Source organism: Proteus columbae, assembly GCF_009914335.1.
Taxonomy (GTDB): domain Bacteria; phylum Pseudomonadota; class Gammaproteobacteria; order Enterobacterales; family Enterobacteriaceae; genus Proteus.
Window position 1 is genome coordinate 3279552 of sequence record NZ_CP043925.1, and the last position, 115343, is coordinate 3394894.

At 41.9% G+C, this 115343-nt stretch carries 106 protein-coding genes and 1 pseudogene (1 of these 107 only partly in view); 37 read left to right on the forward strand and 70 right to left on the reverse strand.

Annotated elements, in window-relative coordinates:
- Positions 1-163 precede the first annotated feature (163 nt).
- Positions 164-2449 (forward strand): FdhF/YdeP family oxidoreductase, encoded by a 2286-nt coding sequence (locus tag F1325_RS15355; RefSeq protein ID WP_109373016.1) that lies wholly within the window; start codon positions 164-166, stop codon positions 2447-2449.
- Between the two features lie 63 nt (positions 2450-2512).
- On the opposite strand, the gene F1325_RS15360 is transcribed toward F1325_RS15355, so the two are convergent.
- From F1325_RS15360 to F1325_RS15370, 3 genes are all read right to left on the reverse strand, one after another.
- Positions 2513-3406 (reverse strand): LysR family transcriptional regulator, encoded by an 894-nt coding sequence (locus F1325_RS15360; RefSeq protein ID WP_198795410.1) that lies wholly within the window; start codon positions 3404-3406, stop codon positions 2513-2515.
- A 215-nt stretch (positions 3407-3621) separates the two neighbouring features.
- Positions 3622-5151, reverse strand: a complete 1530-nt coding sequence (locus tag F1325_RS15365) for a methyl-accepting chemotaxis protein (protein ID WP_160230675.1) — start codon at positions 5149-5151, stop codon at positions 3622-3624.
- Positions 5152-5418: 267 nt separating this feature from the next.
- Complete coding sequence (locus F1325_RS15370) at positions 5419-6945, reverse strand: methyl-accepting chemotaxis protein (RefSeq protein WP_160230676.1); 1527 nt, start codon at positions 6943-6945, stop codon at positions 5419-5421.
- A gap of 417 nt (positions 6946-7362) precedes the next feature.
- Between F1325_RS15370 and F1325_RS15375 the strand changes: the two genes are divergently transcribed.
- Positions 7363-8037, forward strand: coding sequence for an HAD family hydrolase (locus tag F1325_RS15375; RefSeq protein ID WP_109373012.1), 675 nt, complete (start codon positions 7363-7365; stop codon positions 8035-8037).
- 90 nt (positions 8038-8127) lie between these two features.
- Here the strand turns inward: F1325_RS15375 and F1325_RS15380 are convergent, their stop codons facing one another.
- The 6 genes from F1325_RS15380 to F1325_RS15405 form a co-directional block, all read right to left on the reverse strand.
- On the reverse strand, positions 8128-8703 hold the full coding sequence (locus F1325_RS15380; RefSeq protein ID WP_109373011.1) for a TerD family protein: 576 nt from the start codon (positions 8701-8703) through the stop codon (positions 8128-8130).
- A 79-nt stretch (positions 8704-8782) separates the two neighbouring features.
- Positions 8783-9361: a TerD family protein gene (locus F1325_RS15385; protein WP_100158820.1), complete on the reverse strand. Its 579-nt coding sequence runs from the start codon at positions 9359-9361 to the stop codon at positions 8783-8785.
- A gap of 53 nt (positions 9362-9414) precedes the next feature.
- Positions 9415-10455, reverse strand: a complete 1041-nt coding sequence (locus tag F1325_RS15390) for a TerC/Alx family metal homeostasis membrane protein (RefSeq protein ID WP_109373010.1) — start codon at positions 10453-10455, stop codon at positions 9415-9417.
- 34 nt (positions 10456-10489) lie between these two features.
- Positions 10490-10945, reverse strand: a complete 456-nt coding sequence (locus tag F1325_RS15395) for a tellurite resistance TerB family protein (protein WP_109373009.1) — start codon at positions 10943-10945, stop codon at positions 10490-10492.
- Positions 10946-10970: 25 nt separating this feature from the next.
- Positions 10971-12167: a TerD family protein gene (locus tag F1325_RS15400; protein WP_160230677.1), complete on the reverse strand. Its 1197-nt coding sequence runs from the start codon at positions 12165-12167 to the stop codon at positions 10971-10973.
- Complete coding sequence (locus tag F1325_RS15405; protein ID WP_109373007.1) at positions 12168-12752, reverse strand: TerD family protein; 585 nt, start codon at positions 12750-12752, stop codon at positions 12168-12170.
- Between the two features lie 324 nt (positions 12753-13076).
- On the opposite strand from F1325_RS15405, the gene F1325_RS15410 reads away from it, so the two are divergent.
- The 12 genes and pseudogenes from F1325_RS15410 to F1325_RS15465 all read left to right on the forward strand — a co-directional run bounded on the left by F1325_RS15410 (position 13077) and on the right by F1325_RS15465 (position 25480).
- Entirely contained in the window at positions 13077-14144 is a 1068-nt protein-coding gene (locus tag F1325_RS15410; RefSeq protein WP_160230678.1) for an ATP-grasp domain-containing protein, read from the forward strand.
- A gap of 14 nt (positions 14145-14158) precedes the next feature.
- Complete coding sequence (locus F1325_RS15415; protein ID WP_196564179.1) at positions 14159-15295, forward strand: phosphoribosyltransferase domain-containing protein; 1137 nt, start codon at positions 14159-14161, stop codon at positions 15293-15295.
- Positions 15288-16058, forward strand: coding sequence for a hypothetical protein (locus F1325_RS15420; RefSeq protein WP_160230679.1), 771 nt, complete (start codon positions 15288-15290; stop codon positions 16056-16058). The genes F1325_RS15415 and F1325_RS15420 overlap by 8 nt, the downstream gene beginning before the upstream one ends.
- Before the next feature lie 2 nt (positions 16059-16060).
- Positions 16061-17137, forward strand: coding sequence for a cysteine protease StiP family protein (locus F1325_RS15425; RefSeq protein ID WP_109373003.1), 1077 nt, complete (start codon positions 16061-16063; stop codon positions 17135-17137).
- Positions 17137-18081: an HpcH/HpaI aldolase/citrate lyase family protein gene (locus tag F1325_RS15430; protein WP_109373002.1), complete on the forward strand. Its 945-nt coding sequence runs from the start codon at positions 17137-17139 to the stop codon at positions 18079-18081. Before F1325_RS15425 ends, F1325_RS15430 begins: the two co-directional genes overlap by 1 nt.
- A gap of 284 nt (positions 18082-18365) precedes the next feature.
- Positions 18366-18863 (forward strand): tellurium resistance protein TerW, encoded by a 498-nt coding sequence (locus F1325_RS15435; protein ID WP_109373001.1) that lies wholly within the window; start codon positions 18366-18368, stop codon positions 18861-18863.
- 512 nt (positions 18864-19375) lie between these two features.
- Positions 19376-20014 (forward strand): vWA domain-containing protein, encoded by a 639-nt coding sequence (locus F1325_RS15440; protein ID WP_160230680.1) that lies wholly within the window; start codon positions 19376-19378, stop codon positions 20012-20014.
- A gap of 17 nt (positions 20015-20031) precedes the next feature.
- Positions 20032-20673: a TerD family protein gene (locus F1325_RS15445; protein ID WP_109372999.1), complete on the forward strand. Its 642-nt coding sequence runs from the start codon at positions 20032-20034 to the stop codon at positions 20671-20673.
- Positions 20673-21311 (forward strand): annotated as a pseudogene (locus tag F1325_RS15450) (vWA domain-containing protein). The gene F1325_RS15445 and the pseudogene F1325_RS15450 overlap by 1 nt, the downstream one beginning before the upstream one ends.
- Before the next feature lie 105 nt (positions 21312-21416).
- Entirely contained in the window at positions 21417-22457 is a 1041-nt protein-coding gene (locus F1325_RS15455) for a TerY-C metal binding domain-containing protein (RefSeq protein ID WP_109372998.1), read from the forward strand.
- On the forward strand, positions 22457-23953 hold the full coding sequence (locus tag F1325_RS15460) for a PP2C family serine/threonine-protein phosphatase (protein ID WP_160230681.1): 1497 nt from the start codon (positions 22457-22459) through the stop codon (positions 23951-23953). Before F1325_RS15455 ends, F1325_RS15460 begins: the two co-directional genes overlap by 1 nt.
- Positions 23954-23980: 27 nt before the next feature.
- Positions 23981-25480 (forward strand): helix-hairpin-helix domain-containing protein, encoded by a 1500-nt coding sequence (locus F1325_RS15465; RefSeq protein WP_109372996.1) that lies wholly within the window; start codon positions 23981-23983, stop codon positions 25478-25480.
- A 67-nt stretch (positions 25481-25547) separates the two neighbouring features.
- Here the strand turns inward: F1325_RS15465 and F1325_RS15470 are convergent, their stop codons facing one another.
- Positions 25548-25964, reverse strand: a complete 417-nt coding sequence (locus tag F1325_RS15470; protein ID WP_160230682.1) for a TonB family protein — start codon at positions 25962-25964, stop codon at positions 25548-25550.
- A gap of 257 nt (positions 25965-26221) precedes the next feature.
- On the opposite strand from F1325_RS15470, the gene aes reads away from it, so the two are divergent.
- A complete protein-coding gene (gene aes, locus F1325_RS15475; RefSeq protein WP_109372994.1) occupies positions 26222-27190 on the forward strand; it encodes an acetyl esterase in 969 nt (322 codons plus the stop codon).
- Here the strand turns inward: aes and F1325_RS15480 are convergent.
- A complete protein-coding gene (locus F1325_RS15480; protein ID WP_109373136.1) occupies positions 27187-27900 on the reverse strand; it encodes an NUDIX hydrolase in 714 nt (237 codons plus the stop codon). The genes aes and F1325_RS15480 overlap by 4 nt on opposite strands.
- A gap of 153 nt (positions 27901-28053) precedes the next feature.
- On the opposite strand from F1325_RS15480, the gene F1325_RS15485 reads away from it, so the two are divergent.
- Positions 28054-29073: an SPFH domain-containing protein gene (locus tag F1325_RS15485; protein ID WP_109372993.1), complete on the forward strand. Its 1020-nt coding sequence runs from the start codon at positions 28054-28056 to the stop codon at positions 29071-29073.
- Positions 29073-30017, forward strand: coding sequence for a sugar kinase (locus tag F1325_RS15490; RefSeq protein ID WP_160230683.1), 945 nt, complete (start codon positions 29073-29075; stop codon positions 30015-30017). The genes F1325_RS15485 and F1325_RS15490 overlap by 1 nt, the downstream gene beginning before the upstream one ends.
- Before the next feature lie 63 nt (positions 30018-30080).
- On the opposite strand, the gene F1325_RS15495 is transcribed toward F1325_RS15490, so the two are convergent.
- A complete protein-coding gene (locus F1325_RS15495; protein WP_109372991.1) occupies positions 30081-30416 on the reverse strand; it encodes a hypothetical protein in 336 nt (111 codons plus the stop codon).
- A 504-nt stretch (positions 30417-30920) separates the two neighbouring features.
- Here F1325_RS15495 and F1325_RS15500 point away from each other — a divergent pair.
- The 4 genes from F1325_RS15500 to dhaM all read left to right on the forward strand — a co-directional run bounded on the left by F1325_RS15500 (position 30921) and on the right by dhaM (position 34670).
- A complete protein-coding gene (locus tag F1325_RS15500) occupies positions 30921-31181 on the forward strand; it encodes an ogr/Delta-like zinc finger family protein (RefSeq protein ID WP_109372990.1) in 261 nt (86 codons plus the stop codon).
- 272 nt (positions 31182-31453) lie between these two features.
- Positions 31454-32518 (forward strand): dihydroxyacetone kinase subunit DhaK, encoded by a 1065-nt coding sequence (gene dhaK, locus F1325_RS15505; protein ID WP_160230684.1) that lies wholly within the window; start codon positions 31454-31456, stop codon positions 32516-32518.
- 29 nt (positions 32519-32547) lie between these two features.
- The gene (gene dhaL, locus F1325_RS15510) at positions 32548-33180 is read left to right on the forward strand and encodes a dihydroxyacetone kinase subunit DhaL (protein WP_160230685.1); all 633 of its coding nucleotides are present in this window, start codon (positions 32548-32550) and stop codon (positions 33178-33180) included.
- 41 nt (positions 33181-33221) lie between these two features.
- A complete protein-coding gene (gene dhaM / locus F1325_RS15515) occupies positions 33222-34670 on the forward strand; it encodes a dihydroxyacetone kinase phosphoryl donor subunit DhaM (protein WP_109372987.1) in 1449 nt (482 codons plus the stop codon).
- A 105-nt stretch (positions 34671-34775) separates the two neighbouring features.
- On the opposite strand, the gene F1325_RS15520 is transcribed toward dhaM, so the two are convergent.
- From F1325_RS15520 to F1325_RS15565, 10 genes are all read right to left on the reverse strand, one after another.
- Positions 34776-35627 (reverse strand): hypothetical protein, encoded by an 852-nt coding sequence (locus F1325_RS15520; protein ID WP_109372986.1) that lies wholly within the window; start codon positions 35625-35627, stop codon positions 34776-34778.
- A gap of 6 nt (positions 35628-35633) precedes the next feature.
- A complete protein-coding gene (locus tag F1325_RS15525) occupies positions 35634-36170 on the reverse strand; it encodes a fimbrial protein (RefSeq protein WP_160230686.1) in 537 nt (178 codons plus the stop codon).
- Positions 36170-36661 carry a fimbrial protein gene (locus tag F1325_RS15530; RefSeq protein WP_109372984.1) on the reverse strand — a complete coding sequence of 164 codons (492 nt, stop codon included), beginning with the start codon at positions 36659-36661 and terminating at the stop codon, positions 36170-36172. The genes F1325_RS15525 and F1325_RS15530 overlap by 1 nt, the downstream gene beginning before the upstream one ends.
- A gap of 16 nt (positions 36662-36677) precedes the next feature.
- Entirely contained in the window at positions 36678-37163 is a 486-nt protein-coding gene (locus F1325_RS15535) for a fimbrial protein (protein WP_109372983.1), read from the reverse strand.
- A 4-nt stretch (positions 37164-37167) separates the two neighbouring features.
- Positions 37168-37914, reverse strand: a complete 747-nt coding sequence (locus tag F1325_RS15540) for a fimbrial biogenesis chaperone (protein ID WP_109372982.1) — start codon at positions 37912-37914, stop codon at positions 37168-37170.
- A 26-nt stretch (positions 37915-37940) separates the two neighbouring features.
- The gene (locus F1325_RS15545) at positions 37941-40436 is read right to left on the reverse strand and encodes a fimbria/pilus outer membrane usher protein (RefSeq protein ID WP_109372981.1); all 2496 of its coding nucleotides are present in this window, start codon (positions 40434-40436) and stop codon (positions 37941-37943) included.
- A gap of 92 nt (positions 40437-40528) precedes the next feature.
- On the reverse strand, positions 40529-41095 hold the full coding sequence (locus F1325_RS15550; protein ID WP_109372980.1) for a fimbrial protein: 567 nt from the start codon (positions 41093-41095) through the stop codon (positions 40529-40531).
- Between the two features lie 1231 nt (positions 41096-42326).
- A complete protein-coding gene (locus F1325_RS15555) occupies positions 42327-43604 on the reverse strand; it encodes a sigma-54-dependent transcriptional regulator (protein ID WP_160230687.1) in 1278 nt (425 codons plus the stop codon).
- Positions 43582-45957 carry an ATP-binding protein gene (locus F1325_RS15560; RefSeq protein WP_109372978.1) on the reverse strand — a complete coding sequence of 792 codons (2376 nt, stop codon included), beginning with the start codon at positions 45955-45957 and terminating at the stop codon, positions 43582-43584. Before F1325_RS15560 ends, F1325_RS15555 begins: the two co-directional genes overlap by 23 nt.
- A 57-nt stretch (positions 45958-46014) precedes the next feature.
- The gene (locus F1325_RS15565) at positions 46015-47304 is read right to left on the reverse strand and encodes an ABC transporter substrate-binding protein (RefSeq protein WP_109372977.1); all 1290 of its coding nucleotides are present in this window, start codon (positions 47302-47304) and stop codon (positions 46015-46017) included.
- A 313-nt stretch (positions 47305-47617) separates the two neighbouring features.
- Between F1325_RS15565 and F1325_RS15570 the strand changes: the two genes are divergently transcribed.
- Together F1325_RS15570 and pyk are read left to right on the forward strand one after the other, a co-directional pair.
- Positions 47618-48955, forward strand: coding sequence for an MFS transporter (locus F1325_RS15570; protein ID WP_109372976.1), 1338 nt, complete (start codon positions 47618-47620; stop codon positions 48953-48955).
- Positions 48956-49020: 65 nt separating this feature from the next.
- Positions 49021-50472 carry a pyruvate kinase gene (pyk, locus tag F1325_RS15575; protein ID WP_109372975.1) on the forward strand — a complete coding sequence of 484 codons (1452 nt, stop codon included), beginning with the start codon at positions 49021-49023 and terminating at the stop codon, positions 50470-50472.
- 106 nt (positions 50473-50578) lie between these two features.
- On the opposite strand, the gene F1325_RS15580 is transcribed toward pyk, so the two are convergent.
- Positions 50579-50983, reverse strand: a complete 405-nt coding sequence (locus F1325_RS15580) for a Rap1a/Tai family immunity protein (protein WP_109372974.1) — start codon at positions 50981-50983, stop codon at positions 50579-50581.
- Between the two features lie 285 nt (positions 50984-51268).
- Between F1325_RS15580 and F1325_RS15585 the strand changes: the two genes are divergently transcribed.
- From F1325_RS15585 to F1325_RS15600, 4 genes are all read left to right on the forward strand, one after another.
- The gene (locus F1325_RS15585) at positions 51269-52456 is read left to right on the forward strand and encodes an ROK family transcriptional regulator (protein WP_244313527.1); all 1188 of its coding nucleotides are present in this window, start codon (positions 51269-51271) and stop codon (positions 52454-52456) included.
- Between the two features lie 39 nt (positions 52457-52495).
- On the forward strand, positions 52496-53797 hold the full coding sequence (locus tag F1325_RS15590; RefSeq protein ID WP_160230688.1) for a hypothetical protein: 1302 nt from the start codon (positions 52496-52498) through the stop codon (positions 53795-53797).
- A 27-nt stretch (positions 53798-53824) separates the two neighbouring features.
- Positions 53825-54985 carry an MFS transporter gene (locus F1325_RS15595; protein WP_099660231.1) on the forward strand — a complete coding sequence of 387 codons (1161 nt, stop codon included), beginning with the start codon at positions 53825-53827 and terminating at the stop codon, positions 54983-54985.
- A gap of 158 nt (positions 54986-55143) precedes the next feature.
- Positions 55144-55410: a DksA/TraR family C4-type zinc finger protein gene (locus F1325_RS15600; protein WP_109372972.1), complete on the forward strand. Its 267-nt coding sequence runs from the start codon at positions 55144-55146 to the stop codon at positions 55408-55410.
- 96 nt (positions 55411-55506) lie between these two features.
- Here F1325_RS15600 and F1325_RS15605 read toward each other — a convergent pair whose 3' ends face one another.
- Positions 55507-57243 (reverse strand): pyridoxal phosphate-dependent decarboxylase family protein, encoded by a 1737-nt coding sequence (locus F1325_RS15605; RefSeq protein ID WP_160230689.1) that lies wholly within the window; start codon positions 57241-57243, stop codon positions 55507-55509.
- A gap of 693 nt (positions 57244-57936) precedes the next feature.
- On the opposite strand from F1325_RS15605, the gene F1325_RS15610 reads away from it, so the two are divergent.
- Positions 57937-58386, forward strand: coding sequence for a hypothetical protein (locus F1325_RS15610; protein ID WP_109372970.1), 450 nt, complete (start codon positions 57937-57939; stop codon positions 58384-58386).
- A gap of 93 nt (positions 58387-58479) precedes the next feature.
- Here the strand turns inward: F1325_RS15610 and deoD are convergent, their stop codons facing one another.
- From deoD to F1325_RS15660, 10 genes are all read right to left on the reverse strand, one after another.
- Positions 58480-59196 carry a purine-nucleoside phosphorylase gene (gene deoD, locus F1325_RS15615; protein ID WP_100158856.1) on the reverse strand — a complete coding sequence of 239 codons (717 nt, stop codon included), beginning with the start codon at positions 59194-59196 and terminating at the stop codon, positions 58480-58482.
- 77 nt (positions 59197-59273) lie between these two features.
- Positions 59274-60500: a phosphopentomutase gene (gene deoB / locus F1325_RS15620; protein WP_099074519.1), complete on the reverse strand. Its 1227-nt coding sequence runs from the start codon at positions 60498-60500 to the stop codon at positions 59274-59276.
- A 66-nt stretch (positions 60501-60566) separates the two neighbouring features.
- Positions 60567-61889, reverse strand: a complete 1323-nt coding sequence (deoA, locus tag F1325_RS15625; RefSeq protein WP_160230690.1) for a thymidine phosphorylase — start codon at positions 61887-61889, stop codon at positions 60567-60569.
- A 70-nt stretch (positions 61890-61959) separates the two neighbouring features.
- Entirely contained in the window at positions 61960-62739 is a 780-nt protein-coding gene (gene deoC / locus F1325_RS15630) for a deoxyribose-phosphate aldolase (RefSeq protein ID WP_109372968.1), read from the reverse strand.
- Positions 62740-63258: 519 nt separating this feature from the next.
- The gene (locus F1325_RS15635) at positions 63259-64560 is read right to left on the reverse strand and encodes a NupC/NupG family nucleoside CNT transporter (protein ID WP_109372967.1); all 1302 of its coding nucleotides are present in this window, start codon (positions 64558-64560) and stop codon (positions 63259-63261) included.
- 342 nt (positions 64561-64902) lie between these two features.
- Positions 64903-65697: a TatD family hydrolase gene (locus F1325_RS15640; RefSeq protein ID WP_109372966.1), complete on the reverse strand. Its 795-nt coding sequence runs from the start codon at positions 65695-65697 to the stop codon at positions 64903-64905.
- The gene (locus tag F1325_RS15645) at positions 65690-66754 is read right to left on the reverse strand and encodes a patatin-like phospholipase family protein (RefSeq protein ID WP_109372965.1); all 1065 of its coding nucleotides are present in this window, start codon (positions 66752-66754) and stop codon (positions 65690-65692) included. Before F1325_RS15645 ends, F1325_RS15640 begins: the two co-directional genes overlap by 8 nt.
- A 129-nt stretch (positions 66755-66883) precedes the next feature.
- A complete protein-coding gene (locus tag F1325_RS15650; protein ID WP_109372964.1) occupies positions 66884-67228 on the reverse strand; it encodes a BON domain-containing protein in 345 nt (114 codons plus the stop codon).
- Between the two features lie 756 nt (positions 67229-67984).
- A complete protein-coding gene (prfC, locus tag F1325_RS15655) occupies positions 67985-69574 on the reverse strand; it encodes a peptide chain release factor 3 (RefSeq protein ID WP_160230691.1) in 1590 nt (529 codons plus the stop codon).
- Between the two features lie 256 nt (positions 69575-69830).
- Positions 69831-70478, reverse strand: a complete 648-nt coding sequence (locus F1325_RS15660) for a LexA family protein (protein WP_000854920.1) — start codon at positions 70476-70478, stop codon at positions 69831-69833.
- Positions 70479-70595: 117 nt separating this feature from the next.
- Here F1325_RS15660 and F1325_RS15665 point away from each other — a divergent pair, with 117 nt between their 5' ends.
- From F1325_RS15665 to eexS, 7 genes are read left to right on the forward strand one after another with little or no spacing between them, the layout of a single operon-like run.
- The gene (locus F1325_RS15665) at positions 70596-70847 is read left to right on the forward strand and encodes a helix-turn-helix domain-containing protein (RefSeq protein WP_000451746.1); all 252 of its coding nucleotides are present in this window, start codon (positions 70596-70598) and stop codon (positions 70845-70847) included.
- Between the two features lie 55 nt (positions 70848-70902).
- The gene (locus F1325_RS15670) at positions 70903-71772 is read left to right on the forward strand and encodes a hypothetical protein (protein WP_008843243.1); all 870 of its coding nucleotides are present in this window, start codon (positions 70903-70905) and stop codon (positions 71770-71772) included.
- Positions 71759-72421, forward strand: coding sequence for a DUF6475 domain-containing protein (locus tag F1325_RS15675; protein ID WP_110076564.1), 663 nt, complete (start codon positions 71759-71761; stop codon positions 72419-72421). Before F1325_RS15670 ends, F1325_RS15675 begins: the two co-directional genes overlap by 14 nt.
- Entirely contained in the window at positions 72408-72956 is a 549-nt protein-coding gene (locus tag F1325_RS15680) for a lytic transglycosylase domain-containing protein (RefSeq protein WP_040132806.1), read from the forward strand. Before F1325_RS15675 ends, F1325_RS15680 begins: the two co-directional genes overlap by 14 nt.
- Entirely contained in the window at positions 72953-73252 is a 300-nt protein-coding gene (locus tag F1325_RS15685; protein ID WP_000210563.1) for a flagellar transcriptional regulator FlhD, read from the forward strand. Before F1325_RS15680 ends, F1325_RS15685 begins: the two co-directional genes overlap by 4 nt.
- A complete protein-coding gene (locus F1325_RS15690; protein WP_000566755.1) occupies positions 73249-73782 on the forward strand; it encodes a FlhC family transcriptional regulator in 534 nt (177 codons plus the stop codon). Before F1325_RS15685 ends, F1325_RS15690 begins: the two co-directional genes overlap by 4 nt.
- 57 nt (positions 73783-73839) lie before the next feature.
- Positions 73840-74271 carry an entry exclusion protein EexS gene (gene eexS, locus F1325_RS15695; RefSeq protein WP_007105462.1) on the forward strand — a complete coding sequence of 144 codons (432 nt, stop codon included), beginning with the start codon at positions 73840-73842 and terminating at the stop codon, positions 74269-74271.
- 32 nt (positions 74272-74303) lie between these two features.
- On the opposite strand, the gene F1325_RS15700 is transcribed toward eexS, so the two are convergent.
- From F1325_RS15700 to F1325_RS15785, 19 genes are all read right to left on the reverse strand, one after another.
- On the reverse strand, positions 74304-77873 hold the full coding sequence (locus F1325_RS15700) for a conjugal transfer protein TraG N-terminal domain-containing protein (protein ID WP_160230692.1): 3570 nt from the start codon (positions 77871-77873) through the stop codon (positions 74304-74306).
- A gap of 3 nt (positions 77874-77876) precedes the next feature.
- Positions 77877-79265, reverse strand: a complete 1389-nt coding sequence (locus F1325_RS15705) for a conjugal transfer protein TraH (RefSeq protein ID WP_156734044.1) — start codon at positions 79263-79265, stop codon at positions 77877-77879.
- Positions 79266-79267: 2 nt separating this feature from the next.
- A complete protein-coding gene (locus F1325_RS15710) occupies positions 79268-80212 on the reverse strand; it encodes a thioredoxin family protein (protein ID WP_156734045.1) in 945 nt (314 codons plus the stop codon).
- Positions 80213-80393: 181 nt separating this feature from the next.
- On the reverse strand, positions 80394-81146 hold the full coding sequence (locus F1325_RS15715; protein ID WP_156734047.1) for an NYN domain-containing protein: 753 nt from the start codon (positions 81144-81146) through the stop codon (positions 80394-80396).
- A 109-nt stretch (positions 81147-81255) separates the two neighbouring features.
- Positions 81256-81588, reverse strand: coding sequence for a DMT family transporter (locus F1325_RS15720; protein ID WP_156734049.1), 333 nt, complete (start codon positions 81586-81588; stop codon positions 81256-81258).
- 455 nt (positions 81589-82043) lie between these two features.
- The gene (locus tag F1325_RS15725) at positions 82044-82751 is read right to left on the reverse strand and encodes a hypothetical protein (protein ID WP_156734051.1); all 708 of its coding nucleotides are present in this window, start codon (positions 82749-82751) and stop codon (positions 82044-82046) included.
- Between the two features lie 89 nt (positions 82752-82840).
- Entirely contained in the window at positions 82841-83914 is a 1074-nt protein-coding gene (locus F1325_RS15730) for a DUF7146 domain-containing protein (RefSeq protein WP_156734053.1), read from the reverse strand.
- A 91-nt stretch (positions 83915-84005) separates the two neighbouring features.
- Positions 84006-84347: a plasmid-related protein gene (locus tag F1325_RS15735; protein WP_156734055.1), complete on the reverse strand. Its 342-nt coding sequence runs from the start codon at positions 84345-84347 to the stop codon at positions 84006-84008.
- Positions 84347-84844, reverse strand: coding sequence for a RadC family protein (gene radC / locus F1325_RS15740; protein ID WP_156734057.1), 498 nt, complete (start codon positions 84842-84844; stop codon positions 84347-84349). Before radC ends, F1325_RS15735 begins: the two co-directional genes overlap by 1 nt.
- Before the next feature lie 85 nt (positions 84845-84929).
- On the reverse strand, positions 84930-86585 hold the full coding sequence (locus tag F1325_RS15745) for a VWA domain-containing protein (RefSeq protein ID WP_156734058.1): 1656 nt from the start codon (positions 86583-86585) through the stop codon (positions 84930-84932).
- Positions 86586-86654: 69 nt separating this feature from the next.
- Positions 86655-87095, reverse strand: coding sequence for a hypothetical protein (locus tag F1325_RS15750; RefSeq protein ID WP_156734060.1), 441 nt, complete (start codon positions 87093-87095; stop codon positions 86655-86657).
- A gap of 61 nt (positions 87096-87156) precedes the next feature.
- Positions 87157-88110: a DUF3150 domain-containing protein gene (locus F1325_RS15755; protein ID WP_156734062.1), complete on the reverse strand. Its 954-nt coding sequence runs from the start codon at positions 88108-88110 to the stop codon at positions 87157-87159.
- A 98-nt stretch (positions 88111-88208) separates the two neighbouring features.
- On the reverse strand, positions 88209-88976 hold the full coding sequence (locus tag F1325_RS15760) for a hypothetical protein (RefSeq protein ID WP_156734064.1): 768 nt from the start codon (positions 88974-88976) through the stop codon (positions 88209-88211).
- Positions 88976-89935: an AAA family ATPase gene (locus F1325_RS15765; RefSeq protein ID WP_024015927.1), complete on the reverse strand. Its 960-nt coding sequence runs from the start codon at positions 89933-89935 to the stop codon at positions 88976-88978. The genes F1325_RS15760 and F1325_RS15765 overlap by 1 nt, the downstream gene beginning before the upstream one ends.
- Positions 89936-90144: 209 nt before the next feature.
- A complete protein-coding gene (locus F1325_RS15770) occupies positions 90145-91161 on the reverse strand; it encodes a YqaJ viral recombinase family protein (protein WP_156734065.1) in 1017 nt (338 codons plus the stop codon).
- Between the two features lie 60 nt (positions 91162-91221).
- Positions 91222-91365 (reverse strand): hypothetical protein, encoded by a 144-nt coding sequence (locus F1325_RS19210; protein WP_164530179.1) that lies wholly within the window; start codon positions 91363-91365, stop codon positions 91222-91224.
- A gap of 82 nt (positions 91366-91447) precedes the next feature.
- Positions 91448-92266, reverse strand: a complete 819-nt coding sequence (bet, locus tag F1325_RS15775) for a phage recombination protein Bet (RefSeq protein WP_156734067.1) — start codon at positions 92264-92266, stop codon at positions 91448-91450.
- Positions 92267-92345: 79 nt separating this feature from the next.
- Positions 92346-92765: a single-stranded DNA-binding protein gene (locus F1325_RS15780; protein ID WP_040132793.1), complete on the reverse strand. Its 420-nt coding sequence runs from the start codon at positions 92763-92765 to the stop codon at positions 92346-92348.
- 15 nt (positions 92766-92780) lie between these two features.
- The gene (locus F1325_RS15785) at positions 92781-93107 is read right to left on the reverse strand and encodes a plasmid-related protein (RefSeq protein WP_160230693.1); all 327 of its coding nucleotides are present in this window, start codon (positions 93105-93107) and stop codon (positions 92781-92783) included.
- A 367-nt stretch (positions 93108-93474) separates the two neighbouring features.
- Between F1325_RS15785 and F1325_RS15790 the strand changes: the two genes are divergently transcribed.
- The gene (locus F1325_RS15790; protein WP_160230694.1) at positions 93475-94077 is read left to right on the forward strand and encodes a hypothetical protein; all 603 of its coding nucleotides are present in this window, start codon (positions 93475-93477) and stop codon (positions 94075-94077) included.
- 166 nt (positions 94078-94243) lie between these two features.
- Here F1325_RS15790 and F1325_RS15795 read toward each other — a convergent pair whose 3' ends face one another.
- The 17 genes from F1325_RS15795 to traL all read right to left on the reverse strand — a co-directional run bounded on the left by F1325_RS15795 (position 94244) and on the right by traL (position 114619).
- A complete protein-coding gene (locus tag F1325_RS15795) occupies positions 94244-96148 on the reverse strand; it encodes a UvrD-helicase domain-containing protein (RefSeq protein WP_160230695.1) in 1905 nt (634 codons plus the stop codon).
- 8 nt (positions 96149-96156) lie between these two features.
- Positions 96157-98109 carry an ATP-dependent nuclease gene (locus F1325_RS15800; RefSeq protein ID WP_160230696.1) on the reverse strand — a complete coding sequence of 651 codons (1953 nt, stop codon included), beginning with the start codon at positions 98107-98109 and terminating at the stop codon, positions 96157-96159.
- Positions 98110-98668: 559 nt separating this feature from the next.
- Positions 98669-102361 carry a conjugal transfer protein TraN gene (gene traN / locus F1325_RS15805; protein WP_160230697.1) on the reverse strand — a complete coding sequence of 1231 codons (3693 nt, stop codon included), beginning with the start codon at positions 102359-102361 and terminating at the stop codon, positions 98669-98671.
- 2 nt (positions 102362-102363) lie between these two features.
- On the reverse strand, positions 102364-103392 hold the full coding sequence (locus tag F1325_RS15810; protein ID WP_004249369.1) for a TraU family protein: 1029 nt from the start codon (positions 103390-103392) through the stop codon (positions 102364-102366).
- Positions 103376-104500 carry a TrbC family F-type conjugative pilus assembly protein gene (locus F1325_RS15815; protein ID WP_004249368.1) on the reverse strand — a complete coding sequence of 375 codons (1125 nt, stop codon included), beginning with the start codon at positions 104498-104500 and terminating at the stop codon, positions 103376-103378. Before F1325_RS15815 ends, F1325_RS15810 begins: the two co-directional genes overlap by 17 nt.
- A 10-nt stretch (positions 104501-104510) precedes the next feature.
- Positions 104511-105023 (reverse strand): S26 family signal peptidase, encoded by a 513-nt coding sequence (locus F1325_RS15820; RefSeq protein ID WP_004249367.1) that lies wholly within the window; start codon positions 105021-105023, stop codon positions 104511-104513.
- Positions 105007-105354 (reverse strand): hypothetical protein, encoded by a 348-nt coding sequence (locus F1325_RS15825; protein WP_004249366.1) that lies wholly within the window; start codon positions 105352-105354, stop codon positions 105007-105009. Before F1325_RS15825 ends, F1325_RS15820 begins: the two co-directional genes overlap by 17 nt.
- On the reverse strand, positions 105347-107746 hold the full coding sequence (traC, locus tag F1325_RS15830; protein ID WP_024008831.1) for a type IV secretion system protein TraC: 2400 nt from the start codon (positions 107744-107746) through the stop codon (positions 105347-105349). The genes F1325_RS15825 and traC overlap by 8 nt, the downstream gene beginning before the upstream one ends.
- Positions 107746-108438, reverse strand: a complete 693-nt coding sequence (locus tag F1325_RS15835; RefSeq protein ID WP_031500474.1) for a DsbC family protein — start codon at positions 108436-108438, stop codon at positions 107746-107748. Before F1325_RS15835 ends, traC begins: the two co-directional genes overlap by 1 nt.
- 131 nt (positions 108439-108569) lie before the next feature.
- On the reverse strand, positions 108570-109508 hold the full coding sequence (locus tag F1325_RS15840; protein WP_160230698.1) for a nucleotidyl transferase AbiEii/AbiGii toxin family protein: 939 nt from the start codon (positions 109506-109508) through the stop codon (positions 108570-108572).
- A complete protein-coding gene (locus F1325_RS15845; protein WP_432277990.1) occupies positions 109501-110334 on the reverse strand; it encodes a type IV toxin-antitoxin system AbiEi family antitoxin in 834 nt (277 codons plus the stop codon). The genes F1325_RS15840 and F1325_RS15845 overlap by 8 nt, the downstream gene beginning before the upstream one ends.
- Before the next feature lie 178 nt (positions 110335-110512).
- Positions 110513-110899, reverse strand: coding sequence for a TraA family conjugative transfer protein (traA, locus tag F1325_RS15850; RefSeq protein WP_000180225.1), 387 nt, complete (start codon positions 110897-110899; stop codon positions 110513-110515).
- Positions 110896-111468 carry a type IV conjugative transfer system lipoprotein TraV gene (gene traV, locus F1325_RS15855; protein WP_160230699.1) on the reverse strand — a complete coding sequence of 191 codons (573 nt, stop codon included), beginning with the start codon at positions 111466-111468 and terminating at the stop codon, positions 110896-110898. Before traV ends, traA begins: the two co-directional genes overlap by 4 nt.
- Positions 111469-111542: 74 nt before the next feature.
- A complete protein-coding gene (locus F1325_RS15860; protein ID WP_156734091.1) occupies positions 111543-112832 on the reverse strand; it encodes a TraB/VirB10 family protein in 1290 nt (429 codons plus the stop codon).
- Positions 112833-112834: 2 nt separating this feature from the next.
- Entirely contained in the window at positions 112835-113734 is a 900-nt protein-coding gene (locus tag F1325_RS15865) for a TraK domain-containing protein (protein ID WP_347147087.1), read from the reverse strand.
- Entirely contained in the window at positions 113715-114341 is a 627-nt protein-coding gene (locus tag F1325_RS15870) for a TraE/TraK family type IV conjugative transfer system protein (protein WP_000667167.1), read from the reverse strand. Before F1325_RS15870 ends, F1325_RS15865 begins: the two co-directional genes overlap by 20 nt.
- On the reverse strand, positions 114338-114619 hold the full coding sequence (gene traL / locus F1325_RS15875; protein ID WP_000433891.1) for a type IV conjugative transfer system protein TraL: 282 nt from the start codon (positions 114617-114619) through the stop codon (positions 114338-114340). The genes F1325_RS15870 and traL overlap by 4 nt, the downstream gene beginning before the upstream one ends.
- Before the next feature lie 288 nt (positions 114620-114907).
- On the opposite strand from traL, the gene F1325_RS15885 reads away from it, so the two are divergent.
- Positions 114908-115343 carry the 5' portion of a plasmid-related protein gene (locus F1325_RS15885; RefSeq protein ID WP_156734094.1) on the forward strand. The gene runs 152 nt beyond the window's last position, so 436 of the gene's 588 nt are visible here — the first part of the coding sequence; it begins with the start codon at positions 114908-114910; the stop codon falls past the right edge of the window.

A 115343-nucleotide genomic window follows, 5' to 3' on the forward strand; every position in this document is an offset into this window, starting at 1 on the left:
TTCAGGATTACATACTTATTAACCATTAATGTTGATAAATTTAAATATATTCTTTAATTTAGACATCAATATATATTTAATTATATAACCATTTTAATTTTCATATTCACCTGCCAATATTTTTATAAACAAATATTATTATTTACGTTTTAGGAATGTATATATGAGTAAAAATAAATTGCCTATTCCTGGAGTAAAACCGTATAACGGACCCGCTGGAGGATGGGGAGCATTAAAAGCAACGGCAATCGCGGTACGCACTCAAATGGATGCATTTATTGCACCTAAAACATTGCTTAATACCAATCAACCTGATGGCTTTGATTGCCCAGGTTGTGCATGGCCTGATAAAGAGCACCACTCAACTTTTCAATTTTGTGAAAATGGTGCCAAAGCCGTAACTTGGGAAGCAACCAAAAAAAGAGTCACACCTGAATTTCTAGCTCAGAATACGGTCACAGAATTACTGAAAAAATCAGACTTTGAACTTGAAGGTTACGGTCGTTTAACCCACCCACTTTCTTACGATCCTATTACTGATACACTTATTTCTGTCTCTTGGGATCATGCATTTAGTCGTATTGGTGAACTATTAAGAGAAATTCCTTCACCAGATAGTGTGGAATTTTATACATCAGGTAGAGCCTCAAATGAAGCGGCCTATTTATTTCAGCTTTTTGCTAGAGAATATGGCACTAACAATTTTCCTGACTGTTCAAATATGTGCCACGAACCCACTAGCGTAGGATTGCCGCAATCCATTGGCATCGGTAAAGGTACAGTTTCTTTGGATGACTTCGACAGTACACAATTAATTATTGCTATCGGCCATAATCCCGGCACCAACCACCCTAGAATGATGGGAACACTACATGAAGTGGCTCGCCGAGGTGTTCCCATTGTCGTCTTAAACCCATTAAAAGAACGTGCATTAGAGCGCTTTACAGATCCTCAAAACGTAATTGAGATGGTAACTTATAGCTCAACCAATATTGCATCATCTTACTATCAAGTTAAGGCGGGAGGTGATGCGGCGGCTTTAAAAGGCATAATGAAAACCTTATTAACATGGGATAATGAGCGTGGCGATATTCTTGATCATGATTTTATTGCAGAACACACTCAAGGATTTGAAGCCGTTATTGACGATCTAAATCAAACGACTTGGCAAGATATTGAAAGCGAAAGTGGACTATCACAAGATTCCCTTGAAAAGGTTGCGCGACTCTATGCGAATTCACCAGCCACCATCATTACTTATGGTATGGGTATTACCCAACATAATAAAGGAACCGCAAATGTTCGCTTAATTGCCGATTTATTATTAATGAAAGGCAATATCGGTAAAAAAGGAGCAGGAATATGCCCACTACGCGGACACTCTAATGTTCAAGGTAATCGAACTGTAGGGATCACTGAAAAACCCTCTACAGAATTTCTGCAAAAAATAGAACAAACCTTCGGTTTCAAACCACCTTATAAACATGGTCATGATGCTGTTAATGCCATGCAAGCAATGGTTGAAGGTAAAGCAAAAGCATTAATTTGCTTGGGTGGTAATTTTGCTGTGGCATTGCCTGATCCAGAGCTTTCCTTTTCAGCAATGCGAAAATTGGATCTCAGTGTTCATATTGGAACAAAACTAAATCGCTCTCATTTATTAACCGCTAAAAATACCTTTATTTTACCTTGTTTAGGTCGTACTGAATCCGATATACAAGCATTAGGACACCAATCAATCACCGTTGAAGATTCTATGTCGATGGTACATGCATCATCAGGTAAATTAACACCCGCATCTCCCTTGCTAAAATCAGAACCCGCTATTGTTGCTGAAATGGCTGCCACTACGTTATCTAATAGCAAAACGCCTTGGATGAGATTCACTGAAAGTTATGAACTTATTCGTGACATGATTGAAAAAACGATCCCAGGTTTTGATAACTATAATCAACGCATTCGAGTACCTGGTGGATTTCGTATGCCACTTCCTGCGGTGGATAGAGTATGGGATACCCCAACAGGCAAAGCGATGTTTTCTGTTTTTGACGGAGTTAACGAGAATGAACCTGTCGCTGGAGAAGATATATTACGCCTAGTCACTATACGTAGTCATGACCAATATAATACAACAATTTATGCATTAGATGACCGCTATCGCGGTATTTTCGGTAGACGTGATGTGCTCTTTATGAGTGAGGTTGATTTAATCGCAAGAGGTTTAAAAGAAGGCGATAAAGTAACTATTGAAACCGTAAGTCAAAATAGAAAGCTACAGCTTAATGATATTACTGTTGTTTCATTTAGTATTGCACCGGGTACTGTTGCAGCTTATTACCCTGAAGCTAATGTTCTTATTCCACTGGACTATATTGATAAAGAAAGTGGAACACCTTCATATAAAGCGACCCCCGTTAGAATTTACGCTCAAAAAATGCAAGTTGCCTAATGTTTTAATTCAACTAAAAAATAAAAAGCTGGGTCTATTTTTAGGCTCAGCTTTTATTTTTATCTACAAACTCATATCAACTAAATAATTACGCATTTCAGTAAAGCATTTTTCAATAAGTATTGAGCGAGGCTCTTCTCGCCGAATAATAATACCAAGAGGAGAATTTATTGTGGCATCAGCAATAGGAACAACATCAAGATGTTGACTTAATTTTTCTATTCCTTTTGAAAGAGGAACGATAGAGGCACAAAATCCTGCATCGACTGATTGCATAAGATGAAGTGTAGAACTACTTTCAACTAATACTTTTGGGTGCAAATTATAGCGCTGGAATGCCAGATCAACCGATTGTCTAAAATGATTTTCTTTATTAAGTAGTGCCAATGGCAATTTAACAGCTTCATCCCATGAAATCGTTTTTGCCGAAGGCATAAAGTGATTACGATGAAATAAAAGCCCCAATGCTGTTTGCTTTAACGCATAAATTTCATGTTGTTGAGCATTCGCTTTCTCTAAATAACAGATACCAATATCAAGACTATTGCTATTAAGGCAATCGATGATCTTCTCACTATTACTAGACATAACTTGAAAGCGAATTTCAGGAAAAACAGATGATATTTTCTGCAACATTTGCATCGAATTCAAATTGGTTAATGGCACAATACCTATACGCAATTGACCCAATAACTGTTGCCGAAAACTAGCTGCTTCTGCTTGTAATCCATCATAAGCAGATTCCATTGTTTTCGCCCATTTTAAAATTTTCTCGCCTTCTTCCGTGAATCCTTCAAAACGAGAACTTCGCTTAATAAGCACTACATCAAGCTCTTTTTCTAAATTACGTAATCGCATAGATAAAGTGGGTTGCGTAACATGACACATTTCAGCCGCTTGACCAAAATGTTGAGTTTTATCTAATGCAATTAAATAAAATAACTGTTTTATGTCGATATGCGATAACCTCGTGATAAGCAGGTGAATAGAAAAAGTCTTCTTTTTATATTATAAGATAAACGATACGCGTAGTTCTGTTTATCTACCAGCCTTTTATCAATGAGATAATAAGAAGAAAAGAGCAAAAGTATTTTAAATAATAAAGCTCACTTGAGTTTTACACTCAGAGTGAGCTTGTTTTGAATACAATATTAACAGACTAACTTAACGGATTAATATTGTTCTTTAATTTGAAAGACTGAAACTTTATCCGTTAAGTTTTGTGCTTTCTCATCTAAGATCATTGTTGATGTTGCACCTTGTTCAACCAAGGCCGCATTTTGCTGTACAACAGAATCCATTTGGTTAATTGCGACAGCAATTTGTTCGATCCCGACTTTTTGCTCTTCTGATGCAATACTAATGCCCTGCATAATATCGCTGACTTTAGTAATAGAAGAGACTATCTCTTGCATATGCTCACCCGTTTTATTAACTAACTCACGGCCATGAGCCACATCAGCAACGGATTCTCTGATAATTTGATTAATTTCACGCGCAGCATCTGCACTTCTTGCTGCTAAATTTCTCACTTCTGTTGCAACAACAGTAAATCCACGGCCTTGCTCACCTGCACGCGCCGCTTCAACGGCTGCGTTTAATGCCAGAATATTGGTTTGGCTTGCTATGTTATTAACCACATCATTGATTTCAGCAACTTTTAATGTTCCTACCTCAATTTTCTTCATTGAGTTAATCGCATCATTCATAATGTTAGAACCATCAATCGCTAAATCGCGTGTTTCTGCGGTAATGGAGTTTGCTAAAATCGCATTATCCGTATTATTCACTACTGCGATTTTTATCTCTTCCATACTTGCTGCTGTTTGTTGTAAAGCACTTGCTTGCTCCTCAGTACGAGAAGAGAGATCTTGGTTGCCAGAAGCAATTTCTGCCGAACCTTTTTTGATCTCTAGCGCTTCTTCTTTAACAAGTTGAATAGTCGATGTTAGCGAAGTTTGCATATCCCCTACATTAGAGAACAAAGTTCCAAACTCATCATTTCGTTTCTTAGGTAGAGTGAAACTTAAATCTCCCTCCCCCACTTTTTGTAAAATCGAAGACAATGTATTGAGATTGAAGATAAAAGTTTTGTTTATCCAACGAATAACCATATAAAGCAGAGAAAGGATAATGGCTAACGCAATAATCGAGGTATAAATAGAAAGATGAACCATCCAAGCTTGCTGTGTTTTAATATCATCATTCACAGCTTTAGTGATCATAAGATATTCATCAAAGAGATCAGATAAACGATTAAAGTCACCAGAGAGGTTTGATTCTGTGTAATCTAGCGTATCGATAGGTGCAATAAGTTCATCTAGAAGATAATAGAATAACACTGATAGTTGTTCTGAATTACGTTGAGCGTCAGGACTTATCTTCTTCACGCCTACCCAATGTGCGATAGTCGCTTTTGATTTTGTCGCCAACTCTTTCGCTTCAGCAACAAGTGATTTAATTGTTTCTTGCTTATTCTCATCCGTCATTGTTTTCAACAACATTAGGTAGTTGACGTGAGAACGAATGGTCGCTAATTCATACCTTGCTTCTTGAACACTATTCAATCTGGTATTCAAAGAATCCAATGATGCGAAGTTCTCTTGCATTCTATAAATAAAAAATGACGACAATACAGATGATAATAAGAAAATGGCTAATAATATGATAGAACCTACTTTAGCTGATCTTTCAATACTCATGAAATAATCCACCCCGGTAATAAAGTGATACAAATGTACTCATTTATCGGCACGAAATAGATTTTATTTACTTATTAATCAGAATTATCGATACAAACACTTATTACAGTTTTCAATCAATGATTACGACTAGTTTTTTATACTGATATTCATATTTTAACTTTGATAATATATCACAATGAAATAATATTTTAGTGTTATTAATAAGTTAAAAATAAAACAGCGCACTTCAATACAATAATTCAAAGTGAGCTGTTTTAATCGTTATTACATCGATTCCTCAATCTGAAATACCGCTACATTATCCATCAATACCTGCGCTTTTTCGTCTAACATCATCGTTGAAGATGCGCCTTGATCCACTAAAGAGGCGTTTTGTTGCACAACCGTATCCATCTGATTAATCGCCACCGCAATTTGTTCAATACCAATCCGTTGCTCTTCAGAAGCGAGACTTATCCCTTGCATAATATTATTTACTTTTGTAATTGAAGAAACGATCTCTTGCATATGTTTTCCCGTTTTATTAACGAGAGCGGTTCCTTCTGCGACATCTTTTATAGATGCTTTTAATATCTGGCTGATCTCTTTTGCAGCATCTGCACTTTTGGCTGCTAAATTTCTTACTTCAGCCGCAACAACGGTAAAACCTCGCCCTTGTTCCCCTGCTCTCGCCGCTTCTACTGCTGCATTTAGCGCTAAAATATTCGTTTGACTCGCAAGATTATTAATCACTTCGTTAATCTCACCCACTTTTAACGCGCCTTGCTCTATTTTTTTCATCGATGAGATAGCTTCTTTCATTACACTAGCACCATCTATAACGATGTCATTGGATTGATTAATAATCTCATTGGCTTCTTGAGTATTTTCGGTGTTATTGGCTACTGCGGTTTTAATCTCTTCCATACTGGCTGCGGTTTGTTGTAATGCACTAGCTTGCTCTTCAGTACGAGCAGAGAGCTCCTGATTACCTGATGCAATTTCAGAAGCCCCTCGTTTTATCTCTAACGTTTCTCTTTTTACGGTAAGAATGGTAGAAGTTAACGCTTTTTGCATATCACTCACATGTGAAAATAACTCACCAAATTCATCTTTTTTCATTTTAGGTAAATCGAAAACTAATTCCCCTTTACCAACTTTATTTAACACATTAGACAACGTATTAAGGTTATAAATAAAAGTTTTGTTTATCCAACGAATAACAAAGTATAAAATAACGGATAGAATTAATAAGGATATGAGAGTGGAATAAATAGAAAGCTGAACCATCGTATCTTGTCTATTTCTGAGCCCAACACTATTTTTGGCTTTAACAGAAACATAGTTATCAAATAAATTATTTAATCTATCAAAATCATTGGCAAACTCTGTATCCTTTATATGTATTGCTTCTGAGCCATTTGACGCAATCAAGAGTCTATCAATTAGGCTATAAAATAACTTTGCTATTTCATCTGCACTTTTTTGTGCTTCTACTGTGACTTTCTTTTCTTTTACCCATATATCCATTGCATGTTTAGCACTTACCGCAATTTTTTTGTTTTTCTCAATAATTTCAGCATCTTTAGCATTTGTTTCGGCGGTATCTTGTATCAGAAAATTCACATTAGAACGCATAATCGCTAATTGATAACGCGCCATCAAAACATCGGTGTAACGTGTCAATAATACTTCAACTTGAGTAAAATTATTTTTCATTTTATAGATGAAAAATGTAGATAATGCAGAGGATAAAATAAAAATTAATAACAGTAAAGATGTGCCTATTTTAGCACTTTGTTTAATACTCATAATAAAAATACCTATATGTACATATCGATAAACTTTATTTTTTATCGACGAAGTTATTTTTTTATTTAATTATCGTTGATACATATAAGTTAATAATTTTTATTTAAAAATTTTTATTCTATAAATAACCACTAATCATATTTTAAATAAATCACGCTTTATTCTTATTTTATAAAATAATGCAACCAATAATGTTAATAATAAATACGCTATTTTTTATCAATCACGCATTACTTTATTGGGTAGCCAATATCTGCTGATGCTTTTCATCGATTACTCCTACACTCTATTATTCATAAAAGTATAAATAGTTTTATTTTCAATAAGTAACAACCGTACTATCTCATTTTGAGAACGATGATATAATATGCGCCATGACCTTAAAAAACTCTGATGATTTACGGAGCTTAACTTTTTATGCAACCTCAGTTTGAAAACTCAAAAAACACCGTAAAAACATTATCAGTGTTTGATTTTGATGGCACGCTAACCTATCACGACAGTTTTATTCCTTTTTTAAAGTTTGCTTTTGGTAAACGTAAATTTTCACGCCGTTTGATTAAGATGGTATTGCCCACATTACGTTGCTTTAGACGCAAACTCACTCGTGATGAATTAAAGGAAGTACTTATTAAAACCTTTTTAACCAACATTGATGAGAAATGGTTAAAAGAAAAAGCCGAAGCCTTCTGCCAACTTTACTGGGCTAAACTAATGCGCCCTACCGGTTTATTAGCCGTTGCTGAAGAGGTGAACAGTCACGCTGAAGTCACCATTTGTTCAGCATCACCAGCAATGGTATTACAACCCTTTGCTGATCGCTTAGGTATTAAATTAATTGGTACAACGCTCGAAGTTGTTGAAGGTGTATTAACGGGGAAAATTATTGGTAATAACTGTCGCTGTGGTGAAAAAATTAAGCGGTTAGAAAGTGTTTATGGGGATCTCACTCAATATCATTTAAGAGCTTGGGGTGATTCTCGTGGTGATCATGAACTGCTTTTTGCAGCGCAAGATCCTCATTGGCGCCACTTTCATACAGGTAAAAGTAAATCGAAAAAATCACCCATAAAGATAGAAACAAAAAAATAATCTTACCCACAAAATTGAGCACAAAAAAACCCTCGATTAACGAGGGTTTTTACTATGCACTATGTACTATATGTACTAATAGTGTAGAGATTAGATATTCACGCCGTGTTGTGATGCTAATGCACCTAAACCACCCGCAAAACCTTGACCTACAGCTTTAAATTTCCACTCTGTACCATGGCGATATAACTCACCAAAGATCATTGCAGTTTCTGTAGATGCATCTTCAGAAAGATCAAAGCGTGCAATTTCAGTATTATTGTCGTTATTGAAAACGCGCATAAAACTGTTGCTCACCATACCGAAGTTTTGTTTACGATTCTCAGCATCATAAATAGTGACTGCGAATACCAATTTTTTCACTTCAGCAGGGACTTTTGATAGGGTGATTTTTACTTGCTCATCATCACCATCGCCTTCCCCAGTACGGTTATCTCCTTGGTGTTCAACGCTTCCACATTGACTCACTTTGTTATTAAAGAAGATAAAACTTGCGTCTGAAAGTACTTTTCCATCTTCACCTACCATGAACACTGACGCATCTAAATCGAACTCTGCGCCATCAGTCACGCGGGCATCCCATCCTAGACCAACCATAGCAACCGACATTGTTGGTGCTTCTTTAGTCAGAGAAACATTACCGCCTTTAACAAGGGAAACTGCCATATCAAAGCTCCTACTTTATTGAATAAACTGGCAATCACATCTTATGACTGCCAGCGGTTAGTGTCTTATAAATCCACTATCAAGAGGCATTAATACCGTATTGAGCACAAACTGAACCTAAACCACCCGCATAACCTTGACCAACAGCGCGGAATTTCCACTCCGAGTTATGGCGATATAGCTCACCAAATAACATTGCTGTTTCTGTTGATGCATCTTCCGTTAAGTCATAACGAGCAACTTCAATTTGGTTGTCATCATTGACTAAACGAATAAATGCACCTGATACTTGGCCAAAGCTTTGGCGACGAGCTTGTGCATCATGGATAGTCACAACGAAGATAACCTTATCGACATCATTTGGGATCATGTCTAATTTGATTTTCAGCGCTTCATCATCACCATCGCCTTCACCAGTACGGTTATCACCCGTGTGAACAACAGAGCCATCAGCAGATCTTAAGTTGTTATAAAAAATGAAATCGGCATCGCTACGTACTTTTCCATTAGCCGCTAACAGAAATACAGATGCATCTAAGTCAAAATCTTGACCATCTGTAGAACGGGCATCCCAACCAAGTCCGACAAGGACGTTTTTCATCGTTGGGGCTGCTTTGCTCAGAGAGACATTACCACCTTTAGAAAGAGAAACGCTCATTTTTTAACCTCTTTAATTTAGTTTTTGATATTCTGATTTCTCAAGAATACTAATTATTCTGACTTACCTTCATTATCCTTTTTCTCTGGGAATAAGAAACTTGCAATAATACCCAGAGCAAGAACACCAAGCACAACAAATAGGCTGGTTGTCGCGGAGATGCTGTATCCATGTTGCCAAATATGATCTGTTGCATTTAGACCCAGTTTTACAGCAATAAAGAACAACAACACAATAACCGCTTTTTCAAGGTAAACGAGATACTGTTTTAACGCTTCTAACACGAAGTAAAGCGTACGTAAGCCTAAAATTGCGAACATCATTGCACTATATACAATTAAAGGTTCACGGCTTACTGCGATAATAGCGGGAACCGAGTCGAAAGCAAACATCACATCAGAAAGCTCTACGACTGCCACACACAGCATCAGTGGCGTTGCATATAGCGCAGCTTTTGTACCACGACCGATAGTAATATCTTTGTTTTCAGGTTTCGCTAACTCTACATCAACTTCTTTTTGTGTTAGTAAGAATGCATGTCCAGTGATTTTTGGCCATATAGGGAAAAATCGTTTTACTAAGCGATAAGCTAGATGCTGCGAATAGTCTTCAATTTCTTCACTATCATCACCGCTTTTCAGCATCATAACTGCCGTCCAAGCCACGATTAAGGCAAATACTATCTCAACATATGGTCCTAAACTTAACAGTCCTGTACCTATGGCAACAAAGATCCCACGGAAAACAATAGCACCGATGATACCCCAATAAAGAACGCGGTGACGGAAGCGATCAGGCACTGCAAACCAAGAGAAAATCGCCATCATGACAAACAAGTTATCAACCGAAAGCACTTTCTCTAGCGCATAACCTGTTACGAATAAGCTCGCAACCTCTGCACCATGGTGAATATAAAGGAATCCTGCGAATGCCATTGCAATAGCAACCCAGAATATAGACCAAAATATGGCATTCTTTAATGTTATCGGCTTATCTGAGCGATGCATAAATAAGTCGATAAAAATAGCGCCAATCGCAAGTACAACAAAGACAATGACAGTTTCTGTCGGAAAACCAATATGTGTGGATACCATAATAATTCCTAAACGGTTCCCTATATTAAATTAATTACAAACCAAATTCTGCGGGCTCAAAGCCTAATGCAATGGCAATAGCGCGCACAGCTTCTTTTTCATCATTGTCAAAATCACCATCACTTTTCGCAACAGCAATACCGACACGAATAGCTAATTGCGCAGCTTCTGGCTGATCTTTCATTGCCAGAATATACTTCATGGTTTCGCCTTTACCGACTTCAGTATCGAATTCGAAACTCAGGATTAGCTTATTAAAGAATTCGATAACTTCAGAAGTATCAAAAACTTTAAGTTCATCCGATGCTTTTAAAAAACCGAGCATCTTCTGTTTTTCTTCAGAACTCACTCCACCGCTGGCAATGGCAATACGTGCGCAAACAGCAACAGTGCCTTGCATAAATTTTTTGTTTTTAAAGCGACCAACTTGCTTTGCTAACTCAGAGCGACCTGAATTAAAACCATCTTTTAATTTGTTAAAAAAACTCATGCTATTTTTCCTTATATCAACTTGATCACTTAGAACCCGCTGTCCAGCGAAATCCCCACCCGTAGGCATTATCCATATCACGGTGACCTTTAAAAAACTCATTGAGACGTTCAACTTTTATCGAACCATTCTCATTAACGAGTCGTGCAATCGCACACATATTGCGACCATTATTACCGTCAGTTAAACGGGTTTCGATAGGAGGTTGTTCTGGTACATGAATGGTGACAACACCATCTGTTTTGCTCCAATTCGGTACACCTTCATAAATAAACGCGAAAATCAGCACTTGCTTGATATTTTTCCATTCACGTCCATTCACAAAGATCCATTCACCACCAGCAACATCGCCAGTACGATCATCGCCTTGCAATTCAACATAAGGAATACGATTGAAATCACCAAACCCGTTTCCTAATGCTTGAATAACGGACTTATGTCCTTGCTGAAGTTCAACAAAAGCACCGATATCTAAATCGATACCTTTATTGCCACCGAACAATCCACCTAATAACCCAGAACCCCCACTTTTGCTTTCACGATGCCAATCAAGGTTGATCCGAATTTTACCGAAGTCATCTTTCTTCGTTAGGCTAATTGCCGGTTTTTCTTTAGTTAAAGAAACCTTACTTAAGTTCACCGAACTTGGCGCTGGCGCCGGTTTTGGTGCTGGTGCTGGTGCTGGTGCTGGTGCTGGTGCTGGTGCTGGTGCTGGTGCTGGTGCAGAGTCTGCAATATCAACACCAAAATGTTCAGCTAATGGCTTTAAACCACCGTTAAATCCTTGAGCGATAAAACGGAACTTCCAACTACCATTACGAAGATACAATTCACCTAAAATTAATGCCGCTTCAGGGCGGCCGTTAATATCAACATTACCGTTCGCCACAACTTCGTTATTAGCATCAACTTGAATTGATAATCGTTGTAAATTTGCGATAGTTTGTTGACCTTCACAAGTCGCCGTAAACGCAATTTTTTCAACATCTGGACGTAAACGCGTTAGATCCACCGTGAAAGATGTGCTGTTTCCTGCTGTCGCATAAATAACGGTGCGATCATCATTAGCTGTCTGTCCATAAAACACCATATCGGTGTCGCCATTCACTTTACCTGACGCATAAAGTCTAAAAGCAGACACATCAACTGGTGCACCTGATTGAATTCTAATGATTAATGTTTGATTAGGAACAGGTACGTTCCCACCTGGAGTCATATTCATTTATCGCACCACCGTAGCCACAATATCAGGCATCATGTCATTAATAACACGGCCTTTACAAGGCGCACCAAACGCAGTGAAATCCCATTGACCATGATTACGTTGTAAAGAAGCAATCACGATACCTGTATGAGAGCCTTGCTCTGTTAAGGTATAACGCACCAGCTCTTTATTCGTTGTTTTATCAACAACTCGGCAGAATGCGTTTTCAACTTCATTAAATGTTTGTCCACGGAAACTATTTACTGTAAATACCAAGTATTCAACATTTGTTGGTAAACGGTTTAAATCAACGAAAATTGTTTCATCATCGCCATCACCGTCACCCGTTAAGTTATCACCAGAGTGAATAACCGACTGACAACTTGATTTTAATTTTCTAAACCAAATGGTATCGATTTGATTACCACTTGCGTCAAGTAATACGCAACTTGCATCTAAATCGATAGAACCACCACCACCAAAAAGACCGCCTAATAATCCTTTTTTCTTAATCGGATCCCAGCCCAAACCAAACATTAAGTGACTCAGTGTAGGTACTTGTTTACTGAGAGAAACTGTTTGATTCTTGCTTAATGAAACCATAATTAAATTCCTTCAGAGGTAGAGTGAAACAATAACGCCATTTGTGATTAATTCCACATCATGAAAATCATCATATCATGATGAAGTACACGAGCAAGACTATTTTTCTCACTTAAACTTAAAGTTTTGTCAATTTATTGATATTAATGATATTTTTATTGTAAAAAAATGTTAAAAACACAAGAAAATCATAATAATAACTTGCTAAACCATCTAATTTAAAAATCAACTCAAATAAATCATATTATGATTGACACAGTTCTTCGAAATCTTCATGATTATAGGCATTGAACCCTACACTTTTATTTCACGGTATACAGAGTAATGAATAACACAATTTGGTTTATGGAAGGTTTATCATCACAACGCGATATAATTCAAAGTGTTAAAGACTTTGCAAAACAGCAGCACCAAGAGATCTTTGTGCTAGCATCTCATCGTCATACACGAAATGAGATTTTATCGCTTGCTGATGGGGCTTTTTATGAACCTCTTGAAGAGACATTACGCTTACAATTTATCGATGATGTTGTGAGACAGCATCAAGTCAGTGCCATTCACACCGGTCGTAATAGCGCATGGTTTGAATTACACCGCCAAGAAATTGAGTCATTTGGGGTAAAATTAACAACTGGGGCCACACAACTTGAACAGCTTCAGTTAGCTGATAATAAAGTTGCATTTGCACAAGCGATGGAACAATGTGAGCTTCCAGCAGTACCTTCTATTTACATTGAATCTATCGATGAATTAGAAACGCATATAAAAGAGCCTCCTTTTGGCGAAATACCTTTATGCATTAAACCTGTAAAAGGGATTTATGGTATGGGTTTTTGGCGCTTTGATAATCAAGTTTCACCGATAGCACTGTTTAATCACCCAGAAAATCGTCAAGTCAATCCTCAACAATATCTTGATGCATTAAAGGCGGTTGAACATTTTGAACCTTTAGTCTTAATGCCTTATTTGCCTGGCCCTGAATACTCTGTTGATATGGTGGTTGAACAAGGTAATGTTATTGCAGCTGTAGCTCGACGCAAAGAGGGTGCAATACAACATCTAGAAATCTCAGGCGAGGCTTATGAATTAGGTAAAGCGTGCGCAACGGCGATGAAAGCCGATGGTCTTGTGAATGTGCAAACTCGAAATAATCATCAAGGCCGCCCACTCTTACTTGAAATTAATATGCGCCCTTCTGGTGGTATTGGTTATACCCAACATTGTGGAATTAATCTTGCAGGTATTTTTGCTTTACGCCAATTAGGATTAATAACTATTGAAGAAGCTGAAGCCCAAAATAACCATTTTACACCAACAAAAATACGCTCAATCACCGATTCTATTGTTTTCAATTCAGCGTTAACAAACTTAATCAGTACGGATAATAATTAATAATGGAAAATAGTATGAGTGACTCATCCGTTTATCGTCGCCTTCTTTCTTGTGGCACATTAAGTGTGACGCCAAATTGTTCTATTGAGTTACTTGATGAATTATTTGATATTGCAGAAAGACGCAATCCTAAGCGTGCATTTCTATTTGTCAGTAAAGTATTAGGTCGTCATATTCCTGTTTCACCGAAAAAAATGCGTGAAACCTACCAAAAACTTGCCCGTCAATTTCCTGACTCACTTGAAGGTCCTGTACTGTTTATTGGTATGGCAGAAACTGCGGTGGGTTTAGGTGCTGGCATTTTTGATGAAGTGAGAAATCGCTATCAACAAGCCATTTATTTAACATCAACACGTCATCCTGTTGATAAAGGTGAGTTGCTGTGTGAATTTAAAGAAAATCACAGCCACGCGACTGATCACTTACTCTATTTACCTACAACAGCAGAGCAACGCCAGTGGGTACAAAAAGCAAAAACCGTTGTATTAATTGATGATGAAGCGACTACGGGTAATACCTTTATCAACCTGCTTTCAGCACTACGTGAAGAAGGTGGATTAATCCATATTGAGCAGGTTATAGCAGTAACCTTAACCGATTGGAGTGGCGATTCTATCGCTGAGCGCTCCCCATTACCGATTAAAACCCTCTCTTTAGTTCAAGGAAAGTGGCAATGGGATGCCGATCCAAATGCGCCTTTACCTATTATGCCTAATGTTAATATCACTGCATCAGGGCAAGTTGCTATCACTGGTAAACAGAGCTGGGGTCGATTAGGGATGACAATACCCGCAAGCGATCTGGGTTTATCCATTAATGCTTCTTTAGGTGAAAAAATCCTTGTTTTAGGATCGGGAGAATTTGTTTGGGAGCCGTTTTTATTAGCTGAACGTCTTGAAAAACAAGGTGCTATCGTAAAATATAGTTCGACAACGCGTTCACCTATTTCAACTAATTTTGCCATTCAATCAACGATCACATTTACTGATAATTATGGTTTAGGTATTCCTAACTTCGTCTATAACGTGGCGCATCAACAATTTGATCGCATTTTGCTTTGTTGTGAAACACCAGCTGAAAGCATTGATAGCCAACTGATTGAAGCCCTCAATAAAGTTGCACCTATTGTTGAGGTAATTAGTTATGACTAAGCCCGTTATTTTAACTGATCTCGATGACACACTATTTCAAACACGTCGTAAGATGGTGGATGAATTAGCACTAGAACCCTATAAGACTGGCGCGCTAGATAGAAGCTTAGAACCCCGTAGCTTTATGACTCAAGAGCAAGCCATGCTTGTAGATTGGATGTTAGAGCACGCGGATTTAATTCCTGTTACTGCTCGTGGAACAGAAGAGATTAGCCGAGTCACCATTCCTTTTCATTCTTGGGCGATTACTACACATGGTGCGGTGATATTAACGCCAGAAGGCAATGCTGATACACAATGGCAAAACCACATCACTCAGAGCTTAGCACCATATACACAGCGTTTATTGACTCTGCAACAATCAATCACGCAATTAATGGCGGAACGAAATATTGATGGTTGGGCGCGAATTAACTATGAATACGGTGATTTGCCTATTTATTTAGTCATGAAGCATAACGATAGCACCCGATTAGACGAGCTATACACCATAGGTGATGAGATAGAAAAAACATTCTCAACTGAAGGTTTTTATATTCATCGTAACAGCAACAATATTGCTTGGTTACCTGAGCCTATCGAAAAAGGCAAAGCTGCCACCTATTTGCTCAATAAATTAAAAGCTAAGCGTGGTGTTTTTCCTGTGATTGGACTCGGTGACAGCCTAAGTGATCATCGCTTTATGAAATTATGTAGTTGGTATGGACTTCCTCGTCAAAGCCAATTTGCGGATGCGATCAACACAAAAATTTTTGGAGAATAAACATGATGGATCATAAGCCTTTTTCTGGCTCTTATGTATCAGGAGATGTCGATTTCTTACTTCAACCGGTTAATATCGAAATGACGCCCGTTGAGTTAAAAGAAGAGCTGATACAATCGGGTAAGCGCCACTATTCTGACATGCTAAGTCAAGAGCCAGAGCCAACAACATGGCATCTAGATCTCTTTGAAAAAGCGCTAGAAACAGGTGCTACACGCTTAGCAACTGAAGTCATAATGTTGGCTAAATCACTGATTGAACGCTTTGGTGATACCCCAATTATCTTGACAAGCCTTGTTCGTGCAGGTGTTCCTTTAGGTGTCATGTTGCAACAAACATTACGTAAAATGGGAAAAACCTCTTATCACTACGGCATTAGTATTATTCGAGATAGAGGCATTGATAGCGAAGCGCTTTCATGGATAGAACAACGCCACGGTACAGAAGGTATTGTGTTTGTCGATGGATGGACAGGAAAAGGCGCTATTACAGGTGAACTTATTCGTTCGTTATCCGGGCGAAAAGGCTATCCAGCTCAGCCTCGTCTTGTCGTCCTTGCTGATCCTTGTGGCTGTGCATGGTTAAGTGCCAGCGATGAAGATTGGCTTATCCCATTTGGGATCATGGGAGCGCCTGTTTCAGGATTAATTTCACGTTCAATTTGGACTGAAGAAGGCTTTCACGGTTTTGTGGATTGCCAACATTTAAAACAGTATGAATGCAGTCGTTACCTTGTTGATACTGTTGGAAAAGTCGTTGATGCATTAATCGATAACGATATTCCACTAGCTACATTTAAAGAACAACAATCAGACTTAAAAAAGCTGAGCGAAAACGTCGTTAGTTCACTTGCAAACAAATATGATATTTCAAATATCAATCGTATAAAACCTGGTATTGCTGAAGCCACACGCGCTGTTTTACGCCGTGTACCTGATCATGTTCTTGTGAGAGAAATAACCGATCCTGATGTCGCGTTACTGGTTTATCTTGCGCAGGAAAAAAATATTGCTGTTATTGAAACAGGGCAAGCGCTTGGTCAATATCGTGCAGTGACTATCATTAAAAAGGTGAAATAATGATTGAACGATTATCCCCATGGAATTTAGGGGCAACGCTTTATATGCCCGCGACACGAACAGATATCGCACCCACAATCATCAACCAGAAAATTGAAGGGTTACGCTCTTTAATTATCTGTTTAGAAGATGCCGTGAGTGATGCAGATATTCCTGTTGCATTAGAAAACTTGGCGGCCTTATTAAATACCTTAGCAGAGCACAAAAAAAACAGCGATTGTAGCCATTGGCCACTGCTGTTTATTCGCCCTCGCCACACTGAAATGGGTCAATGGATCACTGAAAATCTTGATGTCAGTGCCATCGATGGGCTTGTTTTGCCTAAGTTCACACAAGTTTCTCTGCCAATTTGGTGGAATATTATTGAAAATACGCATTTATGTATGATGCCAACACTTGAAACAGAAGAAGTGTTTGATGTTATTCAAATGACAGAGCTTGCAAACCACCTACTGACTCACCCTTGCCATAACAGAATTATTGCATTACGTATTGGTGGTAATGATTTAATGAATGTCATTTCTCTTAGACGTAATCGCCAATTAACACTTTATGATGGCCCAATGGGTTACGTGATAAAAATGTTAGTTGCTGTCTTTGGTGCTCGCCAATTTGCCCTCACAGCACCTGTTTGTGAGCATATTGATGATCACCATATTATGGACAAAGAGCTGGCGCTTGATATTGCTAATGGCCTTGTAGGTAAAACAGCGATCCATCCAAAGCAAATTCATAAAATTGAACAAGCTCTCATGGTGTCTCAATCCGATCATTCAGATGCATTACGTATTTTAAATTCAACACAAGCCGTCTTTAAATCACAAGGTGCAATGTGTGAACCAGCAACACATCGTCGCTGGGCATTGAGTATTTTAACCAGAGCTAAAATTTATGGCATTATTCCTAACCAACAAAATAATGCTCAACGTTTTAACGCAACATAAAATACTCTATAACTGGTGATGAATTCGATAAGATAAAATAATTATCTTATATTGATTTCGATTTATAAGTTTCTAGTTAAAGCATGTTATCTTTAACTAGAACTTATAAGAATAACGTGAATCTTTTTATTTAAAAAAGTGTATTTTTTTTATTTCAGTTATTAATTTATACTACATTTAATAGGAAGCTTATTTTATTTATCCTTGTCAACAGAGAACAAGAATAATAGAAATTATTGCTGAATATTTTAACACACCAATGACAAAACAAGTGGTAACTAAGCATGCAATTAAGCACTCGTCAGGTCAGAGTCTTTACACTGGCAACCCTTTTAAGCTCAGGAAAAAAGGTTCCAACCATTAAGATTATTTCTGCTCTTGAATGCTCAGAGCCTACGTTAACTCGCGTATTAAAAGAGATAAGAGATTCTTATGGTGCTGAAATAAAATACAGCAAAGCCTCTCGTGCATATCAAATGACTGAACGAGGTCAACTCGATAGTAAGGCGTTACGCCGTATGCGTGAGGCATTATCCGCCAGCGAAGATCTACGCCACAATGGAATGACAAGCCGAGTTTATCTCGATAAAGATAAGAAGAAATCTGTTTCACTTTCATTAAAAATGTCAGCATTACGCAAGATTGATAGATTATCTTATTTAAATAATTCTACACGTAGTGAAGCTGTTGAATTATTAGTTGATCACTATATTGAAAATTTAATTCAATCAACACTCGCTGAAATAGCAGAGAAAGAAAAAGAAAAAAAGAATTCGAATTAAATAAAAAAGTAACTTGATACTTCGGTATCAAGTTATTTTATAAAAAATAACAAAACAGAAAATATATAGAAACAGTTATCTAATAGACTTATTTTATATATTTCATTACACTCTTTCTTTATTTTAAATCACTTTAAAAACAAAAAAACACCGATTAATTAATGCTTTGAATTTATTGACTTTTATAATTATTGTTTTTTAATTAAAAAGAGTATTTATACCTAATCACTATTAGTCATTCATTTAGCATTACTCTTATTAAGAGAATTCAATAAATATATTTTCTTTAATAAAAGAAAATCGCTCCATCACTCAATTTAAGGGTGACAAACAGGCTAATTCCTCTTTTATTTTACTTTTCATACTATCTTCATTCAGATTAATAATATTGGACAATCATCACTGCGTTTTGTCTCTAATTTAATTAAACTAAGCATAATCTCAATTGAACACCTTCATGAGTCGGTTAGTATATTAATCGCTTATTTCTATCTCACTCACAGGATAAATGCATGAGAAGATTGCCAGTTTACCTTTTGCTTGATACATCGACTTCCATGTATGGAGAGCCTATTGCAGCAGTAAAAAATGGCGTTGAAATGCTCTTATCAACACTACGCCAAGATCCTTACGCATTAGAAACTGCTTATATTTCTATCATCACCTTTGACTCAACCGCACAACAGGTTGTGCCACTCACTGATTTAATCAATTTTAAAGTACCTGATTTAGTCGCAAGTGGAACAACAGCATTAGGTTCTGCGCTCACTTTAGTTTCTAGTCGTATTGAAAAAGAAGTACAAAAAACTACAGCTGAAACAAAAGGAGATTGGCGTCCGTTAGTTTTTGTGATGACAGATGGTGCCCCTACAGACGATTGGAAAAAAGGCGTTGAGAAATTTAAAGCGGCACGCACTGGCGTTGTTATTGCGTGTGCAGCAGGACAATCAGCACAAACTGATGTACTAAAAAATATCACTGAAATTGTATTACAGCTAGATACTGCGGACTCCAATACCATTAAGTCATTCTTTAAGTGGGTTTCAGCTAGTATTTCTGTCGGTAGTCAAAAAGTCGATTTAACTAAGAAAGATATTAGTGATCTTGATGACTTACCACCACCACCTCCTGAGGTTAACGTTGTACTTTAAATAAAAAAGGAATGAATATGTCTATTAGTTTAAAAAAAGGACAAGGTGTTAGTTTAAAGAAAAATGAATATGACCTTTCCTCTGTCACTATCGGTTTAGGCTGGGATATCAACGAAGAAAAACGCGGATTCCTTGGTGGGCTTTTTGGTAAAAAAAGCGAAGAATACGATTTAGATGTTATTGCCTTCTTATGTGGTGAAAATGGCAAAGTAAACGATTTAGGACAAATTGAAGGTGGGCAACCTTCTCTCGTTAATGGCGATATTATTTTCTTTAATAGCCTACAACACAAATCAGGACAAATTTGGCTAACGGGTGATAACCGAACAGGCGCAGGTGATGGCGATGATGAACAGATCATCGTGAAATTAAACACACTTGATCCTAAATTTACCAAAATTGTCTTTATTGTTCAGATTTACAATGGTCGAGAACGACAACAACATTTTGGTAAAGTACAAAACGCCTTTATCCGCGCTGTTGATGCGAAAAATGTAGAAATGGCTCGTTTTGATTTATCTGGAGGCGAAGCCTTCAACAACCAACGTTCAATGCTGTTTGCTGAATTAGTCAGAGAAGATAATGGCTGGAAACTGAACGCCATTGGTGAGCCTTCAAGTTCAGATAGCTTTATTTCTTACTTAAAGGATTTCGCCTAATGAGAAGACTTCCCGTTTACCTGCTGATTGATACTTCAGGATCAATGAGAGGTGAATCTATTCATGCGGTTAACGTTGGGATACAAACAATGCTTAATGCATTGAGATAAGATCCTTACGCATTAGAAAGCGTGCATATCTCTATCATTACCTATGATAACGAGGCTCGTGAATTTATCCCATTAACTGCATTAGAAGATTTCCAATTCTCAGATATCACCGTACCTAGCTCTGGCGGTACTTTCACGGGTGCTGCGCTGGAATGTTTAATCAAGTGTGTCGATCGTGATATTAAACGTTCCGATGGTGACCAAAAAGGTGACTGGCGTCCTCTCGTTTTTTTAATGACGGATGGCACACCGTCTGATGCTTACGCCTATGGTGAAGCGATTAAAGAAGTGAAAAAGCGTTCATTTGGTTCGATCATCGCTTGTGCTGTTGGTCCTAAAGCCAAACACGATCACCTTAAAGAGCTTACATCTCAAGTGGTAGCTTTAGAAACGCTAGACTCCAATGCCTTCTCTGGCTTTTTTAAATGGGTTTCTGCCAGTGTCGCATCCGGCAGTTCAAGTGCAGGAGTGAATACGGATAAAGACACCCTACCGCCACCACCTCCTGAAATCCAACTGGTACTGTGATCTACAAAAGCAAAGCGCTCCAAAAGGCTTTGCTTTTATTTTATTCAGGCTTTGATTTATCCATCACAATACATAACAGCCACGATAAAGTGATAAGGTATAACAATGAGAAGGCTACCCATTTTCTTTGTTTTAGATTGTTCAGAATCAATGGTCGGTGAAAACCTAAAAAAGATGAATGACGGTCTAACAACTATTATTAACGATCTGAGACGAGATCCGCACGCCCTTGAAACGGCTTGTATTTCTGTTATCGCCTTTGCTGGCGTTGCAAAAACGATTGTTCCACTCACTGAAGTCGTCTCTTTTTATCCTCCTCAACTTCCTTTAGGCGGAGGCACTTCATTAGGCAGCGCCTTACGAGAACTTTCTCACCAAATCGACACACAAGTAAGAAAAACCACACTTGAGCAAAAAGGCGATTGGAAACCTGTCGTTTACCTTTTAACTGACGGCAGACCTACTGATGATTACGCGCAAGAGATCAAGCGCTGGAAAGCTCACTACGCCAACAAAGTTAACTTAATTGCGATTGGATTAGGCTTAAGTGCAGACTTACATGTGCTGTCGCAATTAACTGAAAACGTGCTGTTATTTACCGAAGCACAAGAAGGCGATTTTACTCGTTTCATTAAATGGATAACGATGTCAGTGGTTTCTCATAGCCGAAGTGTTGGCGAAGAGCCACCACCACTTTTAAATCAAACAGAGTATATTGTTCGTCTTGCGAAAGATGATGTTGCTCGTGCCTATGATGAGTCTTGTGTCACTTTTGTCGGGCGTTGTAGCCACACACGTTCACCTTATTTAATGAAATATGAACGTCCGCCAATGAAAGCTTCAGGGCTCGATTTTAACCTCAATCTTAATGGTTTTAACTTAACGGGTTGCTACACCTTAAATGAAGATTACTTTACATGGAGTGATCTCAGTGCCACGGCATATCAAGTTAACACCAGCGAACTTCATGGTACACCTGGCTGCCCTTATTGTGGCAATGCTACTGCTTTTGCCGTTTGCCAATGTGGTAAATTACTTTGTGTGAATGGCCCTGAAAGCGTTGTTTGCCCTTGGTGTGATAACAACATCACCTTTGGTGATAACAGCAACCAATCTGACTTTGATGTCACACGAGGTAAAGGCTAATGGATAAAAAAGCCCTACTCACAAAACTGATTATTGATGACACGCTGACACAACATCGCATTCCTGTTCATGAAGAGCTCGTTATTGCGTTGTATGAAGATGTGGAAATCGCTCAATACATTGATTTTATTATTGATAAAATCAATACTAAAGCGGCAGAAAAAATAACACCACAAGACAAAATCCCCCCTATTCTTCTGTTATTGCCACCAGCTCGCAATTTAGCTGCTGAAGAAACATCATTACCAGAAGAGTGTCCATTAAAGCCAGGTCAAATTCCAACACACTCATCACCAATGCCAACAGAAAAACCGATTATTCATCGCCCTACGGCAAAAATTACCCTTTCTAATGCAAAAGTAGGCACTGCATTCAATTCTACGCTCAGTATCGAGCTAAATACCCTCGAAATTGCCGAAATTGAAGCGGTTGATGTCCCTGAAGGAGTTGGAATAACCTTTGATCATGAAAGTTGCTGCTTAGTAGGAATGCCAACAAAAAGTGGCAATTTTACATTGGTTGTCCATTGGTCTGTTAATGCTATTCGTTATCAAGATAAAGTCTTATTAATCATCAATCCTGATCCGCGTAGCTTATGGCAAATCAATGAACCTCCCGCTGATAGCCTTTATCCCAAAGCCCACATCGATAGCCAACTTATTCTTGAAGAAGACATTCGAATTGTAGGAGCAAGCCGTCGTGGACGTTCTCATGAACATGCAGGCACATTCCGTGATGATGATTTTTATATTCACCACGATAACCAAAGCCAATGGAATATTTTAATTGTCGCTGATGGTGCAGGCAGTGCTCGCTATTCTCGCGAAGGCTCACGCATTGCTATCAATACGGTCAGCCATTATTTAAAATCACAATTAAGTTTGGAAAATGAAGCAATTAAACCTCATCTTGAAACCATCCATCAATGGAATGACAACAGCGCCATTAATCAAGTAGGAAGCTTCTTTGCACAACTCTTTCGTAATGCCGCCCAATTAGCGATTAATAACCTCAAAAATGAAGCGATTCATATTAATGAACCCGTAAAATCATTTTCAACAACGTTATTAGCCACGGTTTCTTTGCGTATCAATGATGAGTTATTTGCTGCCTCATTTTGGATGGGAGATGGTGCGATTGCCGCTTATGGCCCTGCCGGAAAAGTGCGTATTTTAGGTATTCCTGATAGTGGTGAATATGCAGGACAAACCCGTTTTCTTGATGATAGTGCGCTCAACGATGCTGAATTTAATCGACGCATTATTATTGGTAAGTGGAAAGAAATTTCACATCTTATTTTAATGACTGACGGAGTGTCCGATCCCGTATTTGAAACGGATAATGGCTTACAAGATCCCAATAAATGGGCTGCACTCATTGATGAAATATCGCCTTGTTTAGCCTCTCCTGAAAATGCAGCTAGCGCATTGGCTGAATGGCTGAATTTCTTTTCAGCAGGCAATCACGATGACCGCACTCTGGTTGTGGCTTGGTAATCATAAAAGAGAGAATGGGTGAGTTTCATGGCAGAGATCATTACCTGTACAACGCAAAGTGGAAAAATAGTTCAGTACGTCAATGAGATCATTGGCTCTGGCTCAATGAAAGATGTCTATTTTTCCCCTGACCGAACCTACGTTGTTGCCTTCTATAAAACAAAACAGAATGCACAAGCCAAAGATAGAATCGATATGATAACAGGCTCTTATCGACATAATATCTTTGAACAAAGTGGTGGAGAATATTGGAAAAATCTCTTTTGCTGGCCAACGGATGTTGTCGAACATCAAGGCAAAATTGGTATTGTTGTTCCAACTTATCAATCCCACTTTTTCTTTAAATATGGTTCTAAAAACAATGACTTTCTTGCAATAAAAGGTCGAGAAAAAGAAGGTAAATGGTTTGCAAGTGCCAATAACCAAAATAAATTTCTCGATCCTCGTGAAAGAGGTAATCTATTAAATTACCTTAAAGTTTGTTTATTGCTCTCTCGCGCAGTACGACGAATGCATGCAGCAGGCTTATGCCACAGTGATTTAAGCTATAAAAACGTCCTTATCGATCCTGAGCAAGGTCATGCCTGTGTGATTGATATTGACGGTTTAGTGGTTCCCGGTAAATATCCGCCTGATGTGGTGGGAACCCCTGACTTTATTGCGCCTGAAGTAGTAAAAACCAGCCATTTACCGAAAGAAGATCCTAACCGTATCTTGCCAAGTATCACGACAGATAGACACGCACTTGCGGTATTAATCTATATGTATCTGTTTTATCGACACCCATTACGGGGCGGTAAAATTCACGATCTTGACGATGAAATGCGCGATGAAACGCTCTCTATGGGTGAAAAAGCATTGTTTATTGAGCACCCAACTGATCGTAGCAATGCGGTAAAACTTAATCAGGTAAAACCTTCATCGCTACCTTGGGCTGATCCTGAAAAAATCCCTTATACCATTATGGGGCCGTACTTAACGCCTCTTTTTGAAAGAGCCTTTATTACAGGATTACACGATCCTTCACAACGCCCTACTGCTGATGAATGGGAAACGGCATTAGTCAAAACGGTAGATTTAGTTCAGCCTTGTCAAAATAAAAATTGTGAACAACAATGGTATGTTTTTTCTGGAAAAACACAGCCCGTTTGTCCTTATTGCCATACGCCTTATAAAGGCCAATTGCCGATTTTAAATCTCTACTCTTCGCGCAAGGCAGGTAGCTTTAGACCTGACGATCACCGCTTAATGGTATGGAGTAATCAATCACTCTTTCCTTGGCATGTTAATCGCCTTATTGCGCCCAATGAACGCACTACTGATGAACAGAAAAAACGTGTCGGTTATTTCGTTTTTCACAATTCAACATGGTGGCTGGTGAATGAACGTATTGAGGGATTGATGGTATTGCCAGAGAAAAAACAGATAGCCATTGGCGATAAAATTGCGCTAACAGATGGGTTGCAATTTGTATTATCGACAGAAGAAGGCGGACGACTGGTTGTGGTGCAATTAGTCTCAAATTAACGATAACGAGAGAATAATCCGTTTAATTTATCGTGGGTTATTCTCTTTGCTATAAGCTATTTTTAAATCAACGTTTAAATTCCATTGTTAAATTTAAATCTTTTGTCGGTTTTCCTGACTCATAACGCCATTTTTCCATAGCTCGAATAGTCGATAAACCAAAAACCTCCACTAAAGGGGAATCTAACATCCTAATATTTTGCACATATCCATTTTCATCAATATCAAATTTAATATTTAACGCTCCCTCAATGCCTTGAGAATACGCTTTTGCAGGATAATTAGGAAATACTCGTAATAAATTCTTAGGGTGATTTTTAACCGTAAGATTTGACTCATTTATTTCACTCTGAGTTATTTTCTCTGGTTCATCGGCTAATTTTGCTTTCAATAATTGCACATCCGACTGTGTTGATTGAATAGCACATCCATTTAATAAAATGGTGCTGCAAAGTAAACTTAAAATAGCTAATTTTATTTTCATTTTTCTTTTCTGAAATAAGATTAAATATAAAGATACAATAATATATCTCATTATCATTTCTATTCTCAATTAAATATTTAGTTAAGAAAAACTGTGCAATTAATCATATTTCAGCCGTCCTATTTAAATCAAAGTCAGATCACATATTCACGTCTCACCCTTGCTATTTAGCGCTAACGTTCAATATTGGATATCAAGATCCCAGTTTATTAAGCCCCAGTATTTACAATACCGAACAGTGATAATTGGAGGGACTAATGAAAACTAAAAATAAAATCAATGTACTAGAACTTATTTCACCAGAAATGCAGCAAGTTATGCAATTTTATGCAGATAATCCTCAACCTGCGCCAGAAAGTAATGACTACCCTTCTATGCGCCTTGCTTACAATCAAGACAGACGTTATTGGAATGCAGATGCACCCGAAATGTTTAGCATTCAAGATATTTCCGTTAGCACGTCTTATGGCGAGGTACTAACACGCCTTTATCAACCCACAGAAAAAACACCCGCAACACTCTATTATCTTCATGGCGGGGGCTTTATTTTAGGGAATTTAGATACCCACGATCGCATTATGCGTTTACTCGCGTCTTATACAGGTTGTGCTGTAATTGGTATTGATTACTCACTATCACCAGAAGCACATTATCCACAAGCGATTGATGAATCAGCGCAAGTCTGCCAGTTTTATGATCAACATGCTGAACACTACGGTATTAACACTCAACACATTGGTTTTGCAGGCGATTCTGCGGGAGCCATGTTATCGCTTGCTACTGTACTGTGGTTACGCGACAAACAAATCCACTGTGGCAAGGTAAGTGCAGCTTTATTATGGTATGGATTATACGGTTTACGTGATTCCACCAGCCGTCGGCTTTATGGTGGTGAATGGGATGGGTTACGCCAGCAAGATCTAGAAGAATATGATAATGCCTATTTAACCGCGTTAGGCAATCGTGATGCACCTTATTATTGCTTATTTAATAACGACTTAACGCAAGATATTCCCCCTTGCTTTATCGCCAGCGCACAATACGACCCACTTATTGATGATAGCGTGACTCTCTTTAAAACCCTTGAAGCACATCAATCACCTTGTGAATATAAAATGTATCCAGGCACATTACATGCCTTTTTACACTACTCACGCATGATGAAAGTGGCTGATGACGCCATTCGAGATGGCGCTCATTACTTTGTAAAACAACTTAAGAATTAAAACTCAAGATTTCGAATAAAACGATAATCCGCAGACGCCTCTTTAAGTCGATACAGACTTGCAGGGCGTCCTCTCTCTGCCCGTTTTTCTCCTGTATCAATCAATAAATCAGCTTGTTCGATACGTCGTCTAAAGGATTTTTTCTGGATCTCTTTACCAATCAGAATTTCATGAACATGTTGCAACTCTGGCAAGGTAAAAACTTCTGGCAATGCAAATCCGGGAACAATCGAATAGAGTGATTTTTGCTTTAATCGCTCTCTTGCTTGTGTAATTAATTCATTGTGATCAAAAGCTAAGCTTTGTTGTGTAATCTCATCAATAGGACACCACATTACCGAATCCACGGTATCAATATGTGCTTCACACACTTGATGTGCAATCAACGCGGTATAACAGACCGTCACAGACCAACCTCTTACATCACGCAGGTTATTTCCCACTGAACAAAGTTGCTCAATATAAGGAGGGATCACACCCGTTTTCTCTTTTAATTTTCTTAGCACAGTATCTTCAAGGCATTTGTCCTGTACTTCATCGACAAATCCACCAGGTAAACCCCATTTTCCTTTTTCAGGATGCTCTCCTCTTTTCACTAACAATACTTTTAACTGCTCTTCATGATAAGTAAACAGTACCGCATCAACAGTAATCAGTGGGGATAGGAAATCACGGCGGTTATAACTGGCTAAAAAATCTTGTTCATTCATGGCGTAAGCTTTATTAGAAAACGATAAAACTATTTTAAGCCTAAACAGCAAAAAATCAAATTTTGTCATAAAGACACTAAATCAGTTGACAAGCATAGTGTCGATAGGACACAATCCAGTTATTGTCATAAGGACACTAACTGGAGATATCCTATGTTTAACTTAAATTATTTCAAAGCAGACTCATCAACATTCATTATTAAATCGGTAAACGGCAAAATTCGCCAGCAAGGTAAAGGATTGAGTTTTTGGTATAACTCAGCCACAACCTCTATTGCCGCACTACCTTTAAACGCCCAAGAAGCGCCGTTTATTTTCAACTTCCAAACCTCGGACTTTCAGGGCTTACGCATTCAAGGACAAATTTCATTTCAGGTCAAAACACCTGAAAAAGCCGCAGAAGTGCTCAATTTTAACTTGAGCAAAAACGGCAAATCTTATGCATCAGAAGATCCACTAAAACTCAGTGATCGTGTTGTGCGTATTGCACAAACCTTAATCCAAGCAAAGATCCAAAGTACACCACTTAGAGAAGCGTTATTACTCAGCCAATCATTAGTTACTTTGGTGATGGAACAATTAATTGAACACCCATCATTAGATGCATTAGGTATTGCGATTTTAGATGTCTCTATTGCGGCAATCACTCCATCACCAGAAACCTTAAAAGCACTCGAAGCCGAAGCAAGAGAATCCTTACTGAAAGAAGCCGACGATGCCATTTATGCTCGTCGTAAATTCTCGGTAGAACAAGAACGCACCATTAAAGAGGCTGAATTGGAAACCGACTTATCTGTTCAACGTAAACGACAAGAAATTGAAGAAGCACGTTTAGAAAACGAACGCACATTATTACGAGAACAGGCGGAGATTGAAAAAGAGCGCCTTGAAGCCAAAGTAAATGCTGAAGCAAAACGCAAAGAACTGGTCGCGTTAAGTGCTGAAAATCAGCGAACACAATCAGAAGCTGATGCTTATGCTATTGAAGCGACCATGCGTGCTTATCGTGAACTGCCAGTTGAAAACCTAAAAGCCATGGCACTAGCAAAAATGGACTCTCAGCAATTAATGGCAATGGCATTTGAAACCTTAGCGCTGAATTCAGGGAAAATTGGTGAGTTAAATATCACCCCTGATTTATTTAGCCAATTCATGAAAAAAGGCAATAAATAATGGATCGTAACGAAGATTTTCGCTTTGTGCTGGTGATGAGAAAAAGCCGCTTACAGGAATTAATTGAGCGTTTTAATACGTGGTCACAAGCCAAATTCTATTTAGAACATAACAATGTTGAGGTAACGGATTACCTCAACGAACACAACTTATATCAAAAACAGTTAACACAAGCAGAGCTGGTTTTAAAATCATTGGGACGTTTTCAGCTATTAGAAAGAAACTTATTACCTAGCTATCAATTCTCACCCCACGATATTGTGGTGGTGATTGGTCAAGATGGGCTGGTCGCCAATACACTGAAATACCTTAATGGGCAGCCTATTATTGCCATTAATCCCGATCCTTCAAGGTGGGATGGCAAATTACTTCCTTTTGAAATAGGTGAATTAAAAGAGACGGTGATTAATACCATTAATCAGAAAATGCCGTTTAAATCCGTGACTTTTGCACAAGCGACAACCAATGATGGCCAATCACTGTTAGCCGTTAATGATCTATTTATTGGCCCCAAAAGCCACACGTCTGCACGCTATATTTTACAATGGAGTGGTGCTCAAGAAGCACAATCTTCATCAGGAATTATTGTGTCTACGGGACTTGGCTCGACAGGTTGGTTTCAATCTATTCTCGCTGGCGCGATGGCAATCACAGGAGAAGCATCACATCCCCTGTTACAAGGATTTAGCTGGGGTGACAAAAAGCTGCAATTTAGTGTGAGAGAACCTTTTCCAAGTCGAACAACAGGCGTAGCTCTAACCTTTGGAACAATTGAGCCTGATTCACCTTTACAATTAGAATCTTTAATGCCTGAAAATGGGGTTATTTTTTCTGATGGCATCGAAGATGACTATTTACAGTTTAATGCAGGCTGTATAGCACATATTGGTATCGCGGACATACAAGGCCAACTGATTAGCCCTAAAGGGCGTCAGCGTATTTAGGCTTGATGAGGGTGAATAAATAACAATAAAGACATGACAAAAACAGAATAAATCTATTAATTATCAATTAATTAAATCGCCACCAACTTCACATTGTGTATTATTAAACACAGTAATAAAGTCAGCATTGGCACACTGATTATTTAAACTCAATTTCACCATCTCTTGATATGACGGAGAAAACCGAAGTGAAGAAGCGTGTTCTAGTGATTTATCGCCAAAAAAAGAAGAAAAAAGTTGAAGATCAGGGCAAGCATCCATGCTCACCTGATCTTCGATTGCCGTTATTAACATCCGTTGTTCTAACGTCATATTGTCTCGATGCCATCCTTGAGCAATCCAACCCAAACTAAACGCCATGAGTGCAATCCATGCATATAACGCTTGTGTGTTGAACATGACCTAGCTCCTTAGTCATTCGAGACAAAACTTATTTCATCGACTTTTATTATAAAGATCAGCTTTTAACACTTTTCACTTGAACGCTATGCGAAATCCTTTCACACTCAGTCCTCAACTATTGAAAAGTATTTTTACTCACTTCCTTGTTAACTTGTAATAGACATCCTTGTCTATTGCTTTCTACTCACACTGAAAAACAACAGAAAAAATAAATAATAAATTCAATATGTTGCTCATCTCCGTATGATTTAACGTGAAGCCATTATCTACAAACTTTGTATTTTAGGCTAGTAAGTTTGTTCGGTTAACATCGGTTATGTGTGTTTATCCGACAATAACCGAACTAACCCACCCATTTAAAACAATTTTATTTGTTTTTGGCACCTTTAAATCGCTTCAAAACAATTATTTACATCAAAAAACAATAATAAGACTGGTTATAATACAAATTTAAGCTAATATAGAAAGCATGATAGAACTGATAACAAAGAGAAAAATAACATGCGTGTCCTAACTATTTATTGTCCTGAATGTGGCGAAAAAGCGCTTATAAAGAAAAGTAATCGTAAACACAAAGAGCTGTCTGATCTCTATTGTGCTTGTCGTGATCCCGAATGCGGACATACCTTTGTTTTAAACCTCACGTTTAGTCACACTCTTATGCCAAGTGCAAAAAACAAAGATACGTTGTTATTAGATGTGATTAAAAATCTTTCTCCAGAGCAACGAGAGAAAGCACTTACTCTTTTGCAAGGCATGTAATCATCTCGAACAGACACTCTTTTTTTCATTTATTTTTATGATCTTGCTCCCATTCTGACAGGTTATTTGACTAACCTATTCTTATAGAAAGATAAATGATGTAGATTCATTTTTAAGCTAAATAAAAATAATTCTTATGTTTTAAATAAAACAAACGTCGCCTATTGATGCCGTGTTTACCAATCCTTTAATAAATAATGTGTCAGCCCCCAAACCAGAAACCTCATTTCTGGTTTGAAGACTAAACACAAATTTCAAATGGAGCATTTAAGATGAAAAAGCTGATTAATCGAGTTGATGATGTGTTATCTGAACAACTACAAGGCTTTGCAAAAGCCCATCCTGAAATCAAACTTCATCCCTCCTCTTTTTATGTCACGCGAAAAGATGCTCCAGTAAAAGGTAAAGTTGCTCTATTGTCTGGCGGTGGTAGCGGACATGAACCCATGCATGCAGGTTTTGTCGGTAAAGGAATGCTTGATGGTGCATGTCCTGGTGAAATATTTACGTCACCAACACCTGATAAAATGTATGACTGTGCCAAAGAGATTGATAGCGGTGAAGGCGTTTTAATGATCGTGAAAAACTACACCGGTGATGTGCTTAACTTTGAAACAGCGACAGAACTGCTTCATGACGATGGTGTAAAAATTGCAACTGTATTAGTTGATGATGACGTGGCGGTAAAAGATAGCTTATATACCGCAGGACGCCGTGGTGTTGCCAATACCGTTTTAATAGAAAAACTACTGGGTGCGGCAGCAGAAAGAGGCGACTCTCTTAATGAACTGGTTAAATTAGGTCATCACATTAATAACAATGGTTTTTCCATCGGCATTGCCTTAGAAGCTTGTACCGTTCCAGCCGCAGGAAAACCTTCTTTTACTTTACCTGAAAATGAAATGGAGTTTGGTGTCGGTATTCACGGTGAACCAGGTATTGACCGTCGTAAATTTTCCTCTCTCAATGATACTGTTGATGCCATGTTTAATACCTTGATTGAGAATGGTCACTATCAACGAGTGATACGCAATTGGGATCGTGAAAGCGGCACTTGGATCGAGGAAAATCAGGAAAAACAACCTTTAAAATCTGGCGATCGCGTCATTGTTTTAGTTAATAACCTTGGTGCCACACCACAATCTGAACTTTATGGTGTTTATAACCGTTTAACTCAATGCTGTGAAAAATTTGGCTTAACCATCGAACGTTCTTTAATTGGTTCTTATTGTACTTCGCTCGATATGTCAGGGATCTCAATTACGTTATTAAAAGTTGATAACGAGTTACTTACCTTATGGGATGCCCCTGTGAATACACCTGCGATGGTGAAATAAGTCTTTAATAACAAGAAAAGGAACACAAAATGGCTTTAACTCACGCTCAAATTATTCTTTGGTTACAACAATGTGCACTACTGTTTGAAAAAAATAGTGATTATTTAACGGATTTAGATCGTGAAATTGGTGATGCTGACCACGGTTTAAATATGAACCGTGGCTTTAGAAAAGTGCAGGAAAAACTACCTGAGTTTGCAGGACAAGATATTGGCACTATCCTCAAAACTACGGGCATGACATTGCTCTCAAATATTGGCGGTGCAAGTGGTCCTTTATTTAGTACCTTCTTTATTCGTGCAGCCAAACCTACAGCTTCATTGCAAAACCTAGAACTAAATCAACTTGTTGAAATGGTAACAGAAGGTGTAGAAGGCATTGTAAGCCGAGGAAAAGCAGAGCCAAATGACAAAACCATGTGTGATGTTTGGTGGCCTGTGGTTGAGTCATTAAAACACGCTAATGAACAAAACCTTTCTATCAAAGAAGCCCTCTCTCAAGCACAAGTTGCCGCTGAAAAAGCCGCTGAAAACACCATTGCGATGCAAGCTCGAAAAGGACGAGCAAGTTACTTAGGTGAGCGCAGTATCGGACATAAAGATCCTGGCAGTGCTTCTGTGGTACTGATGATACAAGCTCTTGCTAATAGTATTAATGCATAACTGACCAAGCAACCAATACAAGCAACCAATAAAGGTCTACCATGATAAATATTGTTATTGTTTCTCATAGTAAACATCTCGCTGATGGTGTGGCAGAACTTGCCAGTCAGATGCTTAATCCGACTCATTGCCAACTTGCGGTTGCCGCAGGTATCAACGATGAAGAACATGCGATTGGTACTGATGCCGTTAAAATTATGACGGCGATAGAATCACTTTCACAAGCACAATCTATTGTTGTGATGATGGATTTAGGCAGTGCAATCTTAAGTGCAGAAACTGCGATTGAGTTACTTGATCCCGAGCTAGCTGAGAAAGTCACTCTCTGCTCTGCGCCTTTAGTTGAAGGTACACTTGCAGCAGTTGTAGCAGCATCTTCTGGGGCATCACTAGAAAAAGTGATTGAAGAAGCTTCAAATTCTTTATATCCAAAGAAAATCCAACTTGGTGAAAATTTCGTTCAACCTAAAAATGATATTAATGCCCCTGTCAAAATTCACGGTAAAGAGGCAAGTTGGGTAGTTCGTAATCCTCATGGTTTACACGTAAGACCGGCGGCAACGTTAGTTGAGGTGCTTTCTACTTTTCAAGCTGATTATCAATTAGTTAAGGGGGATAGACGTATTAATCCTCTCAGTTTAAATCAGCTTTCATTAATACAAATTCGCCAAGGCGATGAGATAACGCTAATTGCCTCTGGTGAACAAGAAAATGAGGCGATTGCGGCTTTTCTTGAACTTGCCCGAAATGGCTTTGGTGAAGAGCTACCTTCTGATTCTAATACCATAACATTAAACGGTATTTTAGCCCCTGTATCTCAAATTAAAGCACCCGCTTTTGTTTGGCATGAAATAGAGCTCTCACCCGTCGAAAACTTATCAGAACCGATTGATATTGATGCTCAAATTGGCAAACTTAATTTTGCAATAAAGAGTACGCTAAAAGCACTAAAACAGAGTGCCAATAAAGCTAGCCAAAAATTAGGTGAGCATATTGGTGCTATTTTTAACGGTCATATCATGATGTTAGATGATGATGAGTTAATAACAAGCGTGATAGATCGCATCAAAGCAGAGAAGATCAGTGCCCAGCAAAGTTGGTCGGATGAAATGCAAGAAAGAACACAGATGTATTGCGCACTTACCGATCCCTATTTACGCGCGCGTGAACTCGATCTTCGTGATCTACGTAATCAAGTGCTTTACCATTTACAAGATAAAACTCGCCCAAGCTTTACCCCTTCACAACCCGCTATTTTGGTCGCAAAAGAGCTTTTTCCTTCCACATTAATTCAATTAGTTGATAGTCAATTAGTCGGTATTGCTTTAGCAAAAGGTGATAGTCGCTCTCACAGCGCCATTATCGCGGCTGAAATGCGCTTACCGATGTTAGTCAATTTAGGTTCCGCACTATTAAAAGTCACTGAATCCCAAAAGTTAAAATTAGATACCAATAAGGGCGAATTAGTTATTGAACCGATAATGTTATAAACCGCTTTTCAAATTAGACACATAAAAAAACCCGCACAATAATGTGCGGGTAAGTCAACGAAAAACGCTATCAAATCTAGGTCATTATTGACTCTTATAATTTTATTAAGGTATTGATAATACCAATGTCGTAGTACCACTAAAGTTACCTAATGAAGGAGTGCCATTAGTTTGAAGTTTTGACTTCACTCTTACATAGGTGTATTCATTCATTATTGCGTTAACTTGTGTACCAATTGATGCAGGTGAACCATTTAACGTTAAAAAAGAACGGATGCTACCATCTGGTTTTAAGTTTAAAAAATGATCTTCCATCGAACTGGTAATTTTTACTGGCATAGTTTCATTACAAGTGAGCGCAAATTGTTCTTCCGCCTCATTACCATCAACTTGTGTCACATCAAGTACACCATGTGAAATAGTAAGATTATTAGAAACAAATGCACATTTACCTTCAGGCGGTGGAGCAATACCACATACGCCACCAGGTACCATTCTTCCGCTTCCTCCCGTTGCACTACTCGTCATAAAAAAAGCAATACATTCATCAACAGTAACAGATCCAGCATGAGTACTATAATTCACATAAGGGAAAGTCAACCCACATTGATTAACAGCCACATCGCGTATTTCAGCCATAGAGCTTAAATGTTGTAAATCTACATCACACCGCCATCTCGCTCGATGCTCAGTACCCGTTCCTCCCTTATTAGGTTTTGAGTGGAAGTGGTTTAATTGAATATAACACCGACCACTCAAACCTAAACTTTTACAAGGGTTTGGCGTAAATCCCATTTCCGTCCAATATTCCAACACATAGTCATAACGAATATTACCTTTAATTTCTGGAGAAGGACCTGATTTAGTAATATAAGTAAAATAACCTGCTTGTACACTAAATAGAGAAAAACTGCATAGTACAATTAATAACTTTAAAATTTGCTGTATTTTTTTCATTATCTTTTACTCATATTTCAAAGAAAACACGGCAGTAGCAGAAAAATGCCCCGGCTTAATTGATTTATCTGCGATCGCTTTTGCTGTCGCTTGCAAATAAGCAATAAAATTAAGCTCAAAAATGCCATTATTAGGAATATTATATAAGCTGGTGTAATCACCTAATTTGATAGGGACACCTTCTTTAGTCGTAATTTTTATTCCTAAATCAGGATTATTAGCGTTATCGTCTAATGCTAATAATCCGGCAAGTTCATTATGAGTTGCCCCTTCAAATTTGATTTTCACTTGCTTGGCAATAGAGATATCGCACTCTGATAAAGTAATTTTGAAATCCTTTTTCTCGAATTCAAAATAACTTTTATAAATATCATCCAAGCGAATTTCATCAAATACCACATCAACCTGAGAGTGTTCAGGTAGAACTTTGCAAGGTGCGATAATTAATGAACCAAAGATATTAAGATTTTCAGCCGCAAAGACAGAAGATGAAAACAATAAACAACCACCAATAATACAACCAGATAACATTGATTTATTCATTATTGGTACTCCACAAACAAGGTGCCACCCGCGGTAAAATTACCTGGTACCAGTTCACTATTTTCTTTTTTCACCAATACTGCCCAAATTTTTTCAGGGTTATTTAAATTAACCGAATACTTTTTATTTAAATCAATAATAGAATCACCCATCATAAATTTTACGGTTAATTCATTAATATTGGTTCTCAGCCCATTAGGATCGAAGCTACTTTTATTACCATCAATTGATAAATACATATTCCAGTTATTTAAATTTTCTTCACAGGTAATTTGGTAATTAATTTCTCTTTTTTGGTCATAGCCTTTAATTGTTTTTATCGCCACAGGACCAAAATTCACCTCAATCATATTACCGTCATTCACTTTGCAAGGTGGTGGCGTTAATAAATTACCTTTAATCAGCACTTGTGTCTCATTATCTTTCGCTAGACTAGGTGAAGATGATATTGAAAATAAAAATAACATCGTGAGGAATGGATAATAACGCATACTGTTTATTCCTCCGTTAGTTGTAATAAACCTGCATAGTTGCAGTCGCCGTAAAGGAGCCAGTTGGTAGCGCGGCGCCACTTTTTTTCACAAGTACAGCATAAAGCTCAGGTCGAGTTTGATAGTTAAACTTAAACGGCTCTGTCATATAAACATTGGTGTCAGCGGTTTTAAATAACACTCCTAAATCTGTCACGCTTGTTTTTAAATAACGCGTATCAAACCCAGCGCCGTCACCAGTAAATTTCAGTGACATACTTGGGTCACCTGTTGTTTTACAATCCAAGGTGTAATCCATTTTTTGTTTATAATTTTCGTTTTCTATTCTTGTGGTCATCACATCATTAAAGTTCACTTCAATAGGTTTACCATCGTTAATCTTGCAAGGGCGTGACTCCACACTCCCACTCACAGTCACTCTTAAAAAGCCAGAAACAGCCCATACAGAAGGAGCGAGAAAACTCATACAAAGAAAAAGTATTACACCTCGGAATATAAGCATAATATTACGCCTTCTTATCTTTGATATTTGCTGAACAAATATCTCCACGACATTGGAATGTTAAGTCAACCAGCCCACCAAAATCATTGAGATATTCAAGGGTAGGTGTCGCACCTAAATCACCCACTTTTGTTCCCAGTGAACGTTGACCAAAAGGTTCAATCATCACCGCTTCAAAGTCTTTTACTTCCGTATTGTTCTTTCTGACTTTGGTAATGGTTAAGTAATAAGGCGACGGATTTTTCACATTGTAATGGTCACTTTGTTTTTCAATCACAATGTCTTTTTCCATTGGATTAGCCTCTAAACGGCTTGGTGCAACAATGCTTTTTGGTCGATAAAACACTTTAATTTTTGTCTGTAATGCAATCTGTAAAACATTAGGAGAATCACTACGAGGTGGAATTTCACGAACATTAAGGTAATAAATACTTTCTCTGTCTGTGGGCAACATATTTGTTGCTGGTAATGCCTGTATTTTAATTTGGCTTTTGCTACCGGCTTCAATACGCTGAACTGGCGGTGTTACCACAAAAGGAGAATTGATTTTTTCATCTTTACTATTCTCAAGCCAAGACTGTGCTAAATAAGGTTTAGATTCATTTTCATTTTCTAAAACCATACTGACTGAGCGCTCACCTTCATTATATAAAACACGAGTTCTATCTAATGCGATAGCGGAATAAGCGGATTGAGAAAAAAGGCAAAGTGTAACGATAGCGCCAAATGTTTTTGTATTGATATATTTCATTTCATTCACCGTTGACTTAAATTTAATTACTTACAAGGAAGCAACAACATGTTGCTTAAATTATTTTCTAGCACTTGAGGTAATTGGAATTGGCAAGTTTCGCCATTCCAAGCAAGATCTAATGTTTCACCTGCTTTTACACCTGATAAATAAACAAAACCGTCATCCGAAATAATGCCGACTTCTAATTTATCTTTGTTATAAACACTGGCGCCAAAAGGAGGATGTTTCTTATCAGCCATAGTGATCACCGCTAAGACTTTCTCACCTTCAATCACGTTAAATTTACGGTAACCGATCGCCCCTTCTGTCAAGGTAGCGTATTGCGATGATTGAACAGCATCAGCATTTTCAGGAAGATTATTGATATCAATCGTAATATGGCTACGAGAATAGTTTTGCACACCCATTAAAACGGCTTTACCGTGACGGTTAGTTTCAATTGGTGTTAAACCTGTTTTAATCGGAATATCTTCAACATTATTGGTATCAACCAATATGCGTGAATTTCCCATTGAAGTGACTCGGTGGAATGCTCCCCCTTCTGGGGTTAGCGTTATCCCCCCCATTAATTGCATCGATAAAGCGCTTTGATTATTTTGGGTATAAGTTCCACTTGTCGTCAGTTTTGCTAAATTACCGTCGTAATTATAGAAACCTGACAGATTCACTTTATCGCTATCCCATGTACCCGCAGATAAGTTATAGGTACTTCTTTCATTCAGTCGCTCATAATAGTTAACAGAATTACTCGTATTATGGCGATTAAATGATCCCGAATAACTAATATTGGCGTCATTACGCTCTAGCGGTACACCTAATGACACATAAACCCCTTCGTCATTATTATGGCTAGATTCCACTTTATACGCGGATAAGTTAATGGATAGATTTTTAAAATTAGCCCAATCAAAATAACTAGAAACCGTAAAACTGTAGTTATCAGTTGAAGGTCGATTCCAATAGGTTTGGCGAGAATAGTTTAAATACGTATTGATATTGTAATCAGGGAAAGCTGTACCAAAGATGGCGGTATAAAGCTCTTTACCACTGTCAATATGAAGCCCACGATAACGACCATCTAAAAATTGAGTCATACTTAAATAGTCTCGTTGAGAGAAGCGATAACCCGCAAACGTGATCTGGCTATTTATTTGATCAAATTGTTTTGAATAGGTAACGTTATAAGAAGTACCAGATAGTGTCTTATCATCAAAATTACTGCCCATCTCAGCACGCGAAGCCGAAATATTAAAAGAAAGCACCCCAAATGGCGCTAAGTCTTGCCCTAGACCTAAAGCAATATTTTGATATTCAGTTGAGGCTAATAATCCGCCATAAATCGTGGTGTTATTCGCTGCCCCCCATGAAAAGGAGCCTAATGAAAATGCAGGACCTTCAGTGTCATGTTCATTTTTAGTTGGCTTACCCATCACCAACTTATATAAAAACTGGCCAGGTCTTGTCAGTGTACCTAAACGCGAGGTTTCTACTTTAAATGTTTGAACAGAACCATCTTGTTCTTCAATAGAAACATCTAAGGTACCGCCCCCAAATGTGTTGACGTCTTGAATTCGAAACGGCCCTGGACTTACTTCATTTTGATAAACAATACGGCCATCTTGACGCACAATAACCGTGGCGTTAGTTCTTGCAACTCCCGCAATTTCAGGTGCATAGCCCTGTAAACGAGGAGGGATCATCGCGTTATCACTTTCTAATGAAGCCCCTAAATAGCGAAAACTATCAAAAAGTTCTGATGATAAATATTGTTCACCTAACGTTAATTTAGCGCCTAAAGATCGAATAGCTCGGAAAATATAAAGCTGGTTCCAACGCCATGATTTATCGTTGCTATTTAAATTACCGCCAGAGGCTTGCCAATCTGAACGAAAACGCCAAGCGCCCATATTAATGCCCATTACACCACTAATATTGGTTCCCGTTTCGGTCCTTTTATCGTTGTTTTCATATCGAATAAGGCGATTACTCATATTGTAATCAAGAAAGGATCCCGCAATACCATCATCCCAACGTGATGGAGGATCCCAACTCGGATCTTGATATTCCATAAAGGCTTGAGGAATGCTGATATTTAAAATACCAGTGTAAAGATCACCCACGGCATTCATATTTGGCACGGAGCGGAAATCAAGACACTGGGTATTATTTGTTGTTAACCAAGTGACTTTTTTTTCCCATTCAGATTTTAAACCTAAAATGGGATAAACCTCTGGGGTGATACAAGGAATAGATAATTCTGCGTTGTAATCTGGGGCAAAAAATAAAATAGGCTCTTCGTTTCTTACTCTTTGTTTATTAACGTCGGTCGCCAGTAAATGAGTGCCCGGCTGAATATAATTTGCGTAAGAAAATTTAGTAAAATCGGTATTTTCAATACCCTTATCAGTTAAAAAGTCGGTATTGAAATCTACTGCTTCTTCTGCAAAAACAGGCAACGAAAAAGGAACAAAGAATAAAAGCATTACTTTTGTGATCTTATTTATTTTCATGCTTTTCATTTTGCTATGCCATCCTCAGCATTATTAACAGAAGATAATATTGATGAGATGCATGGCGCCTAAGCGCCACACATCTTATAAAAAAACAACAATTATTCGTAAATAACTTTGAAGTTAGCTACTGTGTCGAAAGAACCCGTTGTTGCTTTCTTATCAACAGCTTCATTACCTTTCACGTAAGCTGAGAACTGCAATGTTGTGAGAGAGCCGTCACCATTATTTAAAGCGTGACCTGCTACTGGGAAACCTTGACCAAAAGTAATTGGATTATTACCACGGTCAGTGATAACGATACCTGCATTTTGTACTTTGCCACCTAAGCCCAGTAATTCGCCAGTATAACCGTCAAAACCACTTACAGTTGCACCAGTGAATGATACTTTTGCAGTTTTGTAAGTTTCAGTTGAGCAGTTTTTCAGAATAATATCGAAGTTTTCGCTATCTGAACGGAATTTATTGCTAGTCAGTTCATGCAATGCGATTTCACCAAACTTAACAGTTTGATCTAAACTTTTATCATCGATTGAACAAGGAACATCATTGATAAAGCCAGTAAAACGCACTTTACCTTCACGGCTTTCCGCTGGATCTGCTGCAAAGCTAGGAGCAGCAACAACTAAAGATAACGCAACACCTAAAGCTAATTTAGTAAATTTCATAAAATTTCCTTTATATACAATAAAGATAGTGATATTTCTTGGCTTCTGACTAAATAAGCGATAAATAATAAATACATCGCCCTTCTACAATTTAAACTTCTTTAAACTTCACAGATCCATATAAAACCAAGATAGGGGATATCCTACGAATGCGTCCTTTATGCATTCATATTCAAATTAATTCACGGAATAAGTTAACCGTATTAACTTTTTTAAACGTCGTTTTTAAATATTTTAGAAATTAAGTTCCTTAATTAATAAAAACATCTTAATTTGATATATAAATAAGTAATAAATTTTAATCAGAAAGTAAGAGTAAAAAATTAAAGAAAAGAAACGATTTAAATAATATTTCTTTACTTGTTTTGCAATAAAATACTCTCAAAAGGCGTAAATTAAGTCAAAAATCAAAAAATGATATTATTAGTATAATTCGAGGATAATTATCAAATGAAACAATTCTTTAAATGACCAATTAAAGTATCTTAAACTAAAATCACATATAGATTAGATATTATTACTTAATAAAAAATAAAGTCGCCATCATTAATACTTACAATAAGTAAAATAAATATAAAAACTAAATAAATAAAACAAACCAGTTTTTTATAACGAAAACATATCAAAATATAGAAAATAATATCTTACTGACACGATAAAGCCAGCATATATACAAAAACACTTAGGATTCATCTCAATTGAGAAATTATATTATATTCTTTAATTTAACTAAAAATTAGATAATCTAATTATGACAACATGTTTAAATATCGTTAATTTGTTTTCAACAAGAATTAAAAATAAATTATAAATACAAATTAAATATGATACTCTTTTAAAGAATATTCTTTTTAATATAGTCAATTATGGAATAATAACAATAATATCTCGTAACTGTTATATAAAAATACCATTATTAACGTCAAATAAAGACACCCAACTTTTATATTTAGCTATTAATAAGATTTTAAGAAAAATAAATTTAAAACAGCTCACTATTTTGACTCGCAAAAGGTGTAAATATTGAATAAAAAAAATAACAGAGTTTTTATCCACAACAAGACCCATTAAAATATAAAAAATGATAAACTCTATCTTTTTGCGATTACAGGTAAAATAAAAGACAAAATAAACTTAATATTAAATATTAAATATTAAATATAATAATAACAAAAGAAAACTGTGAAAGAGCGCCAGTATGGCGCTTCTTTGTTATTGAATAGCGGGTAAATCAAACTTTTGGTTTATAGCTATCTTTATCGAGATCATGTTTTTTCATTCGTAAATACAGCTTCTTACGTGGAATACCCAAATAATCCGCCACATCACTAACACGTCCCGCAAATAAATATAACGCATCTTCTATTAATCGACGCTCATATTCATCCACAAGATTATCCAAAGGGCCTTCAGGTGGAATAATGGCGCGATGTTGTTCACTATCAACCATTTTCACAATACCTACCGCATATAATTCAGCAACATTTCGTAACTCACGAATATTACCCGGCCAATCGTAACGCTTTAAAATATCGAGATAATTACGATCAATTTTCGGTACTACAATACCGAGCCTCTGTGCACTTTGTCGTAAGAAAGCCCTAAATAACGGAATAATGTCTGGACGTCTGGCACTTAACGGAGGCAGTGAAAAAGTGATTTGTGAAAAATAGTAATAGAATTCAGGGATTAATCGCCCTTCTGTTACCAGTTGCTGTGTATTATTTTCTAAAATTGCAATCGTTCTAAAGTGGCGCTTTCCTTGGCGTTCCATATCTAATAGATAAGAACTTAACCAGCGTTGTGCCTCAGATGATAAATCATATGGAGAACGTAAAATCAGTGTTCCGACTTCATCTGCTTCAATTTGGGCAATAACCTGTTTTATATCCGCTAAATTTTGGCAATCGACGGTTTGGATAGCTTTATCACTATGCGGGCTTAATTCATGCAATAGTTGCGCAAGAAGATGTCGCCCTGTTCCCATCTCACCTTCTATCATTAAATCTTTATCGATATCGGCAATTTGTTGTACTTGCTCTCTAATCGCGGTGATTTGCGCACTGTCTCCCACTAATCGCTCTTGTGTGGTACTTATTACCGCATTCCTAAGCGAAAGAATGGATTGACGCTCTTTGTGTGCCTTCGCCACTAACTCTAAGAAAACAGGTGGATTAATCGGTTTTTCAATAAAATCATAAGCGCCTTTTTTTACCGCTTCTACGGCTAACGGTATATCGCCATGTCCTGTGATCATGATAACGGGGATACGAGAGTCAATTTGTTTAATACGCTCTAATACTTCCATGCCATTCATTGCTGGCATATAGATATCAAGTACAACAGCACCCTGCCATTCTGGTGTTAAAAGGCTTAATGCTTTTTCTGGTGAGTCGGTTACTCTAGCAACCATTCCCGCAAGATTGAGTAAATGGCGATAAGATTCAAGAATATCTTCATCGTCATCAATTAATAAAACGTCGATATCAGGCATGTGTGATTGTGTCATCTGTAAACTCCAAAACAACCATGGCGCCACCATTTAATGTAGAGGCCAAGTAAATTTCATAACCAAACCGTTGCATAATTGAACGGCAAATGGATAACCCTAACCCAAGCCCCACATCTTTTGTGGTTGTAAATGGGGTAAATAGTTTTGGTAAAACATCTGAATTGAATCCTTTTCCACTGTCCGCGATCGCCACTAATTTTCGTTTAGGATCAACAGATAAAAGATCAATTGTGATTTGGCTTTCACCAACACCCGCAATGGCATCCATTGCATTAACAAACAAATTAACCAAGACTTGCTCAATTTGTGTCGGGTCTGCGCAAATGGTTAATTCATCAGGAATATTATTCGTAATAATGCACTGCTCTCGTTTAGAACGGGACTCCACCAGCACCATCGCACTGTCTACCAGCTCTTTTAATGGCGCTGAAACAAAACTAATTTCAGACGAAGATTTACGTGAAAAATTACGCAATGCAGTAATTATTCGATTCATTCGTGCGCACAGCTTTTCAATGCGTTCGATAGAATCAGGTAATTGATCATATTTTTCCATCTGCATAGTCAGTTTTGCACTGTATAGATAGGTGTTGATTGCAGAGAGTGGCTGATTAAGCTCATGTGCAAGGCTTGTCATCGCCTGCCCTACAACTGCCATTTTAGCTGCTTGTACTAACTCTTCTTGTGTCTGAATTAAATGTTTCTGTGCCTGTTCACGCCGTAATATCTCTTCATTCAATTGCTGGTTTTTATCCTGCAAATCTTGTGTTTTTAATGCCACCAGCCGTTGAAGCTCTAATCTGCTTAGCTCTTGGCGCGTAATATCCGTGATAGTCACAATATATTTGTGTTCATCTTTATGCGGATATTCTCGAATATTAAATTGTAAGAAATGAGGCTCACCTTCTTTTAACATTCTGATCGTGCATTCACTCTGCCCTAATAAGTAAAGCTGACCACTTGAACTAAATTGCACTTTAAGCATGGTGCTCGCCTCACCACTAAACAGTAACCAGAGTGGCTTATTGTTTTGCTCTTTTCCTGTGCCTAATAGTGTTGCTGCACTTGGGTTTACCGTTTCTATTCTGCCATCGTGGTGACAGGTAATTAAACTTGCATCGGTATTATTAATAAGATTTAACGCATTGCTGGTTTCAACTTCTTTCATTTGACGCCAAAATCGACGAAGTCGGCGACTTAACAGGCCAATTTCATCTTGTCCTTCAATCAGTACAGGCTCCGTTAAATTACCTTTGGCTACATGCGCTAAGTCATCACTTAGTTTATTCAATCTTGCGATAAGTCTTCTATCAATCAAGATTTTCATCACAATAATACTCAGCAATAGTGATGCAATAATGATGACAACAATAACGATTTTCCCTGTTGCCATTAGTTTGCGGGTATTATCATTAAGTTTATTTAGCGCCTCACTTGTAGCAAAAACATTACCTCTGACGGCATTATCAAATTGTGATAATTTTTCATTTAATTCAGGGGTTAATGCTTTGAGCTTTTTCTCGTTTTCCACATCATCAATCAGTGTTTGATAGATATCACCGTCATAACGGGTGATCGCAATAATCTCTTGTAATACCTGACGATGGGCAATAGTCGATGGATAGCTTTTTAGTTTCTGATTTAAAGCAATAATTTCATCAATTTTGACGCTGATATAGTGGAAAGCGACATCAATATCACGGCTATAACGTTGATGTGCAATTTCTTCAACCAAGCTGATTAATTCATTTTCTGTCGTAAACAACTCTTGTAATAAGGTTGATTCCAATAGGAGTTGTAGGCTGTTTTCCTGTACATTTTTTTCATTGATCATTTGGCTGACATGCCACTCAATTTCATTAAGGAGTGGTTTAATGTCTTCACCAACGGCGTCATGCATCCACGCTAATTGCCCTAATAATTGTGCAAGGCGGTTTTCTAATTCACGTCGTTTATCCAATAATACATCTTGTTGATTAATAAGCTCCGATAACTCATCAACAAGTTGAGTATAAAAATCACGCTGTGGCTTTTGCTCAATAGGAAACTTACGCAAATTATCTAATAACTGATGAATTTCCTGCTGTTGTTGCTCTGAAATCGATTTTCGTTGAGTCTGTTCTCGCTCTTTTAATAGCATCTGTAAATTGGTGCTATAACGCTCCATGGTATAGCTGGTGGTTAACATCGGTAGAGACTCTCCCACTGACGCGTTAATTTGTGTCGCCAGTTTTCCCCACATAAAAAAGATAACCACACCAATCAATAAGGTGAGTAAAGAACTAAAGATAAACGCCATATACAGGCGTCTACCTAGTTTACCAAATTGTTTAGGCACTAATAATTTCATCCGTAATACCTTTCATAAAAACAGCGCTTCCTGCTGTATATTTGAACCACAAGGCGGTTAGGGTGATTTTGTCTCTTTCAATAAAACCAGTGCTTGTTCAAGCCTTTCAGCTTCTAATGTGCGCCATTGATACAGCACAGCTAATGCTTGATCAGAGTATTCTCGCTGATCGGCTTCTTTCATAAATAACGCTTGTAATGTCGGTGAATTAGCCTCTTTTTCGCTAATAAGCACTGAACTTGCTATTTTTCGCGCTTTACTGATCGCAGAAATACGTTCTGGCGTTTTATTTTCCTGTCTTTCTGCTTCGTGGATATCATTCCAAACTTGGCGCATTAAAGGAAAATTATGGGTGATCATTTGATCAAATAACGCATTAACGACTTCACTACGGCGATACGCCTCATTGCTGTTTAAAATAAATTCCGTGTTATTAGCAAGTTCATCGTTATTACGTAAAATCTCTTTACTTAATGGGATCTTTGCCATATCACTTTTATAGATGATCTCTTGTCCTTCATCCGATAAAAGAAAGGCAATAAATTTAGCTGCGGTGTCTCTTTTACTGCTTTCGGCAACAATAGCAACATAAGCTGGTAAAATAATCGACTTATCAAAATAGCTAAATTCGACAAAATCAAAGCGTTTCTGATGATTAAAAGCGTAGTTATCGATAATTGGGCCTGCACCTACAATACCTCTGGCGATAGCATCACTGACACGGGAACTACGTGCCGAAATCGAGGAAAGATTACCACTGGTTTCAAGTAAGATCTGCCATCCACGCTCCCAGCCGTACTCTTGTAGCACATTTTCCACCATCAATTGCATCGTGCCAGAGTTTGCTGGAGTGGTCATAGTTAAGTGCCCTTGGTAAATCGGATCACTTAAATCAACCCAGCTTTTAGGTGCCGGAATACCCAATTTTTGTAGGTATTGCGTATTGCTCATAATACCAATACCGGAATAGCCAACCGTGGTTATCTTGTCGTTTAAGATATCACTATGGCGCGTTAACCATTTTGGCGTTTCGTAATTGACGGGTAATCGCGCCAGTAGCCCTTCTCTATCTAGATGATGGAAAAAATTAGCCGATGACGACATCACAATATCAACTGGCTGTGTGGGATATTGTTTCATCATCCGTGTCGCAATCGCAACGCGACGATAAACCACTTGCACCTTAGTATCTGGATAACGTGCACTAAAAGCCTCTGTAAGTGGTCGCATTGGTGTATCTGAAAGAGTCGTCAGTATAACAAGTGGCTGCTCATCACTACGCACGGGTGTGATAAACAGCCAACTAAACAGTAAACAGACGAGGCTCAGTGTTATTTTTATTCTCATGGACATACCCCTGGTTTTGTTTTGAATAAACATAAAAATGTGTCGAACTTCAAACTTCTGATATTTAGCAATATTTATTATTTTTGGCTAATGAGTCCTTAATGACTCATTTCTAACAATGATACGACGATATCTTCACTCATTTTTAAACCAACGCCTAATAGCGATGTTACAAATTTGACTCACCGATTCAGCAGAATGTGTCATCGATGACTCAAATTCCCTCTTTTGCACCAAGATGACCTAAATGAATAGCATCAGCTCTGAAAACCAAAATCAGCTTCAGACATGAATAATATTCGGAGTCATCTCTATGCTAAGTTTCTTTAAAACCAGAAAGGATCTGCCGCTAATAGAAGCGTCAAGTGAAAAGATCCGCGCAATATATAAAAAGCACCAATGGCAGGTCTTCTTTGGTCTTGTTCTTGGTTATGCCATGTTCTATGTGGTTCGTATGGCACTCGGTGTGGTGAAAAAACCTATGCTGGATGCAGGTATCGTAACCACCGCTGAACTCGGTTTAATGGGTTCTGCGTTCTTCTTTACCTATGCATTTGGTAAGTTCTCTAACGGCTTCTTGTCAGATTATGCCAATATTGGACGCTTTATGTCCATCTCGTTAATTGCCTCTTCCTTTGTTTGTATCTTCATGGGAATGTCAACGGCGAGCCTGTTCTTTATCCTTTTATGGGGTATTAACGGTTGGTTCCAGTCTGTGGGTTCAGCACCTTCTTGTGTCTCTATCTTCCAATGGTTCTCACCAAAACAGCGCGGTACAGTTTATTCCATCTGGGGTGGCTCGCGTAATATCGGTGAAGCAATTACGTGGATCTTAACGGCAACCATAGTGAGCTTCTTCGGCTGGCGTGCAGGTTTTATCGGTGCCGGTATCGCAGGTATTGCTGCGGGTATCATCTTACTGATGATTTTGAAAGACCGTCCTCGTACTTATGGCTTACCTGATCCAGCAACCGCATATGGCGAAGAGTCAGAAGCCGTTAAATCAAGTGATCCTAAAGAAACACGTCGCGCTCAGTTATTCGTATTAAAGCAACCAACAGTGTGGATCATCGCAGCAGCATGTGCGGCTATGTATATCTCTCGTTATGCAATCAGTTCATGGGCAGTTCTTTATCTACAAGGTTCAAAAGGCTACTCACTGATTGATGCGGGTTTCGCAATGTCTACTTACCCAATCGCTGGTTTCTTCGGCGCAATCTTAGCGGGTATGGCTTCAGACAAACTGTTTAACGCTAACCGTCATATTCCAACTCTAATTTATGGTATCGCCAACATCGCTGGTTTTGCACTGATGTTCTGGGGTCCACAAAGCCGTGTTATGGATGCTGTTGCATTAAGTATGGTTGGTTTTGCAATGGGTGGTCTGGTTGTGTTCTTAGCAGGTTTAACCGCTTGTGACCTGATGCCGAAAAACGCAGTAGGTGCAGTAAAAGGCTTTATCGGACTGTTCGCTTACATTGCAGCATCGGCTCAAGAACTGATTTCAGCATCACTGATTAAAGTCACACAAGTTGGTGATATCACTCACTACGACTTCACCACAGTACAGTATTTCTGGATTGGTTCTGCCATCGTTTCCATGATTTTAGCGACGCTAGTCTGGAATGCGAAAAAAGTTACCATGGATTAATGAATTAATTAAGTTGTCATCAAGGGATACCTTTGGGTATCCCTCTTTAAAAAGAGAATGTCATTATGCGTAAGACAAAAATTGTTGCGACTCTTGGCCCAGCTAGCTGCTCAGAACAGATGATTGAAAAGCTGATTATCGCAGGTGCTAACGTATTTCGTTTAAACTTTTCACACGGCACTCGCGAACAGCATCAGGCCACAGCCGCAACTATCCGTCAGGTCGCAGAAAAACATCGTGTATTTATCGGGATCTTAGCTGACCTGCAAGGCCCGAAAATTCGTATCGCTAACTTTAAAAATGATTCAATTCAATTAAAACAAGGTGATAGCTTTATTCTGAATGCAGATTTAGACAGCACATTAGGCGACGAGCAACAAGTTGGTTTGGACTACCCACAACTTGTTCAAGAAGTCACACCAGGGAATATTCTGCTACTTGATGATGGCAATATTCAATTACAAGTCAGCGCCGTCAATAATAATAAAATAGAGACTGTCGTTACTGTTGGAGGCAAATTATCTAACCGTAAAGGCATTAACTTACTTGGTGGTGGTTTATCTGCTCCTGCATTAACAGACAAAGATAAACAGGACATACACACAGCAGCCGCTATTCAAGCAGATTACATCGCCGTTTCATTCCCACGTAATGGTGCTGATATTGAATATGCACGAGGCTTAGTGATTGCAGCAGGAAGTCACGCCAAAATCGTTGCTAAAGTTGAACGAGCTGAAGTGGTTTCTTGTGAAGAAAACATGGATGACATCATTAAAGCATCTGATGTCATTATGGTGGCACGCGGTGATTTAGCAGTAGAAATTGGTGATGCCAGCTTACCAGGCGCACAAAAGCAACTGATTGCACGTTGTCGCGCATTAGGTTGCCCTGTTATTACCGCAACTCAAATGATGGAATCGATGATTGAAAGCCCAATGCCAACGCGTGCTGAAGTGATGGATATTGCAAATGCCGTAGGTGATGGAACGGATGCTGTGATGCTTTCAGCGGAAACGGCAGCAGGGAAATACCCTGTAGAAGCCGTTAGTGCAATGGCGCGAGTCGCTGAGGGAGCTGAGCGTTCTTTTGCAGCAAACGCAGAAAACCCATGGCAATCACCGTCTTACTATTCACAAACAGGTCGTTGGATTGCATTAGCAGCGGCAACCACAGCATTCCATGACGACAAGCATTTAAGTGTTGCGGCATTAACAGAAAATGGCAAATCAGTGACCTTATTGTCACGCTTTATGCCAAACAACAACGTATATGCATTAACCGATAATCCCGCACTTGCAGGTCAATTAACTGTATTACGTGGTGTAACACCTGTGGCTTATCAACGTCAAAATAATAATGACTGCGATGAAAGCATCATGCAAAAACTGCAAACAGAGGGATTATTAACAGACATGAATTCACTCTTGATCACCCGTTTATCAACTTTTGAGAAAACCGGTGAAAGCGATTGTTGTCATCTTGTTCCTGTAAAACAAGTTGAAGCAGCGACGGCTTGAGTGTCTTCCATCAAGGGGCTTATGAGAGAGGCAACCTGAAGTAAATAACAAGAAAAAGAGCACACCAAAATCATTTTAGCCACAGGGAGTGTGGCTATTTTTCTTTCTACTTATCGCAAGGATAAGCATCTTGTAATGCAAGAATATAAACCAATTCTATGGGTGCATTTTTTTGTTTCTGCTTAACAATGGGATTTTTATCTAAATAAGCATCAATATGCTTAACCATAAAATCTCCATTTTGTTCTATTTTAGGCGGTGGACAATAAAGAGGACGAAAATCATCGTTATTTTGATTCTCAATTTTCACAGCAACAGCATAAAAATTCAATCCATTCGCAATACCGTTTAAATAAGCTTGTGTCACGGACTCTAATTGTTTATTGGCAGGATTATCTTGGGTAAGCAATTGTTTAACTTGAAGATAAGCACTCAGCGTTATCGCTTGTGAATACACAGGGAATAACAATAACATTCCTATTACCCCCTTTAATAACATTCCTTTTTTCATTCTGATGTTCTCTTTATTTCAATAGATATGGATTTAATTCTAGTCGTTTTATTGCGTTAAGAATATGTGCAGTGAATATATACACTGAAGATCTTTTAGAGGATCACATTGTGCAAATCAAACTTATCAAATTGTGATCATAAACTCATTTAGGATGGTTTCTAAACTAATTAGTTTATTTATACTTTACAAAGTAAATAAAACGGTGCATAACTATCAAACACAGACGATTTTATATAAAAAAAACATCTTTTAGTTTTGTTTCTAAACAAATGGAGTAGTAACGTGACACCGAACGTACCCAATACATTACGGCAAATGAATGCCTCGCTTGTATTAAATGTCATTCGTCATCAAGGTCCTTTGTCACGGGCTCAGATAGCCAAAGTTAGCGGGATTACAAAAGCGACGGTGTCTGAAATTATTAACGATCTCCTTGAAGAAAAAATCGTTTATGAAAGCGGAGTCAGTTCGCCAGCAGGACAAGGCAGAAAAGGTATTTTAGTTAACTTCGATCCTCAACACAGTTTAGGCGTCAGCATTGACTTAGGTGGAACCAAGATAGCTTATGCGGTTTTTAACTTAGATGCCGAATTGTTGTATGAATATCAAGAACCTACCTTTGATACTGACGACCGTGATGACTTTATTACGCAATTTGCACAAAGTATTGAAAATGTGATCGAAAAAAGCGGCGTAGACCGTCAAAAGATCAATGTTATCGGTGTCGCCACACCAGGGATCATCGATATCAAAAATGGTGTTGTGCTAGAAGGCTCCCCTAACTTACCTCAATGGGATAACTTACCTTTAGCACAACAGCTTACAGAAAAACTCAATGTACCCGTTGTACTCGAAAATGATATTCGTGCCGCACTTGTGGGTGAAATGTGGAAAGGCCGCTGCCGTCATACGCACAGTTGTGCACTGATTGGTATTGGCACAGGATTAGGCTCCGCCTTGCTGATGGATGGAAAAGTTATCCGCGGCGCAAACAATGCAGCTGGTGAAATCGGCTATATGATGTTTGCTCGTGATCATCTTTTTCGTAATTGGCGCAATAAAGGGTGCTTTGAGAGTTTCTGCTCCGGCTCAGGTTTAAGTGAGCGAATGGCGAGCTTGAAAGGGGAAAATCTTAGTGCGATTGAGATTATTCAAGCCTCACAACAAGGTGATCCGCTTGCTCAATCCTTAGTTGAGGAAATGGCAGATTATCTTGCTATCGGCATTATGAATTTAGTCGCCATTGCAAATCTGGAAAAAGTGGTATTAACAGGCGGGATCACCCGTTCTGCTGACACCTTTTTACCGCGTGTTCAGGCAAATCTAGATAGACATTTATTTGCTAACACCAAAGTGAATATCGAGCTTTCTGAATTATGGGAAAAAGGCCCGCTTTATGGCATTGCTATTCTCGCCTTAGCTACGGTTTATCCATCAATTCAATTTATGCCCGAGATCCAATTGAGATAACCCTAATAAAAAAGTCTTTAAACGAGATGGGAGCGACTCATGGCAGGAATACATCTTCACCCACATGATATTTTAGACGAAGGCATGCCCGCTATTCTTCAACGCCTTGACGGTATGAAGCATGTTGAGCATTTATTTGTCGAAATTAATACGATTTTTGAACGTAACCCTTACCCTGTTGGCGATCTGCCTCATAACCCTATTCATAATGTGGTTATGGGAACTGGTACACTACACATCAATACTCATACTGATTTTCCTCGTCTGAGCCAACGTGTTGATCCCACAATTTTAGCGGGTGCAGATCCGCTAATGACGATAAAAAAAGCCACTGATGGTGGAAAATATAAAGTCATCCCATGGGCTAATATTCTTAATGGCGACTTCATAGGGGATGTAGAACATAATCAAGTAGTGGACTTTAAAGGCCGTCCACAAGCGCATTGGCTCTGCCCTAACGCTCCCGATGTTGCACAACTTTGGCAAAAGACATTCACAGCATCAAAACAAAACTACGGTTATGACACCTTTTTAATTGATCGAATTCGATTCCCTGATTGGGCAGGCAAAGAAGTGAATCCAGCAGGGTTATTTACCTGTTTTTGCCCTCACTGCGAAAAGAAAATGGTGCAACAAGGTTTACCCGTTAATGAAATCAAACATCGCCTTGCTGCTTTAGCTGATTCATTAAAACAAGGGGATTTCGAAACACCTGTTACCGCATTAAAAGAAGAACCTCTGTTAAAAGCATGGCAACTATTTCGCCAACAAAGTGTGACTCAATTGGTTGAGAAATTACTGTCTGATGCAAAACAAACAGCAGGTGGAATTACGTTATGGCTCGATTTGTGGCCACCTGCTTACAGTTGGATCTTAGGTCAGAACTATCATGAATTAACGCGTTATTCTTCAACACTCAAACATTTCCCTTATCATAAATTAGGGGGTGGTGCAGATGTTCAAGGGTTAATTAATCATTTTGCTCATGATAGTGAAAGCCAAGAGCGTGCATTTACTGCGTTTAAACGTTTATTTGAACTACCTTATGATATTTCATATGAAACCTTTAAACAGCAAGGCTTCCCTATTCACTTTGTTGCAGAACAAAATAATAAAGTTCGCCAGCTTTCACAGCCAAATACCTTTATTTATAGCGGTATTCAAATGTGGAATTTACCAGCCTCTCAATTAATTGAAGCGGTTATTGCTGCCGAAGAAAGTGCATGTGATTCTCTGCTCTATTATTGCTACGGATGGGCGACGCAAGAGTTATTTGATGCGATTGGTGAACACAATACACCTAATAATAACTCTTATAATAACAACACAGTTAAAAAATAATACACCGTGGAAAATCAGGATCAAATTATGGCTAAACAACAAAAATGGAAAGTTTTTTTCCTTCTGTTTGTCACGATGTTTTTACTCGGTGGCATTCAAAATACAAAAGGGCTTATTCTCGAACAGGTTCAACATGATATTTCATTAAATATGAGCCAAGTAGGCTCATTAATTACCTTTTTCCAAATCGGCTTTTTAGTCGCCAGTTTATTAACGGGCTATTTTACCGATAAGAAAGGGTTAAAAGTCATGATGTTTATTGGCTCATTAATGATGGCTGTCGGTTTAACAGGAACCAGCCTTGCTTTCAATGTGATGCTATTTTTTGGCTTTTATCTGGTGATTGGTTTAGGGATTGGCTCGATGCTTGTCTCTATCGTGACTGTTATTCCCACTTTCTATAAAGAGAAAGCAGGGATGATGTTTAACGTCTCTAACGCCATGTTTGGTGTAGGGATGATTGTCACCCCACTTATTTTACAATATCTCTTCTCACACTCTATTTCATGGCGTACCTTTTATGTGGGTGTTGCCGTTATTGTTGCTGTGATTATTTTAGTATTAAGCACCTTAAAAATAGAAAGTAGCGCACAAGTCGATATGAAATTCAGTGACTTTTTAGAGTTACTGACACAAAAGTCACTGTTACTGGTTATTTTATTTATCACTTTATATGTTGCCGCCGAAGCCGCGTTCTTAAACTTCTTCCCTATTTTCTATACCTCTATGGATATTGGGAATATGAGCAATGCGCAAAAAGCAGAAACAGCGGCTTATGTTATTTCTAGTTTTGCTTTCTTATTTACTATCGGTCGCTTTATTGGTGGCTTTATTAACCTTGCATTAGGTGATCGCAAAACGCTTATTCTGTTCTCACTGTTCTCTCTGATAGCCATTATTGTTAGCCGTATTTTTGTGCAAGATGTTGTTTATCTATTTATGGTGTTTGGTTTTGCATTATCTGTTCTATTTCCAACAGCCGCAGCGGTTGCTACAAAATTAACCAGCAAAAGTGGCTCGGTGATGGGACTTATTTATGTTGCTTCAGGATTGGGCGGAGCCTTAGCGGGTTCATTAATTGGTCAGGTTTCAGAAAGCTATAATGTTTCTGTTGGCTTTAACCTAATTATCGTATTCGTCGCCCTCTTCTTTATTATTTCTCTGTTTATTAGAGAACAAAAACAATAACAACGACGTATTATGCCTCTAAAATTTACCCCTCTGCATGAGGGGTTTTTTATTTCTCTTGCAATATCCTAAGACGCATTTCTCCTTTCCATCTGTTGATTTTTTCACCAAAGCCCCAATAATAATGTTTATATTCACTGTTAAAGTAGGAGAATATGATGGCAAGTGGATGGGCTAATGATAGTGCTGTTCAAGAGCAAATCGATGCCACCATTGATGATGCAATTGCAAGAGCTCGCAATCAAATGACACAAGGCGAAAGCGCTGCGTTTTGTGATGAGTGCGGTGATCCAATCTCTGTGGCTCGGCAAAAAGCCGTTCCTGGCGTACGTTATTGTTTAAATTGCCAAGAGGTAATTGATAAAAAGAATAATACCTTTAGTGGATATAATCGCCGTGGTAGTAAAGATAGCCAACTCAGATAATCTGCAACTATTATCATATAAAACAAAAACTGTACCTTAATATGAGTTTCCTCTATTAAAGTACAGTTTGTTTTATTTAATCAGACAAGGGTTTAATTAGATTTTTGCAGCCTTTTTCGAGCTCATATTTTGACTCATTTCAGTTAAAATCTTCATGAAATTATCAATATGTGCGCGTTCAGTATTTGGGTTCATAAATACCGCTTTTTCACCTGGAAGATAAATATAACGGTTATTTTTTGCATATTTAGAACAAGCAATAGAATCAACCCAGTTAGTAAATAAGCCTTCTCTACCACGCTGTAAGAAAAGTTTTCTATGCCACTGAGTATTGTGAACCATAAAATCATACGCTTCTTTGTCTGTAGCGCACGTTAACTCTATATCAAAAGCAACATTAGGATCTTTCACTAAGTTTGGATCATACAATTTAAAGCCAACACTTGGCCCTTGGTTTTGTGGCACGATCACTTTTGCATTGCCCATCTCTAATAACTGATGGCGCATATAGTTCGCGTTTTGCAAACAGTGGGCAATAATAGTTTGGTAACCTTCAATGCCCATATAGTGCATCGCAGAATAAGCACCAAAAATACCCACACCACTACGTGTACATTCAATAGTTGATTGTAAGTGGGTTTGACCTTCTAATTCGTGCTCAAAATAGGTGAAGTTTTCAGGATCGTTTTCCAGTGCAACGAAGTCATTACCATTTTTCACTAGTACTAAGCTTGAGGTGTAAGGTACATATCCCCATTTGTGGAAGTCTATAGTGATAGAGTCGGCATATTTCAGATGTTTGAATTTCTCAACGTTCTGGCGTAAGCCTTCTAAAGTAACATCATTAATTGCTAGAGGGTTACCGCTAAAGTCATATTCTAAGAAGAAAATAATCGGCCAACCAACGGCAGCATCAACGTGGACATGTGGCTTAACAGGGATCTCAAATTCTTCACATAAGCGGTCACGTAATTCACAAACACCTTTCACATCATCGACACCAAAGGTATCTGTTGTGCCTGTGGTTAACATGATAGTTGGCACTTTACACTTAACAGTAAAGCAGGCTCTTAATTCACGCTCTAAGTGTTCTAGATTAATAGTATTATCTTCAGATACTTTAATGCGGATCGTTTTGTTATCGACATCAACACCTAATAGTGCAAGGTTGGTCATGTTTGAATAGTGACCACCTTGAGAGTTAATAATGCGATAGTCTTGATCTGCTGCCATACCTAAATGCTTAGAATTTGGCATAGATTTACGTAAACCAAAAAGATAACCATATAAGTTACACATGGTGCCACCTTGAGTGAATACACCAGAGGCAACTTCAGGATCGTATCCCACTAATTTTGCGACTTTTTTGATCGTCACTTTTTCTAACGCATCAGCAACACCTGAATATTCGCAATACACCATATTAGGATTGCCCATTAATCCTAAGATTGATCCATAAACACCTGGATCACTTGGCATCGCAATAACGTTTTCAACGGCGAGTGGGTTTTCCCAGTTTTTACACAGTGTCGAAACTAACATCAGTAATTCATTAGGATCGTTTTCTGGGTAATTAATGTTTTGTTGGATTTGTGTATCTGCCATTAAACGTTCAAATAATTGTGGCCCATTAGAATAACGCTGTAATTGGTCATTATCATTAGTCGTTGTTTTTCTAAACTGTGTAATCGATTGGATGGTTTTATCCTGAAATATCGGCCAATACTTCGGATCTCGGCTGAAAAAGTGAGCAATAACGTCGTGGTATTTCTTCTCAAATTCCGCATTTAGAATGTTATCAGAAGATAGACCTAATAAATCTTGATTTTTCACTATATTCTCCAAATAGAAACCGACAAAATTTTAAATTGATTGCATAGCAATACTATACATTTTCTAATTAAATTAGTTAGTGCTTCACGCGATCGCATTGGTTCTGCTGGCAACCACATAAAACAAAATATTTTATTTAATATCAATATAATAGAAATCTTCGGAAAGTTAAATTTACAGATATGATTATTTCATTTATATACTTATGTGACTGACATCACAATGAAAATAAAGATAAAAACAAAAATAATCACCTGCAATACTATTAACTATTTGAAATATAATCAAAATATAACAATAGAATGCTAACCAACTGATATTACTGAACTCTTAATTTAATTAATTGAATTAATCTGTTATTTCTACAATTGGCACAGTGAAAATTACATTTAATTTAATTAAAAAGAACAAAATCAAACGAAATCACTATGATATTTTTCATAATTAGCAAATTAATTCTAATTTTAACTATTATTAGGTATAAAATATTGGATAAGGCTGATTTGGCAGATAACATTCAATGAAAAAATAAACAAAGAAATTATCGCAGTTGATTATTCTGGAAATAACACAAATATTGGTTAAAATGAAAATTAGTAACTTGGCTAAATAATCAGAATATTTACTCTACATATTTTGTTTTCTTTGCCGATACTTAAAGTAATAGAGTAGGTAATTAACGGAGAACACAATATGAAAGCACATATAGCTGTTGTTGCTGTATTCGTATTATTATCCGCAAGTGTCCATGCTGAAGAATTTACCTGCCAACTTGAAAATGGTAAGTATGTCAGTGTATCCGCTGAACAGGGAAAACCCCCAGTGTATCGTTATGGCACACTTGCTAAAACAGAGATAACACTACCAGTACCTCAACAACCCAATAATAATGTCTTTTATGGACATCAGATGTTTGTTGCAGGGGCATCGACTTATGTTCGATTTAAGAATGGGAACTACAGCTACGTTGTTTACGACGGTGAAGGTAGAGGATGGCAATTTAATGGTGTTATTGTTTATAAAGACAATAATATTCTCAGTAAAAAAGAGTGCAAAGGGCCATTAACACCAAGCCTGGATAATTTAAAAAATTACTCAATTAAAATGGATCCTTATTTAGAAACCTATATTTATGCGCCTTAATTTGCCATATTATTGATTAGACATAAAAAAACCCAATTCAAAGAATTGGGTTTTTACTATTATTAAGCAACATTAAGCAACGAGATGTATTGATTAGTCTTCTAATAACAGAACAGATTCTAATGCAATTTCAATCATTTCGTTAAAAGTCGTTTGACGCTCTTCTGCTGTAGTTTGTGTCCCTTTTTTGATGTGATCAGAGACAGTACAGATAGTCAGTGCTCTTGCACCATATTCAGCAGCAACACCATAGATACCAGCAGCTTCCATTTCAACACCAAGGATGCCGTATTTTTCCATAACATCAAACATTTCTGGATCTGGAGAGTAGAACAGATCAGCAGAGAAGATATTACCAACACGAACTTTAATATCTTTTGCTTTAGCTGCAGATACTGCATTTTGAACTAATTCAAAATCTGCAATAGCAGCAAAATCTTGGTCTTTGAAACGCAGACGGTTAACTTTAGAGTCTGTACATGCACCCATACCGATAACAACGTCACGTAGTTCAACGTCTGGTAATACTGCACCACATGAGCCCACACGGATGATCACTTTTACGCCGAAATCAGTAATTAATTCTTTTGCGTAAATTGAGCAAGAAGGAATACCCATACCGTGACCCATAACAGAAATCTTACGGCCTTTATACGTACCTGTAAAACCTAACATACCACGAACGTTATTTACTTGACGGACATCTTGTAAAAAAGTTTCAGCGATGTATTTAGCACGAAGCGGGTCGCCCGGCATTAAAACGACATCAGCAAAATCGCCCATTTCTGCGTTAATATGAGGGGTAGCCATAACTCTTCCTTTTAATTGATCTTTTTACTATTTAAATATTATTCGGTAGGTATATTGCTATACCTACCGAAATAAAATTAGAACATCGCTTTACCGTAATCGACTGGTGATAAACCGAAGTATTTCACGACAGTTTGACCGATATCCGCGAAGGTTTCACGATGACCTAATGAACCTGGTTTAACTTTAGGACCATAAACCAGAACAGGAATGTGCTCACGAGTATGATCAGAACCTGGCCAAGTTGGGTCACAACCGTGGTCTGCTGTTAAAATAAGAATGTCATCTTCTTTTACCAGTTCCATCAGTTCTGGTAAGCGACGATCGAATAACTCAAGTGCTTCACCATAACCTACAGCATCACGACGGTGACCGTAAGAGGAGTCAAAATCAACAAAGTTGGTAAAGACGATAGTGTTATCACCCGCAAGTTTCATTTCTTCAAGTGTCGCATCAAACAGAGCATCAATACCCGTTGCTTTCACTTTCTTAGTGATACCTACGTTTGCGTAGATGTCAGCAATTTTACCGATAGAAACAACGTGGCCTTGTTTTTCATCAACCAGTTTTTTCAACATAGTTGGTGCTGGTGGCTCAACCGCTAAATCATGACGGTTACCTGTACGAGCGAAGTTACCTGGTTTGTCACCGATAAATGGACGCGCAATAACACGACCAATGTTGTAATCGCCTTTGTTTAGTTCATCACGAGCAATTTCACACAGCTCATATAATTCATCTAAACCGTAAGTTTCTTCATGACATGCAATTTGGAATACAGAGTCAGCAGAGGTATAGAAAATCGGCTTACCGGTTTTCATATGCTCTTCACCCAGTTCATCCAAAATCACTGTACCAGATGCGTGGCAGTTACCTAAGTATCCAGGTAATTTGGCACGTTTAACGATGTTTTCTAACAGCTCTTGTGGGAATGAATTTTTCAGTTCTTTGAAGTATCCCCAATCAAATAGAACAGGAACACCTGCGATTTCCCAGTGGCCTGACGGAGTATCTTTACCAGAAGAGATTTCACTCGCGTAGCCATAAGCACCGATAATATCTGCGTTTTTGTCTAAACCGATAGGGAATTTACCTGTTGATTCTTCCGCAGCTTTACCTAAACCTAAACGGCAAAGATTAGGTAAATGAAGAGGACCTTTACGACCGTCTCTATCTGCTTTACCGTCAGCAAACGCTTGTGCGATATGCCCTAAAGTGTCTGAACCTTGGTCACCGAATTTCTCCGCATCACCGGCAGCACCGATACCGAAGGAATCTAATACCATGATATGTACACGTTTCATAATTCTCTCTCCAGTGTCATTCTCCGTAGGCTACGGATATGTCACTTATAAATCGTAATTGAGTTCTTATTCGCTGATTTGGCGGTACACCATTGGTGAAGCTTCGCGTTTGCTGTCACCAATTACCATCGCTTTACGGACTTCAGCCGCAGCTTCTTGCCATGACTTTTCACTGTTAGCATGGATCATTGCTAAAGGTGTATCTGTATTGATCTCAGCACCAAGTGCTGCGATGTCGCTTAAGCCAACACTGTAATCAATAGCATCAGTCGCTTTACGGCGACCGCCACCTAATGTCACAACAGACATACCTAATGCACGTGTATCCATCTCTGTGATGAATCCTGTTTTCTCAGCGAATACAGGTTTACTTAATACCGCAGTTGGCAGGTATTTATTGTAGTTTTCAACAAAATCAGTTGGGCCTTTCTGTGCTGCAACCATACGACCAAAGACTTCTGCTGCTTTACCGTTATCCAACACATCTTGCAGTTTTTGGCGAGCTTGTTGACGCTCATCCGCTAAACGACCCGATACTAACATTTCAACACACAGCGCCATAGTGACTTCAAATAGACGTGGATTACGATATTCGCCTGTTAAGAATTGAACCGCTTCACGAACTTCAACCGCATTACCTGCGCTAGAAGCTAATACTTCGTTCATATCAGTTAACAGTGCAGTGGTTTGACAGCCAGCGCCATTTGCTACTTGGACAATTGACTCAGCCAGCTCTTCCGATTTTTGATAAGTCGGCATAAAAGCACCCGAGCCAACTTTAACGTCCATCACTAATGCATCTAAGCCTTCAGCTAATTTTTTACCTAAAATAGATGCAGTGATAAGCGGGATTGAATCAACTGTAGCAGTAATATCACGGGTAGCATAAAAGCGTTTGTCAGCAGGTGCTAATGAATTAGTTTGTCCAATGATGGCAACGCCGACATTGCGAATAATGTCGCGGAATTTCTCATCATCAGGGAAAATATCAAAGCTCGGAATTGCCTCAAGCTTATCTAATGTTCCGCCTGTGTGGCCTAATCCACGACCAGAAATCATAGGAACATAACCACCACAAGCAGCAACCATTGGCCCTAACATCAGTGAAGTAACATCACCCACACCACCGGTTGAATGTTTATCAACAATTGGGCCATTTAAGTTTAGGCTTTTCCAGTTCAGTACTGAACCGGAATCACGCATAGCTAATGTCAAAGCAACACGCTCTGGCATTGTCATGTCGTGGAAATAAATAGTCATTGCTAAGGCAGCAATTTGACCTTCAGAAACAGTATTATCTCTGACGCCATTAATGAAAAAACGAATTTCTTCCTCAGTTAAAGGATGACCATCACGCTTTTTACGAATAATCTCTTGGGCAAGAAACACTGCAACCTCCTGGTTTTATAGCATTGGTAACGCCCACAATAACGAAAAGCGGGCGTATTTCACGAATGGATTAGTAACCACTAGACGATTTTTGTTCGCCATGACCTAAAGTAGCTAATAAATTACCTAACAGGCTTGACGCACCAAAGCGGAAGTGACGGGCATCAACCCAGTTGTCACCCATAATGCGGTTAGCTAATGCAAGGTATTGAGCAGCTTCTTCAGCGGTACGTACACCACCCGCTGGTTTGAAACCAACTTCTTTGCCAACACCCATATCGTGGATCACTTGGATCATTAACTCAGCGCTTTCCAGTGTTGCATTTACAGGTACTTTACCTGTGGAAGTTTTAATAAAGTCAGCACCTGCTTTGATTGAAATTTCAGATGCTTTACGGATAAGCGCTGGATCTTTCAGCTCACCCGTTTCAATAATTACTTTCAGTAAAGCACCCGCGTCTGCGCAAGCTTCTTTACATGCTTTAACGATATCAAAACCGATTTGCTCGTTACCGGCCATAAATGCACGGTAAGGGAAAACTACGTCAACCTCATCTGCGCCATAAGCTAATGCCGCGTTGGTTTCTGCTAATGCGATATCTAAATCATCATTACCATGAGGGAAGTTAGTTACGGTTGCGATACGGACTTCTGGAGTACCCTGTTCGCGTAACACTTTACGTGCTAACGGAATAAAACGTGGATAGATACAAATAGCGGCTGTATTCCCTTCAGGGCTTTTAGCCTGATGACACAATGCAGTCACTTTTGCATCAGTGTCGTCATCATTTAATGTAGTTAAATCCATCAAAGACAGCGCAAGGCGCGCTGCAGCGGTTAAATCTGTCATAAAACTCTCCAACGATGTTTCTCAAGCCCTTTTGGGCGTACGCTTAAGATTAGCGATTAAATTTGTTGGCGAGCGGACTTGGTTCCTTGAAGATGTTGTTGTAACTTGCGCTACAACGACAGCTGAGCTCCCTCTCACCGCGCTATGCTCACTTCGGCGACCCGTCATTGAGCCTTCGCCATTCCATGAAGTTTCAGCACATCTTATTTGAACACGCTAAGGAACAATTAGATGTGCTTTACGTCACACTAATCAAATGCAACTTGCAAACAATGACATATAAGTGTGATCAACATCACAATTAGGTCATTTTCTGGTTTAATGTTACTCGAATAACGCCTCTAAGTCGTCTTTATAACGCAAAAAAAGCGAGATCAATATGAAATGATATCGCTATTGACCCTATTCAATACAAATTGCGAAATATCTCTCACAATAAAAGTAGTTAACATTACAGCAGAAAACAAACATAAAAGAGCAGACAGGCAAAACCCATCTGCTCTTTATAATCAAAATCAATTAAGCAGCAACAACAGCCATTGCGGTTAATGCAAAGAAGAAACCTGCAATCGTCGCACTCATTAAGTTAGAGAGTGTACCAGCAAGTACGGCTTTCATCCCTAAACGAGCCACGTCTTTACGGCGATTTGGAGCCATTCCACCTAAACCACCTAGCAGTACAGCAACGGAAGAGAGGTTAGCAAAACCGCACAGTGCAAAGGAGATAATTATCTTTGTTTGTTCTGATAAGATGATTAAGCCTGATGCAGCAACTTGAGCTTCATCTTGTAGATATTTGCTAAATTCAGAGTAAGCATAGAATTCATTAATAACCAGTTTTTGACCAATAAATGAGCCAGCAACGGTCGCTTCACTCCAAGGTACACCGATTAAGAAAGCAATAGGTGCAAAAACCCAACCTAATACTAATTCTAATGAAAAATTCTCATAACCAAACCAGCCACCAATGCCACCTAAGATACCATTGACTAATGCAATTAACGCAACGAAAGCAAGTAACATAGCACCGACGTTAAGAGCAAGCTGTAAACCTGAAGATGCCCCAGCTGCAGCTGCATCAATAATATTTGCTGGTTTTTCTTCATCGGTCATTTTATCCAGCGCATCTTTTTGATCGTCTGGCGTTTCTGTTTCAGGGATCAACAGCTTAGCAAAGAGTAAACCACCTGGTGCGGCCATAAATGATGCCGTAATCAAATACTCTAATGGCACGCCCATGCTTGCATATCCAGCAAGAACAGAACCAGCAACAGAAGCAAGGCCACCACACATAACAGCGAATAACTCAGAGGTTGTCATTCTTGCAATATAAGGACGAACAACAAGCGGAGCTTCGGTCTGACCCACAAAGATATTGGCTGTTGCAGACATCGATTCTGTGCGTGATGTACCAAGGACTTTCTGTAAACCACCACCAAGAATCTTAATCACAATTTGCATAATGCCGAGGTAATACAGCACAGCAATTAAAGAAGAGAAAAACACGATAACAGGCAGTACGCGTAGGGCGAATACGAAACCGCCACCACCAAACAACTCGAACATTTTATCTGATACTAGGCCTGCAAATAGGAAGCTCATCCCATTATTGCCGTAATCAATAACATTCTTAACACCATCAGAAACCGCAAGAAGCACTTCGCGACCACCGTCGGAATAAAGAACAAATGCACCTAAGCCAATCTGAATAAGGAATGCGCCACCAACTGTACGTAGTCTAATTGCACGTCGATTGCTGGAAAACAGAATGGCTATCAATATTAATGTTGCCATTCCGACCAAGCTCATAATGAGTTGCATTGAAGGATCCCTGTTCACATAAAAATTTAATGGATTATCAATAATGCTCTAACCTGAGATTATTGACTCTTTTTGCCAGATAATTATACCTAGTCCAGAAAAAGAACCCTCTATATCCATCACAAATAGCGCTTGGAAAAAGCAACACAAAACCCACAAATGAGAAGTAGATCACATAAACAAACCTAAAAAACGCACTTATTGAATAGGCTAATTTAAAAAAAATATCATTCGATTAACAAATGATGGCTTTAATCTTAAATAGCAGAAATAAATGAACGTTTTATTTGTATAAGTACAATTAAAATAAGGCGTATTTTTAATCTTTTTGATTAAATAAGTTTAAGATAAAGACGAGGTGTTATCTTTTAATTGGAATAATTGTAGGCTATTGAGATAGAGTTGCTCTGCGATCACCTCTGGTGATCCTTGACGCAGATCACAGAGTTGGGAAAAAACGTTCTGAATACGCTCAGGGCGATTAGGTTCACCTTGAAAACCACTCACAGGCATATCAGGAGCATCTGTTTCTAATAACAGACATTCTAGTGGTAACGAGGCAATTGCGCGGCGAGTTTTTTGTGCTCGCTCATAAGTAATAGTTCCACCAACGCCAATAAAATAGCCTTGCTGAATAAACTTTTCTGCCTGTTGCAGACTTCCTGCAAAACCATGAATAACCCCTTTGCGAGGCACATCATAACGGCGTAAAAGTGCACTTAACTTATCGTGGGTTTTACGTGAATGTAGGATCACAGGCAAATCAAATTCAATCGCTAGTTTAAGCTGTGCAATTAAAAACGCCTCTTGCTTCTCAGGCTGAGGATTATCCATATAGTCATCAAGCCCTATCTCTCCGATGGCAACACAACGAGAAGCTGTTTTTAATTTCTGTTTTAATTCCAAGAGATGCTGTTCAGTGTGCTCTTCAATATATAAAGGGTGTAACCCCAATGCACAATATAATTGATGATGATTATTCGCTAACTCTGCAACAACATCAAAATTCCAACGTGCAACGGCGGGAATAATTATTTTTTCAATATGAGCTTGATGCGCTAGTGACAAGCTGTTGGCAATATCATCATAAAAAACCGGAAAATCAAAATGGCAGTGAGTATCAATAAATTTATTCATTCTGAATTTGCCTCACGTCAGGATGTACGCTTCGAGTTCCTTGTTGAATAATAGAAGCATTCTCTGCTTTATCAGCCTTCGCTTCTTGTTCAAACAAGCTAAAGACTTTTCTATCATACTGTTTGAATTTTTTCTTAGAGAAATGCTGGCCAATTGTCGCCAGAAAATAACGCCCGCAACGTCTCCCCACATGATAATCATGATTTAATGCATTTAAACGACTTCCTAATGCACTAGATTGCAATGTAGTTGGTGGATATATTTCAATAACAACAACATCTTCTGGGGGAGATTGGATAAATTTAATTGTGTCGGTATAGGTTTCGATATGTACTTGAGCCATCGCCATAAAGCGCTGTAAACGGCTATTTTCAAACCATTTTCCCATACGCTCAACCCATTCTGTTGTGTATTGATATTCAGAAGGAACGGTACGAACAACGACAATAGTACGACAACCACGTCGATAAGCTTCTCTCACAGGAATAGCATCGCTGATACCACCATCATGATAAACAACATCATGAAATAAGACACCATTACGATAAAAAGCAGGAATGGCACTGGATGCTTTGATTATCTCAAGCCAAGTCGGTTCATCGGGCTGAAAATAATTTGCCTGAAAATTATCAGAACGACTTGCCACCATATAAAATTCGCGACCCGCATCAAAACGGCGTAGTGCTGTTGGCATATCAAGAGGCATTTCTTTAGCCGTTGTTTCTATATACCAATCAAGATCGAGTAAATTGCCGCCACGAACAAAGCGAATAGGATTGAAGAATTGATTATTAGTTGTATAGCGATTAATAATTTTACGTGCATACCCACGCTGACCACAGGCAAAAGCAGATAAATTTTGCGCTCCCGCAGATACCCCAAGTAAAATATCAAAGGGATCAAATTGTGATCGCATAAATTCATCAAGGACACCCGCAGTAAAGATCCCGCGTTGTCCCCCGCCTTCACAAACTAAAGCAACTTTACCTTGTGGCAGTGATGATTGAAATTCGAGTGCCGTAATATTATTTAATGTGACAGGTATATACTTCCCCATAATGTCTCCTTTATACAACTTAACAAAGGATACCCTCACATTTTTTTGACGTCATTCTTTTTACGTATTCATACAAATAATTTAGACAATATCTTCTTAGAATATGACGAATATAAAAGAAAATCATGTTTATGATTTGATATTTACATCTGAGTCTACGCTTTTAACTCCTTCAATTTTTTCAATAACTTGCAATATTTTTTCTTCTTGCGCTTTACTATCAACAAAACCTGAAAGAAAGACATGCCCAAATTCAGTACGAATAGAAATATTGTCACTATCGATATCTTGCATTGGTAATAGCGTACCTTTAATTTTATTAGAAATAGAAGTATCGCTTAGATTCTGCCCTGTGTTATTCGTTACAGTATTAATTTCGCTATACCACGATGTTTCGGCTGACGCGCCCATACTGAAAAAAGTTAAGCCCATTGACATTACTAACGCTAATTTTAGCGTTTTATATTGTTTCATTGCTCTCCCCCTAATCACAATAACTGCGATAGGAAATATGTGTATTTTTAATATGTGTATTTTTATTAAGTACTAAAAAATTTTAACAAACTAAGCTATTACACTAATAATCTATTGGCATTTAATAAAGCAAAAAATAACAAATAAAGACTAATCCTAATGATTTTATTCTATTAATAACCCATAAAACTATAAAAAATTTTACATTTATTTATAAATAAGTATAAAAACGAGTATAATTTTAGCAGAAAAAAAAAAGAGTAATTCCGAATGAAGAAGGGTTTTTGGGCAGGATATTCAGGGTATACAAAACGAATTTAATAGAGAAATCGAGTATCTCACAGAGTGTTATTGTTAAATAATGTGCAATGACGTAAAAAAACAAAAAAGGCTATATTAAAAATATAGCCTTTTCATTGAGTTAAATACTCAAAATAAGTCTAGATGCAGCTTCAGCATGCTTACTTTAAATAATTCGAGCTGCAACTTGAAACATAACAGCACTCTTACTCTAAATAATTCAAGGTGCAGCTAGGCGACAAGTGAATGAGTCGCTAGGAACATACAAAAGTATGTGACTAGTGCGAATGAACATAGTCAACAACGCTGCAACTTGAAACATGGCAAATAAATACTCTAAATAATTCAAGGTGCAGCTAGGCGACAAGTGAATGAGTCGCTAGGAACATACAAAAGTATGTGACTAGTGCGAATGAACGTAGTCAACAACGCTGCAACTTGAAGTATGACGAGTATTTAGTGTTCACGGGTCTGATGGAACTCAACCTCAGGATAACGCTCACGCGTTAAATTCAAATTGACCATCGTTGGTGCGATATAAGTTAAATTATCGCCGCCATCAAGTGCCAAGTTTTGTTCATTTTTACGTTTAAACTCTTCGAGTTTTTTCTCGTTATTACATTCAACCCAGCGTGCTGTTGAAACGTTAACGGATTCATAAATCGCTTCAACGTTATATTCACTCTTCAGTCTTGCAACAACCACATCAAACTGAAGCACACCCACGGCACCTACGATTAAATCGTTATTCGCCAATGGTCTAAAGACCTGTACAGCACCCTCTTCTGATAACTGTACCAATCCTTTAAGCAACTGTTTCTGTTTTAACGGATCACGTAAACGAATACGGCGGAACAATTCTGGGGCAAAGTTTGGAATACCTGTAAACTTCAGGATCTCACCTTGAGTAAAGGTATCACCAATTTGAATGGTTCCGTGGTTGTGAAGACCAATAATATCCCCAGGATAAGCATGCTCAACATGAGAACGGTCACCCGCCATAAAGGTTAATGCATCTGAAATTACCACATCTTTTTTGAGACGAACTTGATGCAGTTTCATGCCTTTATCATACATACCAGATACAACACGTAAGAATGCAACACGGTCGCGGTGTTTAGGATCCATATTTGCTTGGATCTTAAAGACGAAACCTGTGAAAGTTTCTTCAGAAGCGGTAACTTTACGCACATCGGTTTCGCGAGGCATTGGTGCTGGCGCCCATTTTACAAGGCCATCAAGCATATGGTTAACACCAAAGTTACCTAATGCTGTACCAAAGAACACTGGAGTTAATTCGCCAGCTAAAAATGCCTCATGATCAAATTCATGAGAAGCACCTAATACTAATTCTAATTCATCACGTAATTGACTTGCTAAATCATCGCCAATAGCTTCATCAAGCTCAGGGTTATCTAACCCTTTGATGACACGAGAATCCTGAATAGTGTGACCTTGACCTGTTTGATAAAGATAAGTTTCATCTTTCAGAATGTGGTAAACCCCTTTGAAGAGCTTTCCGCAACCAATAGGCCAATTAACTGGGCTACACGCAATTTTTAATTCTGTTTCAACTTCGTCCATGACTTCCATTGGATCACGAATATCACGGTCGAGTTTATTCATAAAGGTCAGAATTGGGGTATCACGTAAACGTGTTACTTCCATTAACTTACGAGTACGATCTTCGACCCCTTTAGAGGAGTCAATAACCATTAAACAGCAGTCAACTGCGGTTAAAGTACGATAAGTATCTTCAGAGAAGTCTTCATGCCCCGGGGTATCTAATAAGTTAACTAAGCAATCTGCATAAGGGAACTGCATGACTGAGGTTGTAATAGAAATACCACGTTGTTTTTCCATTTCCATCCAGTCAGACTTTGCATGCTGATTTGAACCGCGACCTTTTACGGTTCCTGCACGTTGAATTGCTTGTCCGAATAACAACACTTTTTCAGTGATGGTTGTCTTACCCGCATCGGGGTGGGAGATGATAGCAAAGGTCCTTCGCTTATTGATTTCATTGAGAAAATCTTGGTTTGCCATGTATAAATTCTTTTAGTTTGTACACGGATTTGTACACACTTTTGGAAGTACTCTCTTTTCAGTTCTTCGCTTGTCAAATCCGTCGTGTTAATCGTAATTGGCCGCTATTTTCGCTGATCTTGACTTTATAAACAATCAATGGTTATCTAATCGGTTACCATTTACTCTCAGCGTGCGCCAATGCTCAGTTGTAGCTGTTTGCAATCGTTGCTTCTTCAGCTCATGAACAACTGTGGCTAAACCACAAATTCCTTCGCTACCAGAAATCGATGATAGCTTGTCGTACTACACCGATTATGGTGCAGTTGCCGTTGATCGGTATTGCCGGGTATTGCGGGTTCAAAGGTTTTAGATACTTCTGTTCACCATCAATAACCAACTGCTTAAAGGTTGCTTCTTTCGAATCATCCAAACGCGCAACAACCAATGAACCTGAAGAGTAAGGTAACTCAGGATCAACAACGATCACTGCTCCCTCAGGTATGGATTTTTTTCCGCTTGGATTTTCCATACTGTCGCCTTTTACGCGAAGTGCGAAACAACCCTCATGTGCTTTCCCAGTGACTTCACGCCACTCCTCAGCATCTTCATGGGCAAATCCCTCCGCTATTTCAGTCCAATCACCGGCCTGAACCCAGTTAATGAGAGGAATTCTTCCCTTAATGTCAGGCCCGACTTCTACATTACCGACCCCCAAGCCAATCTCGCCATCACCTGTGGCGAGCCAATGAGCATTCACGCGAAGCGCTTCCGCGATCTGCATGGTGTAACGAGACCTAGCCGATTTACCAGAGCAAATCTGGCTGATCGACTGCTGTTTGATACCAATGCGGCGAGCCAACTCAGACTGAGTCACCCCAGTAAGCTGCAAGGCATGGTTTAGTCGTTCGGATAAAGTTTTCATAAGCCCGTATTCTACAAATAAAACTGTAGCCTTTCAACAATTTTAACTGTTGACTAATCTACAGTTTAAACTGTAACATTCAATCTTGTAACAGTTATTATTGTAACAGGAGACGGTATGGAAGTGTTCAACACAACACAAAAACATCTCCGCCGTGCCATTGACTTGGTCGGCGGGCAATCAGCATTAGCACGAGCCATCAACTCAAAACAGCAAAACGTCTGGTTTTGGTTGAATAAATCAGGGCGTGTTCCCGCTGAATTCGTTTTACCCATCGAACAAGCTACGCAAGGACAGGTAACCCGATCCCAGTTAAGACCGGACATCTATCCCGAATGCCCAAGCGAGCTGAAAGCCAGTAACCAGTAGGATTAAGGGCAAATAATGGTCAGCATTTTACGTAAACACAAAAGCGAGTTCCTCCATGCGTGATTATGGCAAGGTCTATACCCGCTTTTGGCTAAAGCAAAATGTTTTGTCCTGGAGTGACTCAGCGAAGTTGCTAGGACTGTATTTGCTTACATGCCCACATTGTAATTTGCTTGGCTGCTTTCGACTGCCGATTGGTTACGTTGCTTCTGACTTGAACTGGGATGAGCAACAGGTTGCCAAGACGTTAAGTGAGTTAGAACAAGATCAGTTCCTGATTCGTTGCGAGGCATCTGGTTGGACTTTGATTCGAAGCTTTCTGAAGCACAACCCAATCGAAAACCCAAACCAAGGTAAGGCAGCCTTTCGGTTGCTTAAAGATGTACCTGCCGACTTCATTGGTATGGCATCGCTTTTGAAATCTCTTGCCGCTTTTCAAGCTCGGCTACCAGAAGAATTTTCATCATTGTTTATGCCTGATGGCAACCCGGTAAGGGACTCTCAACGGTCGGATGACTCTGAGAGAAGCAATAAACCAACAGTTAAAACTGTTGACCACATACAGTTTGAAGACTTCTGGGATGTACAAATACGCAAAGAAAAAAAAGCGAAAGCCAAAGAAGAATGGCTACGCATGGGCCTCAATGAAGACCATGAACTCGCCTTGGAAGTGCTAACACGCTGGAAAGAGCAACGAGACAACCGATTACAGTATCAAGATCGGACTAAGACCCCTATGCCACATAACTGGCTTTTAAACCGGCAATGGGAAGACGAGTACGTTCGCATTGATGAAGTACAGCAATCATCGACGAGCCTAAAGGGCAGCAATCACCAATTGAATATTGAAGAAAGCAATCGCCGCATTGCTGAAAGCTGGGCCGGACCAGGTATTCGGGAGGTTCGTTCAAGTGCAGGAGGTTGATAAACGCGTGTTTGCTGAAGTTTGGGGAGCAGCTTGGGCCATGTATGGCAAAAGCGTATCACCACAATTGCTATCCATCGCATTTGAAGCCCTTCGTGCTTATAGCATTGAAGAAGTGCGAATCGGTCTGACTCGGCATATTCAATCACCGGATACTGGGCAATTTTTTCCAAAGCCCGCTGACGTCATCAAGCATATCGACGGCAACTCAGGTTCAAGAGCCATGGTTGCTTGGAACAAAGTTGACAAGGCTGTTCGTCAGGTTGGCGCTTGGACATCCGTGATGTTTGACGATGCGCTTATCCACCGCGTGATTTCAGACATGGGTGGATGGGTTGAACTCTGCAAGGTTGATGACAGGGAATACCCCTTTAAGCAAAAAGAGTTTTTAACACGCTACCAGGCTTACTTGCTACGGGACGAAGTGGGTGAATACCCAAGGCTATTACAGGGTATTGCAGACCATCAGAACCAGCAAAAAGGATTTGATATGCAAGCGCCTGTTGCCGTAGGCGACTGGTCAAAAGCGGCACAAGTTTATACGAGAGGCATCGCCGACTTTAGCGCAGTGCCATTAAAAAGAATAAGCCCGAAAGCCATTCAGGCGCTTCTCGGAAATCAATTAGAGGACAAAAATGAAAACGATTAAAGCAAAAACCATTGCCCTAGTGATAGCCATGTCCGCAAGCACTTCAGTCTATGCGTTTCCGGGCTATCAGTGGGAAAAAGCAGCACAAAGCGTTGGTATTGATCCAGTCATGCTCTACGCCGTTGCCTTGGCTGAGTCGGCCTCACATCGTGGTCTCAACATGACCAGTCCATGGCCATACGCAATTCGCAATGGTTCAAACGCAACCTACGCCAAATCTAAGACAGAAGCAGAGCAACTGTTAAACCAGGCACTGCAAGAGACTGAAAAATATCAGCTCGATATTGGCCTTATGCAAATCAATTTGCATTGGCATGGGCATCGGGTGAGCTCAGCAGCGGAACTGCTAGACCCCATCACCAACCTTACGGTCGGCTCAAGTATTTTGGCCGAAGCAATCAAGTCTTCACCAAATGATTTAGAGCTTGGCATAGGCCGCTATCACAGTTGGAACGAAGATCGTGCACGCTGGTATGGGCAAAGAGTGCTTTCTATCTATCGCAATATTTTACATGAACTGGAGGTCCGTCAATGACAACCAATCAACAAGACTTCTATCAATTAAATTTGGCGTACCTACACGCAGCACGAGAATTGGCGCGAATTGATCCGCAAGAGGCCGTCTTGCGCTTTGGACTTACACGCGACGTGGTTGATGCTCTGATTAATGCTGGTGTTGACGACCTGCAACGAGTGGCGACCTCATCATTCATGCTGTTTCAACCAAGGGGTAACCAAAGCCAACTGATTGAGATGGTGAAGAGCAAAGGCACAGGTATCCCAAGAATCGCTTATTTATTATCAACCCTAAACAACAAGGGGGATGCATGATTGATAACCTGTCCAAAAGTGAGCTATTTACCCGAGCCTCGCTGCTTATTAAATACGGATTTCGAACAACCATTATCGCGCTCGATACAGGTTTGCCAATCCACATTATCAGAAGGCTCCACAAAGAAGTGACTGGCAAGTCACCTTGTCCTGGTCAATTGCCAGAATCTGATGCCATCGTCAAAAGCAGAAGAGCATTAGTTGAAGGCTCCCTGCTTATGGCGCTTTATGTCAATATTGGTGGTGATAATGTCTACAAGCAATTAAATATCGATGCTTTGATGAAGGCTTACGATGCGTATTTGGTTGCAAGAAAAGAAGCAGATCTTCCAGCTGAAATCCCCTGGAAAAAACTAACCATCAATGAAGGTTGGGTTCTAGCTCGTGATTTAAGATCACAGCTTGCATCCTTACACCGGTGTCGGTGCGGCAGTCTGTATTTGACGGTATCACAACAGCGCATTCAGCTTAAATGCCCTGTGTGTGAGATTATGGCCGAGCAAACCACTAGAGCACTTTTTGAGAACTAACATGGTGATGCATGATTTGATTGTGCACCGCCCGTGCACTTTGAGAGTACTAAGAAGATGACAAACTTACTTAAATCTTTACCAGCACGCTGCTGGTTTATATCTCTGGGGCTTTTTCTGGCGACTTTGGCTGCGGCTCATTTTTTTCCATCAGAAATATTAACAGCATTTGCCAAGTTAGCGGCTTTGCCATTTCTGATTTGCACCATCGTTTTTTTCAGCTACTTGGGATTCAAAGCGACCTGTAATCCCATCGGACTTATAGCCATCATCACTCTGCTTGTAGCAATCGCATATTGGCAAGCGAGTTGGACAATTGTTGGATTGGGACTCTTTTTCTTAGCTATTTGTACTGGAATTAGATTCTTGAGCAGCCAAGTTAAAGATTCGGGTAGAACTTTGAGCATTGAAGAAAAATGGTATTGGTATAAGCTCCATTCGTTTTTTGATGGCTTTTATCCAAGGTATCCCAAAAAGCCAAAAAAATAGCCAGCCAACCACAAGCTGGCTACCTTCTATTTTCAGTTCCTTCCTGATGCTTGGTTATAGGCCCTAATATCGATCAAGTTGTTCTGAGCATAATCTCCCGCAAGCGATGCATTTGAGATCACCGCTATCTGCTTATCCACAAATGCTTTATCTTCTTCGGACACACTGTCAGGAATGTAAGCGCCACTCTCATCCTTTTGACGATACTCGTTTAGCATTTGCTCCCTTAGACCTAGCATTTCAGGCGACCAACTCGATGAGTCTTCAGAGTTGAATACGCGCCCCGCCAAACCTTCATTGAAAGCTTGAGCGAACACTTGACTTTGAATCGGGGTCAATCCCATTCTCTGCCCTTCGCTGTATGCTTCCTGTTTAAAATCATCGGCGTACTGTTCTAAGAACTCACCGTATCGATTGTTAACTGCCGCACCGAATGCCCCCGCCAACATGGCTTCAGACTTAGTGCCCCAGTTAACTTCGGAGACATACTGCGAACTCGATCCACTGTATGCATCATTAAACGCCGTCAAAGGGTTCTCCAAAGAGGTTCCGGCATCAACGGCGGCTTTTAACCCATCCCATGTTGATTTGCTGGCCACCGCTGCATTGTGCAAGAAACCTCGTGAGCCAGGTTCTGCAAGGGCTTGCTCCTTGTAACTCTCATAGTCCTCGCCAAAATGATTCAAGGTATGCAATGCTGCATCAGTATGCTTGCCACTGAAATCACCAATAGCACTGGCGCTGTTGAAGAACATTTCAGCACCAGAGACTCCGCTATCATCAGCCATAATGCGAGATCGCCACTGAGAGCCAGCTTCACTGTTTAGTCCAGATTGATAGGTACTTGTGTCAGAAGCTACGGCCTGCTGGGCTTGTTGCTGATGCGCATTCAGCTGTCCATCTACACTGGACAGATTGGCTTGGTAAGCTGATTGAGCTGAGTTGAACTGCGTTTGAACTGTTGCAGCATCCTCATAGCCTCCCAGAACACCGGATTCAACTTGGCTTTGAGTGCCTCCAAAAGTAGGTGCTGTTGATGACAAGCCTTCATTAGAGCGCGGTTGAATAGATCGTAAATCGGCTCCGGTAGCCATAGCCATAACAGTCATTGCTGCTTGATAATCATTGTCTCGTTCAGCGGGCGTTGAGGAGTTGCTATAGGTTAAAGACTCCATAGCTGCGGCCACATACGCCTGATTATCATCAGGTAGCAAGCGCTGATACATTGGAAGGTTTTCACGTAATCGGTTACCTGCTTCAACATGCTGGTTCATATAGCGACCTAAATAATCCATGACTTCAGGATTATCCGCTGCTAATCGAGTTAACGTCGCACCATCCGTGTTCCTTTGTCCTGATAGACTGTAGCTGGCCTGATCAAGCTCACTAAAGCGGTTTGATGCCGTTATAACGTCTTGTGCTGAACTCTGAAGTGACTGATAGTCTTGATTAGACAACGACATCTCAACGCCAGAGCGTCTTGAATCTGAAAGGTCCTTAACCATCGCATCGCGAAACTCAGCACGTCGTGAATCACTCGATGCCAAGCTTTGCATCTCCCCAGTGAGCGTATTTGCCGTCGTAGACCGAGAACTGCCTTCTGACGACTCAACTTGGCCACTAAAGTTACCACCTAGATCCAACCCAGCTCGTACCCTTGATAGTTTTGGTACACGAGATGAATCTGGCTTATCAACTCCAGGCAAATTACCCTGTGGAGAATCATTGCCGCCCGTTCCAAGAAGCCTCCCAAGAAACCCCTTATCGGCAACTTCTTTCTCACCGGGATTAGTAATGGTTCCATCGCCTCCAACCCTTAGTCCGCCAGATAACACGCCCGATACCAAGCCACGTACAGCATCTTTTTTATCGTCTCCAAAACCATACCGAGTTTGTAGGTCATCAGTAACCTGATTAACAACGGCGCTAGATGCGGAGTTAGATGAGCCGATCTGACGTCCAACCGAAGACAGGTTGTCGTAACTTAGCTTTTCACCAAAAGTTCGACTCATAGTATTCCCAACCTGACGACTAAAGGCTTGGGTTGCCTGAGTCATGGATTCTTTTGCAGAGCCGATCATTGAACCCACTGCGCTTCCTACAGAGAAACTGCTTAGTAGGTTTGACGCTCCGGTCATAGCAGAACCCGTAAGGGCTGAATTCTGGAACATTGACTGTGATTGAATTACCGGGGCATTTTTCGCGACGTCTGGACTTGCCATCTTTTCATCAATGGCATCACCGTTTTGAAGACGTCCAGCCAAGTGGGTTGCAGTTATTGCTGAGCCATACACGAGCATGAGCGAAATTGCCGGAACACTCGACGCCAACATGCCGCCAGTAGCTATCCAGGTTTGCAGCACTGAATCCATCTGCATCATCCCAGCAAAAGATGGCACTTCTGTACCTGCAAAGGCATCAAGAGCCGACATTTTCCCTGCAACGGTTAAATGAATATACAGGTTAATGATAGCCATGACAGGCATCCAAAGTTGAATCCAAAGCAGGATTAACAAGTACTTCCCAGCCATTCGCATCCCGATTTGGCCAAGGGCTATCACAAAGGCCATCAAAGGGGTGATGGCGTAAATGAAACCCTCAAAAAACGTCATCATCGGACGAACGATACTTTGGAAAAGAGTCTGCTCCGCCGCCCATTGTGTATTGCGCTGTTCAATCGCTTGATTAACCATAACGGCGGCGGTGAAAGCTTGATCATCCATATACTTGCCCGTCACGCTTTGCTCATAAATAGGCAAAAGCACTGAGGCGGTCATGTACTCTTGGGTGTTAACCGAAGCCAAACCAAGGTTATTCAGTGCATTTCGGATCACGTCATCAGTGTCAGTGGCGGACGAAGTCCCCAATGAGGCTGACAGAACCTGTTTAAGCCTCGGAATGAAGGTTGATTCTGTCATGAGTTTCAGTTGGCTATAGGCATCGGTGCAGTCCAGATCGCTACTGCTACCACTGAGCATGATGCGTGTGCCATATATGCGCGAATCAAACCTAATCGCAGTCATCGGGTTAGGATCACTCAGCACCTGATCTAGGTTCTTTTGGCCGATGTCGATGCCAATCAAGGTGCATTCTTTGATGTAGTTAAACCACGATTGCTCGATATCTGAGCCAGCGACACGATTTGCATCACCCAACCCAGAGCGATCCATCACCTGTTTTCTCACTTTAATCAGTGACTGTAAACTGGATGCAAAGCCGTATTCCGTCATGGCGGGAGTTGAGAACGCCGTTTCAAACAATCGCGTGATTTGAAAGCCAACAGTCGAAATCGTACTACCTGCGGCAGCAACACCGATGGGCACATTATCAACCACTCGAACTTGTCCCGTGTACGCATCCTCAATGCTCACTCGGGTACTGGGCCCAAACATGGTTGCAAAGACTAGCCATGAGACTAAGACGTGTTGAAAGTTAATCCCACGACCACCTTGCATTAAGGCCTGAACAGAGACCATCAATACCCCAATGAGCAAGCCAATGCGAACCATTGAAGTAAAGTCGCCTGTACCAGTGATCATCGCGACAGCGTTCAGGACCTGCTCTAAAAAAGCCGAATCCCCGATGGAATAGATTTCCCACATGACCTATTCCCCCAGCGCCGTAGATTTAACGGTGTAATAACGCTGTTTGCGAATGGTCTGAATCACCTGGTTAAAATGCGCCAGCAATTCTTGCTCTGAGCCGTATCTTCGCTGCAACGCAGCGTACTCCTCATTGATTTGGCGACGTGCACGTTCAAGGTCTTCAGTTAACAACTTCGCATAGGCATGATCTTCTACACCAGAGGTGCTTCTAGCTGCATTGAGCATGTCTTCAACCAATGCCCGGGCCATCTCAACAGCAATAAATGGTGCAGCTCTTGAAGCAAACGACCTAGCAGCCCCTTCATTTAATGCAGAAAGTGTTCGAATCATGCCGCCAATGCTCGCGGGAGCCGAGGTCATAAAAGCCTTTTCGGTGGTGCTAGCAGCCCCTGTATTTCGAGCAAATTTAAAAATAATGCCGTTACTAGAACCTGTACCAAGAAGTAAATTTTCGACCTGAGTTGATAACCCGGTTAGGGTCACGTTAGTGATTGTTGGATTCAGACAGCCGTCTTGTGTCACTGTGTCACATCGGTACATAGCGACGTTACCGCCATGAATTAGATGCTCAATAGTCACTTTATTGCCATTCAGTCTGGTCAGTTTTGGGGCTTTACCTTGACCATCAGCCGCATTAGCCAAATCACCAACGATGATCGAACCCGTCACCGACATAACCGCTTCAAGAAAACGATCATCCCCCGATGCAAACCAGCTTGATGCCGAGTGACGTTTCAGTGCTCGCCAGACCAAGTTACCTTTAATTGTTTTGTTCACATCAGATGCCGCGACACTTGAAGCGTTCTCATAAGGGTTCTTACCATTGGACTCACTCCAACTGGTAAAAATGTCTCCAGCCCCTTTAAGTGAGCTCAACATGCTGGCTTCTGTTTGCCCCTTTTTACCAAAAGCAGCCAGGGTATCGTTCACGACTCCCTGAGCCATTTGACAGGAATTGCCAAAATACTCGTTTAACTGCTGGATTTTCTTTTGCAGTGTCTCCATGTGCTGAGAGCATTTCTCACACATAGCACTGAGCGCTAATTGGAATGCGTATCCCTTGGCATTTGCCGCTACAGAGCGAAGTAATTGAACAAACTGATCTGCATTAACAAATGACAAACTTCCAGCGAACATATCAATGCCGCCACAACCTGCTTGGAATGACGGAGGCACCATTGAGACGAGGTTCTCGTTCATGATCCTGTTACGGACAACAACGCTTCCACCAGATATAACGCCACGCCGCTGACTCTCGAATACACCAGGCGCAGTGGTGTTGGTCATTGAACCAAACAACTGATTCAACTCCTGTTGCAAGCTTGCTTGGCTCATAGACGAAAAACCAATCGAACAGGCGATTAGCGATACTCGGAATACTTTTTTCATTGTTATAACCCTCCTTGTGCACGCAGATAGCGAACAAGGAACTCAGGGTCCTGTAATATCTTTTCGTTAAGCTCTTGGGCTGACATCGCGAGTGACACGCCGGGTTGAACAGGTCTTGTGGCAGAGTAAGTTTGATCATCAATCCAACCGGCTTGATGGGCTGCAAGAATGATTCGATTATTGAGCTCATCAAGGCTCATTGCGCCTTGGCCAATCGGAGTGATGACATTAGGCGGATCAACTAAGAACACGGCAGGGACAGTCGTAACGGACAAGGATTGTGCTTGTCCTGAATCGACTTTGTAATTGGGAAACTCTCCACCCGGTAAAGGCATGCCATCGACAGCAATAGCAAACACCTCGAAACCGTAGTTCAAAGCCATGGATTCGATGATAGGCGCTTGAGCGTGGCAGTAAGGGCAATCCGAACGATAGAAGAAGAACAAGCCAGCCCGTTTTGCTACTTCACCTAAAGCTACATCACGTTGAGCGCCAGCTTCTCGATCCATCCGATTGGCAGCATAGGTCGCCAAGGGTCTGCGACTGATTTCATCCAAAACTGGATCGCCCATGACCACCTGCTGACTAACATCAGCAAACTGTGAGCCCTTATCCAACATGACGCGCTGGAGATACAGATAGGCTCTGACGTTCTCATTCGTCGGCTCATCAATTGCCTTGTCCATGAAAGACTGCATGTGCTCACGAAACCAGGCAGCACTAAAAGGCTTTAGCTCGCTCTGACTCGACTCTTCCGCACCAAATTCCGGCTTCGTAAGCTCATCAGGCTGTTTAGGTTCAGGAATGACCTGATACCAAAACCAGCCTTCCTGACCACGCTGATAGAATTGCCCATCACTAGCATGGGCGGGTAAAATGAATAGAAAGAAAATAATGATTGGGATGGTCACCCATAGGATGAACCAAGGTAACAAGGGGGTTCTCATTGTCAGCTCCAGAATTTTTCATAGAGCTAACATGCTAAAGATCCCCGAAAGTTCGATTGACCAGATAGATGAATGAATCGTGTGTGTTTCTGACTAGCTGTTGTGACCAGTAACAACAGCTAAATTTAACGAGCCAAATTTATGATTGGACCGCTTTGAGCGAAAAACGGACATTATCGCTTCAATCAGCCGACGCGTTAGCGGTCGGCTGCATTGGTTTGTTAAGTTGCTTTGCTCGTTTCTTATCCTTAACCCACAATACAGAACCATTTGTTTTTTTCATTTCAAACAAATCTATTGCCATGAATAGATCACTCAGTTTTTTGAATCCGTAATTTCGCTGATCAAAAGATGCATGGTTAGAAATATGAGTGCCGATAGGCCCAAGCATAGCCCAACCGTCTTCATCTTCCACTGCTTCGATAGCCTGCCGTAGCAATTTAATTAGTTTAGTATCGCTTTTAATATTCCGGCTTTGTTTCTGAATGGGTTGTTCAACCTCTGCTTCATCGTCTAAATACAGAAAGCGAGAGCAACTGTTCACAAAAGCTACTGGGGCTTTACGCTCACCAAAACCAATAACGAATTTACCATCAGCCAGAGTCCTCGTTACCAAGGGAGTAAAATCGCAATCGGATGATACAAGGCAAATGACATCGACATTTTTCGTATATAGAACATCCATGACATCAATCACCAACGCCATATCAGTCGCATTTTTGCCTTTTGTAAGATCAAATTGTTGAATCGGTTGAATAGCAAACTCATGCAGCACATCTTCCCAAGCTTTCAGGTTTTGATTTTTCCAGTTCCCATAAGCTTTTCTGATATTGACCACACCATAGCGAGCAAGCTCAGATAGCACTTTATCAATCTTTTTTGCTGGAGCATTATCAGCATCAATGAATACTGCAATTTTTTCTTTATCTTTCACTTATGCCTCCTTGCAACTTAACGCCCGCAGCACGCGCGGCTTTGTAGTGGAGGCGCAGCCGAAACGAAAAAGCCGTCGCCGTGCCTGCGATTGTTAGATGCCTGACTGCTCAATGAACGCTAGTCTTGGATAATAGGTTAAGAATTGCCACACCGCTCACAATAAACCCGATACCAACAAAGCCCCAAGCGTCCAACTTCTGCCCATAAACACCCCATGCAATCAAAGTCACCAAAGCGATTCCCAAACCTGCCCAAACCGCATACGCTATACCTACAGGGATTGATTTAAGAGATAGCGAAAGAAAGTAGAAAGCAATTCCATAACCAACCAAAACCACAAGGGACGGGCCTAGTTTAGTAAACCCATTGGTAGATTTTAGTGCAGTAGTTGCAACTACTTCTCCAAATATTGCAATAGTTAAGAACATCCAATTTTTCATAAAAATTAACCCCTAAGCGTCAAGAAGGAGCCAAATTTTAAGGAACATTTTTTGAAAATGTCAGTCTTGTTGTAAAAAATTATCTGTGAGCAAACAACATCTAACAGTTGTATATTGTGCCAGCACACTTTCTCTGGTTGAACCAGATGACACAGCAACGTTAACATATTGATAAAAATTAAATAATTACAAACGACGACTACGAGCTGCGACCCAAAGCGTGCTGGCACATTATTACTTTTCTGTGGCCTGTTATTTTTAAGTTGGTCCGCGCTAAGTAACTAAATTAGTGTGTTTTTCCTTCTTCAGCAACAGATAAATGAGCCTGTTGATCTGCTCAAAGTGTGCCTATCTTATGGTTAACACAAATAACACTGTGTATTTGTCCACGTGTACGACTAATGTCAGGTTTTGGCACATAAGTAATATTCAGAAAGTGCGAATACTACATTAGCTTACTTTACTGCAAAAACCGTAACCAATGTCTTCATTGAGTCACCCGTAATCATAACAAAGTGCATTTTGCTACCAAGATGCTGCCAGAACTCGGCCTCTTGTGCATATTTTTTAGCTTTTTTAGTAGCGACGCTTTCTGGTAACTCGGCTTTAGTTAGCGCAGAACATAGCAGCTTTGAGCATAAAGCCTTCCAAGGATGCTTAGGTACGCCGTCTGAAAGCCGTTCCACGAACCTTTCAAGCGCGTGACGAGTCACCACGACAGGTCCAATGTTCGGAACGTTGATGACCTCATCGATTTCTCTCACTGTAGCATTATCGACGCTGTATTCTTCGAAGGAATGTGAGAGCCAATCGTCCCGCTTCTCTACCGAGATCTGTGCTTCCTGGTATCGAGTGAGCAAAAACCTAGTCAGGCTGTAAAGTGAATGCTGAGTTGAGCGTTGTTTCTGTAACTTTTTGATGGCTCCTTTACTGACTCGGATTTGAAGCCCATTGCCGCTTCGGTTACTCCCGATCACCTCTTTCACTGACAATAGGTGATGAATCGCATAGAGCTCAGCTGCAATTGGCTTTTGCTGCTCAGAAAGCATGTCGTACTGCTCACCTAAATTGACCTTTAGCTCGCCACCTCTTCGAATGCCGGTCTTCCAGTAAACTGTAAACTCACCTTCAATCTGCTTTGTTAAAAGGGTTAATACCATCATGTTTATTTCTCCTATTGGTTATCTATTTTTCATTCTCCATGTTTTTTTAAATATGCAAGGCGCAAAAAAAGGGGCCGAAGCCCCTTGGATTAGATATGAACTTTAGGAAAGCCCATGGCACCGTAAACATTCAGCACATCATTCCAATCCCAACTTTTCACGCCAAGTGACGTTGGTATCGGAGGGATCAGGACTTGTGTCAGAATGCCTTTCTGCCAAGCTTTTTTCTTGAGTTCATTCGCTGCATTCAGGCCGGTCTCAGAGAGATCGTGATCTGCCCAGATGTACAGCATTTTCACATTACTTGGTGGTTCAAACCTAGCCAGTAGCGTTGCATTCACAACCGACCAACATGTTTGTCCCGTTGCTCTGGTAACCGCTAAAGCTGTCTCTATCCCTTCAGAAACACCTAGTACCTCACCAGGCTCACCAATCGGAATGGCACCGCCAGTGATTGTTCTGTCACTTGGTATCGGCATCATCTTTTTAGGCTTTTCAACCGGTGCTTTGAATCCATCTTCACTTAGGTAGATCCGATGAAATGTGGCCGAACGCCCTTGCTGAGTAACGATTTTACCTAGCAGCGCTGGGTAGCTATCGATAAACAGACCATCTTCATCATGGTAAGGCAAGTTTGGATGAAACCTCAGCACCGAATCCCATTCAGGACGAAGCCGGGTAACAATGCCACGACGATGCAAGTAGTTCCAAACTGGTTGCGCACGAGTATCTGCAAGAGATAACGTTTCTCCCCAGGCTTGATTCAAGCGATGGATAATCGCTTTGTCCTCGTCCTGCTTTCTAGCCTTCCAATCAACAGCGTTACTCGGTATTGCCCGAGATGGTGCTTGTATTTGTCCGGGTTGAATACCTAGAACTTGGCCAATTGCTTCAACAGACTGGGCAAAGTTCCATCCATTAATCCAAGACAACAGTTCAAAGCCATCATGAAAGATACCGCAGGTATTACAAACGCCACCACCGGTATATTCAGCATCTTTGAACAGCCTAAAGCCATCACGACCGCCATGAACAGGACAAGCCACATGACGGCCTTTTCGAGCAATAGCGGCATCAAGTTTTGGCACCAATGCCGCCAAGACTTGAAGCCATTGGCCATTAAGATATGGCCTTACTGTTTCAATTTGTAAAGGTAACGCCATATAACCTCCTTAAGTAAAATGCCGACTCCTACCACAGGTGGTAAAAGTCAGCTTAGGTCCTGCATTGAGCCGTTTGGTTAATGCAGGAACGTTAGTCAAGCTGGATACCATGTCGTCTTAATAGCCACATGATGGAATCACGAAGCACATCAGGATCGACAACCGCAGCCATCGCGCAAACACGAAAGCAAAATGGCGCTATTTCGTCATTTTGAATCCACGACAACACATCCTTGCGCAATCGAGTACTGACACGACCGTCCAGCAATACACGGATCGCATCCAATAAAATGCCTTCGCGTAACTGCCAGATTTCCGTGTCAGACCAAGTGACTGGGCCATCATCAAACTCAAATAGAAATTCGAGCTGTGATGATGTGTGTTGATGGGACTGCTTTTGTGATGTAGGAGAATGGGCAATGCGCCCATTCATTAAAGATAACCGCGTTCGGCAAGCGAAACGCAGCCCTCGGATGCGACCACAACATGGTCAAGCGTTCGAATATCAACAAGTGACAAGGCGTCACGGAGTCGATGAGTAATGCGTTTATCAGCTTCACTTGGCTCAGGATCACCCGATGGATGGTTATGAACCAATATCACTGCTGCTGCATTAAGTTCTAGCGCTCGCTTTGTTACTTCCCTTGGATACACGCTCGCCGCATCTAAAGTGCCTTTGAACAGCTCTTCAAATCGAATAACGCGATGCTTTGTATCAAGAAACAGTACGCCAAAGACTTCGTGCTCATACTCGTGCATCAGTGTTTGCAGGTATGAGAACGCCGACGATGGCTGTTCAATTTTTCGACCTTTACTCAATCGACCACGGGCAAGCTTGAGCGCCATATCTAAGATATCCGCTTCAGTCACTTGCTCAGGAACGATATAAGTACCGACTTCTTCGCCAGCTAAGAACTTTTTGTTTTTCATAGGAGTCTCCCCAAAGAAAAGCGGAGACGAACCCATGCCCTGAAGGGGACGGAATCGTCCCCGCAGGGTGGTAAAATTGATGTGGTTACTGAATTAACAGTTGTTGTGTTACTTCGAATAACTCACGCTTCAGATCTTTGACGTCGTTAATCACGATGCTTTGTGGAAAGAATTTCTCAACACTGCGTGTTTGAATCCCGATCCCCAGCAGCTCAAAGCCACTGCGTCTGCACCGGTCAACAATGTCATGCGTGGCAGCCCAATCATCTGGGTCACCATCCGTTAGCACTATCATTAGCTTTCGCTTCTGTTTTTGCGCTAACAAACTGTTTGCCGCAAACCACATCGCTTGTGCCATAGGCGTACAACCTCGTGGTTTTTGGTCAAAACAGGCGGCCCGATGTCGAACCGATTGCTTGGGCAATAACGCGATAGATACTTCCTGATGAATACCAGGAAAATAACTGACCGCAGGTACAACACCCGGTATGCCTTCCAGTGCCATGGCCAAAGCCAAAGCGGCTTCATTGGCAACATGAAAGTACTTTCGATTACCTTCTCCAATGGGTTTACCCATTGAACCCGATATATCGACCAGCAAGTGCACAGCAGCATTAGGCGCAATGCGAGGTCGCCTTTGAATAAACAATCTCGACTCACCTGCTTGTGAAGCGGCAAGACGATGGGTTGCAACTCGAAGACCGTGCCTTTTGGCATGATTCCGATTGTCCTGACTGGACTGAACCATGCCCCTAAGTCGGGCTCGAATTTGAGCGGACTCAGACGCCGATAAGGTCAAGATGGCCTCATCACCCAACATAGCTTGCTCTGCTTGGGGCAAACTGAGTGGAGTGACACCCTGATGTCCTTCAGCTTGTTCCGACAACACTTCTGCCACTTGTGCAAAGGTATCGGATTCAAACTGAGCGGCACTGGCCTCTAAGGCTTGTCGCAAATTGTCAGCTTGCTCAGAGTTATCAGAATCTCCCGTTTCAGCAGCATCCACCATTGCAGACGAGTCTGCTTCCGGGGTTTGACTGTCACTACTGTTATTGCTGTCATTACTCGCATCTTGTCCAATGTCATTACCGTTATCAGCATCCGACTCACCCTGTGGTGGACGAGATTCGTCTTCCAACATGGCAACGATGGCATCGACAAGTTTCAGCACTTCACCTGTAGAGCCTAAGCTAGGCACTGCTGTCAGCATGGCGCTTAACCGGCTCATCGCTGCGGCAGGAAAGAGTTGTCTCACTCTTTCATCAACTGCTTGATACAAAGGCGTCAGTGCTTTCTGACCGAGAAAATGGCATCTCAAGCGGAACAACAACCATGCTTGCAAGTTAGATGCAGGCTCAAGCTGTTCAGGTACACACATTTGCTGAGTGTCCACCATGTACTCAATCACTTGCGAAATACTGCGCCGGGTTCCGGGGTAATCCTTTGCCAATTCGTTTTCAATTCGCACATCCTCAATGATATTGAGAAGTGCCTTACGGATCGGCTTGGACGACGCCTTCTGCACCATGTCAAAATTAGTATGCCGAATATGCGCCGCTTCATGAGCCAGATAACCCCAAGCTATCTGTTGATAGTGTGGGTCGTCTGGGTTTGCTGTTGGGATCACAATCCGCTCACCATCGGTAAACGCATCTTGTCCTTGAATAAGCACCTTCACACCAAACTTTTCGCCATAAGCGGCGGCAACGATTGGCAGTGCGTTTTTTAATGGATGATTCATGGGAGTCTCCTAATCATTAGGGGGAATACTCCCTCAGCGGGAGCGTTTCCCCGCTGGTAATGTAAGTGTTTAAACCTGTGCTTTTAGCTTATCCAGGTCGTATTTTTGACCTAACCAAGCCACCAATTGAGCTGGACTCTCGTGCTGTTCAAATGACGTTTTAAGCTGGTCTAAACTCAGGATGTCATCTAATGTCAGACCGTACTGGTCTTGTAACTGAGTAGACACCTCGTGTTGATATTGCAGCCAGGCCCGCTCATGAGCAGTTTGCTGCAATGCCATGTTTGGAACAAATACCATGGCCGTTACCCAAGCTCCTTGTGCGTCCGCATCTGCGATCAGCACAGGGTTCTTGGGGATCACGACACTATGTGTTGAGTACGACCGTTGTGCTAACGTTCGACAACACGCCACTTCTGGTATCGATTCACTTTCAACCGCATCAGTCACACCACGAAAATGTGGTTCAAACTGGTTCAGTTGGCTGGGGTTATGGATGGTTGATTGCATAATTTCCTCTTACATAGTTCAGAGGACATGCGCCCTTCAGGGCAACATGCCCTCAAGGACGTTAGAAATAAAATGAGTTTGGTAAAGTCGAACCAAGGTTTGGTCTGACGGTTGGTTGTGGTATTGCACGTAAGTTATCTGCCTGAGCAGATACTGGCTGTGCGGGTTTAGGTTCAGGTTTGGGCATCAGTTGTCTGATATCCAATTGACCTTCACCGTGCATTCTCATCTTGTCTGGATCAGACAAAATTAAAATGGTCGCCATCAGTTCGTGATAGAGATTGTCTGTCACAGGGCCGGTCTTCGGCAGACGAACAAATAAATTGTCCATCGCTTCAACCATCGGCTGGACTCGATGATCCAGGAATGACAAACCATCCAACTTGTCTCTTAACCGTTTCAGAGGATTAAGGGCTCGCTGGCTGATTTGATTCTTACCTGCAACGGAACGCTCAAACAGTTCATTGGCATCACGAGCCACCTCCCTAAAGAGGGTGTGTCCCATGCCATTGACCTTGTCATCTAAGCCACCAGCTTGTTCAGCCGGTTGCATTCGATAGATGGCATAATCGAACTGAAGCCGTTGTTCCACGTCTTCGATGGGTGACAGCGCACGCCGGATTGCATCTGCAAATTCCGGGTGTTTTGCAACCCAGTCAAACGTCACCTGGTCATAGTTGTCCAAGAACAACTGCTTGCACTGCGCAAACTCCTGACCGATCCGGTCAAGCTCTGGAACAATCTGATCAATTCGGTCCTCAGGGACGGCATAGCCACCTAAAAACCGCACACCGACTTGCTCACACAAGCGCTGCGCTTCTTTCTTAAGCCTTTCAAAGTTCGCCAATGCCTCTGGGTCGCAAATTTTTTTACTACCTAAACTGGCAACATCCTTCGGTGGAAGTTGGCTGCCATTAGCTAATCTGAAATCTTCAGGCCTTAGTTTTTTTCTACCGCTCCAGATGGAACAGTCGATGTGACAAATCAAAAGTTTGTCGAGGGTTTGAATACTCATAGTGCATCCTCATGTAAGATGGGGACGCACCACTCCCAACAGGAGCAATGGCCCCCGTTTGGGTGGTAGTAGTTGACGCGCTAATGGCAACATCACTATCAGAAATAGTAATTTTGCGAATCAGGCGACGATTGGTTGAGATCGATTTTCACAGGCATTAAGTCCAGTGCTTCAGCTATCGGGCGAACCCGCTCTAAATCACTGCCTAGCAACCGCAATACATCTTTTTCCAACTTCAGTTGGTCGGATACTTCTATCCCTTCAGGACTCGCTACTGTGAGCGAACACAATGCTGGTAATTGACGCTTAAAGGCCAGTAACAGCAACAATGGCCACGGGCCATCATCAGTGTTAACAATGCCAGCGCCTTCACCTGACACCATGCTGATTTGATTGGTACTAGGTAATCCGCTTTTGCAAAACCCTAATGACCATTCTCCAATCCTGACCTGGTTATCATCAATGACAGCCAAGCCATAGGCTTCAAGCAGCTTTGCCATATCGAACAACGCTTTTTGCGCCAGCGAGATTTGGCCATTGACGTCCTTGCGAGTACGAAACTCCCAACTGACGTTATTGGCGCACGCGACGCTATCTAGCGCATTTGAGAGTTCAAATGGCCGCCCTTGATGATCAATGCCGACTTGTCCAACAAATCGATAACCCTTGTTGATTTTCTCATTGATTCTTCGGTCTGCTTCTGCGTTAGGATCAGTCGAGTCAATCAATCGCTGCTGCGACAATTGACCAGATTTTCCAAACCGAACTTCAATCGCCCGGGTATCTGATCCAACGTAAATGGCCCATTCTTTGGCTGTCCCATCAGAATGACTGTAACGGTAAAGAGCAAAGCACTTTTCCATCATCAATCCTCCCAATGGTCACCGAAGACATCAGCGGCAATACGGTGAATGGCTTCTCGTTGCTCCAACTCAGCACGAGCCGTCAAAGACCGAACCAGTGCATATTCCACTGCGTTAGGAGCGCCTTTAAAAGCAAGTGTTAACTTTGCCCAGCGCACTAAGGTTCGAGTAGACATGGTGATACTAAGCTCAGCACCGCCATCCGCTCCCCCAATAAAAAGACGACGAATGTCACCAGCCACCTTCACCATTTTTTGGCGAAAGACTTCTGGCAAGCCAGGCGCAACGTTCTCCAGAATGGCTTCCTCTACAGAAGGCTCTGCATAGGTCGCTTCGATGATTCTAAAGCGATCAAGAAAAGCCAAATTCTGTTGGAGCACACCTTGATACAAGCCCGTTTGGTCACCGCTGCCCGCACTGTTGCCGGTTGCGATAAAACGAAACTTGGTATGTGGCATGATGATCTCTCCGCCATTTTGTGCAATGACCAACGGGGCACCTTCCAAAATGTCATTGAGCCCAGCCAGTTCAGCAGGCTCAGCAAGATCCATTTCATTAATGATCAGCAAATGGCCATGCTTGACAGCCAGTGCCAGCGGTCCATATACAAAAGTCATGTTGCCATTAACCAGCGTGTGGTGACCGATAAGATCGGACAACTCCAATCGACCGTGCGCAGTAATTTGCTGAACAGGCCAATTCAATCGAGAAGCAACTTGGCAAATTAGCGAGGTCTTACCGCATCCCGTGGGGCCTGTAATATACAAACCGTCACCGTCTGGGTGAGACAAGAACGCCAATACATCACGTAAGTCTTCTTTTCTAAAAACATACTCGTCCTTGCGAACGGGAATGTTTGGATGGGTAGTGTCGGCACTAAATCCTTCCAGAACGAAAGCATCAGGAGCCGGGACATTAAACGCTTGATTCACTTGAACCAAAAATGGGGATTGTTCAGTCATGGTAAACCTCATCAGTTTTGACGAGGCCCCATGCCCCAACAGGGAATGAAGTCCCCGTCGGGTGGTGTGTTGATTGTGGTATGGCTGTGTATGTAAGAGTTCAGCTCGCTCTATCATTCGTACCCAGCATTGGCTACGAGTGAAACTGCTTTCTGATGCACTCGATGTAAGCGCATGAGAAAGGAGCCGAAATCGGCTCCAAGTGAACGTTAAAAATAAAATGAGCTCAGCGAGTCACCTGGCAGAACCAAGTTCTCTTGCTCAAGGCTGATTTTGATTGGTGTTTCAACGGGCTGATCTGGCTTATTGGTGCTGATGCGCAACCGCTCTTGTGGCGCTTTTCGGTAAGCGGCTAAAACCTTTTCATCCAGCTCGCCTAACTTATCGGTGGCCAATTGCTTATAGTCCACCGTGCCCGCCATCATGTAGCGGCTGAGTTTGACCCCAGCATAATCCGCATGAGCGTAGTTACCCATCATGGCGACCAATTTTGACTGAGCGTCTCGCATTTCCTCTTTCAAAGATTTAATGTGATTTTCCAGTCGGACCACTTCGGCATGTGCTGAGCAATACTGTCGAGACAGCGATGTCCAACGGTATTGGGCTTCACCCTTGGGAACAAAACAATCTTGCTCAGGGCATTTTGACGGTTCTTTTTTGGTCTGTACTAACTCCCAAAACTGTAGCGCTGTTTCTTGCAACTCAGTTAAGAAAGCCGCGTCTCGTTGTATTTCAAACTCAATCAGTTGATCCTCAAAATAGAATACCAACCAACCACGCGTGCTATTGGCGACCAGTATTTGATGCTGTACTTGTACCCAATACAACTGGTACGCCTCGCTTTGTTCTCTGTGAGCTTGCACATCCTCAAAAACTGACTGGCTAGGACATTTCAGTTCAACGGGTTCGCCCGCATCGTTGATGCCATCAAAGCTGGCTCGAAAGATTGCGTTATGATCGGCTTCTGCACATAACGGCAGAAGAAAGTCATTATGCGCATTCTCAAATGCTCGCCTTGCTTGAGGCTCCAACCGTATACCGCGAAGCACATTTGGATTATTCGACAGGTCTTCCGGTAATACGAATCCGGTTTTTTCTGCCCATAATCGCCAAGGTGTTTTGTAGGGTGAACGCCCCATAATAATTGGGGCTTCAGATGCCGTAACCCCTGCAATGCGCCACTGGTGCCATGCAGGAGTACGCTGTGATAGGTCGATAACCTTCATATTGCCTCCTTTGAGGGGAGACTCCCCCGAAGGAGAGAACTCCCCTTCAGGGTTAAGTGGTTACTTTGCAGCTTGTGCTAACGCTGTTTGGTGCTGAACAACACTTGCTTGAACCGAATCAATTGCCGCTTTACCGGCTTGAATCGAACCTACGACAAGGGCAACAACCAATACCAAGCGAAAAAGTGAGACTGATTTAGTCATGGAAGATCTCCAAAAAAAAGACGAGACCTTCCCCCTGACGGGAGAATAATCCCGCCAGGGTTAGTAAAATGAATGCGTGGCGCTAAGAAGCTAAAGGCTGTGTGAGCGCTTTGACTGCTTGTTGCTGTGCATTAAATATTTCTTGTTTCGCAAACGTCAGTTCAACACCTTGAAAATGTTCATTGGCATATTCCAATGCACTATTCCAAGCGTTTGAAGCTTCCGCCCGCTCTATAAGCTTGTAAACAAGCCCTCGGGTTCGATCATCAACTTGCTCGGGTGGAATCACTGATGGCTCAACAACGTGTGTTGCTTGGCCTTCGATAATTCGCTCCGCTTCGTCTTGATCGAAAATTCCCACAAAGCCAAACGCAATGCGGGAACACTGGATCATGGATTTATGTCTTAGCATTCGCTTAGTGTGCGTCTGCCATGGACCATCTACACGGTAAGGGCCATTTTTGCCGTTACCTTCAAAAGGCGGTCGATAGACTTCATCCAGATACTCAGTGATTTTAACTGGGTGCGAACGGTCGCGCCGGTAGATGATGCATTCCATCCATTCCGGGCATTCTTTCGCGCCATCCAGTGAGACTTTGTTTTCTGAAGTCTTAAACTCCATGCCATCAAACTGGTCGTGTTGATTAATGATGCGAGACCATCCATCGACACCTACCACTGGAATAATCCCAGCTTGTTTATCAGGGAACGCAAAAATCTCTTTGGTGAAAGGGTTCAAGCCGTACTGATCTGCAACCACCAAAAGCGCCATCATCTGCTCATTGGTAGGTGCACTACCGTCACGTTGCTTGAATGCTGTTGCTTTTAGGGTATCGAACAATTTGTTTGGATCGACACTAAAGCGCTCAGCAAAGCGTTGGATTAGCTTTGGTTTTTCCATTATGGACTCCGACAATCAAAGTGGGAGTCTGCCCCTGACGGGAAAGTACTCCCGGCTGGGTTAAAGCGTTTTCGCTCGGTTAAAAATCTGGTTCAGGATATGTTTGTGCCCAATTACCTTGGGAGCCCGCATCATCTGCCGGTGATGGCTCGGATGCTTTGTTCACACTATCAAGAAGCAGAAACTCGTCCGCGTCCACTTCGGTCAATCGATGCTTAATGCCATCTTTCTCCCATGAGCGCGTGCGCTGGGGCCCTTGAACAAAAAGCTTCGCTCCTTTTTGGATCAAATCTTTTGCCCTTAGCCCTAACTTAAATCCACCACGATCTCGAAAAACAACCCGATGCCATTCCGTATGCTCTTTGAGCTCATTGGATTGACGGTCGCGCCATTTCTCAGAAGTGGCCAGCGAAATGCTGGTCACCAAATCACCTGATGGATAGGCTCGCGTCTCTGGCTCAGAGCCAACGTAGCCTATGAGTGTTACTTGGTTTTTCATGATGTTCTCCTCGTCTTAGTTGAACTCTGTGCACACAGTTGCTTCTACCCGGCTGGGCAAAGAAGACTGACGACGCAGATAGGTTGGTATTTCGAGTAAAGCCATGTCGTACTGATGTGGCTCTTTGTAAAACGCAGATGTCAAACGGGGCATACCAGGAGCTTTAGGCACTGCCATTGGACGACGTTTTGGTTTTGGTGTGAGCAATCGCTTGATTTGAGTAAATACAAATCGAAACGGGCGCACGCTTTGACGAGCAAGCAATCGCAAAAGCGACCAGCTCAGTTTTGCAAGCAACATAATGCCTGCGATTTGGATAATAAATCCGAAGATATATTCCATTGGTGACTCCTTATGTTGGTTTTGAAGGAGTCACCCCCAACTGGGGAAAACTCCCCCAGTTGGGTGGTGAAAAGGCGAACCGTAAGGAACGCATGGTTGAGCATGTAAAAACATGCAGGCTATTTGTTTAAGGAGGCTAGCTACCTCTTAGTACCACTGAGAAAACTCAGCAGCGGGCTTCCTTTGAGCTCATGCTCTCAGGCGCAGATATCACTGAAACAGATCAGCAATATTTGATAGTCAGTGTAACCGTCTTATCCAGACAGGATAGTCAGAAAGATGCTCAATTCTTCCACCTAGCTGAAAGGTCATTACCTCACAGAGGATTAGGCTAGGGACTGATTATTGTCATATCAGGAGCAAACTTATGGCCCAAGAAAAACCCAATTACTCAAAACCCATCTTTGAACAATCATTCACAATTAACAGCTTACAGGCGCAACGTGTCGTTGACCGTGTTTTTAGACGGACGGTCAGTGCGCTTTACGGAATCGATGTCATCCTACGCATCATTGGCGATGAGACCGAAATTGATGAAGTGGAACAGATCATTAGCCAGTTGATCGGGGATTGCGCTAAGGCGGTAGACAACGAACAAGCTCGTTTGGACAAACTGATGGAGTCCAACGGCATCGATGAAGTACCTGACTACACCGACCCGATTACCTTCAACGCCAAAATCAGCTCGCCTCAGGTTGGCCAGTTTGTTGGCTTAGTTCGCAAACTCGATGCATTGATGATCTCAATGGACACCCTCTGGTTATCTAGCGTGCTTAGTAACAAGCAACGTGTTGATGGCAACTACGCATGGCAACAGCGCATCATCAAACTGGCTCGACGCATAATTGATATCGAAATTCGAGCACGAAAATCAGCCCAAGCTAAGGGTAAAGAAGCAGAAGTTGAGCAAGCGGTGCCTTCAAACGATGACGATATCACTGAAGAGGAAACGGATAACCCCGCCAACTAGCCAGCTAGGCTCCCATCACACAGCCCCTCTCGAAGGGGCTATTGAAATTTAGTGTTGTGGATTTTGAAACACAGTTTTGGACATAAATGAGTCGCGGTTTCGCCTAATTAGCAGTTAACAATTTAGCAACGGTATCACAAAAAACCAAATGGGGTGGCCAAATTCACTATGACACTACACTTGGTGGAATCACATACTCCTGAACACCAGCGGCTTCCAACAATGCATAGAAGTCTGCGACATTCGCTCTTTGTCCTCTTTGCTGACAATAGGAAAATATTGCCCTTTGTTTTGCACGAGACAGTGCTACAAAAAATGTCGATAACCCTTCGGAATCGCCAGGTCGATAGGACCACCAAGCATTATCATCGATCCCCATGAAAATAGTTGTATCGAATTCCAGTCCCTTGCTTTTATGGATAGTCATCAGAGGAATCTGATTTGTACCTTCAAATTCTTCCAGGAAATTTTCCCAGGAACTCTGGGTATCAACACAGTTTGTAAAAAACTCTTCAAGCGCTGTCAGGTTAATTTCAAGCAGATCTCCAGTAGCATAACGAGCAAATGTTTTCCGAAGATCATTCAAATCAATAAAGGTAATAATTCGTTCAAAAACGAGACGAGCATTGTCTGGTGTAAGCGATTGTCGCATCAACTCCTTGAGTTCAGAAATAAATAATGCTAATCGGCGTTCAACCTGTCTCAGTGCTTTGTCATCTTCTGGCGTTGTGTTACGAAGCAGCTGTACATCTGCTGATAATTGATTCCAAACTTGCGCATTTCGATGCCCAAGTCCCAGCCTTAGAAGATTAGTAAACAAAATAGTCAGCTCCTCAGCAAGTAAATCCTGAAGAGTAGTTTTACCTATTTTTACGCTTTCATTTCTCAAGCGAAGCCCGTACTGAGTTAAATATGAAGACAGCTGCTCTTCGTAATCCTCAGGTCTTTGACGCACCAGAACGGAATAGTCCCTTGGATTCAATGATCTGCTTCGCATGTCACTCGCAATCCACTGCGCCAAGTAATTGGCCTCATGATCTACGTTACGACTAAAACAAATCCAAGCTGCATCACCAGAGACCTGACTGTGGTTACTTGTTTGAACCTCTCTAACCTCATGGTCAATAGCTTGTGCAATAACATGTTGTATCCTGACCAGTTCAGGAGAAGAGCGGTGATTAAGCAACAGCGGATATCGTTGTGCCGAAAAATCGGCCTCAAACTGATGAAACGCATCACCTCGGGCTCCTGCCCAACCCATGATCCTCTGCTTATAATCCCCCACAACCGTTACAGTTGTTTCACTATAACCGAAGGCTGACAACAGGAAATCATATTGACCATAAGTCGTATCTTGGAATTCATCCACAAAGACATATGGATACGTTGCTCTCAGAGCTCGCCGCACATGGTCATTGGTACGAATTATATATTCAGCCAGCCGATTTATTGTCATAAATGTCAGCTGTGATGGCTCTTCATCTCCGCAACTTACTTGTTCGGATAACCAATTATCATAAAGAGTCCGTTCCCCTATGTCGTGCGAAGCTAAACCAAGTCTCCTTGAGCCAACAAATGTAGACTCAAAAGTTATTGGGTTTATTCTGGCTATAGCATTCAACAATCCAGAGATATGACTATTTTTTTGCCGCTCTCTACCTAAAAAACAAGTTATCTGCTGGCGAGTTGCAAAAGTGACATCATATGGTTTTGTTGGTCTCCATTGTGGTGGCAACGCCATACGAAAACGGTCAACTATATTTTTAGAAAAAGCGTCGAAAGTCATCGAAACAAATCGCCTACCTAGCTCTTCTGGACACCGTTTTTCCACCCTATCTGCGAGAATTTTTGCAGCGTCGGTCTTGAATGATATGGCTAGAATTTTCTTGTTTGGTGGGCATAGGCCTGTCTCAAGTAGATATGCAGCCTTTTGCGCTAAAAACTCTGTCTTTCCCGCTCCAGGTCCAGCTATGACGCTTATGGATTCTCTTCGCCTTAGTGCTTGCCATGCATTTGGCTCAAGATCATCGATACCCTGGGGCTGCCAGTGCTCAGATTGAATAAACTTCACTTTCCCCCCTATCTCTGAAGGGCTGCGTGAATAGACTGAACCAAAGACCGCAATTCTTCTGGCGCGTTCTGAGCCAACTGAACTGACGGAATAGATCCAAGCACTCGGATGTGCGTGCTAGGCTTACCTCTTCCTAAAAACAGGTACCTGTACCAGCGCAAATTTTGCAGATCATCTGCATAAAATTCAGGACTTCCCTCGTCCCCCATAACTGCATTCCCAGGCTCACCACGATTAGATGGCCCGTTAGAACTTTCGTCTGGAGCAACGCAATATTGGTCAGGAAATGCCTTCAACATCGAATAATCAATATCTAATGGGCTTGAGAAGTAAACAGCATAGTGCCTGAGTGCGTTAACCCAAGAGCTAATGCTAGTCCAATCAGCAGCAGACCCGGTATCAAATGCAGCAAGATTATGCTGGTATCCTAACGGGTTGAGGTATTGCCCAAATATCTCACTTGGTTCTACCCCATACTCTATCAACTTGGAGACTGCGTTCTTAATCCTACCCCAGCCACCGCCGTGCCGCCCCCAATCCAGATCGAGTAATGTAATAAAAGGAATCTGTAAATCTGTTAGTAGACGCCACATGTGGTTTACATGGCGGCCCCCTAATGGAACCATGGCAACAAAAGACTTATCAATTGGTATTCCCATCGCTTCTGATATGGCAGGAAGAATTACCTCTTCTGAAGCCCCCTCCCCGAGAACCACGACCTTAGCAAAATACAATTCTGGATAGGCTCTCACCGCCTGCTGAATATACTTTGCAGCTTCATTCTCTTCATCGGGTAAAGTAAGTTGACGAACAACAGTGGTGTTTGATTCTGTTGCTAGCCTGAAGTGTCTTACTTGCTTTGGTTGGATCCTGGCGAGAATACTCGGCGAATGGCTAGATAGTACTGCTTGAGCTCTTAAGCCATGCACTAGGCTGCTGATCTGGCTAATAATTCGAGATAGATAGTATGGGGCTAGGTTATTCTCCGGCTCCTCAAGTGCCAAAATAGTCAATGAGGGCAAGGGCAAGTCTGCACCCAGAAAATCTTCACTCTCTGGTTGGGCTAAGATCTCGGTTTCAACATCAAGAGTGGCTGAAGTCATGGCGATGTGAAACAACGAACTTTGGCCATCACTTAGCTCATCAATGCTCCGATCGCGACCACTTTCATCAGGGTGCAGCAGTACCTCTACCTTACGAACAAATTCTTCAAAACGTAGGTCGACCGGACGAAACTTCGGTGTACTATCAGTTCCAGCAGAATGCAGCTCCTGCCAGCGGCCTGTGAGCTTTTCAGTAACGATACTAATCGCATTTTCACCCTCAAAGGATTCATTCAGCTCTGTAGCCTTTTGAGTAAAAGATGACCGTACTTGTTCTGACCAGTTAATAGCTTTCCAAAGCCGACCTTTCAGAAAGGCTGATACCTGGGAAGCTGCACATCGTGTGGCAGGTACGTAAATTAATTGGATTCGAGAACGATCCGCTGGGCGCACATTGTGAAAATCAGCATCTTCTGGCTCACCCCAGGTTGTAACCGCGCGGAACTGGCTCGTGATGTACCCATCTATTGAACCATCATCTTCCCATTGTGCGTCCAAACGCAAACGGCATTTCAGCTTGCCCCCCTCATCAGTCACGCTCATATGGTGAAAGAAGTCTGGTATCACGGAGTGGTCTCCGTCTTCATCATCCAGTTCAGGAAAGGCGACAATGGCTTCAAGCGTTAGAGTCCGCTTACTGGGGCTATCTTCTTCAGAAGAGGGAATGTGAAAATCCTGACGGCGAATCGTCCGTTGTTCATTTGAGATGCCAAACATGCGCTGTAAGGCCTGCATCAAGACCGTTTTCCCAGCACCATTTGCTCCAACCAAGGTGGTTAGATCCGGATCGACAGCTATGCTCTGGACCTCTGGTCCGAAGCTTCTAAAGTTCTGTAGTTTTATCCTCTCGATATGCACAGCAGATCCTCTCTCCTAAATACCCATATATTAGATGGGGTTTCTATTGCAAACTTTCAACTGACAAAGCACGGCCATGTGATCGCATATGGGGTACTGGATCAAATACGTCCACCTAACCTAGGGAAGACTATAATGAAAGCAACGTTGAAGTCGCTTCTAAGCAGTGTTATCAGGTGAGTTATGTCCCTGACAGCTGTTTGCAAACTTTATGAGAATCATCTTCAGATATCGAAGCACTGACATCGTATGCCAAGCCATCACACTAGCTCTCTCCTAATGGCTTTATCTACAATTGGCGGCATCAACGCTTCTAGCTCAAATGAAGCGAACATGGGCACCATATTCTTCTCACCAAATATTAGAAAAAGTAAGGCAGACTGCCTAACGCTGTTTGAGAGGTTATGCCTTGCTGGCACGGAATGGGGCAAAAGCGCGTTAGCTGAAATATGTTCGATCTGTGATCACAAAGTGCAAAAATGGTTACTTTAAAGCGGAAAAACACATTAAAGTAACCAATATGGAACATTATTGGCGCAGCTATTTTAGAAGGACGTGCTCAATTATTCCCCGAAATTTCTTCCGTCGCATCCTGACGCAGTTTCTGTGCATCCATTCCGTTTAGCCTTTCAATAGCTCTGTCTGCGGCACTCTGACGGTTTCCATCCACGTTTAGCGTACTTCCTGAGCCAGTGAGTCTTTCCAGATCCAGTGACGGTACTTCGGGTAGGTTGCCCGTGATCGACAAGATACCTATCCATTCATCGAGATTGACTTGGCTCCAATCTACCTGGTTTAACTGACTCGCGGTCAAACCTTCACAGTTTGGTGACTTCGCACTGCCCCAGCCAAGGCCCAATTGAGGACGTACTTGTTCTTGAATGATCCGTGAAAGCGGCGAAGTAAAGCAGCAATATGACTGCCGTTTCTCAACACAGGCACCCAAGAACTTAGACTTGCAGTAAGAGCCTACATAATGGCAACTCTTCAATACCCGCTTAGCGTTCATTTCAAACTCACTCTGCTCACATTTCCAGATAAGCTGAATGAGGATCATGGTGACTGAATAAATCATGTAGGCCGTCATAACCGTACTCAGAACCGCGCCCGCAGCGCCACCCAGCGCAAAGTTACCACCCGATACAACACCATCGGCTCCAACCGCGCCACCAACGTTACTAAACAGTGCCGATTGCGCCCCCGAACCAAAGGTAGAGCCTACCCACTCAGCCGTTTTGTTGGTCAACACCTGCATAAAGCCAGTCGCAGCTTGCTCCGCTCCCGCGCCAGCAGTCGTTGATGGCCCAGCCCCCATGAGAGAGTCCCATGCAGACACAAAAGGCTCTTTAACCGCACTCCAGGTACTCGTGATCGGTTCCCTAAGCGTATTCCACGAACCATAGATTGCAGAAGACGGATTCATGGCCATGACTGCCGTATCAAGCTTGTTAACCGCCACTATCATCGTGATGTAGTCCGATAACGACACGCCACTTGGCTTTTCACAGCAATCCACTATGCCACCAACGGCTTTTTTGCACTGGCCAGCATTACCTTTAAAGACCGTACACTCGACGTTATCTTGGCCATCAGCTCCCGTGCATGACATATCATTGGTCATAAACTGCGCAGCATTGAGCATCGCAGCGGCCTCTGCAAAGTTAGCCTGCTTGATTGACTCTGGCTCTAAACAATCAGTGCCCATACAGCGAACTGGCCCCTCACAGTTGTATTGAGTTTCCATTCGTGCATTTTGCACTTCAACGCTTTGTCCGCAGTCATACACCAAACTTTGGATATAACAGAAGCCTTCATGACCAGCCCCGCCTTCAGTGCATTCGGTTCTGACATACTGGCAGGCAGGGTTTTGCTCTAGCGCGGCACACGTATTGGTGGTCGTGTTTTGTCCGTTATTGACGATGGTTTGTGTATTACCATTGGCATCTACCCAGCTATCTGAGCTGCCCATGTTGAACTCTGGATGAGCAGTCGAAGCATTGTAGGTTGCTCTTGCCCTCCAGCATGAGAGCCCCAGTCCATCAGAACTGCCGCGACTGGTTAAATGAGCAGGAGACGAAACTACCGCCGGATAAAGGCTTCCAAGATTGGCCAACTCGCCACTACCAACCGTTAACCCGTCGATTCGTTTTGTGCCCGTATCCAAACACTGCCACTGCACCGCAGTGAACTGATCTGTTTGCATCAAGCATTGGTCTATGCCGGGATCACTTGATTGATGAACAATGTCCTGTTCTAAGTACTTGCCGGAGAAGGTCAATGAAGCTCTCAGTTTCGCAGGCGCCAAACACTTCTGAACTTCTCGGCTGCAAGTATCGAAATCGACTTTGTTCCAGCCGGACTCACATCTGGAACGCGTGACTTCCTGCGGTTCATGCCACGAAATAATCGACCCATTAACGACCTTGCACAATGAGCCAACCAAGGTTCCTTTTGGACAGGTCATTTCAGGGTATTTAATGGACGGTTTCGTCTCAGTCACCGTTTCCTTATTGCCCGTCAGTGAGAGTGTCGTTTTCCAACCATTTGCCTTGGATGGCGACTCGGTGATTTTTATCTCAGTATTTTGATTATCAAACACTCTCAGCGTCGCGTTTCCAGTTTGCATAGTGCTGCTGTGCTGTGGAACAAAGCTGAGCGTTTCAGAGCTAAAGCAACCACGCTCAATGGACCAGCTTTGTTGATGGGTTTCAGCGGATACACGTCGCTCTAACTGACACTCAGTAAGCGTGCTGATCTTCTCGCACACCTGGTAATCCGGTACATGCTTGGTTTCAGTAAATGGCGTAATCGTCTGAGTAGGCTCACAGGCCTCAAAACTACTCGGCATAAGATTGGATACCACGCACTTTGGATCGCTGGTTTGTAATCCACAGTCATAGGTATCGGTAAAACGAATGCATTCACCTTTATCATTGGTCTCGGCACATTCTGACGACATGAATCCACAGGAAGGATTCGCTTCAAGCACTTGGCAGGCCTGATTTTCAATCCCCTTATAGCTTTCATCATCCACACTGACTTGTACACGCCGACACAAAGGCGATATGCCAGCCACTGGGCTTGGGGCAAAGTAGGATTCACAAACTGAAACACCATTGACCACCGTACATCCGTTGGTTGAAGACGGCTGATCCGTGCATTGAATGCTGTAGTCTGAAAACTTCGTCGGGATATCCGCTGCTTGTTCGATACAGGACTGTGGTGACCAACTATCATTCATCACCACCTTGGTTGGATCAAAGCGCACCTTGATGCGTGCATAGCCCTCACCACTACCCGTAACCGATACGCGAATTTTTACCGGCACTTCTAAACCGGGCTCTACCGCTTTTAGCTTGGCGGTGAGGTCAGTATTAGGATTGCGTTCCCAACTGGTACTGAGCTCGCAGCGACCTGCCGTTTCTGGTGGAAAGTTATTGTTCGGCCCAGACCAGACTTTCTGATCGCCAAGCCACACTTGCATGTAGTCATCCCATTTTGCGTACTCAAGTACGGCTGAGGTAATCGCATCGGGATTCACAACTTTGAGTGTGATGGCCTGTTCAAATACTTTACAGTTGCCACTCCAGTAGTCGTCTCCCATACGACCAATCCAAACTTCAAGGCATCCCTCACCACAAGAGCGAAGGTTCATCGGCCCTGAAACATGCTCAATAATGCCTGCTTTGTAATCGTGAGTAATAGTGCAGCTATTAACCGCTGTATTGAGCCTGTCGCATTGCTGGTAATTTGGGCTACCTTCACCTTGAGACTCACAGCCTGGGAAGCTTTGTGTTAATAGATTTGGGTCAGTTTGAACCGCATCGGTTAATGCCCAAAGCGGATCATTGACCATATCTGGCCGCGACCTGTCTTTGATTTGCTGTAGCGAACGAAATGCTTCACCCGTAGCGCCACTTTCGGATGCCAAGCTCTCTTGGCGCTGCGTCCCCAATTGATTCATACTGGCATCAGAGCCATAAACGCCCGTTAAGACATCCAATGAGCCCTGATCCATACCGGGGAAAAGCTCTTGCAAGTTAATCGTCTCATTACCACTGCCATTCGGCACCGACAATGTATTGCCATTGAGTGCGGGCATCGTCCAGTTTTGCAGCAATTGCTTACCTTCTTGTTGTCCGCTTAAGCCGGATTGGCGCTGCACATCAGCGGCGACACCATGTAGGGGCAAGCACGCCATAGTGATAGATAAAATACCCGCTAACACTCGGGTAAAAAGTGTTGGTTTCATGGTTAACCTCCCGAGTTACAGCAGTCTTGCCAGCGCCACAAAATGTAGAGCGCATCTTCACCGGCACCAGGGATTGTTCGCCACTCTCCCCATTTCATGGTGCTTTCACCGATGACATGCGCACTTTCAGTTTCCGGTACAGGGAAGAACATACTCATCTTGTATTGGGATTTCGGTAGCATGGGTTCGATAACAGGTCGGCATAGCGCACTGTTCCCCATTGTTCGCCTAGCAAGACCACGCCTGTGTTGAGCCGCGATTGCACGCGCCGCTAAATGGCTGGTGTTTTCTGCTAATGAGCCGAAGGCTAAGGTGTGGCCAGATAACGGGTAGAGATGGCCCCAACTGCCAGCACACCAAAACAACTGGTCTATGGGTTTACCAAGCGTTGATGAAGCAGCGTCAGCGGTACAAGCAGATATAGCCAATGGATTGGCAACGGCAGCCGCTTCAGGCTGAGTAAAAAAGGCCAGTTCATCGTTCAGCCATGTTGGGTCCAATTCCGACAAATACATCAAGTCAAAGTCCATGTAACCATCGGCATTGCAATTGCCATCCATGAACAAATCGAGCATGACCAAAAGCGGAAAGGCGTAATAATGGTAATGGTAGAAAGCAAGATCACCGGTGTCGTATTCACCCTCGCCATGACCACCTTGCAGTCGCCTATCACCTAACGGTAAACGAATCCCTCCCAGTGAAGGCGAACAACCTGGCGTTCTGACTAGTTCAATCAGACGCGCTGGCTCCCACATGCTGGTAACAATACCTGGCCTTGGCACACCTAAGTTGTCTTCACATAAGCAAAATGACTTGTTTGATGCGCCGCTTGGGACACTGCCAGAGCCAAGAGGAAGACCCGCAACTCGGATAGGAAAAATGCATGACCAGCAAACATCCGTCAGCAACTTGCCGGACAATAACCCCGCGTCTGGGCAGGTCAGTTCGGCTTTTGCAGGAATAGATGCGCCAAGGACAAACATTACAACGAGAGTCCGCAACAGACGATACGTATTATTGAGCTTTTTCATGAACAAGCTCCTTTGCTGGAATTTCTTCTATTTCAAACGCGAGTCCCTTTGCTTGAACAAACGATGGGGTGACTTGCAAATCAAAGCGCTGCTTTAGCGAGGCATTGAGAAGATAAACCGGACTGTCCAATGTCTTTTCGAGCGCATTGAGGCTATTCCAACCTTGAGCACGGTCGAGCTGCGTGGTGATAAGCGTAATGCGGCGCAGCGTCCTATCTTGGCCCTCAAGCCAATGCGCTACTGCGTCCACTTCTTCAGCGTTCGACGCATTAAACACCACGAGCTGCTGAGTAAATGGCAAGGCTTTTAGCGGGTTAATACGCGTTCCTGCTGGGATCAATGTTCGGCCATTGGCATCCAATAGTGGCCGCTTCATGACGATGGTTGGATCAACCATTCTTATCCGATACTGCGTGGCTTTGGGTAAGTCAGTGAAAGTTTGGCGAGACCAGAAACGCTCAATGGCTTTTTTCTTTAACGCGCCCAGGTCAAGCGACTGTAAACGCTGCATCGCCACTTGCATCAAATCCGGTTCTAAAATGGAATGAATCGGACCGCGTTGACCCAAAGATCCGGTATTGCCTGTTTCAATTTGACGTTGCAACCAGTCCTTGCTGTAAACCCCTAGTGCACTTGCAGTCACCTTGTCATCTTCTATGCGGAAAATGGCAGGCACGCTAGTCACCCGCCAGTGCACAAAGGCTTTCGGATCGATTCGAACCTGAGGAACAGGATCAAGTCCCGCCATCAGGGTATGCCAATCACGGATAGCCGCCCCCAAGGTCTTTCCTTCAGGAATTCCCCGAAACAACACAATAGCGCCGGTAGCACTGGCCTCTTTAAATAGCTGCATCAGTGAGGAATCCCCCAGTGAGGACGACGCAAATATCAACCATTCATCGTTGTGTTTGAGCGACTTAGGTTGTTCAATCGGTGAAAAAGGCTCGATAAATTCAGATGAACCATCCACAGCACTTTGTAAAATGCTGCGGCTCATTTCGACGATCTTTTTGTCCTCGTCAGACAACGGATAAGGCTCTTGTGCCCAGGACACTTGACTAAAAGCCAATGGCGCAACCAACAAAAATAAGAGGCATAGTCTTCTCATCTTCCACCTCCTACCAAAGCGGCCAAGCGCGACCAACAATCTGCTCGCGCTTAACGGCATTCCAATAGCGGGAGTCGAAACTCGTAGCAGCCTCGCCGGAAAACCAATATTCGTTTTCTTGCAGCGTCAATGAGCGGCTAAATTGTGATTCCGCCGCACCAAGACGCTGGGCTAATGCCATGCCGGTAGAAACTTCAGCACCGTTCACCAGCACATGCTCAGGCGTCACATTGACTTCATCCCCAGGCATCCCTGTTAGGCGTTTCAGCATCCGAGTACCGTCGTTATATAACGGAGCGAGTCCTTTTGAGTGGAAGGCATACAAACCATCCTTAACGGGCTCTTTATTCCATAGGTCAATCAGATACACCGTGGTATCAGGCAGGCAGCGCTCTTGCTGGGTATCAATACCTATTCGGTAGCGCATCATGGCGTAGGTGCCTACCAAGGCCATGATTAACGCAAGAACAGTCAACCGGATGAGGTATGGCCGCCAAGGCATTCTTTTACGGAGTATCTGCATGAGACACCTCCTTTGAGCCTACTGGCACAAATACGGAATCATCAGCACCCACCACCGCTTGGGCATCCAGCACGATAAAACCGGCTGCTTTTAATTTTTCAATTTGCTGATTGGTCTGAAGCAACCTGGATTCGATGTCTTGTTCGCTGGCATTGGGGCCCAGTGACAACACCGCCTCCCCAAAATCCACGACTGCAATGGGCGTACTTAACGCCAACTGGCTGTGGATGGGTTCGAGTGTTTTCATTAAAAGCCAGCTGGTCATTAAACCGCTGCCTGCAATAGACAAAGTAATAGAGGCCATAAATGGCCAAAGCGTGGACTTATTCATAGCCTCGCTCCTTCAACAACTGAGAGATGGCATCAGCAACAGAAAGGCCTTTGCGCGTTAACTGCTTAATCGCGTTTACATCTTCTGCACGGGACGAGTACAACAGCTTGTGAAACGGATCGACGATGAGGCGGCCAATCCCGGTGCCCATCTCGGTAATAAAGAAAATTTCGGAATAGACACCCGTGACGGTATGAACCGTTTTTAGGTATTCGTAGCCGCCTTCACCTAATGGCAAACGGCCTTCTTTTTTGAGCGCGTTGATGGTTTCGGCTTTTTGACCAAGCAGGTACATATTGGCCGAGTTTTCAGCGATGGCTTTACCTGTAGGGCTGTCATACAAATCGTTGACCGACTGCGTTACCGTTACAGCGCTGCCGCCATATTTTCGAAATCGACGGTAACCCGTCTCGATGAACTTACCGACATCACCTTGAGTCAGCAGATCCCAGGCTTCGTCAATGAACACAATCTTGCGACGATCCCGCTCACCTAAGTACATCTCTTGTTGGATTTGGTAGATAAGCTGAAGCAACACCACTTGTTGTAGATGCTTACGCCCCTTGAGCTCTTCTAACTCCAGAACGGTGAATCGGTTTTTGAAGCGAATATTGTTGTGGCCATTAAAGAAGCGGCCATATTCGCCCTGTGTCGTAAACGGATAGAGCTGCTCACCCACGTCTTGCACACGACGGTCTTCATGATTTTTTAAGGCCTCTGCCACATCATCAACCAACATGGCACGACCTTTTTTCTCCCACAGTTCACGGGTCTGACGCTTTAGGTTGGCCATCTGAAAATCGGTTAATGACTGCGTAGGTGCGGCCATTGCGGCCAATAACCCAACCAACACATCCGCTTCTTCGTCATAGTCCTCAACGATTTCAAACGGATTCAAGCAAATGCCACTGTCCCGCCCGAACTGTAAGAACTCACCGTCATAGACTTCACACAGCTTTTCATAAGAGCGGCCAACATCAATCACCCAGCATTGCCCGCCTTCAGATAAGTAGGAGGAGATGATTTCGTTCACCAGGAAAGACTTGCCCGACCCCGATTGCGCCGCGATGCAACAGTTGTAATTACTGCCCGAGTCATAAAGGGACACACTCATGATCTGACCATTACGGGAAACAAAGTTAATCACCGGCGTGCCAGTGCCTTTCCAATCCGCAAACAAAGGCAACAGAGGGATGACATGCCGTGTCGCCATGGTCTTGAATCGAAACAAGTCGTTCATCGCCTGGCGGTCAGCACCAAATGGCAGGGCATTCAGAAAAATGGGCAAACAGAAGTACTTGTCTTCCATCAGCTCAAATCCAAGTTCTTTGAAATAGGTTCGAGCATTTGAAACAGAGCTGATGGACGCCTCTTCCGTCGGGGAAAACAGCGTTAAGGTCATATTTGCCCGAATAGGACGATCACCTTCTTGCAAAGCTTCAAAAAGAACATCAAACCCCTTTTTCTTGGCTGCAAGCACCGGCACAAACTTGAGCATCGGGCCATAGGCCTGATTGACCGCCCATTGACGCTTCGTCTCTAAACGAGATCGCATCGCCTCGGCTGAAGGAAAGTGAATGGTGACATTTAGCAAAAAGCTGCCGCGTAAACCGCGACTGCCCGTCATCATATCGCCCGCAAAACTTGCGGCATGACCAAACCAGATCCGCTCAGGCAAGCGCTTAAACGATAAGGTTTTAACTCGGTAATCACCCAGCATCAGACCTTGGCTATCCACCTTGATAGCTCGGTCATAATCCAACACTTGCTCTCGAAGTGGTTTATCTGCCTCACTGCGGATTGGTGATGGATTGCGCCAGGAAGCATCTTTTCCCCAGTTAAGCTGAGCACTTAATGCCGCGAGCCAATTTCGGTCAGTCATCTCAGTGACGCGAAAACCAACCGTTGCCAGCGCTTGCGAGAAAGAAGCCCGAAGCGCGGATGCTCGACTCAACTCACGCTCCGTCGGAATAGGACTTTCCAAAGGCAATTTGCAGGTGACGATCAGTTGAAAGTTGCGAACCTGAGTCTGGGTCGATTCTTCTATCGGTTGAACCGTGCCCCCATCGAGAAAATCCGCACGTTTGCGTATCGACGCCCTGAGTAATGGATCGGATTGACGATGCCGTAAGCCCATCATGCGCTGAAGGTCGGTTTGAATATCAGGCGAGGCGTACAGGCCAAATTGCAGCAAAGTGTCTTTTGGCCAGTCGTTGTTGAGTAGAACATTAACCCTGTCTGCAACAGACTCATCACCACCCGGCAATGGGTCACATAGAAAACCAAAGCCAACACTTTGGTCTTCCATGAAAAACAGTTGCTCATCGTCTGAATAGGCCAATACTGGCAATAGCTCTGAAGCGCGTTGCCCTGAATACAGAGAGGCTTTCATTAACGCCCCTCCAACCAAGCAGAAAGATCATAAGGACGGCCTCGGCTGATGCGACCATCATTGGCGACGATGAAAGGCACACCTTGAATGCCCAGGATTTGAGCCGTCACCAAGGTACGCTGCATTGGCTCTAAGTTGCAGGCATCATCCTGCTCTAAGTTACTAATTCGACCATTGAGCAATGCATCGGTGGCCGCTTTTTTGTCACGCGCACAGCCAAGCTGGCGAACCTGACGCTCTGAATCAGGACCAAGCACTGGCACAGGGAGTATTTGGAAGGTGTATTCTTTGGTTAGCGGTAAAGCTTGTTTCAAAAGCTCATGGCAGTGCGGGCATCGTGGATCAACAAAGACCACCACTTTCTTTTTGCCTTCACCCAGCGTCAGTGGATTCAAATCATCCATTTTTAAGCCAAGACGACTTAAGTCCAGCGTGTTTCCCGCTTCTCGAATTTCTTCAAGGCTGGTAAGCGGCTTTTTCGACCAGGCATCATAGAGCGTGCCATCAATGACGAACCGGCCACTGTCTGACATGAAAACAATACGGCCATTGCTTTCGACCGCTTTCATACCGGTGACCGGCAAAGAAACCATGCCGTCAATTTTGCCAACGGGCGACACTTCAGACACAGGTTCAGCTTGAACCAAAGGAGACAGCGCAAGCGCCAGAATAATAGGAGATAGTTTTCGCATGAGGAGTCCTCGTTAATGTAAATCGAGGCTCCAGTCTATGCAGTTGTCCTATGTGGACTCGGTTAGATAGATTGAAGAAATCGCAATCTAACTAGGGGTCTTATAGCTCGTTTAGGTTTGTTATAAACGAATTACTTGGCGTTTGCGTTAACAAGCCAATCATCAAGCACTTGCTTCAATTTATCTAATTGCTCTTGATGTTTTGCTTGATTCTTTGCCAATTTGTTAATGTTCTGCAACTTCCAACGAATCGCTGGCAAGTCTGCTGCATTAGGATAATCAAACAATGCCCAGTCAGGCTGCCCTCTTTTGAATGACATGAGGAAGGCATGATCCCTTTCTGTGAAATGTTTTTGCAGTTCAATTAACATCATGGGCCTAACAGAGGCTAAGTCTTCGCATTCAACTTTTTCAAAAGTCATTCCGTCAAATTCTGCCTGAAATTTCTCATTTAGAGGCTGCCAGTTTGGCGACATGACTTCATTAATAGGCCGAGGGTGACTTAATGTATAGGTTAAAAAACCCACCAAAATCTCTCTCGAAATCCCTTCACTGCCAAGTAACATACGCACATCAAATAAGTCGCGAGGATGTTGGCGATCCATTGCAGCACACAATTTTCCACCATACAGATCGGGAAGACTGACTACCTGAATCTCAGCATAACCAAACTCGTCTTCAACAGACTCTTGAACTGGCATTATTTCTGCACTATGCAATGTACCTCTGGCGACGGGCGACACTTCAATTTTGATCGTCGCAACCGGACTTGATACAACGATTCTCAGTTCATCAGCTTTATTATCCTGAAATGCCGCTCTGATATCTGGTTGAGTATTGATTCTGTCTGTAATGCGCTGCAATGCAGCCCTGACATTAACCAAAGCCTCATCTCTTGGTTCAAGTGGAAGATAAGCAAGATCAATATCTACAGATAACCGAGGAAAATCTCTCACAAATAAATTAATGGCGGTGCCGCCTTTAAGTGCAAAAACCGTCTCTGTGGCTACCACAGGAAGCATTCTTATGAGCAAGGAAACCTGTTTGTAATATGGGCTGTCTTTATCCATTATGTTGTTCACCTTTTTTGACGCTTAATATCTCTGGCACTGTGATTTGATATCGCTCATCAAAACGTCCTTTTTCGACAACCTGCCGCTTTCCTGCACCTAATTTAATTCTTGTTTCATCTACGCGATTGACCCACTGGTGATCGTAGTATCGACCCAGAAATAGAAATATTCGGTTTGCCTGAACAGAGCTGCTTCGTTCAAGAATATCTTGTACTTTTCTAGGACTAAGATTGACTAAACCCTGAAATAATTCTGCGACATGCTCAAATGAAATCAGCTTTCCAATCGCGTCTACCACTTCATAGGCAGCAAGTTCTGCACAGCTGACAGTGAGTTCTTTCTCTTTGACCGTGATCCTTTTCAAATCTTTCTCGGGATTCACTTCAAGCTTATGGTTTCCACAGTAAAACCAATTCTGATAAGGGAATTCACGAAACCATTTCGGTAAGGACGACTTGTTTTTAACGCAAATCCAAACTTGCTCTTTGTTCAGCTGTAAATAGTGACTCAGTCCCTGGTGAGTTAAGCTGCTCAATCCAGCCAAATGAACTGAAACGCCCAATTGCACATCCAATGCTTGAATGGCATCAACCCAAGTTGGCTTTATATCGCCCTGCGCATTTGGACGATAGTACACACCAGAACTAAGCTTCTTTAGCCAACCGTTCTGCGCGTACTTTTGAGCCAACGAGTAGCTCACGCCGTTTTCAGTCAGCCATTGCTGAAGTACTAGCGCACCAGGAGAAGTATGAGCAACAAGCCAGTTTATTTTAGATGACATTTTAACACCCAAAGTATGAATATCACGAACAGTATAAACCATATAGTTTATTACGATAGGAATTTTAACACTTTAGGTATTAATATACCAAATACTGTAAACCAAGTTCGTTAATGTGGCGTCGCTGAAATGAAAAGGTCTACACAACATCACCAATAACCCGATGTTGTGTAGACCTAAGTTTGATTGCCTTAAGTGAACTGCCTACTGTGGTTCACATTCAGGTGCCCAGTAAAACGGCGCTGATTGCTGGAACTGTTGTGCCAATGACTTCTTGAGTGCTGGCAACAACAGGTAAAGTTGCAGACATAACACTTTCAACGACTGTTGGCGTATTGTAGAGACCCATACCGCCACCAATGCCCAAGGCAAAAGCCATCAAGCTTTGGCGAGCGATACCGCCCACAATACCCACCAGTACCATGGCTCCCGCTACGATCCGTCCCAAAGTACCTTGGGTCCAATCTTTTAGGGTATCCCACACATCAGTGAAAGCATCACCACCGGTGCCCGCAAATGAGGGCTCCGAAATCATTAACGCCATTAAACCAAGCGCACCAATGGTCATTAGGCGCTGAGTTTGAATGGTGCGAACTGCATTTGTCATTCGTTAGTTTCTCCGTAGATACTCAAGTTATCGCGCTTACCATCAGCTCCCGCTGAGGATGAATCGCTTTGAGTCTGAAGTGGACGTAGCACTGGCGAAACCGTTCGAGGTGCTGACACCCCAATATCCCACCGGCGCGGTTCAATTTCGGTAAACACGTAGCTGGATAAATTCAGATCTCCACGGTCATCCTCCCAAGGCGCAATCCAAATTCGCATCACCCTTGAAGGAATGCGAATAGGTGCAGATTGCTGCGTCTCAGGTAATGCTGGATGGCTCAGCAGTCCTGTCTCTAAATCCGATTGTGAATACCCAGAGGGAGAACCAATTCGAGTCGCCACAGCATCAATCGTCTTGGGTGCAGCGCCATTACTGGTCAGCTCATAGACTTCACGAGCGGATAAACAGCGCACACCGTCAGGCATACCTGGGCATCCATATTCACTACTCCCGAGACCCAATGAACTACAGCCAGACAATAAGGTTGAGCCGACTGCCAATAAAAGTAATCCAGCTTTAGACCACTGTTTTGACTGGTGCTTTGGGTTGTTCTGCATTGATGTCGTCATGGTTAACTCTCCTCTGGATACACATCTTATTGTCTGAAACGGACTTCGATCGGTTAGCAACATGCAGGATTTTTTCATCTTCTTGCACCTCCCCCTTGCGAAGTGGCCAACGACAACGAGGCACCACGAGTGACTATGACTTCAATTTTCCTTGCAGCGTCTACCTCTATGACTGGGAACATATTTTCAGCCATGTCCAAATAGAACTTGGCCACTCGATCCAATGCTTTACCGGTGCCTTTAATCGCAGCACCTTGTAATGCTTCTTGGCTCATGACTTGCTGGTACAGCTGGGTATCACCTGCATTACCCGTCTGAATCGTCGGAACAGGATTTACATCAAATGCGCCAGCCAACCCCTGAAGGAACCCGGCCATCATTGATTTGGCCACCAGTTGGCCTTGTTTCGACACTAATCGGCCACGAATACCGGCTTTGCCGTCTTCACCCACAGCATAAGAATCCAGTCGTGTTTCAATGACGCCACCATCTTCTCTCACACATGAAATGGTCTCGCCTCGCAAATAAGCACGCTCAGAGCTTAAATCACCGTAACCTGCGGCGATCAAGAAACACTCTTTGATATCCGCTCTAAATCGGTTGGGTAAAATGGCTTCCTTTTGAATCCTCAGCAATGCAGGAAAAGGTTCGCGTCTTGCGGACTCGTGAGTAGGTGCATCCAAACCTGTGATCAAAGTACCTGAGATGATGCTGCCCGCCGGTAAATACAAAGGCGGCGCTTCTTGCACAACAACCTCTGGTTCAGCAACCACTTCAGGCTCAATCATACGAATCGTGATTGGCGGCAATGGAACATCCCGTGCTCGTGAACCTTGGCCACTGGCTGGCTGCTGATAGAGCGGATCTGGCAGCGGCGCATTGGCAAAATAGTCGTCTGGGTTAGACGGCAGTGGCTTTTCTTCTTTGGGCAATTCCATGGCAGATAAAGGCACTTCAAAACGACTATTTGTGCCTTCAACTGCTGCATCACCTCCAGCGCGAACATCATCAAGTTCCGCTCTAAGGCGGGCCAGCTCCGCATTGACCTCACTTGGTATAGAAGGCGAACCTGGGCTTAGCCGTCCTGAATCGACGTCACGACGCAAGCGCTCAACTTCACGGCGTAACTGTTCATTGCGCTCACTGAGTAGTTTTACGTTTGCAGCCAAACTATCGACCCCAACATCACGAGTATTGGTATCCGTAAGAATGTGCCGGATCGTTTCCTGTCGGTTCCGACTGTTCGCGCCATCATCAGGATTAGGTGAAAACACCATAACCATAAGAATGAGACCACCAGCAATACCAGCAACCGATAGACCCCGCTTCATGTTCGGGCTCATTTGTTCCCATTGTGCTTTCATCGTTATTCACCTCCCACAAGAAGCGAAGGTCGCTGACTTTCCACCGCTTCTTCACGATGATTGCGAACAACCACATACAACTCAGTCTTTTCACCCGGCAACAAGATATTGCGAGGCCAGTAGGCGCTTGCCACTATATCTGGTGCATGACAAGCTATTTCACTGGCTTCTATCGGCTCATCGGCAAAGCTTTCAACCAGTCCTACATAGACGGTGAAGTAATGTCCCGTCACAATTTGCCCCTGCTTAAAACCAAACTTTAAGCCCGGCTGAAAACATTTCGGGCTTGTGTCAGTTTGGCCAGCCAAACGGATGTCATAGCCTTGTGGTAGTTCATTTAGTGCAAGTCGTCTGAGTAAATCACGTAGGCTATCGACGTATGGCTGAGCCGTTTCCCAAGTGGCGGCTTTTCGGTTCACGACGCCCTTAATAGGCCACTGCTGACCATCAATAGCTAAGGTGATTTCACGCGGTGGAATACGACGAGGTACTAAGGTGACAGATAACGCAGGCGCTTCCTGACCAGGCGGAGTGATGTAAAGTGAAACCGGTGATTCTTTGTCCGTGGCCACATATACAACATTCCCCTTGATTTGCGTCTGAGCATCACTGGTTGTTCTCACCTGAGGCGATTCAAACGGCGTCACAATCCGATTCAGATGGCCAAGTGCTACAGGGATCAGTTCATTAACCCCCGGTGTCATCAGTAGCGTTGTTGGCACATCCGTTGAAGCCGTATTGGTTTGAGTCGGTGGATTTGCAGTAGCAGACTGCTTCATCACACTGGCTGGCACAATCGGCAATTCCACGTCTGCATACGACGCTTGAGATAACAGGACGCCACTCAAGCTCATTGCGATTAAGCTTGGTGTCATCCATCGACTAATTTTGGTTCGCATCATTCACCCTCCGGTTTTGCTCTTGGGTCAACTTTTCACGAACGCGCTTCGTTCTAGCTTGCCCCTCATACGTATCCATCCAGCTAAGTTTTGGACGGTATTGCTCAATATCGATGTCAAACTCATAGGTGCGAGTTTGGCGCTGCTCATCTCCAGATGGCCCAGAAACCAAGGAATAACCGGTCACAAAGACATGGCCGGTTTCATACTCATATTCCACTTGTCTGGGTTGGAATTTGAGCGTGACCCGGTCTTCGCGGATTTGTCTTGCCTGAATCTCCAGTGCATCGACCACTTGCTGGTACACCGCTGGAGAAAGTAGCGGCTCAATGGCAACCCGGATGAAAGACACATTACCTGGCGTCACGTTACCCATAAGCTCAGCCAGGTAGAGTCCCCAGGATTCAAGGTAAGGTTGAGTGGCTTGGTTTCGTGACACTTCAGCCGGTTCAGACAAAGTTGGTGGTTGAATGGCTACCACGGTATTGCGAGAAAATGCCGCTACCGCAAGCAGCAAGTTAGATAGCACCAGCACCGCAATCAGGAACCGTTGCCATCGGTTCTCTAATTGCGTGCCTTGCCATGATTTTAAAAACACGTCGAACTTCACGGCAGATAGCTCCTGATAAATGGGTTAGGGATCGTCTTGGCTTTGGTTGGCAACAGTCCGGCCCAGTAGATGGCGTGAAGAATAAAACCATCCGGGCGACCATCACGAAAACGCCGATAGAGCTTGGTTGTCACCAACCCCAACAGGCATAAAACCAAGGCATTACCGGTAAAAATGCCGATCACTAGCCCCAACAGAATGGGAGCCATCTCGTCGGCACTCCAAAGCAGGAAGTGCGGCGGGTCATCGATATAGGACGGAATACTCACAGGTTCCATAGTCACTCCTCGTTGTTTGAATTGAGAAGTGAAGGATGCCTTGGGATTGGCAGGTTCAGTGGTCAGCTAGATGCCGAATTCTTGAAGGTTTTGAGGGTTCTACTCAGACAATACTAACAATTGATCTTTTTGATGCGGTTGATATGATGGAGATATTGGTCGTGTCGAGACCAGCTGCCCACTTTAGCAAACCCGGACGGGACGACATGCATATCAAATTTATTTTTTGCTTAGGTTTTTTCTGCGACCTCGGCAGTGGGCACCGTATTCGCTAATAGGAGAAACTCAATGCAAATTACTAAAATCATTTCCTCTGCCACGGTTGAACGTTTAAAGCAAAAAGCACGAAAGCTTAAACGTGAAAAATCTATTCCACACACTCAAGCACTCGATGAAATTGCAGTAACTGCTGGTTTTAATCATTGGAATCAGGTTGTACAAGCTAATGACGTACTGAAACCATCAGAAGTGGCATTATCTTCTGGATGTGTCATGGCTTTTGATGTCAAAGATGGTATGGATGTCGATACTAGTGATGGGGTCTTAATTGAAGACCACTTCTTGGAGATGCTCACTGAAAAGCAGCTATTTGAAATTTATGCCAATTCCCCTGATGAGGACGACGAACAAAACAGACCGCTAAAAGAAACGCTATCGGATTCAGAGCTTCAGGAGTACTTTCGAGATTATTGCTCATTCATGTACTTCCGTCTTGCCGAGCCTC

Bases quoted from the DNA above. Each gene is read 5' to 3' on its own strand.
- F1325_RS15355 (WP_109373016.1), top strand. From the start codon at position 164: ATGAGTAAAAATAAATTGCCTATTCCTGGAGTAAAACCGTATAACGGA.
- F1325_RS15365 (WP_160230675.1), bottom strand. From the start codon at position 5,151: ATGAGTATTGAAAGATCAGCTAAAGTAGGTTCTATCATATTATTAGCC.
- F1325_RS15370 (WP_160230676.1), bottom strand. From the start codon at position 6,945: ATGAGTATTAAACAAAGTGCTAAAATAGGCACATCTTTACTGTTATTA.
- F1325_RS15375 (WP_109373012.1), top strand. From the start codon at position 7,363: ATGCAACCTCAGTTTGAAAACTCAAAAAACACCGTAAAAACATTATCA.
- F1325_RS15380 (WP_109373011.1), bottom strand. From the start codon at position 8,703: ATGGCAGTTTCCCTTGTTAAAGGCGGTAATGTTTCTCTGACTAAAGAA.
- F1325_RS15385 (WP_100158820.1), bottom strand. From the start codon at position 9,361: ATGAGCGTTTCTCTTTCTAAAGGTGGTAATGTCTCTCTGAGCAAAGCA.
- F1325_RS15390 (WP_109373010.1), bottom strand. From the start codon at position 10,455: ATGGTATCCACACATATTGGTTTTCCGACAGAAACTGTCATTGTCTTT.
- F1325_RS15395 (WP_109373009.1), bottom strand. From the start codon at position 10,945: ATGAGTTTTTTTAACAAATTAAAAGATGGTTTTAATTCAGGTCGCTCT.
- F1325_RS15400 (WP_160230677.1), bottom strand. From the start codon at position 12,167: ATGAATATGACTCCAGGTGGGAACGTACCTGTTCCTAATCAAACATTA.
- F1325_RS15405 (WP_109373007.1), bottom strand. From the start codon at position 12,752: ATGGTTTCATTAAGCAAGAATCAAACAGTTTCTCTCAGTAAACAAGTA.
- F1325_RS15410 (WP_160230678.1), top strand. From the start codon at position 13,077: ATGAATAACACAATTTGGTTTATGGAAGGTTTATCATCACAACGCGAT.
- F1325_RS15415 (WP_196564179.1), top strand. From the start codon at position 14,159: ATGAGTGACTCATCCGTTTATCGTCGCCTTCTTTCTTGTGGCACATTA.
- F1325_RS15420 (WP_160230679.1), top strand. From the start codon at position 15,288: ATGACTAAGCCCGTTATTTTAACTGATCTCGATGACACACTATTTCAA.
- F1325_RS15425 (WP_109373003.1), top strand. From the start codon at position 16,061: ATGATGGATCATAAGCCTTTTTCTGGCTCTTATGTATCAGGAGATGTC.
- F1325_RS15430 (WP_109373002.1), top strand. From the start codon at position 17,137: ATGATTGAACGATTATCCCCATGGAATTTAGGGGCAACGCTTTATATG.
- F1325_RS15435 (WP_109373001.1), top strand. From the start codon at position 18,366: ATGCAATTAAGCACTCGTCAGGTCAGAGTCTTTACACTGGCAACCCTT.
- F1325_RS15440 (WP_160230680.1), top strand. From the start codon at position 19,376: ATGAGAAGATTGCCAGTTTACCTTTTGCTTGATACATCGACTTCCATG.
- F1325_RS15445 (WP_109372999.1), top strand. From the start codon at position 20,032: ATGTCTATTAGTTTAAAAAAAGGACAAGGTGTTAGTTTAAAGAAAAAT.
- F1325_RS15455 (WP_109372998.1), top strand. From the start codon at position 21,417: ATGAGAAGGCTACCCATTTTCTTTGTTTTAGATTGTTCAGAATCAATG.
- F1325_RS15460 (WP_160230681.1), top strand. From the start codon at position 22,457: ATGGATAAAAAAGCCCTACTCACAAAACTGATTATTGATGACACGCTG.
- F1325_RS15465 (WP_109372996.1), top strand. From the start codon at position 23,981: ATGGCAGAGATCATTACCTGTACAACGCAAAGTGGAAAAATAGTTCAG.
- F1325_RS15470 (WP_160230682.1), bottom strand. From the start codon at position 25,964: ATGAAAATAAAATTAGCTATTTTAAGTTTACTTTGCAGCACCATTTTA.
- aes (WP_109372994.1), top strand. From the start codon at position 26,222: ATGAAAACTAAAAATAAAATCAATGTACTAGAACTTATTTCACCAGAA.
- F1325_RS15480 (WP_109373136.1), bottom strand. From the start codon at position 27,900: ATGAATGAACAAGATTTTTTAGCCAGTTATAACCGCCGTGATTTCCTA.
- F1325_RS15485 (WP_109372993.1), top strand. From the start codon at position 28,054: ATGTTTAACTTAAATTATTTCAAAGCAGACTCATCAACATTCATTATT.
- F1325_RS15490 (WP_160230683.1), top strand. From the start codon at position 29,073: ATGGATCGTAACGAAGATTTTCGCTTTGTGCTGGTGATGAGAAAAAGC.
- F1325_RS15495 (WP_109372991.1), bottom strand. From the start codon at position 30,416: ATGTTCAACACACAAGCGTTATATGCATGGATTGCACTCATGGCGTTT.
- F1325_RS15500 (WP_109372990.1), top strand. From the start codon at position 30,921: ATGCGTGTCCTAACTATTTATTGTCCTGAATGTGGCGAAAAAGCGCTT.
- dhaK (WP_160230684.1), top strand. From the start codon at position 31,454: ATGAAAAAGCTGATTAATCGAGTTGATGATGTGTTATCTGAACAACTA.
- dhaL (WP_160230685.1), top strand. From the start codon at position 32,548: ATGGCTTTAACTCACGCTCAAATTATTCTTTGGTTACAACAATGTGCA.
- dhaM (WP_109372987.1), top strand. From the start codon at position 33,222: ATGATAAATATTGTTATTGTTTCTCATAGTAAACATCTCGCTGATGGT.
- F1325_RS15520 (WP_109372986.1), bottom strand. From the start codon at position 35,627: ATGAAAAAAATACAGCAAATTTTAAAGTTATTAATTGTACTATGCAGT.
- F1325_RS15525 (WP_160230686.1), bottom strand. From the start codon at position 36,170: ATGAATAAATCAATGTTATCTGGTTGTATTATTGGTGGTTGTTTATTG.
- F1325_RS15530 (WP_109372984.1), bottom strand. From the start codon at position 36,661: ATGCGTTATTATCCATTCCTCACGATGTTATTTTTATTTTCAATATCA.
- F1325_RS15535 (WP_109372983.1), bottom strand. From the start codon at position 37,163: ATGCTTATATTCCGAGGTGTAATACTTTTTCTTTGTATGAGTTTTCTC.
- F1325_RS15540 (WP_109372982.1), bottom strand. From the start codon at position 37,914: ATGAAATATATCAATACAAAAACATTTGGCGCTATCGTTACACTTTGC.
- F1325_RS15545 (WP_109372981.1), bottom strand. From the start codon at position 40,436: ATGAAAAGCATGAAAATAAATAAGATCACAAAAGTAATGCTTTTATTC.
- F1325_RS15550 (WP_109372980.1), bottom strand. From the start codon at position 41,095: ATGAAATTTACTAAATTAGCTTTAGGTGTTGCGTTATCTTTAGTTGTT.
- F1325_RS15555 (WP_160230687.1), bottom strand. From the start codon at position 43,604: ATGACACAATCACACATGCCTGATATCGACGTTTTATTAATTGATGAC.
- F1325_RS15560 (WP_109372978.1), bottom strand. From the start codon at position 45,957: ATGAAATTATTAGTGCCTAAACAATTTGGTAAACTAGGTAGACGCCTG.
- F1325_RS15565 (WP_109372977.1), bottom strand. From the start codon at position 47,304: ATGAGAATAAAAATAACACTGAGCCTCGTCTGTTTACTGTTTAGTTGG.
- F1325_RS15570 (WP_109372976.1), top strand. From the start codon at position 47,618: ATGCTAAGTTTCTTTAAAACCAGAAAGGATCTGCCGCTAATAGAAGCG.
- pyk (WP_109372975.1), top strand. From the start codon at position 49,021: ATGCGTAAGACAAAAATTGTTGCGACTCTTGGCCCAGCTAGCTGCTCA.
- F1325_RS15580 (WP_109372974.1), bottom strand. From the start codon at position 50,983: ATGAAAAAAGGAATGTTATTAAAGGGGGTAATAGGAATGTTATTGTTA.
- F1325_RS15590 (WP_160230688.1), top strand. From the start codon at position 52,496: ATGGCAGGAATACATCTTCACCCACATGATATTTTAGACGAAGGCATG.
- F1325_RS15595 (WP_099660231.1), top strand. From the start codon at position 53,825: ATGGCTAAACAACAAAAATGGAAAGTTTTTTTCCTTCTGTTTGTCACG.
- F1325_RS15600 (WP_109372972.1), top strand. From the start codon at position 55,144: ATGGCAAGTGGATGGGCTAATGATAGTGCTGTTCAAGAGCAAATCGAT.
- F1325_RS15610 (WP_109372970.1), top strand. From the start codon at position 57,937: ATGAAAGCACATATAGCTGTTGTTGCTGTATTCGTATTATTATCCGCA.
- deoD (WP_100158856.1), bottom strand. From the start codon at position 59,196: ATGGCTACCCCTCATATTAACGCAGAAATGGGCGATTTTGCTGATGTC.
- deoB (WP_099074519.1), bottom strand. From the start codon at position 60,500: ATGAAACGTGTACATATCATGGTATTAGATTCCTTCGGTATCGGTGCT.
- deoC (WP_109372968.1), bottom strand. From the start codon at position 62,739: ATGACAGATTTAACCGCTGCAGCGCGCCTTGCGCTGTCTTTGATGGAT.
- F1325_RS15635 (WP_109372967.1), bottom strand. From the start codon at position 64,560: ATGCAACTCATTATGAGCTTGGTCGGAATGGCAACATTAATATTGATA.
- F1325_RS15640 (WP_109372966.1), bottom strand. From the start codon at position 65,697: ATGAATAAATTTATTGATACTCACTGCCATTTTGATTTTCCGGTTTTT.
- F1325_RS15645 (WP_109372965.1), bottom strand. From the start codon at position 66,754: ATGGGGAAGTATATACCTGTCACATTAAATAATATTACGGCACTCGAA.
- F1325_RS15650 (WP_109372964.1), bottom strand. From the start codon at position 67,228: ATGAAACAATATAAAACGCTAAAATTAGCGTTAGTAATGTCAATGGGC.
- prfC (WP_160230691.1), bottom strand. From the start codon at position 69,574: ATGGCAAACCAAGATTTTCTCAATGAAATCAATAAGCGAAGGACCTTT.
- F1325_RS15660 (WP_000854920.1), bottom strand. From the start codon at position 70,478: ATGAAAACTTTATCCGAACGACTAAACCATGCCTTGCAGCTTACTGGG.
- F1325_RS15665 (WP_000451746.1), top strand. From the start codon at position 70,596: ATGGAAGTGTTCAACACAACACAAAAACATCTCCGCCGTGCCATTGAC.
- F1325_RS15670 (WP_008843243.1), top strand. From the start codon at position 70,903: ATGCGTGATTATGGCAAGGTCTATACCCGCTTTTGGCTAAAGCAAAAT.
- F1325_RS15680 (WP_040132806.1), top strand. From the start codon at position 72,408: ATGAAAACGATTAAAGCAAAAACCATTGCCCTAGTGATAGCCATGTCC.
- F1325_RS15685 (WP_000210563.1), top strand. From the start codon at position 72,953: ATGACAACCAATCAACAAGACTTCTATCAATTAAATTTGGCGTACCTA.
- F1325_RS15690 (WP_000566755.1), top strand. From the start codon at position 73,249: ATGATTGATAACCTGTCCAAAAGTGAGCTATTTACCCGAGCCTCGCTG.
- eexS (WP_007105462.1), top strand. From the start codon at position 73,840: ATGACAAACTTACTTAAATCTTTACCAGCACGCTGCTGGTTTATATCT.
- F1325_RS15700 (WP_160230692.1), bottom strand. From the start codon at position 77,873: ATGTGGGAAATCTATTCCATCGGGGATTCGGCTTTTTTAGAGCAGGTC.
- F1325_RS15705 (WP_156734044.1), bottom strand. From the start codon at position 79,265: ATGAAAAAAGTATTCCGAGTATCGCTAATCGCCTGTTCGATTGGTTTT.
- F1325_RS15710 (WP_156734045.1), bottom strand. From the start codon at position 80,212: ATGAGAACCCCCTTGTTACCTTGGTTCATCCTATGGGTGACCATCCCA.
- F1325_RS15720 (WP_156734049.1), bottom strand. From the start codon at position 81,588: ATGAAAAATTGGATGTTCTTAACTATTGCAATATTTGGAGAAGTAGTT.
- F1325_RS15725 (WP_156734051.1), bottom strand. From the start codon at position 82,751: ATGATGGTATTAACCCTTTTAACAAAGCAGATTGAAGGTGAGTTTACA.
- F1325_RS15730 (WP_156734053.1), bottom strand. From the start codon at position 83,914: ATGGCGTTACCTTTACAAATTGAAACAGTAAGGCCATATCTTAATGGC.
- F1325_RS15735 (WP_156734055.1), bottom strand. From the start codon at position 84,347: ATGAATGGGCGCATTGCCCATTCTCCTACATCACAAAAGCAGTCCCAT.
- radC (WP_156734057.1), bottom strand. From the start codon at position 84,844: ATGAAAAACAAAAAGTTCTTAGCTGGCGAAGAAGTCGGTACTTATATC.
- F1325_RS15745 (WP_156734058.1), bottom strand. From the start codon at position 86,585: ATGAATCATCCATTAAAAAACGCACTGCCAATCGTTGCCGCCGCTTAT.
- F1325_RS15750 (WP_156734060.1), bottom strand. From the start codon at position 87,095: ATGCAATCAACCATCCATAACCCCAGCCAACTGAACCAGTTTGAACCA.
- F1325_RS15755 (WP_156734062.1), bottom strand. From the start codon at position 88,110: ATGAGTATTCAAACCCTCGACAAACTTTTGATTTGTCACATCGACTGT.
- F1325_RS15760 (WP_156734064.1), bottom strand. From the start codon at position 88,976: ATGATGGAAAAGTGCTTTGCTCTTTACCGTTACAGTCATTCTGATGGG.
- F1325_RS15765 (WP_024015927.1), bottom strand. From the start codon at position 89,935: ATGACTGAACAATCCCCATTTTTGGTTCAAGTGAATCAAGCGTTTAAT.
- F1325_RS15770 (WP_156734065.1), bottom strand. From the start codon at position 91,161: ATGAAGGTTATCGACCTATCACAGCGTACTCCTGCATGGCACCAGTGG.
- F1325_RS19210 (WP_164530179.1), bottom strand. From the start codon at position 91,365: ATGACTAAATCAGTCTCACTTTTTCGCTTGGTATTGGTTGTTGCCCTT.
- bet (WP_156734067.1), bottom strand. From the start codon at position 92,266: ATGGAAAAACCAAAGCTAATCCAACGCTTTGCTGAGCGCTTTAGTGTC.
- F1325_RS15780 (WP_040132793.1), bottom strand. From the start codon at position 92,765: ATGAAAAACCAAGTAACACTCATAGGCTACGTTGGCTCTGAGCCAGAG.
- F1325_RS15785 (WP_160230693.1), bottom strand. From the start codon at position 93,107: ATGGAATATATCTTCGGATTTATTATCCAAATCGCAGGCATTATGTTG.
- F1325_RS15790 (WP_160230694.1), top strand. From the start codon at position 93,475: ATGGCCCAAGAAAAACCCAATTACTCAAAACCCATCTTTGAACAATCA.
- traN (WP_160230697.1), bottom strand. From the start codon at position 102,361: ATGAAACCAACACTTTTTACCCGAGTGTTAGCGGGTATTTTATCTATC.
- F1325_RS15810 (WP_004249369.1), bottom strand. From the start codon at position 103,392: ATGAAAAAGCTCAATAATACGTATCGTCTGTTGCGGACTCTCGTTGTA.
- F1325_RS15815 (WP_004249368.1), bottom strand. From the start codon at position 104,500: ATGAGAAGACTATGCCTCTTATTTTTGTTGGTTGCGCCATTGGCTTTT.
- F1325_RS15820 (WP_004249367.1), bottom strand. From the start codon at position 105,023: ATGCAGATACTCCGTAAAAGAATGCCTTGGCGGCCATACCTCATCCGG.
- F1325_RS15825 (WP_004249366.1), bottom strand. From the start codon at position 105,354: ATGAATAAGTCCACGCTTTGGCCATTTATGGCCTCTATTACTTTGTCT.
- traC (WP_024008831.1), bottom strand. From the start codon at position 107,746: ATGAAAGCCTCTCTGTATTCAGGGCAACGCGCTTCAGAGCTATTGCCA.
- F1325_RS15835 (WP_031500474.1), bottom strand. From the start codon at position 108,438: ATGCGAAAACTATCTCCTATTATTCTGGCGCTTGCGCTGTCTCCTTTG.
- F1325_RS15840 (WP_160230698.1), bottom strand. From the start codon at position 109,508: ATGGATAAAGACAGCCCATATTACAAACAGGTTTCCTTGCTCATAAGA.
- F1325_RS15845 (WP_432277990.1), bottom strand. From the start codon at position 110,334: ATGGTTTATACTGTTCGTGATATTCATACTTTGGGTGTTAAAATGTCA.
- traA (WP_000180225.1), bottom strand. From the start codon at position 110,899: ATGACAAATGCAGTTCGCACCATTCAAACTCAGCGCCTAATGACCATT.
- traV (WP_160230699.1), bottom strand. From the start codon at position 111,468: ATGACGACATCAATGCAGAACAACCCAAAGCACCAGTCAAAACAGTGG.
- F1325_RS15860 (WP_156734091.1), bottom strand. From the start codon at position 112,832: ATGAAAGCACAATGGGAACAAATGAGCCCGAACATGAAGCGGGGTCTA.
- F1325_RS15865 (WP_347147087.1), bottom strand. From the start codon at position 113,734: ATGATGCGAACCAAAATTAGTCGATGGATGACACCAAGCTTAATCGCA.
- traL (WP_000433891.1), bottom strand. From the start codon at position 114,619: ATGGAACCTGTGAGTATTCCGTCCTATATCGATGACCCGCCGCACTTC.